This is a genomic window from Agrobacterium sp. CFBP 3001 (assembly GCF_027871605.1).
GTDB lineage: Bacteria > Pseudomonadota > Alphaproteobacteria > Rhizobiales > Rhizobiaceae > Agrobacterium > Agrobacterium leguminum.
In genome coordinates, this window is record NZ_JAQAHD010000008.1 from 112,792 (window position 1) to 203,636 (window position 90,845).

Sequence of the window (90,845 nt, forward strand, 5' to 3'; positions counted from 1 at the left end):
GACTTTTGTCATGCCAGCGGGCGAGCAATGGCTGCTGCTGGCGGGATATGGCCTGCTCGGGGCGCTTGGCAACGTGCTGGTCATGTATGCCGCCCAATATGCGCCCGCCGCCATGATCGGTCCCACGCAATATAGCCAGATGCTCTGGGCCATCCTGTTCGGTTACCTGATTTTCGGCGACCGTATCGACGGTTGGATGCTGGTCGGCATCGCCCTCATCGTCGGCTCCGGCCTGTTGACGCTGATCCGCGAGAAGCAGAGAAAGGTGCCGCTGCCCGCCTCGATCGCCGCCACCGACCAGAACGTGGCCGTCGGCATCACGCCGGAAGACGGGCGCTGAAGCCTAACGAATGCGAAGAACCGGCAACGCGTATTCGCGTCGCCGGCATGGCATTCGATCAATCACAAACCTTGACCCGATACATATCGCCCCAGGCGTTCTGCCTCCACGCCACGTGGCAGCGCGGGTAGGCCGGCTGGTAAACAACCGGCGGGCCATAGGCCGGCGCAGCATAAACGGGTGGACCGTAGGCGGGCGCGTAATATGCGGGGCCATAAGCGTAGCCGGGATGTCTTGCACCCGCAATCAGCGCTCCGCCAATGATCGTGCCGGCAAGGCCGGCGGCAAGGCCGCGGCCGAAATTATTGCGCGCTTCCGCCTGGCTGGTGGTGGCAATTGTGGTGCCCGCAATTGTCAAGGTAACCAGACCAGCGGTGGCAAACCTGTTAATGTTGGTCCACATCGTCCTGCTCCTTCATCACCCGGCGGCATCTACCGATCCGCCGCACCGGGTATGGGGCTTAGACTACGCCCGCGAAGGCTACCGGCGCATGTCCGTTTGGTTACATCGTGGTAATTTTTGCTGAGCCTTGCGGGTTGGAATTTTCGGGGATTGGCCATTTGTTAGCAAGCCGAGGGTGGGTGGGGCTTTACCCCCTCTGCCCTGCCGGGCATCTCCCCCTCGAGGGGGAGATCGACAGGACGATCTCTCGCCGCTTCATTCTCGACCGTTAAGATAGTCGAAACCCCGCCGCATATCGATCTCCCCCCTTGAGGGGGAGATGCCCGGCAGGGCAGAGGGGGGTAAACCCCACCCACCAACGCTCCCGTCAGGACCGCGCCAGCTCCGCCAGCTGTGTCATGACCATCGCCGCACCCGCCAGCCGCTTTTCCGGCGTCGGCAGATCGCGATTGAGGAACAGACTGTGATCGGGGCGGATTTTCGCCATCGATCCCTGCTTGCCGATGTAACCGACCAGCGCCGCCGGATTGGGGAATTCCTTGTTGCGGAACTGCACGACAACGCCCTTCGGCCCGGCATCCAGCTTCTCGACATTGGCAATGCGGCAGAGCGACTTGATGTAGACGATCTTGAGCAGATGCTGCACTTCTTTCGGCAACGGGCCGAAACGGTCGATCATTTCCGCACCGAAACCATCGATCTCGCTGATATCCGCAAGCTCGCCGAGACGGCGGTAAAGACCCATGCGCAGATGCAGATCCGGCACGTAGTCTTCCGGGATCATGACGGAGGTGCCAACCGAGATTTGCGGCGACCAGCCGCTATCCTGCACCTGCTCGTCACCCTTCACTTCTGCAACCGCCTCTTCCAGCATCTGCTGGTAAAGCTCGAAACCAACTTCCTTGATATGGCCGGACTGTTCCTCGCCGAGCAGGTTGCCCGCACCGCGAATATCGAGGTCGTGGCTCGCCAGCTGGAAGCCGGCACCGAGCGTATCGAGCGATTGCAGCACCTTCAGCCGCCGCTCCGCCATCGTCGTCAACACCTTGTTGACCGGCAGGGTGAAGAGCGCGAAGGCGCGCACCTTGGAGCGTCCGACACGGCCGCGCAGCTGGTAAAGTTGGGCAAGGCCGAACATATCGGCACGGTGCACGATCAGCGTATTGGCAGTCGGCACATCAAGGCCGGATTCGACGATGGTGGTCGACAGCAGCACATCATATTTGCCGTCATAAAAGGCATTCATGATGTCTTCGAGTTCGCCGGCCGGCATCTGGCCATGCGCCACCGCTACCTTCAGCTCCGGCACATCCGATTGCAGGAAAGCGTGAATATCGGCAAGATCGGCAAGGCGCGGGCAGACATAGAAACTCTGGCCGCCGCGATAATGTTCGCGCATCAGCGTTTCGCGGATCACCAGCGGATCGAAGGGCGAAATGAAGGTACGAACGGCCATACGGTCCACCGGCGGCGTGGTGATGAGCGACAACTCGCGCACGCCCGTCATGGCCAGCTGCAAGGTGCGCGGAATGGGCGTTGCAGAAAGCGTCAGCACATGCACGTCGCTCTTCAGCTCTTTCAGGCGCTCCTTGTGCTTGACGCCGAAATGCTGCTCTTCATCGATGATCAGCAGGCCGAGATTTGCGAAGCTGATGCCCGCGCCGAGCAGCGCATGGGTGCCGACGACGATATCCGTCTTTCCGTCAGCAACTTCCTTCTTGGTCAGCGCCAGTTCCTTGGAGCCGACGAGACGCGAAGCCTGCTGCACCCGGATCGGCAACCCACGGAAACGTTCCGAGAAGGTGCGGAAATGCTGGCGGGAAAGCAGCGTGGTCGGCACCACCACCGCCACCTGCACGCCGTTCATGGCGGCGAGAAAAGCGGCGCGGAGCGCCACTTCCGTCTTGCCGAAACCGACATCGCCACAGATGAGCCGATCCATCGGTCGGCCGGCGCCCAAATCCTCGCGGATCGACTCAATCGCGTTAAGCTGGTCTTCCGTCTCGTCATAGGGGAAACGGGCGGCGAATTCGTCGTAAAGCCCGTCGGGGGCTGTCAGCACCGGCGCATGGCGCACCAGGCGCGCGGCGGCAATGCGGATAAGCTCGTCTGCCATGTCCAGCAGGCGCTTCTTGAGCTTGGCCTTGCGCATCTGCCATGCGCCGCCGCCAAGCTTGTCCAGCTGCGCCTCCGCCGCATCCGAACCGTAACGGGACAGAAGATCGATGTTTTCAACGGGCAGGAACAGCTTGGCGTCATCGGCATAATGCAGTTCGAGACAGGCACGCGGCGCGCCCGCCGCCTCGATGGTGCGCAGGCCGACGAAGCGGCCGATACCATGTTCGGCATGGACGACCAGCGAGCCCTCATCCAGCCCCGCCACTTCGGAAATGAAATCCGCGCCGCGCTTGCGGCGCTTGGAGCGGCGCACCATGCGGTCGCCTAGAATATCCTGCTCGCCGATAACGGCCAGTGTTCCGGTTTCAAAACCCGCTTCGAGGCTCAGCACCGCCGAGGCGGCCTCACCCTTGCCGAGCTTCTCCACCTCTTTCAGCGAGGCGACCGGCTTGATCTTCTCAAGCCCATGCTCGTTCAGCACCTGCAGCAGCCGGTCGAGCGAACCTTCCGACCAGCCTGTTATCAGCACCTTCCAGCCCTTGGCGCGGCGCTCGGCGATGTGTTTTACCGCCAGATCGAAAACATTGATCCGCTCTTCGCTATTGCCTTCGGTCGGAGGGCGCGCCCAGCGCGGCCCGACATGCGCATCCAGCGTTGCGACGGGACGGCCTTCAGTATCGTGTTCGTTGAAGGGCGTCAGTCGCACGGCGTTGACGGCGGCAAGCGCCGCATCGAAGCTTTTGCCGTCAAGATAAAGCTGTCCCGGCGATACCGGCTTGTAGGGCGCGCCCTGCGTCGAGCCCTTGGTCTCGCCGGAAGCCCGCCGCGCCTCATAATAATCGAGCACCAGCTTGGAGCGTTCCTTCGCCGCTTCACGCGCCGTGTGGTCGGTGACGATGCGGAAGCCCTTCAGATAATCGAAGGCGGTTTCCAGCTGCTCGTAAAACAGCGGCAGCCAGTGCTCCATGCCGGCATAACGGCGGCCCTCGGAAACGGCCTGATAAAGCGCATCGTCACGCGTCGCCGCGCCGAACAGCGACAGGTAGTTCTTGCGGAACCGGCTGATCGTATCCGGCGTCAGCGTCACTTCGCTCATCGGGTTCAGATCAAGCGAGCGCGCCTGGCCGATGGTGCGCTGGCTGGCGGGATCGAAAGTGCGGATGCTCTCCAGCGTATCGCCGAAGAAATCGAGACGTACCGGCTCTTCCGTACCGGGAACAAAAACATCGAGAATACCGCCGCGCACGGCGAATTCACCCACCTCGCGCACCGTCGCCACCCGGTCAAAACCGTTGCGCTCCAGCCGCGCGGCAATCTCTTCCATGCGGATCTGGTTGCCGGGCTTGGCCGAAAAGCCGAGGTTCTCGATGACGTCACGCGGCGCCATCTTCTGCAGCATGGCGTTGACGGTGACGAGCACGATGGCCGGATGCGGTTTCTTCGCGTGACTGATAAGACCGGCAAGCGCCGCCAGCCGGCGCGCCGAGGTGTCCGCACTCGGTGACACACGGTCATAAGGCAGACAGTCCCAGGCCGGCAGCGTCATGACCGGAATGTCAGGCGCGACGAAACCGAGTATCTGTTCGAGATCGGCGACCCGCTGGCCATCCGACATCACATAAGCGACCGACGTGCCCGCCCGCGCCATATCGGCAAGCAACAGGGCTTCCATGCCGGAAGGCACGTTTCCGATGGTCAGCGGCGTATCGGCCGACGACACCAGCTTTGCATCGAATCCGGCTATCATATTCTCACGCTTTCAGGGTGTCAGTGGTGACGAGATCGAAATCGGGACGGTAGGAGGCGATCTTCTCGAACAGCGGGGTCTGAAATTTTTCCGGTATGGCAAGGGCGCCGGTCACCATCTTGACGAGGTCGTTATCCTCTTCCGCCATGATGACTTCCAACTCGTCGAGCTGCTCATCGGAAAGCCCGGCAATATTGTCTTCCGCGAATTGCCCGAGCACCAGATCCATCTCGCGAATGCCCCGATGCCAGCAGCGGTAAAGAATCCGCCGGCGTCTCGGATCGAGGTCGGCACTCGTGCGCACCAGTCCAGTCATCGCATTCACCTTTCGGTTGATTAATCAACAAATTGTTGACTGCGACCTCCTATAGAACAGGAGGCGAACGCTTGGGAACCGGTTTTTATCGAAATAATGCCACGGCGGTGAAAATCTGCCGGTGATAACCCGCCTTTGTGGCCAGCGAAGTCTTGCATAAGCCGCCCCCTTCCCCGATTTTGCTGACCCATGCGCCCGGCCATTCTCGATCCGCTGTTTGCCTCCGTCTCCACCCTTGCCGGTGTGGGGCCGAAACTTGCCGATCTTCTGGCTAAGCTCCTCAGTCGGGAAAGTGCCGACGACACCCGCGTCATCGATCTCCTCTTCCACGCGCCATCCAACGTCATCGACCGCCGCAACCGCCCCGGCATTGCGCTGGCAAGCCCCGGCGCCATTGTCACCATTCAGGGATGCGTCGACCGTCACCAGCCGCCACCGCCGGGAAACCGCAACGCGCCCTATCGCGTTTTTCTGCATGACGAAACCGGCGAACTGGCGCTGACCTTTTTCCGCGCCAAGGGCGACTGGCTGTCCAAGGCCCTGCCCGTTGATGAAGAGGTTCTCGTCAGCGGCAAGGTGGACTGGTTCAACGGCCGCGCTTCCATGGTGCATCCGGATTTCATGGTGAAGCTTTCCGAGGCGGAAAACCTGCCTTTGGTGGAAGCGGTCTATCCCATGACCGCCGGTCTATCGCCCAAGGTGCTGCGCCGCGCCATTGAAGGCGGGCTGTCGAAACTGCCGGTCTTTCCGGAATGGATCGATGAAACGCTGAAGACCCGGCAGGGCTTCGGCGATGTCGACTCAAGCTTCCGCGAGCTGCATGATCCGCGCGACAGCGCCGATATCGAGCCGCAGGCACCGGCGCGCAGGCGGCTTGCCTATGACGAATTTCTGGCCGGACAATTGTCACTGGCGCTGGTGCGCCAGCGACTGCGCAAGGTGGCGGGCCAGCCGATCCGCGCCAGGGGTGATGTCGCCGCAAAAATCCTGTCGCAACTGCCCTTCTCGCTGACGGCGAGCCAGAGCGCTGCGGTGAAAGATATCCTGACCGACATGGCCGGCGAAGACCGCATGTTACGCCTGCTGCAGGGCGATGTCGGCGCCGGCAAGACGCTGGTGGCGCTGATGGCGATGGCAACGGCCGTGGAAGCCGGCGGACAGGCGGTGCTGATGGCGCCGACCGAAATCCTTGCCCGGCAGCACTACGCCACCATATCCAAACTCGCTCAGGTAGCCGGCATCACCGTCGAAGTGCTGACCGGCCGCACCAAGGGCAAGGAGCGCCGCGAGATCGAGGAGCGCATCGCTTCCGGCGAAGCGCAGATCGTCATCGGCACGCATGCGCTGTTTCAGGACAGCGTGAGTTACAGGAACCTCGTGCTGGCAGTAGTGGACGAACAGCATCGCTTCGGCGTGCACCAGCGCCTGCGCCTCACTGCCAAGGGCATCACGCCGCATATGCTGGTCATGACCGCCACGCCCATTCCGCGCACGCTGGTTCTGGCCGCCTTCGGAGACATGGATGTCTCCAAGCTCACCGAAAAGCCCGCCGGCCGCAAACCCATCCAGACAGTGACGATCCCCACCGAACGGATCGGCGACATTGTCGAGCGACTGCGTTCAGCGCTGAAGGATGGCAAGAAGGCCTACTGGATTTGCCCGCTGGTGGAGGAAACGGAAGAGTCCGACCTGATGTCGGCGGAGGAGCGGCACGCGGTTCTCTCGCAAATGCTCGGCGCCAATATCGGCCTCATCCACGGACGCATGAGCGGCCCGGAGAAGGACGCCGCCATGCTCGCCTTCAAGAACGGCGAAACCCGACTGCTGGTGGCGACGACCGTGGTGGAAGTGGGCGTCGACGTGCCGGATGCGACGATCATGGTCATCGAACACGCCGAGCGTTTCGGCCTCGCCCAGCTGCATCAGCTGCGCGGCCGTGTGGGGCGCGGCGACGAGGCCTCCACCTGCATCCTGCTCTATAAAGGCCCGCTCAGCGAAAACGGTCGTGCCCGGCTCTCCATCCTGCGCGACAGTGAAGATGGCTTCCTGATCGCCGAGGAGGATTTGAAGCTGCGCGGTGAAGGCGAGCTGCTCGGCACCCGCCAGTCCGGCACGCCGGGTTTCCGCATCGCCAGCCTCGAGGCCCATGCCGATCTTCTGGAAATCGCCCGCAAGGACGCAGCTTACGTGATCGAGCGCGACCCCGAACTGACAGGCCCGCGCGGCAATGCGCTACGCACCCTGCTCTATTTGCACCGCCGCGACGAAGCGATCCGCTTCCTGCACGCCGGCTGAAAGTGAACGCCCATGAACATGATCGACCCGCGCCGCCCGCCACCCGCCTTCCGCAAGGGCTACGCGCTCTGTTCGCCGCAGAATATCCTGCAGCCCGAGACATTTGCGAAAAGCGAAAAAAAGGCGATCGGCAAGGCGTTCAAAAAGCCCGGCCGCAAGAAGGCGTGGAGCCAGGCACTGGAAGAAGGCTGGAGCGTGCGGCTGGTCTATATGCGGCTTTTCGTTCCCGTATTCCACGCCACGACCACCGGTACGGAAGTGGATAATCTGGATGACGACGACTGACCATGAAGTCCGGAGACTGTTGGGCTAAAGCGCCGAAGGCCACCGCTGCGATGTGTGGATGATCGTCAAAATTTCGATATCCTCGTCCACACGATAGGCAATGATGTAGGAAATGTCGGGAAGCACGGCTTCCCGTGTTCCTCTGATGCGTCCGACCCGCCCCATGGCTGGCTGTTCCACCAACATATCAACCGCTGAAACAATGCGGGAAATTACCCGGGCCGCAGCCGCTGGATTATCCTTTTCAATATGCGCACCAATTTCATCGAGCCGTCGCAGCGCCCGTAAGGTCCAACGAATTCGCCGGTCACTCATGACGGCCGGGCGGATTTTACATATTTCCCGACAATGTTTGCGAGATCCTCAGCTGTCCCGAACTCGCCGCGATCGGCTTCCGCCACACCCGCCTCGATCTCGGCAAGCTGCCACTCCTCGCGGGCGATAAAGTCCTCAATCGCCCGCGCCGCCATGTAGGATCGCGACCGGTCAAGTTTTTCCGCCAATTGGTCGAGTTTGTCGGCAACCTCATCAGGCAGACGCACAGTAAATGCAGTCATAATCGCAACCCTTGTTGGTTCACTGTGATTATTGGTGAACCACATTGGTTCGTCAACCGTATGGCTTTACCTCGCTCCGTGAGAATGGAGGAAGGAATCTAGCGCCTTGCGAATGCGTTCAAACCGGCGCAATCATCTTCGGCGGCTTGAAATCCGGGGCCACCAGACCGCCGGATATCAGCAGTTTCGCCGCATCTTCCGGCGTCATATCCAGCATCACGATCTTGTCTTTCGGCACGAACAGCAGAAAACCGGCTGTCGGCACCGGTGTCGGCGGCAGGAAGACGGCGACCATCTGCTGCCCCATTTCATTGAAACGATGGGCAAGCTCGCCCTTGGCCTCGGAGGCAACGAACACCATCGCCCAGGTGCCGGATGACGGAAACTCGATCAGGCCGACCTTCTTGAAGGAGTTCGAATGCTCTTTCAGAACGGATTCGAACAGCTGCTTGATGCTCTTGTAGATCGGCCGCACCAGCGGCATGCGGTTGAGGACGGATTCGCCGACACCGAAAATCCATTTGCCGATGAGGTTATTGCCGAGAAAGCCGATGAGCGTGATACCGATAACGGCGATCAGCAGGCCGAAACCGGGAATAGCCACATCGAAATATTGCTCGGGATCGTAACGGGCCGGAATATAGGGCTTCACCCAGCTATCGGCCCATTGCAGGAAGCTCCACACCAGCCACATGGTGATGGTGACGGGCGCGAGGATCAGAACGCCCGTGAGGAAACTATTGCGCAGCCGGGCTGCGAATGAAATTTTAACTGGAATATCGGTCATTTACCGTTCGGAATTAAGCGTTGTCGCCATCGAAACCCGGATGAAAACCGACAATGCCGGATGGAGTTCCACCATGCAAGCGAAGAACTGTGAAATATTCGTCAGGAATCCCTTCCGCCTTGGCCCCTTCGACATGGCGAAAACCGAAGCGGCCATAATAGTCCGGATCGCCCGCGACAACCGCGCCGGAAGCATTCAGACGCTCCAGAACGGCAAGCCCGTCCCTCACCAGCCTGGAGCCAACGCCCTGCCCCTGCCGTTCCGGTGTCACGGAAAGCGGCGCGAGGCAGAACCAGCCGGTCTCGCCGCTGGTGAGCGTCACAGGCGAAAAACCGACATGGCCGATGATGCCTTCGCTATCCTCGGCAACCAGTGAAACGGTGAGCGCACCTGCCCTGCGCAACCGCTCGACGATCAGATGTTCCGTCTTGTCGCTATAATCGACGTTACGGAAAGCATCTTCCGTAACGCGAGCGATCGCCTCTTCATCGCCCTGACGCTCCGGCCGGATGATCATTCCACCGTTACCGATTTCGCCAGATTGCGCGGCTGGTCCACATCCGTGCCCATGAAGACGGCAGTGTGATAGGCGAGCAGCTGGATCGGCAGCGAGAAGACCATCGGCGCAATAAGCTCATCGACATTGGGCAGCGTGATCGTCGCCATGGTGTCGAGCTTGGAGGCGGCAGCCCCCTTCTCATCGGTGATGAAGATGATGCGGCCGCCGCGCGCGGCGACCTCCTGCATGTTCGACACGGTCTTTTCGAAGAAACGATCATGCGGCGCGATGACGATGACCGGCATGTTCTCGTCGATCAGCGCGATAGGCCCATGCTTCAGCTCGCCGGCGGCATAACCCTCGGCGTGGATATAGGAGATTTCCTTGAGCTTCAGCGCGCCTTCCAGCGCCAGCGGGAAGCTGGTGCCACGGCCGAGATAAAGCACGTCCTTGAACCTCGACAGATCGCGTGACAGCGCTTCAATCTGCGGCTGGATGCTGTTGAGAACCTTGCTCACGATGCGCGGCATCTCGGTGAGATGGCGAACCAGTTCGGTTTCCTGCTGGGGCGTGACCGTACCGCGCGCTTTTCCGGCGGCAACGGCAAGCGAAGCGAGCACGGCAAGCTGGCAGGTGAAGGCCTTGGTGGAGGCGACGCCGATTTCCGGACCGGCGAGGATCGGGAAGATCGCATCGGATTCGCGCGCCATGGTGGATTCACGCGTGTTGACCACCGCGCCGATCTTCAGCCCTTCCTGCTGGCAATAACGCAGGGCCGCCAGCGTATCGGCGGTTTCGCCCGATTGCGAAATGAACAGCGCAGCCTGCGTGGGAACGAGCGGGATTTCGCGGTAACGGAATTCCGAGGCGACATCGATTTCCACCGGCAGACGGGCATAACGCTCGAACCAGTATTTGCCGATCAGGCCGGACAGATAGGCCGTGCCGCAGGCGGAAATGGCAAGGCCGGAAAGCTTGGCGAAATCGATGGCCGTGTCGGCCTGCTTCACGGTCTTGGAGGCAAAATCCACGTAATGGCTGAGCGCATGCGAAATGACTTCCGGCTGCTCATAGATTTCCTTTTCCATGAAGTGGCGATGGTTGCCCTTGTCGACCACATAGGCCGTCGCCTGCGAGATCTGACGGTCGCGCTTCACCGGCTTGCCGGAGAAATCGATGATCTCAGCACCCTGCCGGGTCACGATGGCGCAGTCGCCATCCACCAGATAGGCGATCTCGTTGGTGAAGGGCGACAGCGCGATGGCGTCGGAACCAAGGAACATTTCGCCCCGACCGTAACCAACGGCAAGCGGCGGGCCGGAGCGCGCCGAAAGCAGCGTGCCGGGATCGTCCTTGAACATCACCACCAGAGCATAGGCGCCCGTCACGCGGTTCAGCATCTTCAGCATCGCCTCGCGATGGCCAAGACCCTCGCGGGTATATTTCGCCAGAAGCTGCGCCACCACTTCGGTGTCGGTCTGGGTGGTGAAGGTCGCGCCCTCGGCGGTCAGCTCTTCACGTAGTTCGGCGAAGTTTTCGATGATGCCGTTATGGACGACGGCAACGCCATCGACGAAATGCGGATGGGCATTGGTTTCGTTGGGAACACCATGCGTCGCCCAACGTGTATGGGCGATGCCGACCACACCCGGCAGCGGCTTTTCCGAAACCAGCTTCTCGAGATTGAACAGCTTGCCTTCCGCCCGGCGACGGTCCATCGCGCCATTGTCGATGGTGGCGACACCAGCCGAATCGTAACCGCGATATTCGAGACGCTTCAGCGCATCGACAAGCCGTTCAGCAACGGGCTGGGTTCCGACAATTCCGACAATTCCGCACATATATTTCTCCAGCGGCGATCTCTTCGCCGAAACTACTAACCGTTCCCGAACAATCCGCAATTATGGCGCCGGTCACTTTCGGTATCGTTTGGTAACGTCCGTCAGGACGACTTTTTCTTCGCTTCCTTCAGCGCCTTCGCCCGCTCGCGCACCACCGTCGCGCGACCGGGTTTCACCTCCTGGCGTGCGCGCCCGAACGCTAGCGCATCTTCAGGCACGTCATCGGTAATGACGCTGCCGGAGGCGATATAGGCCCCCTCTCCAATGGTGACAGGAGCGACCAGCGACGAGTTCGAACCAATAAAACTGTTTGCACCGATCCGCGTTTCGGCCTTGTTGTAGCCGTCGTAATTGCAGGTGATGGTGCCCGCACCGATATTGCTGCCCGCGCCGATGAATGCATCGCCGATATAGGTCAGATGGTTGACCTTGGCGCCCTCACCGATCTCCGCCTTCTTGACCTCGCAGAAATTGCCCACCTTGGCATTGGCATGCAGGTTCGCGCCCGGACGCAGCCGCGCATAGGGGCCGACGGCCGCACCTTCGGCGACATGCGCCCCTTCCAGATGCGAAAACGCATGGATGACGGCGCCCGGCTCGATGGTGACGCCGGGACCGATGACGACATTCGGTTCGATCAAAACGTCCTGGCCGATCTTGGTGTCATAGGAGAGGAAGACGGTTTCGGGCGCAATCATCGAAACGCCATCCACCATCAGTTCGTGGCGGCGGCGCTCCTGCCAGAGCTTCTCGATAAAGGCCAGTTCGGCGCGGTTGTTGCAGCCGACCAGTTCCGTTTCGGGCGCATCGATCGCGACGGCGCGGCGGCCGAGGGAACGGGCGATCTCGACCACATCGGTCAGATAATATTCGCCTTTCACATTGCTGTTGCCGATCCGGTCGAGCAGGTCCAGCGCGTTGCGGCCGCTGATGGCCATCAATCCGCTATTGCACCAGGTGACCTTACGCTCCGCATCGGTCGCGTCCTTCTCCTCGCGGATAGCGACAAGTTCGCCATCCTTGACCAGAAGCCGGCCGTAACCGGTCGGGCGGTCGGTATGGAAACCGATGACAGCGACATCGGCGCCGGCGGCAATCGCCTCACGCGCCCGGTCGAGCGTTGCGGAAGTGATGAGCGGTACATCGCCATAGGCAACGATGAGATCGTCGAAACCGCGCTCGATGGCTGCGCGTGCGGCAAGAACCGCATGGCCGGTGCCCTTGCGTTCCGTCTGCAGGAAAGCTTCGACCTGAAGACCCTTCATGTTTGCGGCAGCAGCGACATTGTCGGCATCGCGCCCGACCACCAGCGCCACCGTGCCGACGCCAGATCCAGCCACCGCCTCAACCACATGGCTGATCATCGGACGCCCGGCGACCGGATGCAGCACCTTGGATTTCGACGATTTCATGCGCGTGCTGTCGCCCGCTGCGAGAATAACGGCTAGAGAGCTGCGCTCCATAAGACCTCCAACACCCTGTCACCGGCCGCAGGGCGGCCAGGACGGCGGCATATGTTTGACTTCACGCCGTCCGGCAAAACGAACGGGCGCATCGGTAATTTCATTCCGGAATTGCTATAACGGCGGCCCACTTAAGAAACCATGCAAATCTGCACCAAATTTCCGCACCGATTTTCATCAAACGTGATTGGAACGGGATCGCATCCCGCTCCCGCGGTGTGATTTATCGCCGGGGGTTGCGGGCAGTGAATTTCAGCACCTGCTGGCGGCCGTTTTCGATCAGCCTTTCCATCTCGCGGCGTGCTGCGGCCTCATCGCGCAGGCGAAATGCCTCCACGAGCCGCAGGTGGGAGGCAGAGACGTCGGAAATCTCATTGGGATCGGTTTCCGGGTTGCTCATCCGGAAAATACCCACCAGAGCCGCCTTTATCAGCGAACCGACGGTGCGCATGAACGGATTGCCGGACATTTCGGTAATGAGCACATGGAAATTCATATCCGCAAGCGCGCGCTTTTCCTTGGAATAGGCCGTATTGCCCATCTCGTTGGCATAAGCGGCGAGCTTGGCGATATCGGCATCCTTTGCCCTGATGGCGGCAAGCCCTGCGCCATAGGGCTCGAAGGCCTGACGGATATCGTAAAGATGCAGCAGAAACTCGTCGCTGACGCCCGCCTCGAAATGCCAGAGCAGCACTTCGCTGTCGAACATGTTCCAGCTTTCGCGCTCCGTCACCCGGGTGCCGATACGCGCCTTGGGGGAAATCATGCCCTTGGCGGTCAGCGTCTTCATCGCTTCGCGCAGCACTGTGCGTGATACTTTCAGCCGCTCCATCAGCTCGGCATCGCCCGGCAGGATATCACCCGTCTTGAAGGTGCCGGACACGATATCGAGACCGAGCTTGTGAACGACCTGTGCATGATTTGTCTGCAGCTTTCGAAAACCGATAGCCGCATCGAGCATTCCGCGCTGCAAGTGCCATGTCCTTCCGTTCGGTTGGCGATCTTAAAAAATCGCGCCAGACGTGTATATCTCAAGTCAGAATATAGTGAAAAACATCAAGTCGCCTGAAAAGCAAAGGCAAACTTCGTCCACGGCGTAAAACATATGAAAATAACAAAGGCCGCACATGAATTTCATGCGCGGCCTCAATTGTGACAACAGGCGTCAAATCTCTCCTCCGTCATGCCGGACTAGATCCGGCATCCAGCCACGGCGCGTCTGCGCCGTGAGAAATGAGTCTTTCGCGATCAAGGACTTGATCGCACTGGACCCCGGATCAAGTCCGGGGTGACGAAGTGCGGATGCGACGCAAACTGCAAGCCAAAAGTGCCAGCAAATCCCGTTATTGCGGCAGCTTGTCGTCCACGCCGGCGACGTAGAAGTTGAGGCCGAGCAGAACGCCGTCCTCAGCCTTTTCACCCGCCTTCAGCCATTCCGAGCCGTCCTGCTTCTTCACCGGGCCAGTGAAGGGGTGCAGCTCGCCCGACTTGATCTTGGCTTCGGTATCCTCGGCCATCTTCTTCACGTCGTCAGGCATGTTGGTATAGGGCGCCATGGTCAGGATGCCGTCCTTCAGGCCGTCCCAGACGGATTCGGACTTCCAGGTGCCATCGAGAAGAGCCTGCGTGCGCTTGATGTAATAGGCGCCCCAGGTGTCCTTGATGGCGGTAAGCTGCGTCTTCGGACCGGCCGCGATCATGTCGGAAGCCTGACCGAAGGCCTTGATGCCGCGTTCTGCGGCAACCTGCATCGGCGCGGTGGTGTCGGTGTGCTGGGTCAGAATGTCGACGCCCTGGTCAATCAGCGCCTTGGCGGCATCGGCTTCCTTGCCGGGGTCGAACCAGGTGTTGGCCCAGACGACCTTCACCTTGAAGTCGGGATTGACGGACTGCGCACCGAGCACGAAGGCGTCGATGCCCATCACCACTTCCGGGATCGGGAAGGAGGCGATGTAGCCGGCGAGACCCTTCTGCGACATCTTCGCGGCGATCTGGCCCTGAATGTAGCGACCTTCATAGAAGCGCGAATTGTAGGTCGCGACGTTTTCGGCGGTCTTGAAGCCGGTGGCGTGTTCGAACTTCACCTTGGGGAACTTCTGGGCGACCTTCACGGTCGCATCCATGAAGCCGAAGGAGGTGGTGAACACCAGTTCGCAGCCCGAACGGGCCATGCGCTCGATGGCGCGTTCGGCATCCGGACCTTCCGGAACGCTTTCGAGGAACGGCGTTTCGATCTTGTCGCCGAAATGCGCCTGCAGTTCCTGACGGCCGATATCGTGCGCCTGCGTCCAGCCGCCATCGGTCTTTGAACCGACATAGATGAAGCAGACCTTCTTGGCGTCGGCGGCTTCCGCCGAGGAAACGACGCCGCCGAGAGCCGCAACCGAAGCGGCGAGTGCGATGACCAGTTTTTTCATTTTTACCCCTGTTGGTTTGGAGACGTGAGAATGCTTCACCTGTCCGGCACGAAGGATTTGCCAAGCGAGGCCGGCGTGTTGATCAAGGTCGTGCGGCGATTATGCGAGATGATGACCAGCACGACAATAGTTGCAAGGTAAGGTAGTGCCGAAAGCAGTTGCGATGGCACCCCGATGCCGAAGGCCTGCGCGTGCAATTGGCCGATGGTGACGGCGCCGAACAGATAGCCGCCCGCCAGCACCCGCCATGGGCGCCACGAAGCGAAGACGACGAGCGCCAGCGCAATCCACCCGCGCCCGGCCGACATGTTTTCCACCCATTGCGGCGTATAGACCAGCGACAGCTGCGCACCGGCAAGCCCCGCACAGGCGCCGCCGAACATGACGGCGAGATAACGGGTGCGGATGACATTGATGCCGAGCGCATGGGCTGAAGCGTGACTGTCGCCGATGGCGCGGATTTTCAGGCCCGTCCGGCTCTTGAACAGAAACCAGCCGATGCCGGAGACAAGCGCGATGGAGAGGTAGAAGATCAAATCCTGCCGGAACAACAACGGACCGAAGAAGGGAATGTCCGATAGCAGCGGAAAGACGATGGGCTGCAGTTTCACACCCGGCAGGCCGACGAAACTTTCACCCAGCATACCCGAGACGCCGAGGCCGAGAATGGTGAGCGCAAGGCCCGTCGCCACCTGATTGGTAACGAGCGTCAGCGTCAGGAAACCGAAGAGCAGCGAGAAAACCGCACCCGAGGCAATGCCGGCCAGAATGCCGATATAGGGAGACCCGGTCATATGCGCGGCCGCGAAAGCACAGACCGCACCCATGATCATCATACCCTCGACACCGAGATTGAGGACACCGGAGCGCTCCGTCACCAGCTCGCCCGAAGCGGCGATGACGAGCGGCGTGGCGGCGGTGATGACGGTGAGGAGAATGGCCTGAAGCATATCCATCATGCCGCTCCTTCTTTACGATGCGCCTTGCCGGAAAAGACGACCCTGATGCGATAGAAAATCAGCGTATCGCAGGACAGCACGAAGAACAGCATCAGCCCTTGAAACACGCGCGTCACCTTATCGGAGACGCCAATCGACAGCTGCGCCGCCTCGCCGCCCAGATAGGTCAGCGCCAGCACCAGCCCGGAAAGGATGATGCCGAGCGGATTGAGACGGCCGAGAAAGGCGACGATGATGGCGGTAAAGCCGTAACCCGGCGAAATGCTGGGCTGGAGATGGCCAATGGAACCGGAAGCCTCCGATATGCCCGCAAGCCCCGCCAGCGCACCGGAGAGCAGCAGCGAAAACCACACCATGCGGCTGGAGGAAAAACCGGCAAAGCGCCCTGCCCGCGCCGATTGGCCGAGCACGGTGACCTCGAAGCCCTTCAGCATGTAGCGCATCATGAACCACAGCGCGATGGCCGCGACGATGGCGAAAACGAAGCCCCAATGCGCACGGCCCGATGCCAGCATTTCCGGCAGAACGGCGCTGTCGTTGAACGGCTTGGTCTGCGGGAAGTTGTAACCGCCCGGATCGCGCCAGATGCCGCGCGTCAGCCAGTCGAGGAAAAGCTGCGCGACATAGACCAGCATCAGGCTGACGAGGATTTCGTTGGTGTTGAACTTCGTCTTCAAAAGTGCGGGAATACCGGCATAAAGCGCGCCGCCCACGGCGCCCATCACCAGCATCAAAGGCAAAAGCAGCGGCGAATGCCAGTCGGGATAAAGCACCGGCAGAATGGAGCCGGTGATCGCGCCGATGGTGAACTGCCCCTCCGCGCCGATGTTCCAGTTATTGGAGCGATAACAGATCGACAGGCCGACCCCGATCAGGATCAGCGGCGCCGCCTTGATCGCCAGCTCGTGCAGCGACCAGACTTCCAGCAGCGGCTCGACGAAAAAGGCGTAAAGCGCGTGAGCCGGATTTTTGCCGAGCATGGCGAACATGACCGCGCCGACAAGCAGCGTCAGCGTGAGCGCCAGAAGCGGAGAAAGCAGGGTGAAAAGCTTCGAAACCCCCGCGCGTTTTTCAAGCTCAATGCGCATGCTGGGCGGCTCCCGAATGTGACGTGTGAATGCCGCCCATCAAAAGGCCGATCTTTTCAAGCGTCATCTCCTCCACCGGATGGGTATCGGAGAGCTTGCCGTCGGAAATGACCGCGATATTGGTGGCGACTTCGAATATTTCATCGAGATCCTGGCTGATGACGATGACGGCCGAACCCGCTTTGGCAAGATCGACAAGCGCCTGGCGAATGCGGCTTGCCGCACCCGCATCCACGCCCCAGGTCGGCTGATTGACAACCAGCACGGCAGGCTGGCGGTCAAGCTCGCGCCCGACGATGAATTTCTGCAGGTTGCCGCCGGATAGCGACCCGGCCAGCGGATCGGCCCCGCTTTTGCGCACATCCATGGTTTCCGAAATACGCCGCGCCGCCGCCTTAATGACTGAGCCACGCACGATACGCAGGAAACCGCCGGTCAGAAACGCCTTGCGGTCGGAGCGCGCCCGCGCCAGCAGCAGATTGTCGGAAAGGCTCATTCCGGGAACGGCGGCGTGGCCATGGCGCTCTTCCGGCACAAAACCCGCGCCCATCAGCCGGCGACCATTGATGCCGATACGGCCGACCGGCTTGCCGCGCAGATGGATCGCATCGTTATTATAGACCGGATATTCGCCCGAAAGCGCATCGAACAGCTCGCCCTGCCCGTTTCCGGCAACGCCGGCAATCGCCAGCACCTCGCCGGCGCGTACGGTCATGGAAATCGACTTCAGCGCCACGGCAAAAGGCGTGCGCGGCGCGACCGAAAGCCCCATGACCTCGATCTGCGGCGCACCCAGCGCCTCGCCCGTGGCCCGCGAAACGCTTGCGACATCGCTGCCCACCATCATGCGCGCCAGCGATGCAGGCGTTTCCCTGCGCGGATCGCAGGCGCCCGTCACCTTGCCGTGACGCAGAACGGTGGCGCGGTCGCAGATGCGCTGCACCTCTTCGAGACGATGGCTGATATAAAGCACGGAACGGCCTTCGGCTTTCAGCTTCTCCAGCGTCTCGAACAGCTTGTCAGCCTCCTGCGGCGTCAGCACCGAGGTCGGCTCGTCGAGAATGATCAGGCGCGGATTCTGTAGAAGCGCTCGGACGATTTCGATGCGCTGGCGCTCGCCGACAGAAAGATCGGCCACATGCGCATTGGGATCGAGCGGCAGACCATAGGCGCGCGACAGCTTTTCCGCTTGCCCGGCGATTTCCTTCAATGAAATTTTCGGATCGAGCGACAGGGCGATGTTTTCAGCAACCGTCAGCGCCTCGAACAGCGAAAAATGCTGGAAGACCATGCCGATGCCGAGCCGGCGAGCCTCACTGGGTGAGCCTACGGAAACCGGCTGGCCCTGCCAGATAATATCGCCCTCGGTCGGTGCGAGAACGCCGAACAGCATCTTGACGAGCGTGGATTTGCCCGCGCCGTTTTCACCCAGAAGCGCGTGGATTTCGCCCGGCGCAATATCGAGATCGATGCCGTTGCAGGCGGCGAAATTGCCGAACAGCTTGGTCAGCTTGCGAACGGACAGGAGAGGCACGGCCTCCGGCGCCAAAGTTCCAGTCACGAGTTCCCTCTCTCACCAACCGTCATGCCTTCTTCGAGGCGTTTCAAACGGTTGCGGTCATTGTTCCCAATCCCGCACCAAAAAGTATGCAATGATACGCGATCAGAACTTATTGATAACGGTTTTGCTGCTGCGCACAACTGAAAAAGAAGCCGCTTAAATGCAATTTGCACAAGCAATAAACGGCTTTACCCTTTTTTCATTTCGCGCCGAGCGAGGGGAAAAACTGCAATATTCCACCGATGCAATAAAGATAGATGCCGCTCGCCACGAAGCCGATCACGGCCCAGGTCGGGGTTTCGAAATGCATCAGCAGCGAATAACCGCCAAGCGCGCACCAGATGAAGACCACGGCGAGATTGAGCGGCCGCAATCGCTTCACCCGCACTGGATGCAGGAAGTTGATCGGCAGGAATGTCAAAAACACCGAAACGGTAACGACAATCATCGCCGTGGTGGCGCTGGCGTCCATGACAAACAGGGTGAACACCACCATGTTCCACACCACAGGGAAGCCGGAGAAGAAATATTCGTCCGTCTTCATGCCCATGTCGGCATAATAAATGGCGCTCGACACCACGATCATGCCGGCGGCCACGAAGGACAGCGGCTCGCCGATCATGCCCTTCTGATAAAGCGCAAAGGCGGGCAGCAGCACATAGGTAACATAGTCGATGATATTATCGAGCGTATCGCCGGACCAGTTGGGCAGCACTTCCTTCACCCTGACCTTGCGGGCGATGGGACCGTCGATGCCATCCACCAGAAGCGCAAGCCCCAGCCACCAGAACATGTCGACGAAGCGGTGTTCAGCTGCGGCGACCACGCCGAGAAAAGCCAGGAACGAGCCGGAGGCCGTGAGCATATGAACGGAAAAGGCGCGGATTTCCGCGTAGGGAACACGCTTATAGTTGAAAATTTTCATAGTCAGCGTCTGTGCCCCGTTTTTTTCATCCGCCTGTTCATTCCGGTATGCGGCCATTCACCACGCTTTGCAACCGGCTCAATCCGCTTATCCTAAGACTAATATCGCGGCACAACCAACGAATCTTCGCAACCGGATGTTCCGGGACCGAAGTGGATTTACCCGACCAAAGCCTTTATGATGCTTTGGAAATAACAACGGATCAGGACCATGAGACACTTCGATATCGCCATCACCGGTGCGGGACTTGCGGGCCAGATCGCGGCCGTCGCGCTGGCGCGGGCGGGCCGCCACGTGGCGCTCGTTGCGCCTTCCAGCGACAGGAAGGACCAGCGCACCACGGCGCTGATGGACCAGTCCATCCGCTTCATGGACCGTCTCGGCCTGTGGTCGCGCATCGCGCCGTCAGCCGCACGCCTTTCCACCATGCAGATCATCGACGGCACCGAGCGCCTGCTGCGTGCACCCACCGTGCAGTTCCGCTCCTCCGAAATCGGACTGGATGCCTTTGGCTGGAACATCCCCAACGAGGCTTTGCTCGGCGTTCTGAGCGAAGCGGTCGAGCAGGAACACAATATTACCCGCCTCGATGCCACAGCCGAGACAATCGACATCGGCAACGACCGTGTATCGGTGACGCTTGGCGACGGCGAAACGCTCTCCGCCGATTTCCTCATCGGTGCGGATGGCCGCAAATCCATTGTGCGGGATGCTGCCGGCATCGGCGTCAAATCCTGGTCCTATCCGCAGACGGCCATTGTTTTGAACTTCGGCCATAGCCGGTCGCATGGCAATGTCTCGACGGAATTCCACACCCCCACCGGCCCTTTCACCCAGGTTCCCCTGCCCGGCAACCGCTCCAGCCTCGTCTGGGTCGTCACCCCGCAACAGGCGGAGGAATTGACGGCGCTGCCGCTGGAAGCGCTCAGCCTCCGGGTCGAGGAGCGAATGCAGTCCATGCTGGGAGCCGTCACCGTCGAGGACAGCGTGCAGGCATGGCCGCTCTCTTCCATGACCGCACACCGCTTCGGTAAGGGCCGCGTCGCCCTGATCGGCGAGGCCGCGCATGGTTTTCCGCCCATCGGCGCGCAGGGGCTGAACCTCAGCCTGCGCGACATCATCGCGCTGACGGAATTGCTGAGCGCCGTCTCCGACCGGCCGATTGCGGCCGATGCCGGCAGCAGCTTCGACGGCAGGCGGCGGGCGGATGTCTATAGCCGCACGCTGAGCGTCGATCTCCTGAACCGCTCTCTGCTTTCCGATCTCCTGCCGGTGCAGATGGCGCGCGCGGCGGGCCTGCACGTGCTTTCCGGCATCGGCACGCTCAGAAGCATGGTGATGCGCGAGGGCATCGAACCGGGCCGTGGGCTGAAGGCCCTGCCCTCGCTGCTGTTCGGCAGCTTCAAAAAGGCTGGATGAAATACACCACGCCGGTCAGCGTGAGGACCGAAAGCACCGTCGAAATCAGGATCGTTGCCGACGCCCGCTCCTGCCAGACGTGATATTGCTGGCCGATGACGAAAACATTCGTCGCGGTCGGCAGCGCGGCCAAAAGAACGGCCGAATAGATCCACACCGGCTCGAACCGCCCGAGCGATGAGAGCACGAGATAAGCGGCGAGCGGATGCAGGATCAGCTTTGCCGGCACGATATAGCTGATTTCCACCGGCACCCGTTTCATCGGCCGAAGCGCCAGCGTCACGCCCATGGCAAACAGTGCGCAGGGCGCCGCCGATTGCGCCAGATAATCCACCAGCCGCTGCACCGCTTCCGGCGGCTGCCATGACAGCGAAGCGGCAAGAAAGCCGGCGATGACGGAGACGATGAAGGGATGGGTGATGACCTTGCGCGCCACATCCAGCGCAAGTCTTGCCGGAGAGCGCTTGTCACCGCCCGCAACCGCCATCATCGCCGGCGCGACGATGAAATGGGCGGCATTTTCCAGACAGACGATCAGCGCCACCGGCACCGCCGCCTTTTCGCCAAGCGCCAGAAGCGCAAGCCCCGGCCCCATATAGCCGATGTTGCCGTAGCTTGCCGCGAAACTCTGGATCGTGGTCTCGGCAAGGCTGTTCTTCCGCACGAACCGGCCGATCAGGAACACAGCCAAGAAAATGCCATAGGTGCAGGCGAGACTGGCCGCGACGAAATCCATCCGCGCCAGTTCTTCCACCGGCGTTTTCGACACCAGCTTGAAAAACAGCGCCGGAAGCGCCGCATAGATGATGAAGGTGTTCAGCCAGCCCATCGCCTCGACCGGCTGCTTCGTAATGCGCGCCGCCCCGTAGCCGATGAAGATCAGGCCGAAAAACGGTAACAGCAATCCGACGATATCCGTCACTATGTTTCCCCCGCAAGCAACTCCAGCGGGAGGCTTAGCCGATTTGCATCAGGATCGGAAAGGTCTCCTGGAACCAGATCGCCACATTGGTGATAAAACCGGACATGAAAGCGAGACCGGTCAGCACCAGCAATACGCCGAGCAGCTTTTCCACGAGGCCGAGATGGCGGCGGAAGCGGACGAGGAAACGCATGAAGGAGCCGGAAAACGCCGCCGCGATCCAGAACGGCACCGCAAGGCCAAGAGAATAGACCGCAAGCAGCGCCGCACCGTCGCCAACCGTATCGCGCGCAGCGGCGACACCGAGAATAGCCCCCAGAACCGGGCCAATGCAGGGCGTCCAGCCGAAGGCGAAGGCAAGACCCATGACATAGGCCCCGGAAAGCGTGGCAGGCTTGCCCGCGCCCTGAAACCGCGCTTCGCGCGAAAACAGGCTGATGCGGAACACGCCGAGGAAATTCAGACCCATCAGAATGATGATGAAACCGCCGATCTTGGCGAGAATATCGAGATTCTGGCGCAGAAGCGTACCGATCGTCGAGGCGCCGGCCCCCAGCGCCACGAAGACCGTGGCGAAACCGAGCGTGAAGAAGAAGGCCGAAAACAGCACGGCCCTGCGAATCTCCGGCCGCGGCGCGGTATCTTCCGTCCTGAACTGCTCGACCGAAACACCCGCCATATAACAGAGATAAGGCGGCACCAGCGGCAGAACGCAGGGCGACAGAAACGAAAGAGCGCCGGCCAGAAGCGCGCTGAACAGGGAAATATCGGCAATCGACAAGAAAGAACTCCGCATTCCGCAAAGCCGCCGCGATTCTTAAGCTTCGCCGGCGCTTCACGCTTCATTTTCGTGCATGTCATTGCTGCAAAAGGATTTCACCCGTCCGGCCGACATGTATGAAGCCGGTTTTATCCCCAGCCGCCCCCTCTCTCCAATCACCTTTTCGGGGGTGCGACAAAAAAAACCGGATTGATTGTCGAAACCGCTTTTTTTGGGTTGACCGAACGGATCGCTCTACATATGTTCCGCGCACTTCCGAAGGGCAGCCAAGCCCCGACACGGGAGAGCGTAGCTCAGCCGGTAGAGCAACTGACTTTTAATCAGTAGGTCCAGGGTTCGAATCCCTGCGCTCTCACCACCTTCAAATACAATTTTCAGATATTTCACAAAGAGTTAGCGCCGAAGGTGGCCGAACTCCGGCGGTAATAGAAAAGATTCGGCCGCAGTCTCCGAGCGCAAAATAACGATATCCACCGCAAGCCCGGGTTTCAGAACAACCACTGCAATAAGGGGCACGGCTCGGCGCTAACGCCCCGGCATGACCGGGCAATCGTTTCAATCGCTCGAGATATTTCCTCAGGCCGAAATCTCAGTCAGTATTCACGCAAATCCAATCAGGATATCACTTGCGCGCGGCAGTACGGCGGCAGCGCCAGTTCCAGTCTCTTGGCTCACCCGTGTCCATGTGGACCGATTCGGTGTGGCAATAGGTGCCGACGCCACCGCGTTCCGGCAGGGAACGCAGATAGGTGGCAAGCTCCCATTTGGAGACGCCCTTGATCTGGATGTCGGCTGCATCGCAGGTGTAGTGCTTGGAACCCTGCCTTATGCCCTTCGGCGGACGATAGCCCGAGGTAACGATCGCGGGGCTGTTATAGTGGCGCTCCACATCCTTGATCATCCGCACCAGTTCCGGCTTGAAACAGCCGACTTCGACGCGGTCCGTCTGCAGGAAAAGCCCGTTCGGAGCAACGCGGGTGAGGTCGGAGAGCGAGGCTAGCTTCATCAGGCCGGTCGGCTGGTCATCCTCTTCATCGAGATGGGCGTCGTCGAATTCGTCGGACATCATGGAGCGGCCGGAAAGGGCAATGCCCATCGTCCCGTCCGAAACGCCGGGCAATGCGGCGACCTGCGTATTGCCGGCCGTGCCGCTTTCAATCATTTTCGGCAGGCGCTTTTTGGCCGCACCGGCGAAAAATGCCGCAAGCGTCACGCCCTTACCCTCGCTTTCCTGCCCCTCGCCCGCCGCCCTGGCGTCCACGGCTGGTTGCGCGGTAACGGCCGCGAGCTGTTCCGATGCCGACTGCGGCACGGGTACGGATGCCGGCTGACGATTTTCGCTGTGCTGTTCCGCCGGCGCCTGTGCGGCTGGCGGGACCTGAGCCGGCGCTGCCACCGGTTGCGGCTGCGCCGCCGGCACCGGCGCCGAATAAACGCTGCTGACGGCAGGAACGATTCTCTGGGTAGGAGCGCCCGCAGCGGCGGCCGTGCCCGACGCCCCTGCGGTAACGGCGGGCGCTGCTGCTGCGGATGCGGTGGAATAAATGCTTGTCGTTCCTGCGGAAATCGCCGTTGGCTGCGTCGTCAATCCGCCGATATCGGGGGCGGCGCCATAAGCCTGCGCCGGGCCGCCCGATGCCTGCGGCTGGGCTGGCGCGGCCGCTCCGGCCGCCGATGCCACGGCCGGATCCACATAATGTCCCTGTTGCGCGCCGGTCGCAGCAGTTGAAGCGGCGGTCTGCGGCTTCTGTTGTGCGGAAATTTCCGGCTTTTTGGTCGCCGCCGCCATCTCGTCGTCGGTCACCGCCGAAACGCATCCGGAAAGCCCGAGCAGCGAAACCGCGATGACAAGACGCTGACGGACCAGACGTCCTTTCGCGCTCTCGACAGTTGTCATGGGTGGCCTCCGTATCTTGCATTTCCAACAGCAGCACGGGAACGGGCGCGTGTGCTTCCCCAAAACGGGACTGGCCGTTTTGATTCGCGGACTATGCCTCATCCCCTCGGGACAAGGCAAGAGCACCCGAAAACGCCGCTGCTCACCGGAAAATCCCTACCAGGAACCGGTATTCTGCATAGATATCCACGGTTCGGCTGGTGCGAGGCTTTCGCCCTTCTGCAAAATTTCGAAGGAAATGCCATCCGGCGAGCGCACGAAGGCCATGTGCCCGTCACGCGGCGGCCGGTTGATGACGATGCCGTTCTGCTGAAGCCGGGCGCAGAAATCGTAGATATTGTCGACCTCGTAAGCCAGATGACCGAAGTTGCGGCCGCCGGTGTAATCCTCGGTATCCCAGTTATAGGTGAGTTCGAGGCACGGCGCCTTGTTTTCCTTCGCCGCAGCAATGTCGTCGCGCGCCGCAAGAAACACCAGAGTGAATCGGCCTTTTTCGTTCTCGATTCGGCGTATTTCCTCAAGACCCAGCAGGTCGCGATAGAATTTCAGTGATTCGCCAAGGTCTTTGACGCGAACCATTGTGTGCAGATACCGCATTTTCTTCCTCTCAATTACACGGGTCCGGAGCCGTTAAACGCATGATGGCAAGCCCCGGACAAGGACGGCGACATAAAAGCAGCTGCGTAAATCAAAAACTAGGGCTTGCGTGAAACCGTTACCAAGATGTTAATCTGGCGCACAGGAATCAGTTGACCGGTGTATGGCGCGTAATCGAGGGGTTGGCAGGATATGGCTGATAGGATGTCATCGAAAACGATAGTCGATGTCGAGGACCTTTCGGGCGATGCCGTGGACCTGACCGAAATTACCGGTGTCGTGAAGTGGTTCGATGTCGCCAAGGGTTTCGGCTTCATCGTGCCCGACAACGGCACGCAGGATGTGCTGCTGCACGTCTCCTGCCTGCGCCGCGACGGTTACCAGACAATTCTTGAAGGCACGCGCATCGTCGCCCTCATCCAGCGGCGCGACCGCGGTTTCCAGGCCTTCCGCATCCTGTCCATGGACCAGTCGACCGCCGTTCACCCCTCGCAGCTGCCGCCGGTGCGCACCCATGTGCAGGTAACGCCTTCGAGCGGGCTTGAGCGCGCCATCGTCAAGTGGTTCAACCGCACAAAGGGTTTCGGCTTCCTGACGCGCGGCGAAGGAACGGAAGATATTTTCGTGCATATGGAAACCCTGCGCCGTTTCGGCCTGACGGAGCTTCGCCCCGGCCAGGTGGTGCTGGTGCGTTACGGCGATGGCGACAAGGGCCTGATGGCGGCGGAAATTCACCCCGACAACCCGGTTTCCATCGGGATGTCGCATTGATGCCCGCCCTGCCCCATATGGTGAAAAGCGCCGTTATGGCGCTTCTTTTTTTCACGCTGGCCGCCGCCGCCCAGGCTCAGCAACAGCAGACATTCACCTCCGAACCGCTGCAGATTGAAACCGCCGGGGGAAAGAGCCACGCTTTCACTGCCGAACTGGCGCTGAACAACGCCCAGCGCGAACAAGGCCTGATGTTTCGCAAGAGCATGCCGCTTGAAAACGGCATGCTGTTCGACTTTGGTGAGCCACGTGACGTCGCTATGTGGATGCGGAACACGCTTATTCCGCTCGACATGCTTTTCATTGGCCGTGACGGCCGCATTACCCATATTCACGAAAACGCGGTTCCGCATTCGGAAGCAATCATCAGCTCCCGCGGGCCAGTAAAATTTGTGCTTGAACTGAATGGCGGCACTGCGAAGCGCTATGGCATCAAGCCGGGCGACATGGTTCGCAGCGCGCAAATCGGCAACCGGAAATGACGTTGCCGCGTTATTGCGTCAGAATGAGCCGGACGAGGTTTCGCCCGGCTGGCGCAATATTCAGTAGACCGGCTCGATATGGCTCAGAATCCTGCAATTGGAAATGGAAGCGGCAAGGTTGATGGCGATGTCGATCGCCTCGACCGAATCGGCGGTGCCTTCCAGATAGATCACATCATTTTCGACGGTTGCGGAAATGCGCGACTTCTCGAGACCAGATTCGAAAGCCAGAGCCGATGTGATTGCCTGGCATACGCCGGCCATGCGGTCTCCGAAGAAGCTTTCCTGAATGCCTGACAAATTGAACATATGCGTTCTCCTTCTTATGGACATAACAACGCCCTGAGGGCGGTTTTGTTCATCTCCGGTTCATCTATTTGTTCATCTTCCATTCATCTTGGAAAATTGGAACCCCCTGATCGATCACATTTTAGGTGATCGGGAACCATTTCGTGAGGCGGGCATTTCGCGCATGGGAGTGTGAAAGGCCTTCAAGGCAGGTAAAACAGGGAGGAGAATGACATGCTGATTAACAGAACGGAGCCGTGTCACCACGCCTCGTGGATGAAGCCGGTGGCAATCCACCTGCCGCTGTGCGTAGCCGTGGAAATCTACAGCCCGCTGGTGGCGCTGGACATGCTGATGTATCGTTGGCCCGAGGAACACGGGCCGGAATATGAAGAGGCGCGCAGGAACTGCCTCGATGCCATCGCCGGCAGATGCGACATCGAGAAAGCACGGGAATCGTTTCTCATCGCAAGCAGTCATGCCCATATCCTGAACGTCCACTAAAATTCATCGGCCGTCATGACGATTGGGCCCTTCCATGCGGAGGGCTTTTTCTTTTGCGCGCGGCCTCTGCGACGCCTCCATGCACGGCGCAGCCTGCACACCGGCCGATGATGACATGTAACTGTCACGCAAACGTTATAATCGGCAGAGACGAATTCCATGGAATCGATTGGCGCGCAGACCGCCAAAGCTTGGGAGTGGAACTGGCCAGCATGGAAACTGTCTTTGCCCTTTGCGCAATTCTGCTCCTCGGCTTCAATCTTCTCGGCATCGTTCTGGCCGGCTGGCGACTGACGAGACGGGACGCGGAAAACGATCTTGTCCGGCAAAAGCCGCCTGTCTCGCTCGTGGTGCCGCTGCGCGGCGTGGAGAACTTCACGGCCCTGACGCTGTCGCGCGCCTTCGAGCTCAACTGGCCCGATTATGAGCTGCTGTTCTGCGTCGCCGATGAATTCGATCCGGTGATCGAGGAGGTTCGCAAAGCGCAAGCTGCCGTCCCCTCGGTTTCCATGCAATTGCTCATTGGCGATGACCGCATCAGCGCCAATCCGAAACTGAACAATTGCGTCAAGGGCTGGCGGGCCGCCCGGCATGAGTGGGTGATTCTGGCCGATTCGAACGTGCTGATGCCAAAATCCTATATTGCGACCATGATGTCGGCCTGGCGGCAGGATAGCGGGCTCGTCTGCTCGCCGCCGCTTGGCTCCCGGCCTGCGGGTTTCTGGGCGCATGTGGAATGCGCCTTCCTCAACGGCTCGCAGGGCCGCTGGCAATATGCGGCGGAAGCCATCGGCATGGGTTTCGCACAGGGCAAGTCGATGTTGTGGAACAAGCCGTTTCTGGAAGACAATGGCGGCATTCGCGCACTGGCCGCTGAAATCGCCGAAGACGCCGCTTCGACGAAGCTGGTGCGAAGCGCCGGCCGCAAGGTGCATCTGGTCTGCGCCCCCTTCGAACAGCCGCTCGGCCAGCGCCATGCCGGCGAGATCTGGTCGCGCCAGACCCGCTGGGCGCGGCTGCGACGCGTGACCTTCCCGCAATATTTCGCGCCGGAAATCCTCACCGGCGCGCTTCCCCCGCTTCTCTTCGCGCTCGCCGCCGCCGTCATGATGGATGTAAACCTCGCCGCAACCGCCTTTGCCGTCCTCGCCCTCATGTACGTGCCGGAACTTGCGCTTGCAGCCCTCAACCGCTGGCCGGTATCGCTCCATACGCTGCCGGCGATGATCGCCCGCGACATGATCATGCCCGTCGTCTGGGCGCGAAGCTGGATCGGCAGCGCGGTGGCATGGCGCGGCAATGTCATGACGATCGGCACGGCAGAGAGCACCCTGGCTGGTCCGTCCGCGGAATAAATCACAGCTATTTGGAAGAAGTTACGCCGGAAAGCTGATGTTTTGCTTTAAAATGGTCGGAGTGGAGAGATTCGAACTCCCGACCCTCTGGTCCCAAACCAGATGCGCTACCAGACTGCGCTACACTCCGCCGAGGCGATGGCTGGGGAATACACGGTTCACCCGCAGTCCGCAACAGGGAAATTCATCTTTGTTCAGCCACGGCCCCGATGAGCAAAACGTAACCTCGAAACGATGGCGCAGGATTGGACGGCAAGGGGATAATCGTCTTGACTCTCACCTGAAGTCAGTCCATTTCAAATTCAACGTTCCTGACACGATTTGGTTATTCTATTCAGGTACGTGATGAATAATTCGGGGCGTTTTGCCCCGCTGTCCAACCGGAGCAGTTTCGACATGTCTGCGAAGATTTACCGCCCTGCAAAAACCGCCATGCAATCCGGCAAGGCGAAGACCAATGTCTGGGTTCTGGAATTCGACGCCGAGGTTCCGCGCAAGATCGAACCGATCATGGGCTACACCTCCAGTTCCGACATGAAGCAGCAGCTTAAGCTGACATTCGAAACGCAGGAACAGGCCGAAGCCTATGCCCAGCGCAAGGGCATCGAATACCGCGTCATCCAGCCGAAGGAAGCGACCCGCAAGGTGGTTTCCTACACCGACAATTTCCGTTTCAACCGCACCCAGCCCTGGACGCACTGAAACACGACGATCAAAGTTTTTGCCGGAGTATCGATTGCCCGGCATGACGGCCCCTTAGCTCAACTGGATAGAGCAACTGCCTTCTAAGCAGTAGGTCGCAGGTTCGAGTCCTGCAGGGGTCGCCATCTTCTCTCGCGCTTCACATCCGAGCGGACAAACTTCAATTAATCCGGAATCAACTTCACATCCGAGCGGAATCCTACGAAGGAACCCCTTACGCTTCATCAGGCAGTTTCAGTCCTTGTCCGACACGGGATTCAAAACTGTGACCGAGGCGTTTTGCACCAAAATCTCGCTCCAGTCAGGCTCTACTGCGTTTTGAGTTGGTTTTACGTAGAGCGACGTCTCAGGTTGGCGAGTCGCGAGTCTCTGAACGGCCTCAAACAAACCGTCCATGATTTTCCGAATAAGATATGCAGCCGCTTCTCGTTTGTAAAAATTTGCAAACTCCAAGCCGTGGTCAAACTGCATGTGAGGCAAGACAAAGGGGCCGTTTGGGAACTCCATCGTGCTCACGTCGAGGCGCACATGCGCGAAGTCTTCATCAGAATGGGCGTATACGGTTTGACGAAGTTTCACGATCAACTGGTGCAACTCTCTCTCCCTTGGCGTCAGCCTGATGCCGATGCGTTTGAGAGGAAGCTGATCGTATCTCCCGTTGCTCTTCGTGAAGGCTCTTCCGTACGAAACGATGAACGTCGTTTCGAAGCACTTGAACCTGCGTAACTCAATTTTCGAATATTGAGCGTTTTCATCAAGCTCGTCACCCAAAAATGTGATCGCGCTCAGCGCCTGCTGCAGATCGGCGTGGGCGATAACCAGCCGCTTTAGCAGCTCTCGTTCGTCGTTTACTGCGACCGATCCGTCTTGCGACATTCCAGCAGTTTCCTTCTCCTAGCCGTGGATTTACACTGAACCGCAGCCTGGCCGATGTGTTTGCTGTTCAACCGGTGGCGAAACGAGAAAGGGGAGACCGTTGCCGGTCTCCCCTTGATCTCACCACCCGCTACATGGTGCGGTAGTATTTGACGCTTACCGTCTGACCCTACCTGGTGCCGCTCGGACCTGTGCAGCTCTTAACCACACCTTATTTTTCACGACCATGAGGCATAGACATGGTCGGGATGTTTCCATCCATCACACTGTGATAAATAAGCCTTATCTCGCCTTTGTCAAGCCGCCGATTAGCTCGCCAAGGCGCTCATAAAGCATACACCAGTAACCGACGATGCTCCGGCAACGGTACATACTCTAGCTGCTCCTAGCAGTGATGAACCAGACGATAGCAAGTCGTCAACCAGTATCACTCGCTTTTCCGCTATGCCGCAATCGACATGAGAGTGCGTGAACGGATCAAATAAGTGCCGGATACGAGGAGAAATCAGCTTCATTATAACGGATTTTTCATCTGACCCTGACGACCAGGTTTTCAGCTGGGACTTATATTCGGCAGTTTCTGCCGGGATCAGACCTGCTGGAATGTCCCCGTATTGTGAGTACATCTCGGCAAAAGTCTTTTTTCGAATGAAATCTGGCTGAACCAGCGGCACACCTGTTACGCCAGCTACAATCTCAGCAACCTCATTACAGAAGCCGTTTCCTGATGGGACAGGTACTACGACATCGCCCTCCAGGTTCATTTTTCCTACGATGTGCTTACATCGTTCCACCACCTTGTTTCGGTACATAGGAACAATGGTGAACCCCTTCAGGCCCTTCATGGCATAGATAAGCGGGTTACCGTCTCCCTTATCATAGTTGTATTTGCTTCGCGTAAAGACGTAATGCAGCGGAATCCCCTCCAACTCCGCTTGAGTTGGATTGTCGTCGGGAGAAGTATTCACTCGTTTCTGATGCGTGTCGTCGATTTGGACCGCATTCTTGATTACATTAATGCCCACCAGCACCACACATGAAAATTAGACATTCCCATGATTCAGCTGGAAACCACTAGATGCCTTGCCCCCGATCAGCCAAAGATAGGTTGTTCAATCCGGTATTTGAAGAGCCGATGCGTGTCAAACAGCTCGAAATACAACCTCAAGCACGAATCACCTATCGATGGGCTTCGTCTGCGTATTCACTTGACTCTCGATCAATGTTCACGTTTTATTCCGCCACCGTCCCATTCCGGTACGGCGTCGATGATCCTTTAACCACATCATCGAAACACACTTGCATGGCCGGTACCGCGTCATCCAGATTGCGCTTCCGACCAAGGACATAACGAACGAGGTCGGACGTGAACCAGACTATCCGAATATCCAAGCCATCGCGGGATGACCGCTCGGCTCGTTCGGCTGCCTGACATTCACGTCGGTTGGCCGCTTGGCTGACTTTCATCCCACCTTCCGCATGATGCGTAACAAGGTGGCCTCCATGACCCTCCAACCTCATCACCAGTTCGTTTTCCCGGGGCTTTTGCCCCGTCGCAAGGTCGTGTCTATGTCTTACCACTTCGAGATACCCGTCTACCGGCATCTATGACCGGGTGTGCCACCTCCGCTGTCGGGAGGTGATTGACCCCGGTTGTTCCGATTGCAGCCCGGATTGTGGCTGCGGCGAAACGCTGGAGGTGTATCTTGAAGGTGCATTTTTATCCGTTAACGGGTCAGGCACAGCCGATTCCGTTGAACATGCTGACGAAACTCGGCGTACCGGCCTCTACCGTGACCGATCTGATCCGTCATGGCCTCTTGCCTGCTGCCAATAAACCGGCACCGGATGGAGGCGACCGTGGCTAAGCCGGGCGATATTCTCAGCAAGATTTTCGACGATAAACACAAGCCCGCCCACACCGTCGGACGCGGCATGTATGAGCCCGGGCGCGCAATCTCGTTTCCGACCAACAAGGTTCATTCGGGCGTCATCCGCGCTCGTTCCACCTTGATGGCGGACGGACTGCTTCACCTCGATACCGATCCGAATGTCGTTCAGCTTTCGCCCTATCCGATGGAGATTGCGTATTGGTCGACCCATGACGGGAAGACGCCGGTCAAACGTGACCATATCCCGGATATGGCAATCATGCTGCGCGATGACCGTGTTCTGTTCCTCGACTACATTACGCTGAATGAGCAGGCGGATACCCCGTTCTTCTGGAGGCGCGTTGCCGAACGGAAACGTCACTTCCAGGACGAACTGGGCTGCGCCTATGCGGTCCATGACGAACGTTCGATCCGGATCGAGCCGCGTCTGTCGAACCTTCGCCTGATGTGGACCCACAAGGTACGTCGTACCGAACCGACGTCGCTGGCACATGCCCGTGAGACCATTCGCAATTCCAAGCTCCCGACCACGATCCGCTCAATCTCGGACCAGGCAGCATTTGCCCGTCAGGCTGTATGTTGGTCGGACGACGACGATCCGGTCCTACTGGAGGAAACCAACTTGGTCTTCACGGCAGTCATGCAACTGGCGATGCGGGGTGAGGTTCGCCTCGATCTCGGCAAAGCCCTGACCATCGACGCCATGATCTATGAGGTTGCAGCATGACCATCGCATCGAAGCATTTCGAGTTTCTGCTGCAGGGATCGATGCGTCTGCTGACGGCAGAACAGTTGAACATTCCTCAAACGCCTGTGCATCATGCCGATGCTCCCGCCCAGGATATTATTCCGGGCGACCAGTTCGCGATCTATGCCGACGGCGATCATAGCACCTACGGCATCTATACGGCCGAGGCATGGGTGAATGGGTCTCCGCAGACCCCACGTCGTCTGACACTTCTGGATACGCGGTACCAGACACCCCTGTGGCTTTCATCTTGGCAGATCGACTGGCTTTGCAGCGTCGGTCGCCTTCGTCCAGTTCACCTGGAGCCCCGCAAACATTCGAAGATCGTACTTCCTGGAAGCGCGATGAGCCTAACCCCTTACCAGGTGGCGAAAGCTCACAGGACATTGGAATACATCGACCATTATAACCGTCTGTGTCGGGACGAGAATGGAGGCTGGCCCAGCGTCACCTTGCTCGACCGGGCACGGAAGGAAGTCGGAGCACGTCGCAACGAAAAGCCTTTGGGTAAAACCTCTCTCTATGAGGCCATGGCGAAGCTGCGGGACAATCGCAACATTGATCGTGTCCTTGCCGTGGCACCACTTCCGCCTGGCGGCAATGCCATTGAACGGTTCAATCCTCGTCTGGAAGAAGCCATTCAGGCTGCTGTGCGTGCTGCATGGTGCGATAAACGTGGCACCTGGCTGACCGTTAAAGCCCAGCTTGAAGTCTTGTGTTCTCCGGACGGTGAGTTTTCCGACCAGGCAGAAGCGGTCTCAGCTGTATCGAAGAGCACACTTCAACGACGTTTTGGTAATGTTGATCTCTATAGCCGCACGTTTCTTCGCTACAACGAGGAAGAGGCCAATCGCCTGACGATGCAGGCGGCGCGCATGGCGCGGCCGGAGCACCCACTCGACGTAGTTGATATCGACCATACGGAACTGAACGTTGTCGTGTTCGATGGCATGGTACCGGTCGCCTATGGCAAGCCCGACATTATCGTTTTCCGTGACCGTCATTCCGGCGCGGTGATCGGCTTCCACATCGGATTCGAGGCTCCTTCGTTTGCTGGCTTTCTGGCCGGTCTGAAACATGCAGCCTATCCGAAGGACCCGAAATCCCTGCCGGAAGGCGTAACATTTCCCTGGTATGGGATGCCGACGATGCTGGGCGTCGACCATGCCAGCCATTTCGTTGGTGGCAGCATGGAGAAGGCGGAACGTGAACTCGGCTTCCAGGTGATCGAATACCGCCCGGGTCGCCCTTGGGAGAAAGGTGCCATGGAGCATCTGTTCTCGATCCTGGGACTGCAGATGGTCGACCGCCTGTCCGGCACTACGACACGGTCACCGAGCGAACGCAAAAAGTTCGACAAGGACTCCGATGTTGCAAAGCCGGTGTTGTCGATCCGTGAGCTGTACGGCTTCCTGCTCTACTACTTCGCAGAGGTCTATAATCGCTCCCTGCATGCCGGTCTGGGGCCGCTGATCACCTTGAGCGATACGCCCGACCGCTTGTGGCAGAAGGGTATTCCGCACGCCACCATGCGCCCTCTGATTGATCCTGCCGTGTTCACGCGCATGGTCGGTATTCCCGAGAAGGTGACCATTCAACCGGACGGCATCCGGATTGACTATCTCCATTACCAGTCGGCCGAGCTGATCGCATTGCGAGCCCATCCTCAGCATAAAATGGGAACACGCAAACACAGTGCGACGAAGTATGAAGCCACGCGCGATCCCAATGACCTTGGAAAAATCTGGGTCCGCGATCCTTATCGCAATGTCGTCATCGAAGTGCCGGTCATTGACATCGAACAACGCTACGCCAAGGGCCTGACGCTGTTCCAGCACCGGCAAATCGTAAAATACCATCTGGAACAGTCGAAGGCCCAGCCCGGTATCACCGAACTGTCCGAGGCCCGTCGTCGCCTGGAGCTGAAACTTGCCGAGATGCACGCCAAACGGAAGAAGCACGAGACGGCACAGAAACTGGCCCGGTTCGTCTCCGGACAGGCCCTGAAGCTGCGTAGCGCCCAGGTCATCGAACTTTCAGCCAATCCGTCGGTCAGCGACCACATGGATTACGCGAACCCGCTTCGTCAGCAACCTGAGGCCAAGGCTTCTCCGAAAATGATCGGCGTGATGCCCGGTGCCGAGAACGTTGCGACCGCAACCACGACAGAGCCGGATGAGGCACCCGTCGAACCAACGACAACCGATATCGAAGCCCTGAAGGCTCGCCACTCCGATTGGGAGGAATAAGATGACAGTCGCCTATCCGATGACCACGTTCAACATGGACAAAATGACCGATGAGGTCCGGGCTGTCGCAGCCGCTCAATCTCCAGCCATCCGGCAACGCCTGATCGATACGCTGCTTTATCCGTACCCACTGTTCAAGCAGGGTAATGCCTTCATCGGAAAGTTTCATCACCCGGTGGACGGTGGACGGCATGGTACCGGTAAAATCGGAGGACTGCTCGGGCCATCTCGTGTCGGAAAGTCTGCGATCTGCAAGTTCTATCGTTCTCACCATCCGTCCAGAATGGATGACGAAGGGGAGGTGTATCCTGTCGTCTATTTCCAGGCCTCGGATGACATGAACCCTCGCACCATGGCCGAACGTATCTGTGAGGCTACCGGAGCCCGTTCTCTGGCGCAGATGAAGGTCAGCGCCCTGATCGACACCTGTATCCATCGCTTGGTGCGTGCGAAGACGGAATTGCTGATCATCGACGATGCGCAGTTCATGTTCATGGGACGCCGTTCGGATCAGGTCCGCAACTTCAAAAGCTTCATCAAGCTCGCCAGCGATGCCAACGCCTTCAACATCCTTCTGGTCGGTGAACCAGTGATCGGTGACGTCATTGCAGCCGTCGATTACCTCTCGGGACGTGGTGGCTTCCCTCACAACAATCTCACTCCGCTCGGCGACAGTGCAACGGAATTCGAGCAGTTCTGTCTGCTTCTCGAAGGGATCGACAACCGCCTGCCGTTCGCATCGAAGTCTGGAGTGTCAGAGGCAAAGATCGCTGCCGACATCCATCGTTTCACCGGAGGATTGATCGGACGTGTGATGAACCTGATCCAGCACGCCGCCTTCGAAGCAATCAACACTGGTACATCCAGGATCATGATCGAGCATCTTCAGTCGGCAGCGGCCATGCTTGTTTCTGTCGGGGATGACCATCCCTATTTCCGCTAGCGAGTTATCCGGCCAAATCCGGCCATGAATAGCGAATTCTTGAAGAGCTAATTCATTGATTTTATTGGGTGTGACTTTCGCCAATCCAGACATCCGGCCAAATCCAGCCCAAAACGGCACTTGAGATGAACAGAAACCTCCCTTTTTCCCGCTGGCGGTTGAGGCCTGAGCCTGGTGAACCGTCGTATAGCTATTTTGCCAGGCTGGTTGCCGATGAAGGCCACGGCAGCATGAAAATCTATGCGACCGAGATCGGCATCAACGGACGCAACTTCGTGCCGGAGGAGATGTTGCATGTTCTGCAACAACTGCCGTTGACGGTTGAGGAACATGACCGCCTGCGAATGGCCACTCCCTTGACCGTTGATGGCTTCCACCACATCGGCAACGAACGGCTGCGGCCCAAGCAACTGTCATTCCGGACCCGACGTTTCTGCCCGCATTGCCTGGCAGACAAACCATATCATCGCATCCAATGGGATGTTGTCGCTGCCAGCCATTGCCCGATCCATGGGAACCGATTGGTTTCAGAAGTCGGTGGAAAGCCGTTGAAATGGTGGTGGCCGCATTTCGACGTGTCTCCGGATGGAATTAGCCTGATCGACACCAAACCCACATCCACGGCAACCGACATGCCTTTTCATACCATGCTCAGAAACCGCCTTGAGTTCGGATGTCGGGAAACTGGTCCGACAGCCGACATGGCGCTGTTCGAGATCATTGAGCCTGCTCAGCTGTTCGGACGTTTCAGCAAAGATGGGCAACTGGTCCATCCGCGTGAAAACAGGGAAAGCGATATCGAAATCGGGTTCAGCATCGTCGCCATGACACATGACGAGCGGGTTGCCTGGTTCAGGAACTGGTGTGAGACGGTCATTCCAACAGAAACACGTCGTCGCGGTTATCACGCATCCATGGGGAATGGATTTGTCGACAAACGAAACGGAGGCCGGACAACCAATCCCGTTTGGGACGCAATCGAGCAGGCACGTTACGAGGGTTTTGCGCAGGTTGGTACATTCGGACGGAAATCAGCCAAGCGGCAAGCGGCCAGGGGAGACCGCACGCTTAAGGAAGCGGCGGACGAACTCGGCGTGTCGGTAAAAGGCTTGAGACCCTTCATTAAGCAACTTGATCTCCTTCCGGAAGCCAAGTGGAACGGTGATGCGCACTCGATTGACCAGGACACGTTCGCCACGCTGAGGGGACTGATGGACGATCTTATTACCTTACCCGAAACCACTGCTATCACCGGCATCCCAGGGTGGGAGTTCAGGCGGGTAGTGAAAGCAGGACATGTTCGAGAATTCTCAGGTTTGAGGCGGGACGGTGTCGGCGGGCCGAAGTATCTTGCAAGGGAGGTCCGCGCACTTGTGACACATCTTCGAACGATGACTGAAGTCACGCCGAATAAGAGCATGAAGACACTGCTTGGTTACGCGCGGCAAAATAACCTGACCCAGGGCGAGGTCATCACACTCGCACTGTCGGGACGCCTTACACCGTCGGCGACGGATCAGGCTCGGAGCGGACTCCGAGCAATGTACTTTTCATCCATGACGTGAAGGCGCGCATACTTGCGAAAAAGCTAGCCATGAGGAAAATCAGCGATCCATTGGAATGGGACTGAAATTAAGGGCTTCGCCTTCAACCCGGCAACGCCCCGAATTCTTCAGATCAACCTGAAGTCGGAGGTGGGAGTGGCCTGATCGTGACCAGACGATCATTCAACCTCTTGAATTCTTTTTCAAGCAAACTCTTGGTCATGAAGCCTTGGTACTGCTCATGAAGGAACGGCTCCATGACACCGTTCAAAACGCCCGCGAGCGTTGCCATATAATGATCCGTCAAATCAGATGCAGAGATAATCTGCCGGAATGGATACCTATCGCTGGTGACGCCAGGCCCGATCATCTGACGGTCATATTGCCCTCCACTCAGCAACTTGCGGCCCTCAACTCCAATTGGCTCTGAGAAAATAGCGATCCTCTTGACTGCAGGCACTTGACGGCTGATGAGACCGGCGTGCGCCAAAATCGAATGCATCCTCAAGATAAACATGCTTGCAGCAAGGTAACGCTTAGGCTTTTCGTCGCTACCCGGCACATCCTCGTCAAAGCTCTTACAAGTGACAAAAACACCGTTGGAGTACGCCCTCCAATAATCAAGCGAATGAGAGAAGACCTTACGCTGATCATGCCGCAAGCCTTCGATGCCGGTAAGCTTCCGGTTGTCGATGTTCCAAAAACAGGCTCTAGGCGAAACAGATGGGTCGCTCAACGTTAAGAAGTCCGCCCAACCGTCGTAGGAAACTTGCCGCATCGTATGGCTGGCGGCCCGAAGCTTTCGCTGAAGCTCATCAACCATAACCAGCTCGTCATCTGCGGTAAGCAATGCGTAGCCTTCCAAAGTGTTGTTCTTCGCCATATTGCCAATGAACGTCGTGTCCCGCTCATATTCTCCCGGGTCTCCTTCATAGGCGTCCTTACCGAACATTCTTTTCGCTCTGACTTTCCCTATCTGCCTGTTAAATGCTTCACGGGTCGCCTCAGCGAGTGCTTCGATAGAATTCCAATCTGGTTTCGCCGAATTGGAATCGCCAGCCGCCAAAAGACCTCTCAGTTGTTCCGCCACCAACCCAGCCATTTCCTGAGTCCTTGCAACGATCCCATCTTCCAACGACCGCACGGCCTTCTGCTCTCGAACCTGCATCAAGCTCTCAAGCAGCTCAGCCCACTGCTCTTGGGTAGAAGGGGTTACGGTCTCAGGTTTGATGCTACGAATATAGATGCCGCCAGCGTTGCCAAATTGATCGGGAGCTATCCAAGGCAACTCACCATGGCGAGGAATATGCACGACGGGATACTTCACGCCTTCAAAGTCTGTCATCCTCACCTGGCACTCAAGCTCGCCGACATAGCGGCGCAAAAGGATGTGAACCTTCTCCTGTGAGAACATTTCCAGCGGGAATTCAGAAGATGGTGCCAGTGCGATACCGCCGTCATCGACGCCAAAATAGAGCCTCCCACCTCCCGAATTCGACAGAGCCGATATGCTGCGGGCGATCTTTTGTTGACCGGGCCCCTTTGTAATGTCCATCCAGCTTTTAAATTCGACCCGGCGGCTTTCTCCATTTGCAAGGTCCTGCGCCATTTGTTCTACGTCTGTCAGCATTCTGATGTCTCATATGAACTTGATTTCCATCAGCGTGGCAAAGGTACGCATAGCCGTCCACTCTAAAATGTGACCGCACTGCCGCCGCACAATTCCACAGCGATCTCGAATCTTGCAGCGCCGTCAGTCAGGCTGAGCTTGACCTTTGTTTTTTCGGAGGGACCAGCTCATTTGATTGAGATGCGTGGTAGCGCCCACTGATGCTGATCTCCGAAGTTGCAAGGGACAATTGCAACTTAGCCAACAAGGAGAAACTCAGTGGGCTCAATTAATCTGACTTACCGGCAAATTGAGGCAATCAAAGGCGTCAATGAGCGTGAACTTAACAAAGCTATCGAACAATGTATCCGCGAGGAGCAATCGACAGCTATTGATGCCTTCCCGCTATCGAGCTGCGGCGAATATGTCCGAAATAAGTTGCGACACTTCGAGCGTGACCTTCAAGACTACGAGCGTGCGCGATCCACCCCCAAGCGTGACGAAGCACTCCGGCGGCTACGGAACTCCGGAGAGGACCTGTGGGGCAGTTTCGTTGACATGCACGGGCGAATGGAAAATGAAGAAAAGCACCACGAGCTTTTCTTCATTGACGATGATATCTACACGCCATCTCATTTTGACAGGAATATTTCGGTGGACCTGAATTACAAATGGCGAAAGCAAGTCTCTGACGACTGGAACCATGGAAGCATCAAATTCCGTCATAGGCATGATCCCTGGTCCGTCTATCCTCCCAAAGCGATACCAAAGCGAAAGCCGAGCAAAGCCCAAGAGGCTCGGAAGCTTCAGGAAGAATTACTTTCAACCTGGGAGCATCTGCGGGATATCGCGCTTTATACGCTGAGAGACTTCTTCGAAGCGGGAGGTGAGGGAAGCTCGGTTCCAGAGAGTGTCAAAGCCGTGCCTGCCTACGGAGGTCATTTGAACAATGCCAGCGTTGATTTTTGGGGCAAATTTCAGAGCAAGCGTGGCTGATCCTAAGCGGCCATTCCGGTCGGATGTGAGGTTTTGCGTATCCATTCCGGTCGGATGTGAAGTTCATTTCGGAAAGCACCGCGTTCCGAATGGATTCTTTCAACGTTTTCAGCAACTGTTATTCCGCTCGGATGTGATGCTCATCACCATCTCTCGCGCTTCACATCCGAACGGACAAACCTCAATTAATGCGGAATCAAACGTGCTTCTGACGCGCGTAGCTCTAACTCCCTGGCCCTAGGCTGCGCCGATTCCGGATTGGAGGCATTCTGTGGGAACCGGCTTTGTCAGCCAACGACACACAATCGACTATCGGCACCGATCTCAATCGGATTGTCGAAACCGCCATCCAAGAGAAGATTAGCGCAGCAGCATTCCTTGGCTTCGATGGTCGTCCAATATACCCAAAGCGACGTGGTGACCGGCTTAGCAAGAACATTCAGACCGAGCAGAACCTTAACGCCGATGTAACCTTCTTTACTCACCGTCGCCCGAAGCGTGACGGGTTCGCCATGATCCAGCATGACAGTCGCACCGTGGAACAACGAGATGATGTAGAGGCTCACGTTTCGACGAAAAGCGGCTAGCGTTGGCGGAGCGACTCTTGGAAGAAGCGAACGTTCATTGAGTGCCGCCTCCAACTGATCCAATACCAATTTTTCGTCGAATGCCACATTCCAGATAAGACTTTCACCGAGGTAACGAAGAACCCTTCTCTCCCGATCAGTTAACTGAATGCCCTGCTTCTTCTTTCGGATAGCCTGCGGAAGAACCGAGTTGGTCACGTCCCTGGTCAACCCGAGGTTCTTTTCTAACTGCTCGTCTGTTGCAATTCTCAAATTTGCTTCGGCAAGCTGAAATCTTTTCTGCTCGCTTATAGGTCCGCCATAGGCAAGGGTCTTGAATGGCAACGCGAGGTCGCGAATGCGCACTGCAAGCGGACCTTTGTCCCGTTTGTCCCTGTGGGCGATAAAGTCGCCAATTTCACGTATGCTCGGAATATCTTTGAACGCCTCCCTTAGGAACAGATACATCCTGTCCATGTCGTCGGTACGAAACGTGATGAGAAGGCGCTTTACGCGGTTTTCTATGTCTTTTTCGATCATGATGCCGAGGTAACCAGATTGGGATGATCAATAAAACATCTGATCGAACGCTCGACGCAACTCCAAAAGAACAGGCATGATCGATGGGTTTGCCCGAAGGGTGTTCGCCTGTGCCATTCCACCAGGTTGTGAAGTTTCCCGCCACCATTCCGCTCGGACGTGATGTTCATTCCGGTCTGCACCGGCCGCGATGGCGATTTCCGCAATATTTTCAACGAATCTTATTCCGCTCGGATGTGAAGCTCGTCATCTTCCCTCCGAGGCGCAAACCTTCACTGCACTGCCGGAATCCAGATTGCGGACGTCTCGTCGCCATAAGAGATGGCATCGCCCTCCAGAACGCAGATGCCAATCCAGGCGCAAACCACTGCATCCATCATGTCTTCGAAAGCCTTCATCTCCCATGTTCGCACGCCGATGGGAGGAATGGCGAGAGCATCGGCGACATTGCCAATGCGGGCATCGAGATGCGCCACAATCGAACGCCAGACTTCAACCAGTTTCGTGCGCCGAACGGGAATGGTGTCTGATCGCCAATAGCTGCCAATCTTCGAGTGTTTATAGGGGAGCCGCTTCTCCGATTGCGTCAGCTCGACCAATGCGGGGTGGGGATAGACCTCAAGCAGACCGCGCTCGCAGACCTCCGTCGTCAGGAGTGGATATCCTGCGTGTTCGAAGGAGATTTTTAGATCGTCGCTTATCTTCCCCGGCCTTAGAGCATTTGGGGTGTGCGTGCCGCAATGGCGGGCACCATAAGCCGAGGAAACCCTGTTGTCCGAAACGCGTCGAGCCGTTATCGGGGCATGTGAAAGCGGCATATCAACCGCGACAAGGTTGACCTTGCATCCGCCAAGCGCTTCGGCGGCATCTAGAAGTTCTGTCGCCTGTGCAATCGAACCACGAGGGCGGTCACTACGGGCTGATGCCCCGTATTGTCGTGCAAGAAAATGATCGTAAGAGGGGGCAACCGCGCGCAGCCGCCAGCATGAGCCATCCTTGACAACCAGCGCGACGCCGCTCGGCTCGGTCGCCGTCCAGGCAGCGTCAATTCCCAATATCGCCGTCATACATCACGTCCGGATTCCGTCGCACACGGGATCGCGTCACCCCTGCCCTACAAACGAAAAATAACCCCACGCAGCCACGAAGAAAGCGATCACGGCCACGATCGTCAGGGCCTTCTTCGCTTTTGGTCCCATTGGTTCGCGTGGCTTCTTCGGCGGCACCGGTTTGCGGAACTTCACCACATTGTCGTTCATTCTATTTTCGTCCTGACTATCGCTGCTGAGAGCTCAGCCGCGTTTATGGCATCGATCTTCCCGGATTTATCTCTAGCAGACCAGAACTATCATAAATATTACCAAGTTTTCACTTCACCCTTGGGGCAAGCTATGTCACTTCCCACAATCAGAGGAATACAACGGCGACAGATGGACGGACAAACTGGAGAGCGGCGACAACCCTCTGTGGTATTTTGAACTTTGCGGGTGACGAGAATGAATGACGCCAATACGAGTGGCAGCGATACCGAAAACAGCCAGCCCGATCTGCGCGAGATTCTGGGAACGAACAGAAACGGCCGCAAGAAAAAGTCGCGTCGGTATCTCTATGCCGCAGCAGCCCTTGTGCTGATTGGCGGGGGCCTTGGTTATTATTACCAGTCACGTGCGGCAGGCGTCGCCTATAGCTATACCACGGAAGCGGCGCGTCAGGGCGATCTCTCGGTCATCGTCACCTCCACCGGCTCGGTTCAGCCGACGGATCAGGTCGATATATCGAGCGAACTCTCCGGCACCGTGCGCAAGGTCAACGTCACCTATAATACCCCGGTCAAGGCCGGAGACGTTCTAGCGGAGCTGGATACCAACAAGCTGGAGGCCGACGTCCAGAGCGCCCGCGCAAAACTCGCCTCTGCCAAAGCCAATGTGCTGAAGGCGCGCGCCGATCTCGGCTCGGCAAAGACGTCCATGGAGCGCCTGCGATCCCTGGTGCAGAACCGTGTGTCCAGCCAGCAGGATCTGGATGCGGCACAGTTCACCCACGATGCCGCCGCTGCGACGCTGGAAGTGAATGAGGCAACCGTGCTTTCGGCGGAAGCGGATCTGCGGCTCGCCGAGGTCAATCTCGGCAAGGCCAAGATCGTCTCACCCATCGATGGCGTCATCCTCACCCGCAGCGTTGACCCCGGCGCCACCGTTGCCTCCTCGCTGAACGCGCCGGTGCTCTTCACCATCGCCGGCGATCTGCGCCACATGGAATTGCAGGTTTCGGTTGATGAGGCCGATGTCGGCAAGGTCGAGACCGGGCAGAAAGCCACCTTCAACGTCGATGCCTATCCAGACCGCAGTTTTCCGGCCGAGATAGAAACCGTTCGTTTCGCCTCTGAAACCGTTTCCAACGTGGTGACCTACAAGGGCATATTGACCGTCGACAATGCGGAACTGTTGTTGCGCCCCGGCATGACGGCGACGGCCAATATCGTCGTCGAGGAAATCAAGGACACGCTGCTGGTGCCGAATTCGGCACTGCGATACACGCCGCCGCGCGAATCCGCCTCCCGTGGCGGCGGGTTGATGAGCCTGTTCCGCCCTCCCCGCATGGGCCGATCGCAGGGCCGCGATGCCGCGAAGGCGGTAACCGGTAAACGAACGGTGTGGGTGCTGCGCAACAACAATCCGGTCTCCGTCGCCATCGAAACCGGCTCCACCGACGGTCAGCATACCGTGGTGAAATCGGGCGAACTCAAAGTCGATGACCAGGTGATTACCGACGCAACGGCCCGCAACGCCGGTTGACGCAGGAGAACCGCATGCAACAGCCGCCGCTCATCGAATTTCGCGATGTCGTCAAGCAATATGGACGCGGCGAAGCGACGATCCGTGCGCTCGATGGCGTCAGCCTTTCCATTCGTGAAAAGGAATTCGTCGCCATCATGGGTCCATCAGGCTCGGGCAAATCCACTTCGATGAACATCATCGGCTGTCTGGATGTGCCCACAGCTGGCGAGTATCTGTTTCAGGGCGTGCCGACCAGCGGCTTCGACAATGAGCACCTGACGCTGCTGCGCCGTCACATGCTGGGTTTCGTGTTTCAGGGCTTCAATCTTCTCTCACGCACCTCGGCAGTGGAAAATGTCGAGCTGCCACTGGTCTATCGCGGCATGAAGGCCTCGGAACGGCGTGAGCGCGCCATGGAGGCACTGGCGCAGGTGGGACTGAAGGGCCGCGAGGATCACACCACGCAGGAGCTTTCCGGCGGCCAGCAGCAGCGCGTGGCCATTGCCCGTGCCATCGTCACCCGCCCCGCTTTGCTTCTGGCCGACGAGCCGACCGGCAATCTCGATACGAAAACCAGCATCGAAATCATGGAACTGATTACCGCGCTCAACCGCGCCAGGGGCATCACGGTGGTCATGGTCACCCATGAAGAAGATATCGCCGCCCATGCCGGGCGCCTCCTGCGTTTCGTCGATGGCCACCTCGCCTCCGACAGCGCGACGGGCAAAAAGGAGACCGCCGATGTTCTTTGAAACGTCGCGTCTTGCGCTGCGCGCCATAAGCCGCAACCTGTTGCGCTCCTTTCTCACCGTTCTGGGCGTCGTCATTGGTGTAGCCGCCGTCATCGCCATGGTCACCATCGGCAATGGCACCACGGAGCAGGTGAAATCAGAACTGTCGCGGCTCGGCACCAACATGCTGTTCGTGCGCCCCGGCCAGTTTGGCCCCGGAAGGGCCAGCACCGAAGCCAAGCGCTTCGATGACCGCGATGTCGAGGCCATCCGCAACCAGATAAGCGGCATCCGCGCCGTCGCGCCGCAGAACCGCAGCTCTGCCGCAACCGTCATTTTCGGCGGCAAGAACCACCAGACAAGCGTCATCGGCACCACCAACGATTACCTGATCGCGCAGGACTGGACCATCGCGCTCGGCCGCGATTTCCAGCCCGCCGAAGATCGCGGCGGCCAGATCGGCTGCATCATCGGCGAAACGGTGCGGCAGGAACTGTTCGGTGCGGAAAACCCTGTGGGGCAGACGATCCGCGTCAGCAACATCTCCTGCCCCGTCATCGGTGTGCTGGGCAGGAAAGGCCAGTCCGGCCTCGGCGACGATCAGGACGACACGATCATAATGCCGCTGAAAATCCACCAGCGGCGCATCGGCGGTACCACCACCATTTCCTCGATCATGGTCTCGGCGCAGGACGGCGTTTCGACTGCCAAGGTGCAGAGCGACCTGCAAAACCTGCTGCGCGAGCGTCGCCGCATCGGCATCGGCCGCGAGGATGATTTCACCGTCAACGACATGACGCAGATCGCCTCGGCCATGACCGGCACGACGACGCTGCTCACCGGACTTCTCGGCGCGGTCGCCGCCGTCAGCCTTTTGGTCGGCGGCATCGGCATCATGAATATCATGCTGGTTTCAGTGACGGAACGCACGCGCGAGATCGGCATTCGCCTTGCCATCGGCGCACTGGAAAAACAGGTGCTGACGCAGTTTCTGGTGGAAGCCGTCATGCTCTCGGCCTTCGGCGGCCTTGTCGGCATCCTCACCGGCCTCGGCCTTGCTTATGCCGTCGTCGGTTATCTCAACGTGCCCTTCGTCACCAGCCCGTCGATCATCTTCCTCGCCTTCGCCTTTTCGGCGGCCATCGGGGTGATTTTCGGCTATTTCCCGGCACGACGGGCGGCGAGCCTGAGCCCGATAGAAGCCTTGCGGCATGAATGAAAGCCGGCCGATCCGCTTCAGTCGCTCACCGGGCAGCGTGCACTATCCACCCACTCTCCGAGCGCGCGCTCTATGTCGTCCTGATAGGACGGCAGGTTTTCCTTCTCACTGATGGCGCGGAGATACATTTCCACGGCATTCCGTTGCAAATGGGTCAGTAAGGAAAACCTCTCCTGACATCCGCGCAAATAGGGTGCGAATTCGTGCCTGTAGTCGCCATCGAGATCGGCGATCATATAGGCGGGCAAATGAAATCGCATTCCTTCAGCATCAAGGAAGGCGGGGCTGCCGGAATGTCTGTTGAGGTCCTCCAGCGGGATCGCGGCCCAATCATTCTTCTCATCGCCAGCACGACATGCGGCGCGAACCTCATTGTTCGCACAATCATCAAGCGCCTGCGCCTCGGAGAGGCCGACGCCGCCACCCAGCGTAACACTCGCGAATGCCTCTCGCACCGCGGCTTTCGCATTCGCAATATTATCGGGTTGCGACCTCATCAAATCGTCTGCCTGTTCAATGATGCGCTCCCCCACTCCCGTCACCATGCGCTGTCGGCCAGTCTCCACCCTCGGTCCGTTCGAGCGGGGGGCTGTTCAACGCATCACCCTTGGATACCGCAGATCCCTTTATCTCCTCCCGGTAAAACGCAAGGCAAACAATACCGGCAATCAGCGTCAGGCCAGCCACGACGCTGGCGACGATCAGCCCTATCGTCCAGATATCAATCGAGGCGCTACTGATGTCCATTCCGGTTCATTCCCCACGATCAATCCCGCCGGCGGTCCGAAACGCCTTCCAGCATGGGCGGCGGGCGGTTCCGCACCTACCGCCAAACCTCGCAGAATATCCGATATCCGCGCTGACCTTGCGTCAGGGCGTCAATCGGATAGGCTCGCCCTCAAGTTTACCGGATGGAGTTTGGATGTTCAAATCGGTATCGGACAGCGCCGCTGCCGCAGACGGCGGCTCGCTCGCCCTCTTCGTCGAACGGATTGACGGACAGACGGAGCTGTTTGTGATCAATCGCTCCCTCGCGTCACGCGGGACGCCCGACTACAACAAGATCACTTCGAGCCTTCGGCCGCTTGCCAAGGAGGGTTGCGCAATGATCGCGGCAGCTCTCGAGCCGCTGTTGACAACGACACCATCGATTCATCCGCTGGCTGATTTTATCGATACGCTGAAACAGCAGTCATCCCGCTGATCGGAAATGCAGTGCGGCCAATCAAACGTTGGCCTCTGCCTCACGCTGCTTCGCCAGTGCCGCCAGATCGGCGGGCTTCAGCTCAACCGATTCACCGCAGCCGCAGGCGGATGTCTGGTTCGGATTATTGAAAGTGAAACCGGAGCGCATCTTGGTCACTTCGAAATCCATCTGGGTGCCGAGCAGGTAAAGCACGGCGGAAGGCTGAACCCAGACTTTAGCGCCTTCGAACTCCACCAGATCGTCCTTCGTATCCGGCTCGGTCACGAGGTCGATGGTATATTCCATGCCCGCGCAGCCGCCCTTCTTGATGCCGACGCGCACGCCCCTGGCATCCGGTCCGGAATTCTCGACGATTGCTTTAACACGCGAGGCAGCAGCCCCGGTCATGGTCATGATCGCAAAGCCCATGGGCTTAATTCTCCTTCGACAATCGAGTTCAAGGCTCGATGCTTATGGATCTCAATCTAATAGCGCCTGAGAGTGTCATCAAGAGATGACACCCGTCAAAATCACGTCAGTACCAGCCGACGGCGACCTGTGCTTCTTCCGACATGCGGTCCGGCGTCCACGGCGGATCGAAGGTCATTTCGACCACGACACCGGAAACACCCTCGACGGCGCCCACGGCATTTTCCACCCAGCCCGGCATTTCACCGGCCACCGGGCAACCGGGGGCCGTCAGCGTCATGACGATCTTGACCATCCGGTCGTCTTCGATATCGATCTTGTAAACGAGACCGAGTTCGAAGATATCCGCCGGAATTTCCGGGTCGTAGACGGTCTTCAGCGCCGCGATTACGTCGTCGCTGAGGCGTGCAAGCTCGTCCGGCGGAATGGTGGACACCTTTTCCTGAGCTTCGGTCGCATCCTGGGTCTTTGCAGTGGCATCGGCAGTCATGGTCTTAAACCTCAATCCTGATTTCAAGCTGCGATATCAGGCGAAAAATTTGCGCACATATTCCAGCGCCTCGACAAGAGAGTCTACTTCGGCGCGGGTATTGTAAAGGCCGAACGATGCCCGGCATGTGGAGGTGACGCCGAAGCGTTTCAAGAGCGGCATGGCGCAATGGGTGCCCGCACGTACCGCAACGCCGCGCCGGTCGATCACCATCGAGACATCATGGGCATGGATGCCCTCAAGTTCGAAGGAGAAGATGCCACCCTTGTCAGGCGCATTGCCGATGATGCGCAGCGAATTGATCTCGCGCAGCCGCTCGGCGGCGTAAGCGGCAAGATCAGCCTCGTGTGCTGCAATCGCGGCGCGGCCGAGATTGTCCATGTAATCCAGCGCGTAACCAAGACCGATGGCCTGCACGATGGGTGGTGTGCCGGCTTCGAAACGGTGCGGCGGCTCGTTATAGGTGACATTGTCTTCGGTAACGTCGAGGATCATCTCCCCGCCGCCCTGGAACGGCCGCATCTCGCGCAGCCGGTCGGCCTTGCCATAGAGCACGCCGATGCCCGAGGGACCGTAAAGCTTGTGGCCGGTCATCACATACCAGTCGCAATCGATATCGCGCACATCGACCGGCATGTGAACCGCACCCTGCGATCCATCAATCAGCACCGGAATGCCGCGCTCATGCGCAATGCGGCAGATTTCCTTGACCGGAACGATAGTGCCGAGCGCATTCGACATATGGGTGATGGCAACGAGCTTGGTGCGCTCCGTCAGGCTCTTTTCGAAAGCCTCGATATGAAACGCGCCGTCATCATCCACAGGCACCCAGACGAGCTTCGCACCCTGCCGCTCGCGGATGAAATGCCACGGCACGATGTTGGAATGATGCTCCATGATCGAAATGACGATCTCGTCGCCCTCGCCGATCTTCGGCATGCCATAACCGTAAGCAACCGTATTGATCGCCTCGGTCGAGGATTTGGTGAAGATGATCTCGTCCACCGAACCGGCATTCAGGAAACGGCGCACCTTTTCGCGCGCCGCCTCATAGGCGTCGGTTGCGGCATTGGAGAGGAAATGCAGGCCGCGATGCACATTCGCATACTCATTGGCATAGGCATGCGAAACGGCGTCGATCACCACCTGCGGTTTTTGAGCGGACGCGCCGTTGTCGAGATAGACCAGCGGCTTGCCGTAGACCTCGCGCGACAGGATCGGAAAATCCTTGCGCACGGCTTCGATGTCATAAGGGGCCGCCAATGCGGCGCGTTCGCTCTCAGGCATGATGTTCCAGCCAGCCGGAGATGATCGTCTCCAGCGCCTCTACCAGATTTTCTTCTTCCAGTTCCTCGACGATCTCGGCGACGAAGGCGTTGACGAGCATCGCCCGTGCCTTCGCCCGCGGCACGCCGCGCGCCATCAGGTAATAGAGATGGTTGTCGCTGATATCGGCAACCGTCGCACCATGGCCGCACTGAACGTCATCTGCGAAGATTTCCAGTTCCGGCTTTGCCGAGAACTCGCCATCGTCAGACATCAGCAGCGTATTGCAGGCCATCTTTGCGTCGGTCTTCTGCGCATCGGGTGCCACCCGGATCATGCCCTGGAAAATGCCCTTTGCACGGTCGAACACCACGTTGCGGAACACTTCCGTCGAGGTCGTGTTCGGCACGTTGTGGCCGAGAACCATCGTCACATCGGTATGGGTTTCACCACCCAGAAGGTTGACGCCGCGAACGATGAGGTCAGTGCCCTCGCCTTCCACATTGATGCGCAGTTCCTGCCGCACCAGCTTGCCGCCGGCATTGACAATGAACAGGCGAATCTTGGCGTCCGCGCCGATTTTCATGCGCAGCTGGCCAAGATGGATATCGGCTGCACCCTGTTGCTGCAGGATGATCCAGGTCACTTCCGCGCCATCCTCAACGACGATGTCGCTGACGGAGGAAACAAAGGCCGCGTCCGCAGTCACCGAAAGGTGACGCTCGATGACGGTTGCCTTGGAACCCTTGCCGAAACGGACCGGGAAGCGGCTGTGAACCTGGCCTGCGCCATGGATCGCCTGCAATTCGATCGGCTTCTCGATCTCGGCATCGGCCGGGATCTCGAGCACCAGACCATCGCGCACGAAGCTGCCATTGATGCGGCCAATCGCGTCATCCTTGCTGGCTTCAGCGAGGCCGGCGGCAGCGGAACCGTCGAGCAGGCTTTCTGCAAAGCGCGAAACACGGACGTCCTCGATCTTGCCGATATCGGCCGCGCCATGCTGCACATAGGCAACCAGAGAACCGGCAACCGTCGGCGCCTGCTTCTCGATAACGGGCGCGGGCCGGTCTTCCGGAACGGCGCGCAGCAGGCTTTTCAGATCGGTATAGTGCCACGCCTCGATGCGTCGCGTCGGAAGACCGCCGGTCTTCAGATCGTCGAACAGCACGTCACGGGCGGCAACAACAGCGCCGTCGCCCGGCAATTCGCTGAACTTGGCGGTGTAAGCGTCGACCAGCGCGGTTTCCGCTGGCGTCAGCCGGTTGGTAGCTTGAATGTTCATGGACATCACCTCCTGGCCTTTGACTTAGGCCGCTTCACCGATGATGTCGGCGTAACCGTTGTTTTCCAGTTCCAGCGCCAGAGCCTTGTCACCCGAGCGGATGATCTTGCCCTTGTAGAGAACGTGAACGCTGTCAGGCACGATGTAATCGAGCAGGCGCTGATAGTGGGTGATGACGACGGTGGCGCGATCCGGCGACTTCAGCGCGTTGACGCCGTCAGCCACGATCTTCAGGGCGTCGATGTCGAGGCCACTATCGGTTTCGTCGAGAACGCAGAGCTTCGGCTCCAAGAGCGCCATCTGCAGGATTTCGGCGCGCTTCTTCTCACCACCGGAGAAACCGACGTTGAGCGGACGCTTCAGCATCTCCATGTCGATCTTCAGATCGCCGGCGGCTTCCTTAACGCGGCGGATGAAGTCCGGCGTGGTCAGCTCCGACTCGCCGCGCGCCTTGCGCTGCTCGTTCATCGCAACCTTCAGGAACTGCATGGTGGCAACACCGGGAATTTCGACCGGATACTGGAAGGCAAGGAAGATGCCCTTGGCAGCGCGCTCGGCAGCATCCAGTTCCAGAATGCTTTCGCCGTTATAGAGAATGTCACCGGAGGTGACTTCATAGTCCTCACGGCCCGACAGGATATAGGACAGCGTCGACTTGCCGGAACCGTTCGGCCCCATGATGGCAGCAACCTCACCGGCGGCAACCTTCAGGTTGAGACCCTTGATGATCTCGGTTTCGGTATCGGCGATCTTCGCGTGCAGGTCGATGATTTCAAGCATGTTCAATTCTCTCGATCTTGTTTTCTCTTTCTGGAAGAGAAACGTTCAAATATCTCTGGTCTCAGTGCATCGGTCAGCCAGAATATCGCTGCCAACGCCAGACCGCTGCCTATCAGAAGAGGCTTGGCGAATGTCCACCCCGCCAGCAGCCCGCCAACTCCCACAAAAACTCCGCACATCGATACGAATATGCAAAGTAATATGAGGAGCGCAGGGCCGCCGAGTCGGGATGTCTCCATCAGCCCACGCTTCCTTCCAGCGAAATGCCGATCAGCTTCTGCGCTTCCACGGCAAATTCCATCGGCAGTTCCTGAATGACTTCCTTCACGAAACCGTTGACGATGAGCGCGATGGCCGCTTCTTCCGGGATGCCCCGCTGCAGGCAATAGAACAGCTGGTCTTCGGAAATCTTCGACGTCGTCGCCTCATGCTCGAAGTGAGCGGAGGAGTTCTTCGCCTCGATATAGGGCACGGTATGCGCGCCGCACTTGTCGCCGATCAGCAAGCTGTCGCACTGCGTGAAGTTACGCGTGTTGGTCGCCTTGCGGTGGGCCGACACCTGGCCGCGATAGACGTTTTCCGAAAAGCCGGCGGCGATACCCTTGGCGATGATGCGGCTCGACGTGTTCTTGCCGAGATGGATCATCTTGGTGCCACTATCGATCTGCTGATGGCCGTTGGAAACGGCGATCGAATAGAACTCGCCGCGGCTGTCATCACCGCGCAGGATGCAGGACGGGTACTTCCAGGTGATGGCCGAGCCGGTTTCCACCTGCGTCCACGAAATCTTCGAACGGTTGCCGCGGCAATCGCCACGCTTGGTCACGAAGTTGTAGATGCCGCCCTTGCCTTCCTTGTCGCCCGGATACCAGTTCTGGACGGTGGAATATTTGATTTCGGCATCATCAAGCGCCACCAGTTCGACAACGGCGGCGTGAAGCTGGTTCTCGTCGCGCTGCGGCGCGGTGCAGCCTTCCAGATAGGAGACGTAAGCACCCTCTTCGGCGATGATCAGCGTGCGCTCGAACTGGCCGGTGTTCTTCTCGTTAATGCGGAAATAGGTGGAAAGCTCCATCGGGCACCGCACACCCTTCGGCACGAAGACGAAGGAACCGTCGGTGAAGACGGCCGAGTTCAGCGTTGCGTAGAAATTGTCCGTCGTCGGAACGACAGAGCCCAGATATTTCTTCACCAGTTCCGGATGCTCCCGCACGGCTTCCGAAATCGACATGAAGATAACGCCGGCTTTCGCCAGTTCCGCCTTGAAGGTGGTGACGACCGAGACACTGTCGAACACGGCATCCACCGCCACCTGGCGCTTTTCGACGCCGGCGAGGATTTCCTGTTCTTTCAGCGGAATACCGAGCTTCTCATAGACCTTCAAAAGCTCCGGGTCGACTTCATCGAGCGACTTCGGGCCGGGCGCGGTCTTCGGCGCGGCATAATAATAGAGATCGTTGAAGTCGATCTTGGGGTAGCTGACGCGCGCCCAGGTCGGCTCTTCCATCGTCAGCCAGCGCTTGTAAGCCTCAAGACGCCATTCCAGCATCCATTCCGGCTCCTGCTTCTTGGCCGAGATGAAACGGATCACCTCTTCCGAAAGGCCCTTCGGGGCCTTGTCGACTTCGATGTTTGTCTCGAAGCCGTATTTATACTGGTCCACATCGATCTGGCGGACCTGATCGATCGTTTCCTGAACCGCTGCCATGTCGTTCTCCAATCTCGCCGGAGCCAAGGTCCGGTGGCTTGTCAACGTATCAAGGCGGAAAGCCGCCTTATCCATCTTCGGGCAATGTCACCGCGCCGTTAAGCGGGGCGGAGCTTATACCCATGTAAGTGCGGGATGGCGCTTTTCACACATCCCGGCAAGCGGAAAATTGCTATTCCGCAATTCTTTGCCGCATTTTAAGCGGCTTGACCGGAAAGCCTGCGCCGCCCGGCAATTTTCGCAAACGCCGCAAGCGTCCGTTCGATGTCCGCCTCGTCCGTCGCATGGCCAAGGGAAATCCGGAGTGCGCCAAGCTTGGGATCGCGCCCCATAGCCGTCAGCACATGGCTTTCCCCCACCTTGCCGGATGAGCAGGCCGAACCGGCCGACAGCGCAATACCTTCGATATCGAAGGCGATCTGCCCCGTTTCCGCCTTCAGGCCCGGCAGGGTGAAAAACGTGGTATTACCGACGCGGGCAACGTCCTCGCCGTGGATGATCACATCCGGTGCGCTCACCCGCATGCCGTCTTCCAGCCGCGCCCGCAGAGCGGCAAGACGCGCCGCTTCAACCTCGAGATTTTTGGCAGCAACAGCGGCAGCGGCGCCAAAACCGATAACCGACAGGGTATTTTCCGTACCGGAACGATGCCCCTTTTCCTGCCCGCCGCCATGGATGAGCGGCTTCGGCATCATCACCTCGCCGCGCGAGATGAGAGCGCCAGCCCCCTTGGGGCCACCGAGCTTGTGGGACGAGACAACAAGGAAATCGGCATCGAGAGCGTTGATATCGAGCGGAACCCTGCCTGCCGCCTGCACGGCATCGATGACCATCAATCCACCCGCCGCATGCACCAGCCGCGCCGCTTCCGCCACCGGCTGGAGGATGCCGGTCTCATTGTTTACCAGCATGCAGGCAACCATCGGCAGGCCGGCGGAAGCATCATGCGAAGACAGCAGCGTCTGAAGTGCCGCAAGATCGATGACGCCCGCTGACGTAACGGGAGTTTCCGTAACGTCAGCCTTGCCGAACCGGCCGCCTTCGCGAAAGGCAGGATGCTCGATGGCTGAAACATAAAGATGGCCATAGCGCACGGGAGCGCGCCCCATACTGAAATCCGGTGTCAGCACCAGATTGGCGGCTTCCGTCGCGCCGCTGGTAAAGGTGACATGGGCAGCCTCGGCGCCAACAAGTGCCGCAACCTCGCGGCGGGCGCCCTCAACGGCGGCGCGGGCGGCACGCCCTTCCCGGTGCACGGAAGACGGATTGCCGGCAAGATCGAGCGCGGAGACGAGAACATCGCGCACGGCGGGCAAAAGCGGCGCCGTCGCGTTCCAGTCCATATATGTCCGCGTCAAAACCGTCATAACGATGAGGCTTCATCCAATCTTCAATGCGCCAAAACGCATTTTTCTTGAAATTACAGTTGCGCTTGCCTTATGACACCACCCGAGTGCTTTAGCACACGCAAAGTTTCGAATTATTCTAAACTGCGTTCTAGAAAAGATGACACAGTTCGTCAAGTCTTCTCATCGGAAGAATGCGGTTGGAGAATGAAAAAACACGACCGGAGTACCAATGCCCGAAGTCATCTTTAACGGCCCTGCGGGTCGCCTCGAAGGCCGTTATCAACCATCCAAGGAAAAGAGCGCGCCGATCGCGATCATCCTTCATCCGCACCCGCAGTTCGGCGGCACGATGAACAACCAGATCGTCTATCAGCTCTTCTATCTTTTCCAGAAGCGCGGCTTCACGACGCTCCGGTTCAATTTCCGCTCCATCGGCCGCAGCCAGGGCGAATTCGACCATGGCGCCGGCGAGCTTTCCGATGCCGCTTCCGCGCTCGACTGGGTGCAGAGCCTGCATCCCGATTCGAAAAGCTGCTGGGTCGCCGGTTATTCCTTTGGCGCCTGGATCGGCATGCAGCTCCTGATGCGCCGCCCGGAAATCGAAGGTTTCATGTCGATTGCGCCGCAGCCCAACACCTACGACTTCTCCTTCCTCGCCCCCTGCCCGTCGTCGGGCCTCATCATCAACGGCGATTCCGACAAGGTCGCGCCTGAGAAGGATGTGAACGGCCTGGTGGAGAAGCTGAAGACCCAGAAGGGCATCCTCATCACCCACCGCACCGTTCCCGGCGCCAACCACTTCTTCAACGGCAAGGTGGACGATCTGATGGGCGAATGCGAGGACTATCTCGACCGCCGCCTCAATGGCGAACTGGTGCCGGAACCGGCGGCCAAGCGCATTCGGTGATTGGCTGCGCCTCTTGCGGGCGGCTCGATTTTTCTACAATGATCGCCGGAGGGTGCGGTTTACCCCCCTCTGCCCTGCCGGGCATCTCCCCCTCAAGGGGGGAGATCAGCCAGACGCCTGAGCCTCTGCTTTAAAGATGACCGGAAGGTCGCCACGATTCGATCTCCCCCCTTGAGGGGGAGATGCCCGGCAGGGCAGAGGGGGGTGAGCCAAGCCCTCCGTCCTATACTATGATCGTCCTTCCGATCGCACCAACACCCCCCCAGTCACCGGCTCCTTCACCCCCGTCGTACCGGGATAGGTCAGCGGCAAACCCTTGACCGACCGAACCGCCAGATAGGCCCAGGCCTCCGCCTCCATCGCGCCGCCATCGAACCCCGCCTCTTCCGCCGCAATCACACGTGCGCCGACCTTGGCGGCAAGGTTACCAAACTCCTCCATGATCACCGGGTTCAACCGCCCACCACCACAGACCACGTAGGTCCTCGCCGCCTCCGGCAGATAACTTGCCGACTTCAGAATGGCAGCCCCTGTCAGATGAGCCAGCGTCCGCGCACCATCCGCCAGCGAAACCTCACCCTTTTGCGGAGGCGCAAAATCGCTGCGGTCCAGCGACCGACGGATATTGGCTGAAAAAAACGGGCTTTCCATATAACGCGCCACCAGCGACGCGACGACGCTGCCGCCCGCCGCCGTCTTGCCGCCCTTGTCGAAGGCCTTGCCCGTATGCGCCTCGATCCACTGGTCGATCAGCATATTGCCGGGGCCGCTGTCGAAAGCGGCAAGCCGCCCCGCCTCACCGATATAGGTGAGATTGGAAATGCCGCCGATATTGACGAAGACGGCCGGCGTTTCGAACCCATCGGGCAGATTAGCGGAAAGCGCCATGTGATAGGCCGGGATCAGCGGCGCGCCCTGCCCGCCATGCACCATGTCATTGGCGCGCATGTCGTAAACCACATCGATGCCGGTTTCGGAGGCCAGAAGCGCGCCGTCGCCGATTTGCACGGTCAGCGCCTCGTCCGGGCGGTGCAGCACCGTCTGACCGTGAAAGCCGATCACATCGATATCGCCGGGCTGGAGGCGGTGACGATGGAGGAAGGATTTGACCGCCGCCGCATGGGCAAGCGTCAGCTTGCGCTCAGCTTCCGTCAGATCACCGGGACGTTCGCGCCGTTCACGAATGGCTTTGGCTGTGACCAATGCCTTCTGCCAGATGGCGCGCAGGCGCGGATCATAGGGGAAATACCCACTCGGCCCATGCCGAACCACGCTTTCGCCATCCGTGCGCAACAGGGCGATATCGATGCCGTCCATCGATGTGCCGCTCATCAGCCCGATTGCCGTTTTGACCTCGCCCACCTGCCGCTCCCCTGCAATCTCGAATCATGCTTGCTTGAATCCCGACATTCATGGCCGAAACGGGTGCACATTTCAAAAAACAATGATAAAGCCGCGACGGTCATTGGTTTTCGATGGCCGCAAAGATCAAACCAGAAAGTAAAAGGTTATGTCCAGGTTCAAGTCCGATTTCCTCCGCACGCTCGATGAGCGCGGCTTCATTCACCAGATCTCCGATGAGGCAGGTCTCGACGAACTGTTCGCCAAGGAAACCGTGACCGCCTATATCGGCTATGACCCGACGGCTTCGAGTTTGCATGTCGGCCACCTCACCCAGATCATGATGCTGCACTGGATGCAGAAGACCGGCCACCAGCCGATCTCGCTGATGGGCGGCGGCACCGGCATGGTCGGCGATCCCTCCTTCAAGGAAGAGGCCCGCAAGCTGATGACGATCGACATGATCGAGGACAACATCACCTCGCTCAAGCATGTCTTCGCCAATTACCTCGATTACGACCGCGCCAATAATCCGGCACTGATGATCAACAATGCCGACTGGCTGCGCGGCCTCAACTACCTCGAATTCCTGCGCGATGTCGGCCGCCACTTCTCGGTCAACCGCATGCTGTCCTTCGACAGCGTGAAGACGCGCCTCGACCGCGAACAGTCACTGTCCTTCCTCGAATTCAACTACATGATCCTGCAGGCCTACGATTTCGTGGAGCTGAACCAGCGCACCGGCTGCCGCCTGCAGATGGGCGGTTCCGACCAGTGGGGCAACATCATCAACGGCATCGATCTCGGTCACCGCATGGGGACACCGCAGCTCTACGCCCTGACCTCGCCGCTTCTGACCACCTCCTCCGGTGCGAAGATGGGCAAGTCGGCTTCCGGCGCGGTGTGGCTGAACAAGGACCTGCTGCCGGTCTATGATTTCTGGCAATACTGGCGCAACACGGAAGATGCGGACGTGGTTCGCTTTGCGAAACTCTTCACCACGCTGCCGATGGATGAGATCGCCCGTCTCGCCGCCCTTGGCGGATCGGAGATCAACGAGGCGAAGAAAATCCTCGCGACCGAAGTGACGGCCATCCTGCATGGCCGCGCGGCGGCGGAAGAAGCGGCCGAGACGGCGCGCAAGACCTTCGAAGAAGGTGCGCTCGCCGAAAACCTGCCCTCCATCGAGGTTCCGGCATCCGAACTCGAAGCCGGCCTCGGCGTCCTGTCGCTCATCGTCCGCGCCGGCCTCGCCGGCTCGAACGGCGAGGCCCGCCGCCACGTTCAGGGCGGTGCGGTAAAGATCAACGACATTGGCGTTTCGGATGAGCGCCAGACGGTCGGTTCCGGTGAAATCACCGGCGACGGCGTCATCAAGCTGTCGGTCGGCAAGAAGAAGCACGTTCTGGTTCGCCCGGCGTAAGACTTACAAAAACATCGTGTCGAGGACTGCGAAAGCGGTCCTCGATGCGCCGATACCCCCACTTCCGTCATGCCGGGCTAGATCCGGCATCCAGCCACGGCGCGTCTGCGCCGTGAAAGGGCTCTCGCGCGATCAAGGACTTGATCGCACTGGACCCCGGATCAGGTCCGGGGTGACGGAGTGCGGGTGCACTCGTTCTCGCCAAACGGCCGCGTGCGCCAAGCTTTGCGACGCTCCATTCACTGAAACTCGAAAATCTGCCGGAAGACGCCCGGCGCGATCAGCGAAAGCGGATTGATCGTCAGCTTCGGCTGGTCCGTCTGGCCGGAGAGCTTGAAAGTGATGCCGAGCAAGCCCCGGTCGCGGCCATTGCCGAGGAAGATGCCGATGAAGGGCAGCTCGCCGAACAGCCGGTTCAGGCCATAGGCGGGCATGAAGGTGCCGGTCATGTCCATACGGCCGCTCTGGTCCTTCAAAAGCCCCTGGAAAGTCGCACCGATCTGCTCGCCGCGCACGACGCCGTTTTCCACCGCCACCGAACCGTTGACGTAAACGACCCGGGCAAAACCGCGCTGGAATTTTTCCGAACTGACATCGATATTGCGGCGCACCGCATTGTTGAGGCTCCTGCCGTCCTCGCCCGTCGGCGTGGCGACGATGTCCTGCAGCTTGGCTTCGTTGACGACGGCAAAATTGCGCAGGTCGAGCGATCCGCTCCAGTCGCTGCCATTGGAGGTCGTCAGCGCAAGGTTGAGAAGGCCGCCGCGAATGCGGCTGTAGATATTGGCGAAACGGGCGAGCGAACCCGCATCGCTGCTGGTCAGCGTCACGGTTCCCGTCGCCCCGCGATTGACGGTCTGCGCCACCACCGCCTGGCCGTTGCCGGTGACGCCACGGAAATCGATGGAGCGAACCTTGCCATCCCGCACGCTGACATCGGAACTGACATTGGCAAGGATTTCATCGTTGAACCCGTAGACCTTGTCGAATTGCGTCTTGATGGCAAGGGATGGCTGCGAACGCGACGTCCCGTCGCCGCTGCCGGAAGAGCTGCGAAGCTTCGAGAGGAAAGGCCTGACATCGGCGGATTTCCCCGATGCATTGATGATATAGCCGTTCTTCGAAGCGGCGACCGAAACGGCGTAATTATCGGAGGGCGAAAGCTGCACGCGGCTGAGATCGGCGGAAATCAGCCCGTTCTTGCTGAAGGCGATATCGCCGGCAGCGCCGAAGCCGTCGCCGTCGAGCGAGAAGTCGCTGATCGTCGTGCGCCCGTCTCCCATTTCCATGGTGAAGGCGGCGCTGGCGGGAATGCCGATGCCCTTGCTCCAGCCGAGCCCCGGCAGAATGATCGACGCCTTGGTCAGATCGAGCCGGATATCCTGGCGTTTCGGGTCGGCGCCGTCGATTTCAATCGCCGTCGTGCCGCCGAGGACCGTGGAAAGTTCCGGAGCGAGCTTGGCAACCTGCGTTTCGTTCAGGCTTGCCTTCAGCGACAGCGTCGGCGCGATATCGCTGTTCTTGCTCACCGGCTCCGTCATCACGATGTCCATCGGCACGTCGTCCACGCGGCCTCTGCCCTCCAGTTTGAGCTGGCGGTCGTCCAGCGTCATGAAACCGTCGAGCGCAGTCACCTTGTGGCCCGCAAAGGGCTTGGTCAGCGACAGGTTCTTCAGATCGAGATCGGCCGTCCACACCGGCGGAGGCGGGTTATGGCTGGAAAGCAGGCCAACGGTCAGGTTAGCATGGGCTTTGACATCGCCGGTGAAATCCTCCGGCTTGAACTGCGTATTCTTGAGCGCATTGATGGGTTTGAGCGCCGCAAGCTCGGCCACAGCATCGGCCGAGCCCGAAACGTTCAGTTCGAGATTTCCGAGCAGCGGCTTGTCGTAAACAGCGGAAATGAGAAAACGGCTGTTTTCCAGCGCAAGCGACCGGTTCGACGGAAAATAGGATGTCCCCCGCTTGATATCGACGGCCATCTTGCCGCCGACGAGGTCGAAATGCGCGTCGACATCGCGCAACGGTGGAATGTCGCCGGTGGTATTGAGACGCGTATCGTCTATATCGAAGCGGATCTGCATTTCGCTTTCGCCGAGCACCAGCGGGCAGCCGGGGCCGCACATCCGCCCTTGCGGTATGAAGATAGCGATTGAACCATTGGTGACGGTGCCGCCGTAGAGATTGGAGACCACCCAGTCGCGCGGCTTGTGCGCCATCCAGAACGGCCAGAGCTGCTTGACCGCCGTGGCCTCCATCTTCGGAATCTGCCCGCCGAAACTGATTTCCGGCGATCCCTGGCCGAACCGGATTTTCAGCGATCCCGCCATGTCTCCGAGCGGGCCCGTCACATAAAGCGAGGGAACGTCGAGCTGTTTCGTCGCCGCCGTAAAATGCCCGTCGGCCTTCAGGCTGAAAGGAACCGGGGCCTCGCCCGAAGCTTCGGACGAAGCAACGGCGTTGTCGATCCGCAGCGAAAGGCCGAAACCTTCTTCCGTATCGCTGATTTCACCGGCGACCGGAAGAATTGTCCGCCCGAGCTCCAGCCGCGAATTGTCGATGACAAGGGTGCTTTTGGCAAAGTCATAACGTGCATGGACGTTGCCAGCCGTAAAGGTCTGGGACTCACCGCCGATCATCAGCGTTCCATTGCCGAGGCCGAGCGCAATCTCCAGCTGTGGCTCCTGCCCTTCCATGGCGCGCCGAGCGACAATGTTGATACCCGTCTTGACGTTCAGGCCTTCATGGAGATTTCCGTCGGGATCGTATTTCTCAAGAAACGGGCCGATATCGAAACCGTCGATGCGGGCTTCAAAACCGTCTATCCGGCCGCCCGATCCCGAAGTCTGCAGCGACACGCTGGCAATTTCACCGTTGAATAGCGTTTCTCCATCGAGCGAATATCCGCCCTGCTGATCGGGCGTCAGCGACAGTTCACGCACTTCGACGGTACGCGGCTTGCCCAACTCTCCGGGTGGCAGGTGAATCGAAACGCTGGAAATATCGATTTCCTCGGTTCCGCTGCTCAGAAAAGCCTGAGCGAGCTTGTCGAGCTGCCCGAAGGCCTCCTGCAATTGCTGCGGCACGGCGTCAAGCTTGACGCTGGCGAGATCGAACCCGTTACCCTTGGGCAAAAGCGCCGTATCGAGCTCCATCCCGTCGGCCTCGAGGCTCTCCACCGAGACACGGCCGGTCAGAAGCGCAAGCGGATCGAGCGCCATGCCGATTGCCCGCGCCCGGCTCATATGCTGGCCGGATTCCTTCTCGATGATATCCACGTCCTCCGCCACCAGCGCAAGGCGCAGCCCGGTGGAAAACCTGATCGCCGAAGAACCGATCCGCGCGCTGTAATGGGGGCCGAGTGCCCTTTCCAGCGCCTGCTGCGCCTGGCTGGAAAGCGTCGCGTCGATCGATCCCGTCTCGACGGAAAGAATGATGCCGCCGATGGACAGGAAGGCCAGCACGAAAAGCGCTGCGAAAATCTTGATGAAGGCGCGCACCATGGAGCGCGGCGCCGGGCAATGCACGATGATGGGATCTTCGGCCTGCGCCGAAGGAAGATCGTGCAGCGCAATGATATCGCGTCTGCCGAACTTGACCTTTTCACCCCTGACTTCAGCCATACGCCCGTGTTTGCCCTTGAATAGCTTTGTTTCGCCGCAACACCGAAGCGGGATGGCGAAAAGTGTAAGCGGTTTTCGTCCGGAATCCCGCTTTAATTCTTTAGCCCGGATAACGATTGAGATTTAAGATCGTTCGACCTGAAATCTAAATAGTGATCTGGACGACGCGCGGTTTCGCTATATATCGAATGTGGCGACTTTTCCTCAACATCCCGGCGAAAGAAAGGTAGATTATGACAGACTTGACGATTGGCGGCCCGGCTCCCGATTTTACTTTGCCCCGCAACGGTGAAGGGACGGTGACATTGTCCAAACTGCAAGGCAAGGCCGTCATCCTCTATTTCTACCCGAAGGACGATACTTCCGGCTGCACCGCAGAAGCCATCGACTTCAGCGCGCTGGGCGGCGAATTCGAGGCAGCCAACGCCGTCGTCATCGGCATTTCGCCCGACAGCGTTAAAAGCCACGACAAGTTTGCGGCAAAACATTCGCTTTCCGTCATGCTCGCTTCCGACGAGGAGAGGAAGGTTCTGGAAGCCTATGGCGTCTGGAAGGAAAAAAGCATGTATGGCAAAAAATACATGGGTGTCGAACGCACGACCGTCCTCGTTGCCCCGGATGGAAAAATCGCGGAAATCTGGAACAAGGTTAAGGTCGCGGGCCATGCCCAGGCCGTTCTCGAGGCCGTGAAGAAGCTCTGAGGGACCAACCCGTCGTGACGCCCCCGTTCAAAATCATCTCGCTGCGAGGCGGCGCGACGGATGCCATCGTGAGCGCCGATCTCGACAGAAAGACCGCACTCGCGCAGGAAACGGCGACACGCTGGTTCGAGCGCCGTCTGTCGCTGCGCTCGCCTCTCGACCCGCCGCTGCCTGAGCGGCCGGGCAGGCCCGAGAAGCCGGAACTCGTGCCGCCAACCGCCGTGGAACGCCGCTCCCTACACAGCGTCAGGGGCCGCATCGCGCTGCTGCACGCCATAGCCCATATCGAACTCAACGCCGTTGATCTCGCGCTCGATATCGTCGCGCGTTATGCCAGCGAGCCGGTGCCGCATTCCTTTTTCGACGGTTGGATGCAGGTCGCCTTCGAGGAGGCGAAACATTTCCGGCTGGTGCGGGACAGGCTGAGAAGCCTCGGCGCCGACTATGGCGATCTGCCGGCCCATGACGGGCTCTGGCAGGCCGCGCATTCCACCCGCAACGATCTCACTGCACGGCTCGCCGTCGTCCCGCTCATCCTGGAAGCGCGCGGACTGGACGTCACCCCTTCCCTGCAGGCGAAGATGCGTGAGACTGGCGATCTCGAAAGCGCCGCCGTTCTCGATGTCATCTATAATGACGAAAAGGGCCATGTCGCCATCGGCGCGAAATGGTTCCGGTTCCTGTGCGCGCGTGAAAAGAAGGACCCGGCCGCGACCTTCAGGCAGCTGGTGCGCGCCAATTTCCGCGGCCCTTTGAAACCGCCCTTCAACGACATCGCCCGCGCCGAGGCCGGCCTGACGCCTTCCTTTTACCGCTCGCTCACATCCGTCAGCCAATAGCCGACACCGCCAAAAGGCCTCTCCGGCAAAACTTCGTTAACCTTAACGAATTATGATTTCCCTTAAGAAATCGGCCAGTCCGGAGAGAGATTGTGACTGATACGGCGGAAAACCGGGTATTCGGCAAAAAGCGTGAGCCCCACGTGCTCATTCTCGCGCGCGGCGACAGGGTGCGGCACATGACCATCCGTCCGTGGATGGCGGCGCTTGCCGGCTGCACGATCGGCCTTTTCTCGCTCGGTTATCTCGGAGCCACAGGCTATCTCATTTTGCGTGACGACCTGATCGGCGCGACCATGGCCCGCCAGACCCGCATGCAGAACCACTATGAAGACCGCATTGCAGCGCTGAGAGCTCAGGTGGACCGTGTCACCTCCCGGCAATTGCTCGATCAGCAGGTCGTTGAAAAGAAAGTGGAAAAGCTGCTGGAACAGCAGGCGGCGCTGACCTCGCGGCACGGCCGCATGAGTGAATTGCTGGAGCGCGCCGAAAATTCCGGCATCGCCGCCTCCCCGGCCGCGCCCTCTTCTCTTTCGAACGCCATGGCGCCGGAAAAACGCGCTGACCTCTCCGGCGGCCTTTCAGCCATCGAAAAGCTGATGACGCCACGCAAGCCGCAGGCGGAAAAGCCCGCCACACCGGACAGACGCGCCGCCTATGTACCCGAAGCCGGCGAAACGCCGTCCGACCGGGCCGACCGGGTGTTTTCCAAGGTGACACTGTCGCTGAAGGATATCGAACGCCAGCAGATATCGCGCATCGCCAGACTGACCAGCGACGCCGAGGACAAGGCGAATGCGATGCAGGACATCATCCGGCAGGCAGGCCTGAAAATCGAAGAGAACGGCAACGATGACATAGGCGGCCCCTATGCCAACCCCGAGCGCGGTGACACCGATCCTTTCAACCTGTCGCTCACCAATCTCGACAATGCGTTGAACCGGCTCGACATCGTCAAGGAAACCGCGACCACCCTGCCCTTCGGCAACCCGGCCCCCGGCCGGGCGATCACCAGCCGATTCGGCAACCGGATGGATCCGTTTCTCGGCCGCCCGGCCCTGCATACCGGCATCGATTTTCGTGCTGAAACCGGTGCTGACGTCAAATCCACCGGCGCGGGCAAGGTGACGGTCGCGGAAAATTCCGGCGGCTACGGCAATATGGTCGAGATCGATCACGGCCAGGGCGTCTCGACGCGATTCGGCCATCTCTCCGCCATTCTGGTGAAAGCCGGCGACAGGGTCGAGGCCGGCGACGTCATCGGCCGCGCCGGCAGCACCGGCCGCTCCACCGGTCCGCATGTGCATTACGAGGTGCGCCGCAACGATACGCCGGTCGATCCGATGCGGTTCCTGATCGCCGGAACGGAACTCAAAACCTATTTAAAATAGCAGCCCGATTTTAATGCTTTTTTTGCGCTTTTTACGATAAATCGCTGAAATCTGCACCAAAGGCCAAGATGCCCCGCCCGAACCCCGCTGTTTCGCGCGCTTTTCCCGTTGTTTCCTTGACTTTCCGGCAATTTGGGCATATCCCCGCGCCAAGTCTTTGCAAGTGCCGTCGCGGCACGCAGGTGTTCTTACCGAACCAGAACGGAAAAAGTTCTTCCTTTGACAACATTCTCTGATCTTGGCCTGAGCCAAAAAGTTCTTTCCGCTATTGCAGATGCCGGCTACACGACGCCGACACCCATTCAGGCTGGCGCCATTCCGCCGGCGCTGGAAAAGCGTGATATCTGCGGTATCGCACAGACCGGCACGGGCAAAACCGCGTCCTTCGTTCTGCCGATGCTCACGCTGCTCGAGAAGGGCCGCGCCCGCGCCAGAATGCCGCGCACGCTGATCCTTGAGCCGACCCGTGAGCTGGCAGCGCAGGTGGCGGAGAACTTCGAGAAATACGGCAAGAATCACAAGCTGAACGTCGCGCTCCTGATCGGCGGCGTTTCCTTCGAAGACCAGGACCGCAAGCTTGAGCGCGGCGCCGATGTGCTGATCTGCACCCCCGGCCGCCTTCTCGACCATTGCGAGCGCGGCAAGCTTTTGATGACCGGCGTGGAAATCCTCGTCATCGACGAAGCCGACCGTATGCTGGATATGGGCTTCATTCCCGATATCGAGCGCATCGCCAAGATGATCCCGTTTACCCGGCAGACGCTGTTCTTCTCGGCCACCATGCCGCCGGAAATCCAGAAGCTGGCCGACCGGTTCCTGCAGAACCCCGTTCGTGTCGAGGTCGCCAAGCCCTCCTCCACGGCAAAGACCGTTGCCCAGCGCATCGTTGCCGCGCACAACAAGGATTATGAAAAGCGCGCCGTGCTGCGCGATCTCGTCCGCGCCGAAGAAGCCGAACTGAAGAACGCCATCATCTTCTGCAACCGCAAGAAGGATGTGGCCGACCTCTTCCGTTCGCTCGACCGTCACGGTTTTTCCGTCGGCGCGCTGCATGGCGACATGGACCAGCGTTCGCGCACCACGATGCTGCAGAACTTCAAGGACGGCAATCTGAAGCTGCTCGTCGCCTCCGACGTTGCCGCACGCGGCCTGGACATCCCCGATGTCAGCCACGTCTTCAACTTCGATATTCCCATTCACTCGGAAGACTATGTCCACCGTATCGGCCGTACCGGTCGTGCCGGCCGCTCGGGCAAGGCCTTCACCATCGTCACCAGAAGCGACACGAAGTATCTCGACGCGATCGAAAAGCTGATCGGCGAAAAGATTGAGTGGCAGAACGGTGACCTCTCCACCCTTCCCGCGCCCATGGAAAGCTTTGAAAGCAATTCCGGCCGCCGGGGCAAGGAACGGGGCGGCAGGGGCCGCGACCGCAACCGTCGCGACGCAGCGCCGGTCGAAAACATCAATCAGGGTGCACAATCCGCTGCGGACACGGACATCGCGGCTCATGGAGACGACAAGGTGAAAGCAGAACGCAAGCAGGAAAAGACCCCGCGCAATTCCGACCGCAATAGCCGCAATCCGTTGCACGCCAATGACGACAACCGCGACCGCCGCCGCCATTATCGCGACCATGACGATGGCCCGACACCGGTTGGTTTCGGCGACGACATCCCCGCTTTCATGCTGATCGTGGCCAACGCCAAGGCCTGACCGCGGGAATGGACAGCATGACGCCGACCGCCAGGCCAGGTCTCGATTTTCCGGGTGTCGGCGTCGGCCTCGCCATCCTGCGTGACGGCCGCGTGCTTTTATGCCGGCGTCTGAAGGCGCCGGAAGCCGGATACTGGAGCATTCCGGGCGGCAAGGTCGATCACCTTGAAACCTCCCTCGCCGCGGCACGCCGCGAAGCCGAAGAAGAAACCGGGCTCAAGATCGGCAACGTCGAATTCCTCTGCCATAGCGAATTCATCGATACGGAAGATCGCCACCACTGGGTTTCGCTGATCTTCGTCACCCACGCTGCGCAGGGTGAGCCGGCACTGACCGAACCCGACAAGCTTTCCGCCATCGGCTGGTTCGATCCGGATAAGCTTCCCGAACCCATCTCCGCCTTTGCCAGGGACGCCCTGGCCGCCCTTAAATAAAGCCGCACAGACGGCCGACCGAACTCGCTCGCAGGCGACAATGTCCGTCAACCGGCATATCAAGCAGTTATGTTGATGTGGACTTCGGAGCCGGCTTCGCTCCCTCCGCGCGATATCTTTTCCATAAATTCGAAAATGAAAGAACGTCTTTGCGCAGGAGTTTCCTAATTCAATTTTAAATTGCTTAAATTAGCTCCACGTAAAAAACCGCCCCAGTTTCCCGAAGCGGTTTATACGTAATGAAAAAAATAGAATATGAAAGGCAATATAGTCTGGCAGTGCTTATATTCGGAACACTTTCCGAGGCCTGTTACAGCCAATTTCAGTCGTCCCCTGAAACAGTTACATCTAAGCTAATCATTTACTTTCCGTCAAGCAAATCTTCTCGCAAATGCGAAAAAACCGCGAGGAAAAACTTGCGCGCGCCATGAAGCTTTACATATTTTGAATATATATCAGCAAGTTAGGAAAATGGGAATAAAATGTGCATTTTTGTGGGCTGCACTCTAGAAGGCAGAATTAATAGCTCACGTTTCCCAAATTGCATCTCTACTCCACAAATATAATAGTTTTATAAAGCAATACCGTCGTTCATCCTCGCTGACGTCTTCTCGCCTTGGAAACAGGTAGATGATTAAGATTCTGTGGGAAATCAACGACAACGATCATCTTCAGCCTCCGACGGTAAAAACAACTTAAAATTGACGCATGTGGCGTTTTTTCCGACGCAGACTCGAGGCTGCACGGAGGCAACATCCCATTGCGATGTTAAATCCGTGAATTCATGCAGTTACAGCTTCGATATAATCAGTCGGATGCCAAGAATGATAAGCCCCCACATAAAAATGGAGACGATTAAAACCAATAATAAAAACCTGCACCTAAAATAAAGTATGATATTTTTTGCAATATTCTCCATTTTCTTTCCATGATGGTACGCCGTTGGCTGCCAAATACATTTGGCGTGGAAGAAATTCCGATCAGCGGTGTCTTTCTTCCCTTGGCTTTATCGCAGGGGAAATCACGACCATCGCCATCACGACAATCGCGAACAACAAAATAAATGGGCACAAAACGAACATAGCAAGGCCCTTAGCCGCCGAACCGAATACTTTGCGTAGCAACCCTGACCTTTCAACGCGCATCGCGGCCGCCTTTTTAGAGATCTGTGTCTCCAGAAATTGTCGTCAACGCTTCACAATCGAATCGTCTTGAAGACCGCGAACGATCATCAAGCATTCAACGGCGAGATATTTGATTCTATGCAATGGAACGAAGCGTGCGCTCTATCTTGCTGATGCCTTTAACACAGTGCTAAATAACCTATTAAAACAAGTGCGTCCTGGCAGACGCGCTCCCAATGGATGACATGCGAACACAGAGAGGATTAAATTACATTTGGATTTTTGTAAACTCCATTTGTGATTTAATTTAAAGGAATTTGGCCAGGAAAGAAGTCGAGCCCAAGACAGCCCTAGGAAAACGCCTTCGAGCTGTGAGGGCGGCGTTCGATATCGATGACCGGGATGTCTTCGCCAACCGACTGGCAATCAGCAAAAGCGGGCTGGCGCATTATGAGCGGGGCGAACGCGTGCCCGATGCCGAACTGCTTTCCGCGTACCACAGGGAATTTGGCGTGAACATATCATGGCTGGTGACGGGACATGGAGATATGTTCGAAGGTGGGCAATCGGCGAGCGCAGACTATAGCTCACATCAGCTTTTAGTGGATCTGATCAATCCGCTCGGAAGATTGATAAACAAAGTTTACCGCGACCATGAGGTGAGGATAACCGACGATCAGCGCTTCGCGGAGTTGACCAGATGGCATAATAATTTGACCCGCCGCGCCGGCTCATCCTTCGATTGGAACGATCTTATGTCCCAGTTGCCGTGGGTAGAGCAAAGCCTTGGAGAGGAGTTGCTCTCCAGGCGCACAAGCCCGGAAACCAGCAAAAGATCGGCGAGCTGATCCTCACAAACAATGCAGACACACGGGGCAATTTGATGGTTTTGCGGGAATGTCCGTGAAGCGCGCGTATTTTTCCTTTGGAAAACCGGTTGTTGCCGATAAACATCAAGCCGGGACAACAGGATTTCTATCACGTCATGCTTTCACTTCGCCTGCTAACGATCATCGCCGGTTTTGCCCTTGCGGGCTCAGCAAGCGCGGCATCGATTGGCATTGTTGCGCCCCAGAGCGGTCCTTACGAACTTCTGGGGCAGCAGGTACGGCAGGGTGCGAAGGCGGCGGCGGCAAAGCTCGGGCTGGATGTCGTCGAAATCCATGAAAGCTGCGAAGATGGCAGCGGCGGCGCCATTGCCGATGGCCTCGTGGCCGCCAAGGTCAGCACCGCAATCGGTTTCTTGTGCACCGAAACGCTTCAGGATGTTCTGCCACCGCTGAAAGCGGCCGCCATTCCCGCCATCACGCTTTCCAGCCGCGCGCCGATCCTGATGGAAGACGCCCTGAAGTATGGCTGGCCGCTCTTTCGCCTCGCCCCGTCAGACAGGGCCGAATCGGACAGGATCGCGGAGATCATCCTGCGCGACTGGAAGGGACATTCCATCGGACTTGTGGATGACGGCACGATCTACAGCCGCGAGCTGGTCGACCGCATCCGCTCGTCGCTCGAGGAAAACGGTCTGAAGCCCACCCTTGCCGATACGATGCGTCCCAACCAGGAACAGCAGGTGGCGCTGGTGCGCCGGCTGGCGCGCACCGGCATTTCCCATGTCTTCGTCGGCGCGGAACGCACCGACGTCGCCATCATTGCCAGAGACGCGGGGTCGGAGAACATTCCCCTCACCCTCATGGGCGGCGATGCCATGAATGCGGCCAACAATCCGGTCCCCTTGGCCGCGAATGTGCTGGCGGTCACCCGCCCGGCCTATGATACCCTGCCATCGGCCCAGGCGGTTGCCGGCGAACTGCGCGGCGCCGGCATCGAGCCGGAAGGTTACGTCCTGCCGGCCTATGCGGCAGCGGAACTCACCGCCGCCCTTGCGGAAGCCACACAGGCGCAGTCGAAACCCGCGCCGGAGATACTGGCGGGCGGCACCCTTTTCAAAACCGTTCTCGGCGATCTCGGCTTCAACCCGTCGCATGATCTTTCGGACAATCCCTATCGCCTGCAGCGATGGAACGGCCAGCGCTTCGAACCGGCGGACAAGGCTGAAAGACAATAGGCGAAACCCGCGCCGCCGAAAATTCGAGGAAACGCAGCTGAAAACCGCCGGCAACCGCGCGACCGGCCGTTTCAAACCCCGATACTTGGTGTTAAAGGCAGCTTACGCAACGCGTCGAGAGGAGTTTGCCCCATGTCCCTGCCCATCCGCATAGCCCCGTCCATTCTGGCTGCCGATTTCGCCAAGCTCGGACAGGAAGTCGCCGATGTCACGGAAGCGGGCGCGGACTGGATTCATCTCGATGTGATGGATGGCCATTTCGTCCCCAACATCTCCTTCGGGCCGGATGTCATCAAGGCGCTGCGGCCGCACAGCATGGCCTTCTTCGACTGCCATCTGATGATCGCACCCGTCGATCCCTATCTCGAAGCCTTCGCCAAGGCGGGCTGTGACAGCATCACCGTGCATGCCGAAGCCGGGCCTCACCTGCACCGCTCACTGCAGACGATCCGCGGGCTCGGTAGAAAGGCCGGCGTGACGCTCAACCCCGCAACACCGCTTTCGGTCATCGAAAACGTGCTTGATGATGTCGATCTCGTCCTGATCATGAGCGTCAATCCCGGTTTTGGCGGGCAGAAGTTCATTCCGGCCATGCTGGACAAGATCCGCGCGGCAAAGGCCATGATCGGCGATCGGCCGATCGAACTCGAAGTGGATGGCGGCGTGACGGCGGAAACCGCAGGCGCGATCGTTGCCGCCGGTGCAAATGCGCTGGTGGCCGGCTCGGCCATCTTCAAGGGCGACGGCGTCGCCGACTACCGCAAGACGGTCGCGCAACTGCGCCACGCAGCGGAAGCCGCGCGGACATAACCGCCGCCGCCGAAGGGCGCACGGCAAGGCGTTGGGGGATCGGCATGGAAAGCGACAGGCGGGGTTTCCGTGACACGGCTTCGGCAGCGCTGTTTCCGCTGCTCGGCGCGCTTGTCTGGGCCGTCTGTTCCAGCGCCGCCGCCGCTATCGGCCTCTATGTCAGGAACCGGCTGGAAACCGACCATGCCGCCGACATCATCATGCTTTTCTTCGCGGGCGGCCTCTTCGGCTGGCTGCTGGCCATGGCGGCGCTGCACCTTCTCCCTGCTTCCGCCGCCCTGCCGCTGCGTTTTGCGGCGGCCTGTCTTGCCATCGTTTTTTTCACGCTGGCAGTTGCGGCGGCGTTTTTCGCTTTCGAATACCGTATTTTTTATGCGCAATGGCACGCGCCGGCATTCTCCCGCATCTGGTTTTTCCAGCAGCTCTTCACATCGCTCGGCGCGATTTACCAGTTCTGCATTCTCGGCCCTGGCTTATATTTTCCCTTTGCCATCGTTCCGCTCCTGCCTGCGGGCGCGATCCTCTGCCGACGTGCGCAACGAGCAACAGAGGCATGTAGCTTGATAGATTGAGATTACCGGAACACTTTGCTAAACGGGCAGCAAATTTCCTCCACAAAGAAAGTCATTGCCATGATCCCTCGTTATTCCCGGCCGGAAATGGTCGCCATCTGGTCGCCGGAAACAAAGTTCCGCATCTGGTTCGAGATCGAGGCATATGCCTGTGACGCGCTTGCCGAACTCGGCGTTATCCCGAAGTCCGCTGCCCAGACCATCTGGGAAAAGGGCGGCAGCGCCACCTTCGACGTCGCCCGCATCGATGAGATCGAAGCCGTCACCAAGCATGACGTCATCGCCTTCCTCACCCATCTTGCCGAATTTGTCGGTCCCGACAGCCGTTTCGTGCATCAGGGCATGACCTCGTCGGACGTGCTCGATACCACGCTCAACATCCAGCTCGTACGCGCCGCCGATCTGCTGCTCGCCGATATGGACCGGGTGCTGGCGGCGCTGAAGACCCGCGCCTTCGAACACAAGAACACGGTGCGCATCGGCCGCAGCCACGGCATCCATGCCGAGCCGACCACCATGGGCCTGACCTTTGCCCGCTTCTATGCCGAGATGTACCGCAACCGTGAGCGCCTCGTTAATGCCCGTGCGGAAATCGCCACGGGTGCGATCTCCGGCGCCGTCGGCACCTTCGCCAATATCGACCCGCGCGTCGAAGAACATGTCTGTGCCAAGCTCGGCCTAATTCCCGAGCCGGTCTCCACGCAGGTCATCCCGCGTGACCGCCACGCCATGTTCTTCGCAACCCTCGGCGTCATCGCTTCGTCGATTGAAAACGTCGCCATCGAAATCCGCCACATGCAGCGCACCGAGGTTCTGGAAGCGGAAGAGTTCTTCTCTCCCGGCCAGAAGGGCTCGTCCGCCATGCCGCACAAGCGCAACCCGGTTCTGACCGAAAACCTGACCGGCCTTGCCCGTCTGGTGCGCATGTCGGTCGTTCCGGCCATGGAAAACGTGGCTCTGTGGCACGAGCGCGATATCAGCCACTCCTCCGTCGAACGCGCCATCGGCCCCGACACCACTGTCACGCTGGATTTCGCGCTGAACCGCCTGGCCGGCGTCATCGAAAAGCTGGTGATCTATCCGGACAACATGCTGAAGAACATGAACAAGTTCCGCGGCCTCGTGCATTCGCAGCGCGTTCTCCTGGCGCTGACGCAGGCCGGCGTATCGCGTGAAGACGCTTACCGTCTGGTACAGCGCAACGCCATGAAGGTCTGGGAACAGGGCGCCGATTTCCTTGAGGAACTGCTGGGCGACGAAGAAGTGCGCGCCGCACTTCCCGAAGAGGTGATCCGCGAAAAGTTCGACCTCGGTTACCACACCAAGCATGTCGACACGATCTTCACCCGCGTCTTCGGCAACGCCTGAGACTTGAGCTGAGTTTGAGACCTTGAAGTTAATGCCGCCGCGACCTTGATCGCGGCGGCATCGCAACACAGATATGGGCGCATGAAAGTTTCAGAAGCAGATATCCTGATCGTCCCCGGTTATACCAATTCCGGCCCCGACCACTGGCAGAGCCGCTGGGAGCGCAAGCTTTCCACCGCACGCCGCGTCGAGCAGGCCGAATGGTCCAAACCCGTGAAGGAAGACTGGGTCGCCCGGCTGGTGGAAGAGGTCAATGCCTCCACCAAGCCTATCGTCCTCGTCGCGCATTCGCTCGGTGTGCCGACCGTCATCCATGCCCTGCCGGAAATCGGCAGGAAAGTGTCCGGCGCGCTGCTCGTCGCGCCCCCCGATGTCGCCAATCCCGATATCCGGCCGAAGCACCTGATGACGTTCGGGCCTTACCCGCGCGATCCGCTGCCTTTCCCGGCGATCACCATCGCCAGCCGCAACGATCCTTTCGGCTCCTATGAACATGCCGATGACATTGCCGCCGCCTGGGGCTCGCTTTTGATCGACGCCGGCATGTCCGGCCATATCAACACCGAGTCAGGCCATGGTCCGTGGCCGGAAGGCGGTATGGTCTTCGCGCAGTTTTTGAGCCGGCTGAAGGCTGTCGAGCCCTGACGGCGCCGGCGCTGCGGACCGCCTCCCCTTCGATCAGCCCCGGAAGCCTCATTTCAGGGCGCAGCGGTTTCCCCGGCCTGTCACAAGAATTGAAGGGAAATATGCGAGCCGCATTGTAGAATGCACTCTTTTCCTTTATGGGACCGCTTCAAAGACCAAACGCAACGCCACCAGAATCGGCGTCAACCAAGAGACCTGCAATTATGAACCGTCGCCGCCGTATTTACGAAGGCAAGGCCAAGATCCTCTACGAGGGTCCGGAGCCAGGCACGCTTATCCAGTTCTTCAAGGACGATGCGACCGCATTCAACAAGAAGAAGCACGAAGTCATCGACGGCAAGGGCGTGCTGAACAACCGTATCTGCGAATACGTCTTCACGCATCTGAACAAGATCGGCATTCCCACGCACTTCATCCGCCGCCTCAACATGCGCGAGCAGTTGATCAAGGAAGTGGAGATGATCCCGCTCGAAGTCGTCGTGCGCAATGTCGCTGCCGGCTCGCTGTCGAAGCGCCTCGGCATCGAGGAAGGCGTGGTTCTGCCGCGCTCCATCATCGAATTCTATTACAAGTCGGATGAGCTGGAAGACCCGATGGTCTCCGAAGAGCACATCACGGCTTTCGGCTGGGCCAACCCCGCCGAGCTTGACGACATCATGGCGCTCGCCATCCGCGTCAACGACTTCCTGTCCGGTCTGTTCCTCGGTGTCGGCATCCAGCTCGTCGATTTCAAGATCGAATGCGGCCGCCTTTTCGAAGGCGACATGATGCGCATCATCCTCGCCGACGAGATTTCGCCCGATAGCTGCCGCCTCTGGGACATCGAAACCCAGAAAAAGATGGACAAGGACCTGTTCCGCCGCGACATGGGCGGGCTTCTCGAAGCCTATTCCGAAGTCGCGCGCCGTCTCGGCATCATCAATGAAAACGAACCGATCCGCGGCACCGGCCCTGTCCTCGTGAAGTAATATCGGCCTCGTGAAATAATATCGACACCGCAAGGGTAAAATCAGGAGAAGATCAGGTGATCAAGGCACGGGTGACTGTTACGCTGAAGAACGGCGTTCTCGATCCGCAGGGCAAGGCAATCGAAGGCGCGCTCGGCAGCCTCGGTTTCGGTGGCGTTGGCCATGTCCGTCAGGGCAAGGTCTTCGACCTGGAGCTGGAAGGCGCCGACAAGGCCAAGGCCGAGACCGACCTGAAGGCAATGTGCGAAAAGCTGCTGGCCAACACGGTCATCGAAAACTACGCCATCGCCATCCTCTAAAGCCGCAGGAGCCGCTCCGATGAAATCCGCTGTCGTCCAACTTCCCGGCCTCAACCGCGACCGCGACATGATCGCGGCGCTGACGAAAATCTCCGGAAGCGCGCCCGTCACCATTTGGCAGACGGAAACGGATATTCCCGACGTCGACCTGATCGTCATCCCGGGCGGCTTCTCCTATGGTGACTATCTGCGTTGCGGCGCCATCGCCGCCCGCATGCCGGTCATGCAGGCCATTCGTGAAAAGGCCGAAAAGGGCGTCAAGGTTCTCGGCGTCTGCAACGGCTTCCAGATTTTGGTCGAGGCGGGCATGCTGCCGGGCGCGCTGATGCGCAACGCCTCGCTGAAATTCGTCTGCCGCGAAGTGAAGCTCGAAGTCGCCAATAACGACACGGACTTCACCCGCGCTTACGACAAGGGCCAGATCCTGCGCTGCCCCGTCGCCCATCACGACGGCAACTACTTCCTTGATGCGGATGAGCTGAAGTCGGTTGAAGGCAACGGCCAGGTGGTGTTCCGTTATGCCGAGGGCACCAATCCCAACGGCTCGCTGAACGACATTGCCGGCGTCATCAACACCAAGGGCAACGTTCTCGGCATGATGCCACACCCGGAAAACCTGATCGAAGCCGCCCATGGCGGCAATGACGGCCGCGGCCTCTTCGCTTCGGCGCTTGGCGTCATCGCAGCCTGATAGACCAAGGCGGGTTTCAAGCCCGCCTTTTTTGATGCCGGCTTCCGGCTATGTTTCGGCTTTTCTTCTGGATGACCTGATGCCCCGCATTCTTCGATACGATGCCTATAAAGCCACCGGACTGATCCTCGCTGCCGCCGCACTCGCGTCCTGCCAGCCGAAACCGCAGCCTTCCTCCTCCGTCTCCCGCGCGGCCCTGCCGACCATGGAACGGATCGCGCTTGGCGCGAATGCCTGCTGGTTCAAATCGGGCGACGCGGCGTTCAAGGCCTATCGCCTGGCGCCGGAACTCAACTCCTTCTCCGGCCGTCCGCGCATCCTGCTCGTGCCGCGCAACAGCCCGGAATCGCGCCCCATGCTGGTGGTTCAGGCAGAAGGCAACCCGGCAAAGCTCGATGCTTTCGGCCCCGTGATGAACGAAGCCCTTTCCGGCCGCATCGCAACCGACGTCAAGCGCTGGGCGAACGGCGGCAAGGGCTGCTGATCGACAGGCACCGGCACCCCGTGAGAACGCGGTCGGCATAAAAAAACCCGCCAGCGCCGGTTGGGATTGGCGTGGCGGGTTGCCGAATGGCTGCTTGGCGCCGGGGAAAGAAGGCGCCGCTCTCCGACAAAAAATCAAAGGGGCCGCGGCGGCCAGGAGAAGAGCCGGGATTTTGCCGCCTCCCTCAAGGCTTCATCCCGCGTAACGCCGATATCGTCTAGCAGATCGTCCGAAAGCTCCCGCAGGGCGAAGCGCCCCTGACGTTTCCGCTGCCATGAGGATACGCCCGCAATCAGGCCACCAATAAGCGTGCGGGCGATCTTGGCCGGAAAGGGCGCCGGTGCGACCATGTCGCCGGCATCGCGGAACACGCGTTCCCGTTCGTAGCCATCAGGATAGAGTGTATCCGCTGTCGAAAGGTATTGATCCATCTTGCGCATATTGCACCTATTGTCTCCGTGCGTTTAGCCTCATTCAATGCAGACAATAAATACAATTGACTTGAGGATAGATACAATGCATAAATTGTCACCATGACAAATTGGCTTCCCGACATTACCGAGGGCGATGGCCCGATTTACCTGCGCCTCGCCGACAGTATCGAAGGCGCGATTTCCGACGGCACCCTGCAGGCCGGCTCGAAACTGCCGCCGCAGCGCAATCTTGCTTACGATCTCGGTGTGACAATCGGCACAATCAGCCGGGCCTATGCGCTGATCCATGAGCGCGGCCTCGTCAGCGGTGAGGTCGGGCGCGGCACCTATGTCAATGAGCGCAAGACCCCTGCCCCGTCATTGCCCATGGAGCCGGCAACGGCCGCCTTCGGCAGCACGCGCCATGCCGTCGATACCAGCGCCGAATTCCGGTTGAACACCACCGCTGCGCCGGATGTCGGCCAGAGCGCGCTGATCGCCAGGCACATCGAGGCGGTAACCAGAGAGCATCCCCAGGACATTACCAATTATGCCCGCTCTTTTCCCGACAACTGGTGCATGGCTGGCGTTCGCTGGCTTTCCCAGAACGGCTGGTCGCCGAAGCCGGAAAACATCGTTTCGACGCTTGGCGCCCATGCGGCGGTGATGAGCGTGATGTCCGCGATGACCGCGCCGGGCGACCGCATCGTCTTCGAACCCGTCACCTATTCCCACATCAGCCGAAGCGCCGCCCTTGCCGGCCGGCGGGTGACGCTGGTGGAGGCGGATGAGAACAGCATTGTCCCGGATGATTTCGAACGCGTCTGCGCCCAGCAGCACCCCAAGATGATCTTCCTGATGTCGGCCGGCCAGAACCCGACCTGCGCGACCCTGCCGGAAGAGCGCCGCCGCGCGATTGCCGATATCGCCCGTCGTTACGGCGTGTGGATCGTCGAGGACAATCTTTATGGCGCGATGACGCGCGATGCGATCCCGCTGATCGCAGAATTTGCGCCCGACATTACCTTCGTCGTCGGCGGCCTGTCGAAATCCGTCGCCGCCGGCGTGCGCGGCGGCTGGGTCGCCTGCCCCGCGCAATATTCCTCGCGCATCCGTATTTCCCACTCGATGATGACGGGCGGCCTGCCCTTCATGCTGGCCGAACTGAATGCGCGCCTCGTCAATAGTGGCGACGCCGACGCCATTCGCAAGGATTGTATCGCCGAGATCAATGAGCGGGAGGCGATTGCCCGGCGGGCCTTCGCCGGACTAGATTTCAATTCGCTGCCCGATATCGCCTTCCTGTGGCTGAGACTGCCCGAACCCTGGCTTTCCGGCACGTTCCGAAACGCGGCGATGAAAGAAGGCGTGCTGATAGATGACGAGGATGAGTTCAAGGCCGGCCGCACCGACAAGGTTTTCCATCGGGTGCGCGTCAGCCTTTCCGGTCCATCGAACCAGCAAGAGTTGACCCATGCCCTCGGCATCCTGCGCCACCTGCTCGACAACGGCTCCGCCGGTTACGAAAGCGTTGCCTAGAGGACGGAGAGTCTTTCCTGCAACACCCGGCCTAATTCAGTAACTTATCATTTACCACGCCGACAAACCTGCCATCCTTTCCGCATTCGAGGTGGGGAATGATTCGATGGCAGCATTCGGTTCCACATGTATGAGGGCGTGTTTCACGCTGGCAATCCTTCTCGCGGCATGTGTCTTCATCGGCATCATGCCCGCCACTGCTGCGGAAGGCACCGTCTTCGACGAATTGCGCTTCGGCGCAACCACCTCAATCTCCAATCGCGACAATGGCGGCGAGGATGGCATCTTCCCGGCCTTCACCGCCTATTTTGATCCCTTCGCCAGTGCATCTGCGGTAACGCTCGGCCAAAAGCTCTCCCGCCCGCGGCTGCATATCGGTGGCGAGATCGGCACTGAGGGCTCGGCGAATACCATTTACGGCGGTGTCAACTGGACCTTCGATCTCAACCCGAAGATCTTTCTCGATTTCGGTTTTGGCGGCCTCTGGCACGATGGCAAGCTGAGAAACAGTGCCGGCGAAACCGGTGCGGAATTCGGCTGCCGGGTGCTTTTCCACGAATATGCGGCGATCGGCTATCGTTTCGATAATAACTGGAATATTTCGACCCAGATCGAGCATGCATCACACGCCAATCTGTGCGACGGCCCGAATGACGGGCTCACGCGCGTAGGCCTTATGGTCGGCTACAGGTTCTGAAGAAGCCAAGAAAGCAGCGTTTTGCGGGTAAAACCGCGCATTTTCCTGTCGCACCTTTGAGCCTCTTGCGCTAAAGAACCGGAAACTTTCCTCGGCTCGAACCGCGTGAGACCTATGTCTATCTCAAACTCCATCAAGATCACCCCGGAACTCGTTGCATCCCACGGGCTGAAGCCCGACGAATACCAGCGTATCCTCGACCTGATCGGACGGGAGCCGAGCTTCACCGAGCTTGGCATCTTCTCGGCCATGTGGAACGAGCACTGCTCCTACAAGTCCTCCAAGAAGTGGCTGAAGACCCTGCCGACCAAGGGTCCGCGCGTCATTCAGGGCCCCGGCGAGAACGCCGGCGTGGTCGATATCGATGATGGCGACTGCGTCGTCTTCAAGATGGAGAGCCACAACCACCCCTCCTATATCGAGCCCTATCAGGGCGCGGCAACGGGCGTTGGCGGCATTCTGCGCGACGTCTTCACCATGGGCGCACGCCCCATCGCCGCCATGAACGCCCTGCGTTTCGGTGCGCCTGACCATCCGAAGACCCGCCACCTCGTGGCCGGCGTCGTCGCCGGTGTCGGCGGTTACGGCAATTCCTTCGGCGTGCCAACGGTTGGCGGCGAAGTGGAATTCGACTCGCGTTATAACGGCAACATCCTCGTCAACGCCTTCGCAGCCGGCCTTGCCAAGTCCAACGCGATCTTCCTTTCGGAAGCCAAGGGCGTTGGCCTGCCGGTCGTTTATCTCGGTGCAAAGACCGGTCGCGATGGCGTTGGCGGTGCGACCATGGCGTCCGCCGAATTCGACGAATCCATTGAGGAAAAGCGCCCGACCGTTCAGGTCGGCGACCCCTTCACCGAAAAGTGCCTGTTGGAAGCCTGCCTTGAGCTGATGAAGACCGGTGCGGTCATCGCCATTCAGGACATGGGTGCGGCCGGCCTCACCTGCTCGGCCGTCGAAATGGGCGCCAAGGGCGATCTCGGCATCGAGCTTGACTTGAACGCCGTACCGGTGCGCGAAGAGCGCATGACGGCTTATGAAATGATGCTGTCGGAAAGCCAGGAGCGCATGCTCATGGTTCTCGAGCCTTCCAAGGAAGAAGTCGCCAAGGCGATCTTCGTCAAGTGGGGTCTGGACTTCGCCATCGTCGGCAAGACCACCGACGACCTGCGTTTCCGCGTGCTGCACAATGGCGAGGAAGTCGCCAACCTGCCGATCAAGGAACTGGGCGATCAGGCCCCGGAATATGACCGCCCGTGGACGCCCGCCAAGGTGCCTGCGCCGCTTTCGGAAAACGACGTGCCCGCCGCCGATATCGCCGATGCGCTGGTATCGCTGGTCGGTTCGGCCAACAATTCCTCGCGCCGCTGGGTTTACGAGCAGTATGACACGCTGATCCAGGGCAATTCGCTGCAGCTGCCGGGCGGCGATGCCGGCGTTGTTCGTGTCGAAGGTCATGACAAGAAGGCACTCGCCTTCTCCTCCGACGTCACACCGCGTTATGTCGAGGCCGATCCCTTCGAAGGCGGCAAGCAGGCCGTGGCCGAATGCTGGCGCAACATCACCGCCACCGGCGCTCTGCCGCTTGCGGCCACCGACAACCTCAATTTCGGCAATCCGGAAAAGCCCGAGATCATGAGCCAGCTGGTCCATGCCATCAAGGGCATCGGCGAAGCCTGCCGTGTGCTGGAGTTCCCGATCGTTTCCGGCAACGTCTCGCTCTATAACGAGACCAACGGTCAGGCGATCCTGCCCACCCCCACCATCGGCGGTGTCGGCCTGCTGAAGGACTGGGGCCGCATGGCGCGCATCCGTTTCGCCGCCGCTGACGAAGTGGTGCTGCTCGTCGGCGCCCCTGCCGGTCTCGGCACGCATATCGCCCAGTCGGTTTACATGCGTGACATTCATGGCCGAACCGATGGCCCGGCGCCGCATGTCGATCTGGCCGCTGAAAAGAACAACGGCGATTTCGTCCGCAGCCTCATCACCGACGGTCTTGCCACCGCCGTTCACGATTGCTCCTCGGGCGGTCTGGCACTTGCAGTCGCCGAAATGGCGATTTCGTCGGGCATCGGCGCGACCATCGACGCGGTCGAAGGCCACAACCCGGTCCTCACCTTCTACGGCGAAGATCAGGGGCGTTATGTTCTGACGGTCAAAAAGGCCGATCTCGACGAGGTGCAGACTGCGGCGAAGGCGGCGGGCGTTTCCTGCCCGGTCATCGGCGTTACCGGCGGTGCGAGCGTAAAGCTGGGCACGGCGCGAGCTGTCGAGATTAAAGAATTGCACTTGGCCTATGAATCGTGGTTCCCTCAATTCATGGACGGCGAAACTTTGCTCGCCGCAGAATGAATTAAGGAGAAACACCATGCCCATGAAACCCGGCGACATTGAAGACATGATTAAGGCGGGAATTCCCGGGGCAAAGGTCACGATCCGCGATCTGGCCGGTGATGGCGATCATTACGCGGCGGAAGTCGTTGCGGAAGCATTCAAGGGCAAGACCCGCGTGCAGCAGCACCAGATGGTCTATGACGCGCTGAAGGGCAATATGGGCGGCGTTCTGCATGCCCTTGCCCTGCAGACATCGGCTCCCGAATGATTGCGCCCGTGAAAGCGGTTCCGGCAACAGACCGTCTCTGTCCCGCCTGCGGCAGAGCGTGAAACCTGCGGAATAAATCAAGGCCCGCGTGATACTCTCACGCGGGCCTTTTTCATGTCCGGCCGAATGGGTCATCACCGCTTACAAGGCGGGCGGCGTCTGCGAATCCAGAGCGGCGAAGGAGGCGGCAGGCAAAGGCCCCGCCGTCAGCAGGGTAAAATCGTAACCGGATCTGCGGTCCGGCCCCAGCACATATTGCCGGTGCATGCGCAGGAAGTTGCGCTTGTTCTTCTTATAACGGTCCGGCGAGAGCGAATGCTTGAAACGGATCGGCACGATCTTCGGCTGCGGCGCATCCCTGTGACCGGTCAGGCCCACGGTATTGCACCGGTAAAGATGAATAGGATCGGTCAGGCATTGGATATCGAACCATGTCACCTCCGGGTGACGCGCAATCGAACCGACGCTCTCGCGAAGCCGGTCCGCGCTCGACAGGAACGCACATTGCAGCGCCGCCCCGCCCAAGGTCGCAAAGGACAGTTTCCGGCCATCCAGCGCATTCGGCTTCAGCTCCAGCACGCGGCCGATCACGGCAAGCGCAAGGCTGGCGCCCATGCTGTGGGAAACCACCAGAACCTCGTCCGAGGGCTGCTCCAGCGCCGTCAGAACAAGTGCCGCCCTCTCCTCGATCCAGTCACGGGCAATCGGTTCATCGCGGCCGACTGCGAGCGCGAACCGCCAGTCCGCATAAAGATGCAGGGTGTGAAACCGCTCTGCAAACGGCAGGAAAGCCTTCACGAAAAACAGGGCGGCGACGGGAAAGCTGATCGCCAAGAGCCAGAGAGGTAAGGCGAAAATTAAGGGCAACAGGGCAATAGCCGCCGCAAGCGCACCGCCGACAAGCATCAGCAGGAACGGAAAGATGAAGAACAGGCCAAAACGCCAGGCGTGGCGGAAGTAACGCGCCGCGCCGCCTTCGGCGATGATGCCGGCTCCGGCCTTGAAACCGAGCCAGATCTGCCGCCAGACGGGCGCATCGCGCAATTGCGATATCACCGCATTATGGTCGTAAACAAAAATGTCGGAGCGGGTCCGCCAGTCGCCCGCCGAGGCCTCAACCGTGAATGTTTCGCCCCCGGGCGCATTCTCCAGCGGTCCCACGGCATAATCGACATCCCATGTCTTGCCGGAGAGCGCCGCCGCCCGCTGGTAACGCAGATGATGGGCGGCCGCATCGAGCGGATCGAAACCGGGGAAATAAAGAACAAGTCGTGACTTGACGGCTGGCATGCATGAACCTTCGGCCGGAGCATTTCCAGTAAAAGCGCAATCGCTTTTACCTCAGGACAATGCGTAAAAACAAAGAGATAGCGCGCTTTTGCGTTTCGGAGAAAAGCAAATGCGCGCTAGAGACACCCGAAAGGATCGCTTGATACAGCGGGCGATGCACGTATAGTAAAAATCGCGACGGAAATGTGATTTATTTATCGGTGAGGGAAATTTGTCTGGCATCGTCGATCAAGTACTCAACGGCGTCGTCAAGGGCGCGCTGTCTGAAATCCTCACCAAGACCGGTATCCGCAAGACCCGCCGCGCGCGCCGGACGAAAAGCACCGGCTCGCTTGCCGGCGGCATCGTCGGCTCGGTTCTGGAAGCCGCGATCAACGCCGCCATCAAACCCAAGCCGGCCAAGAAGCAGGTGAGCAAAAGGCGCACCGCCGCCGCCCGCAGCCGGCAGAGATATCGCTGAACCGTCACAGGCCGATATTTGGCATGTCGTGCACCCCATCAGGGACGGATTTTTTACGCTTTCCGGGTGGAAATCGCGCCACGACATGTTATCTAGGAACAAACAGAAAGCAGCGGCCTTGAACCGCATGTGAAAGGAATAAGCCTATGAGCGGCATTCACGACATGATCGACAGCGAAGTGAAGAGCAACGACATCGTTCTTTTCATGAAGGGCACCCCGCAATTTCCGCAGTGCGGTTTTTCCGGCCAGGTGGTACAGATCCTCGATTATCTCGGCGTCGACTACAAGGGCATCAACGTGCTTGCCGATGCAGATATCCGCCAGGGCATCAAGGACTACTCCAACTGGCCGACCATCCCGCAGCTCTACGTCAAGGGCGAATTCGTCGGCGGCTGTGACATCGTAAGAGAGATGTTCCAGTCCGGCGAACTTCAAAACCACTTCCAAGAACAGGGTATCAGCGTCCGCGGCGCGGCCTGATTTCGGCCGGTTCATCCGGCCCACCCTGATTGTCAGAAATTTATGCCAGGCGTTGCTTCATGCAACGCCTTTGCCGTTCTTTTTGGGGCAATCCTGTGACAAATCTTTCACAATCCACCGCTTCGCGCGCAGGCTCGATGGGGCGCACGGAATTCATCGCGCTTGCCGCGATGCTGATGGCGCTGAACGCGCTTGCCATCGACATCATGCTGCCCGGTCTTCAGGAAATCGGCGCCTCGCTCGGCGTCGAAAACGAAAACCACCGCCAATATGTGATTTCCGCCTATCTTCTCGGCTTCGGCATCGCCCAGCTTCTGTACGGACCGATTTCGGACCGTTTCGGACGCCGCAAGCCGATGTTCGTCGGGCTCGCCATCTACATCGTTTCAGCCATAGCCGTGGTCTTCGTACCGTCCTTCTCCGGGCTTCTGATGCTGCGTTTCATTCAGGGCATCGGTTCGGCGGCCACGCGTGTCATCACGGTCTCCATCGTGCGTGATATCTATGGCGGACGGCAGATGGCGGAAGTCATGTCGCTGATCATGATGGTCTTCATGGTCGTGCCGGTCATTGCGCCCGGCACCGGCCAGATCGTGCTGTTTTTCGGTGACTGGCACCTGATCTTCGCTTTCATGGCGGCCATTGCCGCCGTGGTGACGGCCTGGATGTATTTTCGCCTGCCGGAAACCCTGCATCCGGACGATATCCGCCCCCTGACCGCAAGCTCCATCCTCGGCGGTTTCAAGATCGTGCTCACCAACCGTATCGCGCTCTGTTATACGCTCTCCAGCACCTTCATCTTCGGGGCGCTGTTCGGCTTCATCAACTCGGTCGAACAGGTCTATAAGGGCATTTACGGGCTCGGCGCATGGTTTGCGGCGGCCTTTGCGGGCGTGGCGCTGTTCATGGCCTTCTCGTCCTTCGTCAATGCAAGGCTGGTCGGCCGGTTCGGCATGCGCAAGCTGTCGCACGGCTCGCTGCTCGGCTTCATCGCCATCACCTTCGTCTGGCTGCTGGTGCAGGTGCTGGGGCCGGAACCGATGCCCTTTGCCATCTTCATCGTGTTCTTTGCGCTCGCCATGTTCCAGTTCGGCTGGATCGGCTCGAACTTCAACTCGCTGGCGATGGAACCGCTCGGCCACGTCGCCGGCACCGCATCGTCCGTCATGGGCTTCATGGGGACCGTCGGCGGCTCGCTGATCGGCGCGGCCATCGGCCAGTCTTTCGACGGCACGGCGCTGCCCATGGTGGCGGGCTTCTTCGCCGTCTCCATCGTCGGCCTCATCTTCGTGCTGATCGGTGAAAAGGGCGTGCTGTTTCAGGCGCATAACAAGCCGACCCGCTGAGGGGCGATAGACAAATGAAAGGGCGCGGAATTCTGTTCCGCGCCCTTTTTATTGATTGACGGTTCAATTTATCCAATGTCACTCCGGACTCAAACCGTAAAAATCTTCTCCCGCAGCAGTTCCCACGTCTCCTGATCCGGCGCGAGCAGCAGCCCGCCATCCACATGGCTCGGCAGATAGGGCGAGCCGTCGAGGCGTGCCGCGTAAGCGCCCGCCTCCTGCGACAGCAGCGTGCCGGCCAGATGGTCCCAGGGCATCAGCTTGTTATACATCAGGAAATGCATGTGGCCGCCGCAGAACAGGCGGTATTCATGCGCCGCGCAGCGATAGCTGGTGAAGAGCCGCACATCGGCGAGGTTCGTCAGGATCTTGCGCCGTGTCTCCACATCGAAATAGCCGGTATTGGCGATGCCGACCATCTGCGACAATTCCGGGGCCGGCACGACCGACATCTGCGTCTGCGATCCGTCGGCGCTGCAAAGCCACGCGCCGGAACCCTTTTCGGCAATCGCCCAATCATTGCCCATCGGATCGAAGATAAGGCCGGCAACGGTCTCACCCTTGGAGATGACGCTCATCATCACGCCGAAGAGCGGCAGGCCGGAAGCGAAATTATAGGTGCCGTCGATAGGATCGACCACCACGGCAAGATCGGCATCGGCAAGCTTGCCGAGCAGCGAGGCATCCGCCGCCACCGCTTCTTCGCCGATGAACAATGCATCAGGCATGATGTCCTGCACACGCGCACGGATCAGCCGCTCTGCGGCCTCGTCGGCCTCGGTGACGAGGTCGATCGCCTCGGTCTTCATCCGCACATCGCCTTCGCCCAGATTACGGAACCGCGGCAGAATTTCTACTGCCGCCGCCTCCTGAAGCGCATTGGCAAGAGAGGCGATGTCGAGTTCGAGAGCCATGGGCGATATCCTTCTATTTGAGCGCGATGTTATAAGGCGACGATTTCCCGTCGCAGCATCTTCCAGCTTTCCTTGTCGGGAGCGGACAGGATGCCGCCCTCCGTCTGCCCCGGCCGATAGGGCGTATTGTCGAAACGAGCCGTGTAACCGCCCGCCTCCTGATGAATGAGCACGCCGGCGAGATGATCCCACGGCATCAGCTTTTCATGGCCGATGAAATGCAGCTTGCCGGCCGAGGCGAGCCAATATTCATGCGCCGAGCAGTTGAGCGACAGCGCCATCTTGATCTTGGCCAGATTGGCCGCAATCACCGGACGGCGATCCTGATGGCTGTGGCCCCAGGAAAAGATGCCGACCATGTCGGACAATGGCGCGGGATCGGCTACCCTGAGCTTCGCCTGCGAACCGTTCCTACGGTTGAGAAACGCGCCCTCGCCTTTCAAAGCAACGATGGTATCGCCCATCACCGGATCGTGGATGATGCCCGCCACCGTCTCACCCTTGACGGTGACCGCAAGCAGCGTGCCGAAAGCGGGAAAACCGGAAGCGTAATTGAAAGTGCCGTCGATGGGATCGATCACGAAGGCAAGCGGCGCATCGGCAAGTGCGGGAATGACGGATTGGTCCGCCTCATAGGCCTCTTCGCCGACGATATGGGCCTTCGGAAATCGCTGAAGGAGAGCAGCGGTGATCGCCTTTTCCGCCAGAACATCGGCCTCGGTGACGAGATCGACGGCGGAGGTCTTTTCGGAGATCGCACCGGCGCTCAGGTTTCGGAAGCGGGGAAGAATTTCATTCGCGCCGGCAGCGGCAACGGTGGAAACGAGGAAGTCGATATCTTTGTCGGAAAGGGTCATCGGGCGTGGCACTTCTTCATAAGGGGGAGTTGGCCTCCCTACGCTCTTCAGGTGACGCCCCGGTGACAGAAAGCGCCGAAAAATCAAAAAGCTTGGGATCGAGCAGATGCGACGGATTGACATGGGCAAGCGCCCTCAGCATCACGTCCTTGCGGCCGGGCATACGCCGTTCGATGTCGGCCAGCATCTCCTTCATGGCATTGCGCTGAAGCCCGTCCTGCGAGCCGCAGAGGTCGCAGGGAATGATCGGGAATTCCATCGCCGCCGCGAATTTCGCCATATCCTCCTCGGCGCAATAGGCAAGCGGGCGCATGACCATCAGGTCGCCCTCGTCATTCAAAAGCTTCGCCGGCATGCCAGCCAGCCGGCCGCCGTGGAAGAAGTTCATGAAGAAGGTCTCAAGAATATCCTCGCGGTGATGGCCGAGCAGCAGTGCGTCACAGCCCTCTTCCCGCGCGATGCGGTAGAGATTGCCGCGCCGGAGCCGCGAACAGAGCGAACAGTAGGTGCCGCCCGAAGGCACCTTTTCCTTCACCACGGAATAGGTGTCGCGATATTCGATGCGATGGGGCACACCGATCTTCGCCAGATACTCCGGCAACACGTGTTTGGGAAAATTCGGCTGGCCCTGATCGAGATTGCAGGCCACCAGTTCCACCGGCAAAAGGCCACGCCATTTGAGATCGAGCAGCAGCGCCAGCAGCCCATAGCTGTCCTTGCCGCCGGAAAGGCCGACCAGCCAGCGCTTCTGGCCGTTCAGCATGCCGAAATCTTCAAAGGCCTGGCGAACGTTGCGCAACAGCCGCTTGCGCAGCTTGTTGAAGGAAACCGACCGCGGCGCGTTGTCGAACAGGGGATGCGAGCTGCCGTTTTCTTCGGACGCGTCCTGATCCGCCCCGATCTGGTCGGCCCCGGCCTGATCTACAAAGTCATCGATCTTGGTGAGAATGTTCATCATCAGCTCGCTCCGGCACGACTGCCGTTCTTAATGCAGGCAATGCCCCCATCCGCCGGCAATATCAAGCCCCGAAAACCGACCAGCCGGTTTTCGTCGCCAGCATTTCCAGCGCCTGTGACCCGAGCGCCGAGTTGCCGACCTTGTTGAGACCCGGCGACCAGACCGCGATGGACGCGTTGCCTGGCGCCACCGCCATGATGCCGCCGCCCACACCGCTCTTGCCCGGCAGGCCGACATGATAGGCGAAATCGCCCGATCCGTCATAATGGCCGCAGGTCAGCATCAGCGCATTGATGCGTCGCGCCCGCCGATCCGAAACGACCGTGTGGCCGGTCAGCGGATTGCGGCCGCGATTGGCGAGGAAAAGGCCAGCGCGGGAAAGCTGAGCGCAGGTCATGGAGAGCGCGCACTGGTGGAAATAAACACCGAGCGTATATTCGACGGGATGGTGCAGATTGCCGAAGGAGCGCATGAAATTGGCGAGCGCGAAATTGCGGAACCCCGTCGCCTGCTCGGATTTCGCCACCGTATCGTCGATGCTGATCGTGTCATCGTCCGCGAGGTAACGCACGAAACGCAGAAGCTCACCGATTGCCTCGCGGGGCTGGTGGCCGGCAAGCACGATATCGGTCACCACGATCGCGCCGGCATTGACGAAGGGATTGCGTGGGATGCCGTGCTCATGCTCCAGCTGGACGATGGAGTTGAAGGAGGAGCCCGAAGGCTCGCGCCCTACCCGGTTCCACACCGTTTCCCCCGCCTTGCCGAGCGCCAGCGTCAGCATGAAGACCTTGGAGATGCTCTGGATCGAAAACGGCGTGAGCGCATTGCCGGCCGTATAGGTGGTTCCATCGACAGTGGTGATGGCGATGCCGAACTGGTTGGGATCGACCTTGGCAAGTTCGGGAATGTAATCCGCAACCTTCCCCTCGCCGAGCCTCGGCGCCATGCTGTCATAGATGGAATCGACGATCGCCTGAATGTCCTGCATGCAAAGCCTTCCCCGCAAACAAAAAAGCCGCCCCGAAGGGCGGCTTCCTGAATACTGAAACGCGTCGATTAACGCGAGTAGAATTCGACGACCAGATGCGGTTCCATGACGACCGGGTACGGAACGTCGGAGAGAGCCGGAACGCGGGCGTAGGTCGCAACCATCTTGTTGTGGTCAACTTCGATGTAGTCCGGAACGTCACGCTCAGCGAGCTGAACGGCTTCCAGAACGGTTACGAGCTGCTTGGACTTCTGGCGAACTTCGATGACGTCGCCCGGCTTGCAGCGGTAAGAACCGATGTTGACGCGAACGCCGTTAACCGTGACGTGGCCATGGTTGATGAACTGGCGCGATGCGAAAACGGTAGGAACGAACTTGGCGCGGTAGACGATGGCGTCCAGACGCGACTCGAGCAGGCCGATGAGGTTTTCGGAAGTGTCACCCTTACGACGGTTTGCTTCGTCGAAGGTGGCGCGGAACTGCTTTTCGCGCAGTTCGCCGTAGTAGCCCTTGAGCTTCTGCTTGGCGCGCAGCTGCGTGCCGAAGTCGCTCATCTTACCCTTGCGGCGCTGTCCGTGCTGGCCCGGGCCGTATTCGCGGCGGTTAACCGGGGACTTCGGACGGCCCCAGATGTTTTCGCCCATGCGGCGGTCAATTTTATACTTAGCCGATTCGCGCTTGCTCATCGTATTTCCTTCTCAAAAGGTTATGCCGGTCTGTTACCAAACCGGTTCAAGGAAACACGCCCTCCTCTGAAGCCCGTTTCAGGGCCTCTGACAGGCTTCTCACATGCAAATGGAGAAACCACGGGACATGTCGGTGATATTGACCGCCGAACGTCAGTTCTTAAACTGCAGGGCAGTCAACAAAACACACCGGACATCACTGCCCGGCGTTGGGGCGGCTTCTACAGAGCTTTCACGAATTTGTCAAACAAGGCCTTTCGCTTTTTTCTGAAGTCTCCTCTTGAAAAGCGAAAGTGCCCACCCATCTCTCCATCGTGATCAGAACTCGGGCCCCTCTGGCGTGTTACCGGACAACACGTGATGTCGAGTTTGTTAAGGTTGGGGCCACGTATATGTCTGTTTCACGTCCCCCATCCGTAAAGCCAACCTCGTCCGGCTAAAGGTTGACTGATGGACTTTCTTCTATCGGATTTTCTCGGCACCCCCACATGGATGTGGGCGGTCTTCATTTCCCTCGTCCTTGGCCTTCTCGCGCTCGATCTAGGCGTGCTGCATAAAAACTCCAAGGAAATTGGTGTTCGTGAAAGCCTGCTGATGTCGGGCTTCTATATTGTCATCGGCTTGGCCTTCGGCGGCTGGATCTGGTATCAGTCCGGCGAACAGTCGGCGATGGAATATGTCACCGGCTTCGTGGTCGAAAAAAGCCTGGCGATGGACAATATCTTCATCATCGCCATGATTTTCTCCTATTTCGCCATTCCCCGCCAATATCAGCACCGCGTGCTGCTCTGGGGCATCCTCGGCGTCATCGTCCTGCGTGGCATCATGATCGCGGGCGGCGCGGCCATCGTCGAAAACTTCCACTGGGTGCTTTATCTCTTCGCGGCCTTCCTCGTCTTCACCGGCCTCAAGATGCTGTTCTCGTCCGACCATGACGAGTCCGATATCGGCAATAACCGCATCCTGAAGTTCCTGCGCGATCACCTTCCGGTGACAAACAGGCTGCATGGCGAGAAATTCTTCGTCAAGGAAACCGATGAGACCACCGGCAGACTCAAGACCTTCGTGACGCCGCTCTTCCTGGCGCTCATCATGGTCGAAATCGCCGACCTGATCTTCGCAGTCGATTCGATCCCGGCAATCTTCGCGATCACCACCGATCCGTTTATCGTCTACACGTCGAACATCTTCGCGATCCTCGGTCTGCGCGCCCTTTACTTTGCGCTCGCCGCCCTCATCCACCGCTTCGCTTATCTGAAATATGCGCTGGCTGCGGTTCTGGTCTTCGTCGGTTCGAAGATTTTCGTCGCCGATATGCTGGGCATCGCCAAGATCCCGCCCGCCGTCTCTCTCGGCGTCACCGTCGCCATCCTTGCAACCGGCATCATCGGTTCGCTGATTGCGACGCGGAAAGAAGCGAAGGCCATCGAGTAATGATGAGCAAGGAGGAGGCGGTGACGCCTCCTCAGCCTCGTTCAGGAGCCTCGTTCAGGATTTCCGCTGACGGATGGGTTGCCACAGCTAGATAATATACACGCCGTCACCCCGGACTAGATCCGGGGTCCAGTGCGATCAAGTCCTTGATCGCAAAAGACTCTTTTCACGGCGCAGACGCGCCGTGGCTGGATGCCGGATCAAGCAACCGTGGATGATCAAGCAAATGCTGGATCTGTCCTTGCGATGGCGTTGAGGATAGTGACGAGCTTCCGG

At 59.2% G+C, this 90,845-nt stretch carries 89 protein-coding genes and 3 tRNA genes (1 of these 92 running past the window's edge); 46 read left to right on the forward strand and 46 right to left on the reverse strand.

Translation table 11 applies throughout. The features are described from left to right. Window positions 1-340 carry the final stretch of a DMT family transporter gene (locus tag PH605_RS12615; protein ID WP_125146559.1) on the forward strand. 593 nt of this gene lie to the left of the window's left edge, so 340 of the gene's 933 nt are visible here — the last part of the coding sequence; its start codon lies off the left edge, out of view; its stop codon occupies window positions 338-340. Window positions 341-398: 58 nt separating this feature from the next. Here PH605_RS12615 and PH605_RS12620 read toward each other — a convergent pair whose 3' ends face one another. From PH605_RS12620 to PH605_RS12630, 3 genes are all read right to left on the reverse strand, one after another. After that, entirely contained in the window at window positions 399-743 is a 345-nt protein-coding gene (locus PH605_RS12620) for a hypothetical protein (RefSeq protein WP_142845117.1), read from the reverse strand. A 367-nt stretch (window positions 744-1,110) separates the two neighbouring features. Continuing rightward, the gene (gene mfd / locus PH605_RS12625) at window positions 1,111-4,608 is read right to left on the reverse strand and encodes a transcription-repair coupling factor (protein WP_142845116.1); all 3,498 of its coding nucleotides are present in this window, start codon (window positions 4,606-4,608) and stop codon (window positions 1,111-1,113) included. A 4-nt stretch (window positions 4,609-4,612) separates the two neighbouring features. After that, the gene (locus tag PH605_RS12630) at window positions 4,613-4,924 is read right to left on the reverse strand and encodes an FAD assembly factor SdhE (RefSeq protein WP_077982075.1); all 312 of its coding nucleotides are present in this window, start codon (window positions 4,922-4,924) and stop codon (window positions 4,613-4,615) included. A gap of 189 nt (window positions 4,925-5,113) precedes the next feature. Between PH605_RS12630 and recG the strand changes: the two genes are divergently transcribed. Both recG and PH605_RS12640 read left to right on the forward strand, forming a co-directional pair. Continuing rightward, window positions 5,114-7,219, forward strand: a complete 2,106-nt coding sequence (gene recG / locus PH605_RS12635; RefSeq protein WP_142845115.1) for an ATP-dependent DNA helicase RecG — start codon at window positions 5,114-5,116, stop codon at window positions 7,217-7,219. A gap of 12 nt (window positions 7,220-7,231) precedes the next feature. Then, complete coding sequence (locus PH605_RS12640) at window positions 7,232-7,504, forward strand: hypothetical protein (protein ID WP_078052681.1); 273 nt, start codon at window positions 7,232-7,234, stop codon at window positions 7,502-7,504. Window positions 7,505-7,528: 24 nt separating this feature from the next. Here PH605_RS12640 and PH605_RS12645 read toward each other — a convergent pair whose 3' ends face one another. From PH605_RS12645 to pcsA, 12 genes are all read right to left on the reverse strand, one after another. Continuing rightward, a complete protein-coding gene (locus tag PH605_RS12645) occupies window positions 7,529-7,819 on the reverse strand; it encodes a type II toxin-antitoxin system RelE/ParE family toxin (protein ID WP_065655168.1) in 291 nt (96 codons plus the stop codon). Then, window positions 7,816-8,064 (reverse strand): CopG family ribbon-helix-helix protein, encoded by a 249-nt coding sequence (locus PH605_RS12650; protein ID WP_161987887.1) that lies wholly within the window; start codon window positions 8,062-8,064, stop codon window positions 7,816-7,818. Before PH605_RS12650 ends, PH605_RS12645 begins: the two co-directional genes overlap by 4 nt. A gap of 115 nt (window positions 8,065-8,179) precedes the next feature. Next, window positions 8,180-8,848 (reverse strand): DUF502 domain-containing protein, encoded by a 669-nt coding sequence (locus PH605_RS12655; RefSeq protein ID WP_142845114.1) that lies wholly within the window; start codon window positions 8,846-8,848, stop codon window positions 8,180-8,182. A gap of 13 nt (window positions 8,849-8,861) precedes the next feature. Further along, window positions 8,862-9,365: a GNAT family N-acetyltransferase gene (locus PH605_RS12660; protein ID WP_142845113.1), complete on the reverse strand. Its 504-nt coding sequence runs from the start codon at window positions 9,363-9,365 to the stop codon at window positions 8,862-8,864. Beyond that, the gene (glmS, locus tag PH605_RS12665) at window positions 9,362-11,188 is read right to left on the reverse strand and encodes a glutamine--fructose-6-phosphate transaminase (isomerizing) (protein WP_142845112.1); all 1,827 of its coding nucleotides are present in this window, start codon (window positions 11,186-11,188) and stop codon (window positions 9,362-9,364) included. The genes PH605_RS12660 and glmS overlap by 4 nt, the downstream gene beginning before the upstream one ends. A 101-nt stretch (window positions 11,189-11,289) precedes the next feature. Next, the gene (gene glmU, locus PH605_RS12670) at window positions 11,290-12,651 is read right to left on the reverse strand and encodes a bifunctional UDP-N-acetylglucosamine diphosphorylase/glucosamine-1-phosphate N-acetyltransferase GlmU (RefSeq protein ID WP_142845111.1); all 1,362 of its coding nucleotides are present in this window, start codon (window positions 12,649-12,651) and stop codon (window positions 11,290-11,292) included. A gap of 223 nt (window positions 12,652-12,874) precedes the next feature. Then, window positions 12,875-13,612 (reverse strand): FadR/GntR family transcriptional regulator, encoded by a 738-nt coding sequence (locus PH605_RS12675; protein WP_142845166.1) that lies wholly within the window; start codon window positions 13,610-13,612, stop codon window positions 12,875-12,877. 382 nt (window positions 13,613-13,994) lie between these two features. Then, window positions 13,995-15,068: a BMP family ABC transporter substrate-binding protein gene (locus tag PH605_RS12680; protein WP_003523439.1), complete on the reverse strand. Its 1,074-nt coding sequence runs from the start codon at window positions 15,066-15,068 to the stop codon at window positions 13,995-13,997. A gap of 35 nt (window positions 15,069-15,103) precedes the next feature. After that, window positions 15,104-16,024, reverse strand: a complete 921-nt coding sequence (locus PH605_RS12685; RefSeq protein ID WP_161987886.1) for an ABC transporter permease — start codon at window positions 16,022-16,024, stop codon at window positions 15,104-15,106. Then, a complete protein-coding gene (locus PH605_RS12690; protein ID WP_003523441.1) occupies window positions 16,024-17,115 on the reverse strand; it encodes an ABC transporter permease in 1,092 nt (363 codons plus the stop codon). Before PH605_RS12690 ends, PH605_RS12685 begins: the two co-directional genes overlap by 1 nt. Beyond that, the gene (locus tag PH605_RS12695; RefSeq protein ID WP_161987885.1) at window positions 17,105-18,664 is read right to left on the reverse strand and encodes an ABC transporter ATP-binding protein; all 1,560 of its coding nucleotides are present in this window, start codon (window positions 18,662-18,664) and stop codon (window positions 17,105-17,107) included. Before PH605_RS12695 ends, PH605_RS12690 begins: the two co-directional genes overlap by 11 nt. 211 nt (window positions 18,665-18,875) lie before the next feature. After that, complete coding sequence (gene pcsA / locus PH605_RS12700) at window positions 18,876-19,601, reverse strand: phosphatidylcholine synthase (protein WP_035263562.1); 726 nt, start codon at window positions 19,599-19,601, stop codon at window positions 18,876-18,878. A gap of 210 nt (window positions 19,602-19,811) precedes the next feature. On the opposite strand from pcsA, the gene PH605_RS12705 reads away from it, so the two are divergent. After that, window positions 19,812-21,020 (forward strand): UbiH/UbiF family hydroxylase, encoded by a 1,209-nt coding sequence (locus tag PH605_RS12705; protein ID WP_142845109.1) that lies wholly within the window; start codon window positions 19,812-19,814, stop codon window positions 21,018-21,020. Here the strand turns inward: PH605_RS12705 and PH605_RS12710 are convergent. After that, window positions 21,004-21,942 carry an AEC family transporter gene (locus tag PH605_RS12710; protein ID WP_065655176.1) on the reverse strand — a complete coding sequence of 313 codons (939 nt, stop codon included), beginning with the start codon at window positions 21,940-21,942 and terminating at the stop codon, window positions 21,004-21,006. The genes PH605_RS12705 and PH605_RS12710 overlap by 17 nt on opposite strands. 34 nt (window positions 21,943-21,976) lie before the next feature. Beyond that, entirely contained in the window at window positions 21,977-22,723 is a 747-nt protein-coding gene (locus tag PH605_RS12715) for a cytochrome c biogenesis CcdA family protein (RefSeq protein WP_142845108.1), read from the reverse strand. A 282-nt stretch (window positions 22,724-23,005) separates the two neighbouring features. Here PH605_RS12715 and PH605_RS12720 point away from each other — a divergent pair. Beyond that, window positions 23,006-23,081: transfer RNA gene (locus PH605_RS12720), tRNA-Lys, on the forward strand. 264 nt (window positions 23,082-23,345) lie between these two features. On the opposite strand, the gene PH605_RS12725 is transcribed toward PH605_RS12720, so the two are convergent. Then, complete coding sequence (locus tag PH605_RS12725; protein ID WP_161987876.1) at window positions 23,346-24,620, reverse strand: YcbK family protein; 1,275 nt, start codon at window positions 24,618-24,620, stop codon at window positions 23,346-23,348. A 156-nt stretch (window positions 24,621-24,776) separates the two neighbouring features. After that, the gene (locus PH605_RS12730) at window positions 24,777-25,217 is read right to left on the reverse strand and encodes a VOC family protein (protein ID WP_078052802.1); all 441 of its coding nucleotides are present in this window, start codon (window positions 25,215-25,217) and stop codon (window positions 24,777-24,779) included. Window positions 25,218-25,409: 192 nt separating this feature from the next. Between PH605_RS12730 and PH605_RS12735 the strand changes: the two genes are divergently transcribed. Then, window positions 25,410-25,988: a cold-shock protein gene (locus tag PH605_RS12735; RefSeq protein WP_004442353.1), complete on the forward strand. Its 579-nt coding sequence runs from the start codon at window positions 25,410-25,412 to the stop codon at window positions 25,986-25,988. Continuing rightward, a complete protein-coding gene (locus PH605_RS12740) occupies window positions 25,988-26,470 on the forward strand; it encodes a DUF192 domain-containing protein (RefSeq protein WP_065655179.1) in 483 nt (160 codons plus the stop codon). The genes PH605_RS12735 and PH605_RS12740 overlap by 1 nt, the downstream gene beginning before the upstream one ends. 60 nt (window positions 26,471-26,530) lie before the next feature. Here PH605_RS12740 and PH605_RS12745 read toward each other — a convergent pair whose 3' ends face one another. Further along, on the reverse strand, window positions 26,531-26,779 hold the full coding sequence (locus PH605_RS12745) for a BON domain-containing protein (protein WP_003522642.1): 249 nt from the start codon (window positions 26,777-26,779) through the stop codon (window positions 26,531-26,533). Window positions 26,780-26,992: 213 nt separating this feature from the next. Here PH605_RS12745 and PH605_RS12750 point away from each other — a divergent pair, with 213 nt between their 5' ends. Continuing rightward, the gene (locus tag PH605_RS12750; protein WP_003522644.1) at window positions 26,993-27,262 is read left to right on the forward strand and encodes a DUF982 domain-containing protein; all 270 of its coding nucleotides are present in this window, start codon (window positions 26,993-26,995) and stop codon (window positions 27,260-27,262) included. A gap of 212 nt (window positions 27,263-27,474) precedes the next feature. Then, window positions 27,475-28,617 (forward strand): ceramide glucosyltransferase, encoded by a 1,143-nt coding sequence (locus PH605_RS12755; protein ID WP_142845107.1) that lies wholly within the window; start codon window positions 27,475-27,477, stop codon window positions 28,615-28,617. 53 nt (window positions 28,618-28,670) lie between these two features. On the opposite strand, the gene PH605_RS12760 is transcribed toward PH605_RS12755, so the two are convergent. Further along, a tRNA-Pro gene (locus PH605_RS12760) sits at window positions 28,671-28,747 on the reverse strand. A 266-nt stretch (window positions 28,748-29,013) separates the two neighbouring features. Here PH605_RS12760 and PH605_RS12765 point away from each other — a divergent pair. Together PH605_RS12765 and PH605_RS12770 are read left to right on the forward strand one after the other, a co-directional pair. Next, window positions 29,014-29,319, forward strand: a complete 306-nt coding sequence (locus tag PH605_RS12765; RefSeq protein ID WP_142845106.1) for an ETC complex I subunit — start codon at window positions 29,014-29,016, stop codon at window positions 29,317-29,319. 48 nt (window positions 29,320-29,367) lie between these two features. Next, window positions 29,368-29,444: transfer RNA gene (locus PH605_RS12770), tRNA-Arg, on the forward strand. Between the two features lie 109 nt (window positions 29,445-29,553). Here PH605_RS12770 and PH605_RS12775 read toward each other — a convergent pair. After that, complete coding sequence (locus tag PH605_RS12775) at window positions 29,554-30,195, reverse strand: hypothetical protein (protein WP_142845105.1); 642 nt, start codon at window positions 30,193-30,195, stop codon at window positions 29,554-29,556. A gap of 308 nt (window positions 30,196-30,503) precedes the next feature. Further along, window positions 30,504-31,220, reverse strand: a complete 717-nt coding sequence (locus tag PH605_RS12780) for a hypothetical protein (protein WP_142845104.1) — start codon at window positions 31,218-31,220, stop codon at window positions 30,504-30,506. A 681-nt stretch (window positions 31,221-31,901) separates the two neighbouring features. Between PH605_RS12780 and PH605_RS12785 the strand changes: the two genes are divergently transcribed. From PH605_RS12785 to PH605_RS12805, 5 genes are all read left to right on the forward strand, one after another. After that, window positions 31,902-32,063, forward strand: a complete 162-nt coding sequence (locus PH605_RS12785; protein WP_161987875.1) for a hypothetical protein — start codon at window positions 31,902-31,904, stop codon at window positions 32,061-32,063. Beyond that, the gene (locus tag PH605_RS12790) at window positions 32,056-32,814 is read left to right on the forward strand and encodes a hypothetical protein (RefSeq protein WP_142845103.1); all 759 of its coding nucleotides are present in this window, start codon (window positions 32,056-32,058) and stop codon (window positions 32,812-32,814) included. The genes PH605_RS12785 and PH605_RS12790 overlap by 8 nt, the downstream gene beginning before the upstream one ends. Then, a complete protein-coding gene (locus tag PH605_RS12795) occupies window positions 32,811-35,084 on the forward strand; it encodes a Mu transposase C-terminal domain-containing protein (RefSeq protein WP_142845102.1) in 2,274 nt (757 codons plus the stop codon). Before PH605_RS12790 ends, PH605_RS12795 begins: the two co-directional genes overlap by 4 nt. 1 nt (window position 35,085) lies before the next feature. Continuing rightward, a complete protein-coding gene (locus tag PH605_RS12800; protein WP_142845101.1) occupies window positions 35,086-36,027 on the forward strand; it encodes a TniB family NTP-binding protein in 942 nt (313 codons plus the stop codon). 125 nt (window positions 36,028-36,152) lie between these two features. Beyond that, window positions 36,153-37,592, forward strand: a complete 1,440-nt coding sequence (locus tag PH605_RS12805) for a TniQ family protein (protein ID WP_142845100.1) — start codon at window positions 36,153-36,155, stop codon at window positions 37,590-37,592. Window positions 37,593-37,704: 112 nt separating this feature from the next. On the opposite strand, the gene PH605_RS12810 is transcribed toward PH605_RS12805, so the two are convergent. Further along, complete coding sequence (locus PH605_RS12810; RefSeq protein WP_142845099.1) at window positions 37,705-39,201, reverse strand: AlbA family DNA-binding domain-containing protein; 1,497 nt, start codon at window positions 39,199-39,201, stop codon at window positions 37,705-37,707. Between the two features lie 258 nt (window positions 39,202-39,459). Between PH605_RS12810 and PH605_RS12815 the strand changes: the two genes are divergently transcribed. Next, a complete protein-coding gene (locus PH605_RS12815) occupies window positions 39,460-40,176 on the forward strand; it encodes a hypothetical protein (RefSeq protein ID WP_142845098.1) in 717 nt (238 codons plus the stop codon). Between the two features lie 287 nt (window positions 40,177-40,463). Here the strand turns inward: PH605_RS12815 and PH605_RS12820 are convergent, their stop codons facing one another. The 3 genes from PH605_RS12820 to PH605_RS12830 all read right to left on the reverse strand — a co-directional run bounded on the left by PH605_RS12820 (window position 40,464) and on the right by PH605_RS12830 (window position 42,541). Then, on the reverse strand, window positions 40,464-41,282 hold the full coding sequence (locus PH605_RS12820; RefSeq protein WP_142845097.1) for a hypothetical protein: 819 nt from the start codon (window positions 41,280-41,282) through the stop codon (window positions 40,464-40,466). A gap of 272 nt (window positions 41,283-41,554) precedes the next feature. Further along, on the reverse strand, window positions 41,555-42,349 hold the full coding sequence (locus tag PH605_RS12825) for a DUF429 domain-containing protein (protein ID WP_237680922.1): 795 nt from the start codon (window positions 42,347-42,349) through the stop codon (window positions 41,555-41,557). Between the two features lie 36 nt (window positions 42,350-42,385). After that, window positions 42,386-42,541, reverse strand: coding sequence for a hypothetical protein (locus tag PH605_RS12830; protein ID WP_078052798.1), 156 nt, complete (start codon window positions 42,539-42,541; stop codon window positions 42,386-42,388). 237 nt (window positions 42,542-42,778) lie between these two features. On the opposite strand from PH605_RS12830, the gene PH605_RS12835 reads away from it, so the two are divergent. From PH605_RS12835 to PH605_RS12845, 3 genes are read left to right on the forward strand one after another with little or no spacing between them, the layout of a single operon-like run. Then, window positions 42,779-44,077 (forward strand): efflux RND transporter periplasmic adaptor subunit, encoded by a 1,299-nt coding sequence (locus PH605_RS12835; RefSeq protein ID WP_078052797.1) that lies wholly within the window; start codon window positions 42,779-42,781, stop codon window positions 44,075-44,077. 14 nt (window positions 44,078-44,091) lie between these two features. Beyond that, window positions 44,092-44,811, forward strand: a complete 720-nt coding sequence (locus PH605_RS12840; RefSeq protein WP_142845096.1) for an ABC transporter ATP-binding protein — start codon at window positions 44,092-44,094, stop codon at window positions 44,809-44,811. Then, the gene (locus PH605_RS12845) at window positions 44,801-46,009 is read left to right on the forward strand and encodes an ABC transporter permease (RefSeq protein WP_065655182.1); all 1,209 of its coding nucleotides are present in this window, start codon (window positions 44,801-44,803) and stop codon (window positions 46,007-46,009) included. Before PH605_RS12840 ends, PH605_RS12845 begins: the two co-directional genes overlap by 11 nt. A gap of 17 nt (window positions 46,010-46,026) precedes the next feature. Here the strand turns inward: PH605_RS12845 and PH605_RS12850 are convergent, their stop codons facing one another. Together PH605_RS12850 and PH605_RS12855 are read right to left on the reverse strand one after the other, a co-directional pair. Next, the gene (locus PH605_RS12850; protein WP_142845095.1) at window positions 46,027-46,554 is read right to left on the reverse strand and encodes a DUF6714 family protein; all 528 of its coding nucleotides are present in this window, start codon (window positions 46,552-46,554) and stop codon (window positions 46,027-46,029) included. Then, the gene (locus tag PH605_RS12855) at window positions 46,523-46,756 is read right to left on the reverse strand and encodes a hypothetical protein (RefSeq protein WP_065655184.1); all 234 of its coding nucleotides are present in this window, start codon (window positions 46,754-46,756) and stop codon (window positions 46,523-46,525) included. Before PH605_RS12855 ends, PH605_RS12850 begins: the two co-directional genes overlap by 32 nt. A gap of 175 nt (window positions 46,757-46,931) precedes the next feature. Between PH605_RS12855 and PH605_RS12860 the strand changes: the two genes are divergently transcribed. After that, window positions 46,932-47,213 (forward strand): hypothetical protein, encoded by a 282-nt coding sequence (locus PH605_RS12860; RefSeq protein ID WP_142845094.1) that lies wholly within the window; start codon window positions 46,932-46,934, stop codon window positions 47,211-47,213. A gap of 21 nt (window positions 47,214-47,234) precedes the next feature. On the opposite strand, the gene sufA is transcribed toward PH605_RS12860, so the two are convergent. The 7 genes from sufA to PH605_RS12895 all read right to left on the reverse strand — a co-directional run bounded on the left by sufA (window position 47,235) and on the right by PH605_RS12895 (window position 54,520). Beyond that, window positions 47,235-47,624, reverse strand: coding sequence for a Fe-S cluster assembly scaffold SufA (sufA, locus tag PH605_RS12865; protein WP_142845093.1), 390 nt, complete (start codon window positions 47,622-47,624; stop codon window positions 47,235-47,237). 106 nt (window positions 47,625-47,730) lie between these two features. Next, entirely contained in the window at window positions 47,731-48,114 is a 384-nt protein-coding gene (locus PH605_RS12870) for an SUF system Fe-S cluster assembly protein (protein WP_065655187.1), read from the reverse strand. Window positions 48,115-48,150: 36 nt separating this feature from the next. Continuing rightward, entirely contained in the window at window positions 48,151-49,401 is a 1,251-nt protein-coding gene (locus PH605_RS12875; protein WP_142845092.1) for a cysteine desulfurase, read from the reverse strand. Further along, a complete protein-coding gene (gene sufD, locus PH605_RS12880; protein ID WP_142845091.1) occupies window positions 49,394-50,665 on the reverse strand; it encodes a Fe-S cluster assembly protein SufD in 1,272 nt (423 codons plus the stop codon). Before sufD ends, PH605_RS12875 begins: the two co-directional genes overlap by 8 nt. A 24-nt stretch (window positions 50,666-50,689) precedes the next feature. After that, window positions 50,690-51,445 (reverse strand): Fe-S cluster assembly ATPase SufC, encoded by a 756-nt coding sequence (gene sufC / locus PH605_RS12885; RefSeq protein ID WP_003522658.1) that lies wholly within the window; start codon window positions 51,443-51,445, stop codon window positions 50,690-50,692. Window positions 51,446-51,683: 238 nt separating this feature from the next. Next, window positions 51,684-53,153, reverse strand: a complete 1,470-nt coding sequence (sufB, locus tag PH605_RS12890; RefSeq protein WP_065655190.1) for a Fe-S cluster assembly protein SufB — start codon at window positions 53,151-53,153, stop codon at window positions 51,684-51,686. Window positions 53,154-53,350: 197 nt separating this feature from the next. After that, window positions 53,351-54,520, reverse strand: coding sequence for a cysteine desulfurase family protein (locus PH605_RS12895; protein ID WP_142845090.1), 1,170 nt, complete (start codon window positions 54,518-54,520; stop codon window positions 53,351-53,353). 211 nt (window positions 54,521-54,731) lie between these two features. Here PH605_RS12895 and PH605_RS12900 point away from each other — a divergent pair, with 211 nt between their 5' ends. Beyond that, window positions 54,732-55,409 carry an alpha/beta hydrolase gene (locus PH605_RS12900; RefSeq protein WP_035263309.1) on the forward strand — a complete coding sequence of 226 codons (678 nt, stop codon included), beginning with the start codon at window positions 54,732-54,734 and terminating at the stop codon, window positions 55,407-55,409. 228 nt (window positions 55,410-55,637) lie between these two features. Here the strand turns inward: PH605_RS12900 and PH605_RS12905 are convergent, their stop codons facing one another. Next, window positions 55,638-56,771 carry an anhydro-N-acetylmuramic acid kinase gene (locus tag PH605_RS12905; RefSeq protein ID WP_142845089.1) on the reverse strand — a complete coding sequence of 378 codons (1,134 nt, stop codon included), beginning with the start codon at window positions 56,769-56,771 and terminating at the stop codon, window positions 55,638-55,640. Between the two features lie 148 nt (window positions 56,772-56,919). Here PH605_RS12905 and tyrS point away from each other — a divergent pair, with 148 nt between their 5' ends. Then, the gene (gene tyrS, locus PH605_RS12910; RefSeq protein ID WP_125146578.1) at window positions 56,920-58,173 is read left to right on the forward strand and encodes a tyrosine--tRNA ligase; all 1,254 of its coding nucleotides are present in this window, start codon (window positions 56,920-56,922) and stop codon (window positions 58,171-58,173) included. A 239-nt stretch (window positions 58,174-58,412) separates the two neighbouring features. Here tyrS and PH605_RS12915 read toward each other — a convergent pair whose 3' ends face one another. After that, window positions 58,413-61,796, reverse strand: coding sequence for a YhdP family protein (locus PH605_RS12915; protein WP_142845088.1), 3,384 nt, complete (start codon window positions 61,794-61,796; stop codon window positions 58,413-58,415). 233 nt (window positions 61,797-62,029) lie between these two features. Here PH605_RS12915 and PH605_RS12920 point away from each other — a divergent pair, with 233 nt between their 5' ends. The 5 genes from PH605_RS12920 to PH605_RS12940 all read left to right on the forward strand — a co-directional run bounded on the left by PH605_RS12920 (window position 62,030) and on the right by PH605_RS12940 (window position 66,877). Continuing rightward, on the forward strand, window positions 62,030-62,497 hold the full coding sequence (locus PH605_RS12920; RefSeq protein ID WP_020810868.1) for a peroxiredoxin: 468 nt from the start codon (window positions 62,030-62,032) through the stop codon (window positions 62,495-62,497). Between the two features lie 14 nt (window positions 62,498-62,511). After that, window positions 62,512-63,336, forward strand: a complete 825-nt coding sequence (locus tag PH605_RS12925; RefSeq protein WP_065655196.1) for a ferritin-like domain-containing protein — start codon at window positions 62,512-62,514, stop codon at window positions 63,334-63,336. Window positions 63,337-63,428: 92 nt separating this feature from the next. Next, complete coding sequence (locus PH605_RS12930) at window positions 63,429-64,727, forward strand: M23 family metallopeptidase (protein WP_142845087.1); 1,299 nt, start codon at window positions 63,429-63,431, stop codon at window positions 64,725-64,727. Window positions 64,728-64,946: 219 nt separating this feature from the next. After that, window positions 64,947-66,443 (forward strand): DEAD/DEAH box helicase, encoded by a 1,497-nt coding sequence (locus tag PH605_RS12935; RefSeq protein WP_003520451.1) that lies wholly within the window; start codon window positions 64,947-64,949, stop codon window positions 66,441-66,443. Between the two features lie 8 nt (window positions 66,444-66,451). Continuing rightward, entirely contained in the window at window positions 66,452-66,877 is a 426-nt protein-coding gene (locus PH605_RS12940) for an NUDIX domain-containing protein (RefSeq protein WP_142845086.1), read from the forward strand. Between the two features lie 855 nt (window positions 66,878-67,732). On the opposite strand, the gene PH605_RS12945 is transcribed toward PH605_RS12940, so the two are convergent. Next, entirely contained in the window at window positions 67,733-67,948 is a 216-nt protein-coding gene (locus tag PH605_RS12945; RefSeq protein WP_142845085.1) for a hypothetical protein, read from the reverse strand. Between the two features lie 370 nt (window positions 67,949-68,318). On the opposite strand from PH605_RS12945, the gene PH605_RS12950 reads away from it, so the two are divergent. From PH605_RS12950 to PH605_RS12995, 10 genes are all read left to right on the forward strand, one after another. Beyond that, window positions 68,319-68,849 (forward strand): helix-turn-helix domain-containing protein, encoded by a 531-nt coding sequence (locus PH605_RS12950; RefSeq protein ID WP_078052784.1) that lies wholly within the window; start codon window positions 68,319-68,321, stop codon window positions 68,847-68,849. 89 nt (window positions 68,850-68,938) lie between these two features. Next, window positions 68,939-70,066 (forward strand): ABC transporter substrate-binding protein, encoded by a 1,128-nt coding sequence (locus PH605_RS12955; protein ID WP_193559576.1) that lies wholly within the window; start codon window positions 68,939-68,941, stop codon window positions 70,064-70,066. 132 nt (window positions 70,067-70,198) lie between these two features. Continuing rightward, a complete protein-coding gene (gene rpe / locus PH605_RS12960; protein ID WP_003520447.1) occupies window positions 70,199-70,876 on the forward strand; it encodes a ribulose-phosphate 3-epimerase in 678 nt (225 codons plus the stop codon). A 44-nt stretch (window positions 70,877-70,920) separates the two neighbouring features. Next, on the forward strand, window positions 70,921-71,448 hold the full coding sequence (locus PH605_RS12965) for a hypothetical protein (RefSeq protein WP_142845084.1): 528 nt from the start codon (window positions 70,921-70,923) through the stop codon (window positions 71,446-71,448). A gap of 60 nt (window positions 71,449-71,508) precedes the next feature. Then, a complete protein-coding gene (gene purB / locus PH605_RS12970) occupies window positions 71,509-72,816 on the forward strand; it encodes an adenylosuccinate lyase (protein WP_142845083.1) in 1,308 nt (435 codons plus the stop codon). Window positions 72,817-72,897: 81 nt separating this feature from the next. Further along, window positions 72,898-73,461, forward strand: coding sequence for an alpha/beta hydrolase (locus tag PH605_RS12975; RefSeq protein ID WP_078052782.1), 564 nt, complete (start codon window positions 72,898-72,900; stop codon window positions 73,459-73,461). Window positions 73,462-73,664: 203 nt separating this feature from the next. After that, on the forward strand, window positions 73,665-74,429 hold the full coding sequence (purC, locus tag PH605_RS12980; protein ID WP_003520440.1) for a phosphoribosylaminoimidazolesuccinocarboxamide synthase: 765 nt from the start codon (window positions 73,665-73,667) through the stop codon (window positions 74,427-74,429). Between the two features lie 56 nt (window positions 74,430-74,485). Beyond that, window positions 74,486-74,728 (forward strand): phosphoribosylformylglycinamidine synthase subunit PurS, encoded by a 243-nt coding sequence (gene purS / locus PH605_RS12985; protein ID WP_003507918.1) that lies wholly within the window; start codon window positions 74,486-74,488, stop codon window positions 74,726-74,728. Between the two features lie 19 nt (window positions 74,729-74,747). Next, a complete protein-coding gene (gene purQ / locus PH605_RS12990) occupies window positions 74,748-75,419 on the forward strand; it encodes a phosphoribosylformylglycinamidine synthase subunit PurQ (RefSeq protein WP_065655203.1) in 672 nt (223 codons plus the stop codon). Between the two features lie 79 nt (window positions 75,420-75,498). Continuing rightward, window positions 75,499-75,903, forward strand: a complete 405-nt coding sequence (locus PH605_RS12995; protein WP_142845082.1) for a hypothetical protein — start codon at window positions 75,499-75,501, stop codon at window positions 75,901-75,903. 134 nt (window positions 75,904-76,037) lie between these two features. Here the strand turns inward: PH605_RS12995 and PH605_RS13000 are convergent, their stop codons facing one another. After that, window positions 76,038-76,343, reverse strand: coding sequence for a DUF1127 domain-containing protein (locus tag PH605_RS13000; RefSeq protein WP_142845081.1), 306 nt, complete (start codon window positions 76,341-76,343; stop codon window positions 76,038-76,040). Between the two features lie 93 nt (window positions 76,344-76,436). On the opposite strand from PH605_RS13000, the gene PH605_RS13005 reads away from it, so the two are divergent. The 4 genes from PH605_RS13005 to PH605_RS13020 all read left to right on the forward strand — a co-directional run bounded on the left by PH605_RS13005 (window position 76,437) and on the right by PH605_RS13020 (window position 81,151). Beyond that, window positions 76,437-77,855 (forward strand): aminotransferase-like domain-containing protein, encoded by a 1,419-nt coding sequence (locus PH605_RS13005; RefSeq protein WP_142845080.1) that lies wholly within the window; start codon window positions 76,437-76,439, stop codon window positions 77,853-77,855. Window positions 77,856-77,961: 106 nt separating this feature from the next. Next, on the forward strand, window positions 77,962-78,552 hold the full coding sequence (locus PH605_RS13010) for an acyloxyacyl hydrolase (RefSeq protein ID WP_065655206.1): 591 nt from the start codon (window positions 77,962-77,964) through the stop codon (window positions 78,550-78,552). 114 nt (window positions 78,553-78,666) lie between these two features. Further along, window positions 78,667-80,901, forward strand: coding sequence for a phosphoribosylformylglycinamidine synthase subunit PurL (gene purL, locus PH605_RS13015; protein ID WP_142845079.1), 2,235 nt, complete (start codon window positions 78,667-78,669; stop codon window positions 80,899-80,901). A gap of 16 nt (window positions 80,902-80,917) precedes the next feature. Then, a complete protein-coding gene (locus tag PH605_RS13020) occupies window positions 80,918-81,151 on the forward strand; it encodes a BolA/IbaG family iron-sulfur metabolism protein (protein WP_003507909.1) in 234 nt (77 codons plus the stop codon). Window positions 81,152-81,292: 141 nt separating this feature from the next. Here the strand turns inward: PH605_RS13020 and PH605_RS13025 are convergent, their stop codons facing one another. Continuing rightward, the gene (locus PH605_RS13025; RefSeq protein WP_142845078.1) at window positions 81,293-82,441 is read right to left on the reverse strand and encodes a hypothetical protein; all 1,149 of its coding nucleotides are present in this window, start codon (window positions 82,439-82,441) and stop codon (window positions 81,293-81,295) included. Between the two features lie 211 nt (window positions 82,442-82,652). Between PH605_RS13025 and PH605_RS13030 the strand changes: the two genes are divergently transcribed. The 3 genes from PH605_RS13030 to PH605_RS13040 all read left to right on the forward strand — a co-directional run bounded on the left by PH605_RS13030 (window position 82,653) and on the right by PH605_RS13040 (window position 84,729). Next, window positions 82,653-82,901, forward strand: a complete 249-nt coding sequence (locus PH605_RS13030; RefSeq protein WP_078052777.1) for a hypothetical protein — start codon at window positions 82,653-82,655, stop codon at window positions 82,899-82,901. Between the two features lie 146 nt (window positions 82,902-83,047). Then, entirely contained in the window at window positions 83,048-83,383 is a 336-nt protein-coding gene (gene grxD / locus PH605_RS13035) for a Grx4 family monothiol glutaredoxin (protein WP_003520429.1), read from the forward strand. Between the two features lie 137 nt (window positions 83,384-83,520). Then, the gene (locus PH605_RS13040; protein ID WP_065655211.1) at window positions 83,521-84,729 is read left to right on the forward strand and encodes a multidrug effflux MFS transporter; all 1,209 of its coding nucleotides are present in this window, start codon (window positions 83,521-83,523) and stop codon (window positions 84,727-84,729) included. An 89-nt stretch (window positions 84,730-84,818) separates the two neighbouring features. Here the strand turns inward: PH605_RS13040 and PH605_RS13045 are convergent, their stop codons facing one another. From PH605_RS13045 to rpsD, 5 genes are all read right to left on the reverse strand, one after another. Beyond that, window positions 84,819-85,643 (reverse strand): inositol monophosphatase family protein, encoded by an 825-nt coding sequence (locus PH605_RS13045; protein WP_078052775.1) that lies wholly within the window; start codon window positions 85,641-85,643, stop codon window positions 84,819-84,821. A 29-nt stretch (window positions 85,644-85,672) separates the two neighbouring features. Continuing rightward, window positions 85,673-86,500 (reverse strand): inositol monophosphatase family protein, encoded by an 828-nt coding sequence (locus PH605_RS13050; RefSeq protein WP_142845077.1) that lies wholly within the window; start codon window positions 86,498-86,500, stop codon window positions 85,673-85,675. Between the two features lie 16 nt (window positions 86,501-86,516). Then, entirely contained in the window at window positions 86,517-87,458 is a 942-nt protein-coding gene (gene ttcA, locus PH605_RS13055; protein WP_161987873.1) for a tRNA 2-thiocytidine(32) synthetase TtcA, read from the reverse strand. A 61-nt stretch (window positions 87,459-87,519) separates the two neighbouring features. Beyond that, a complete protein-coding gene (locus PH605_RS13060) occupies window positions 87,520-88,449 on the reverse strand; it encodes a glutaminase (RefSeq protein ID WP_003520424.1) in 930 nt (309 codons plus the stop codon). Between the two features lie 68 nt (window positions 88,450-88,517). Further along, window positions 88,518-89,135 (reverse strand): 30S ribosomal protein S4, encoded by a 618-nt coding sequence (gene rpsD, locus PH605_RS13065; RefSeq protein WP_003520423.1) that lies wholly within the window; start codon window positions 89,133-89,135, stop codon window positions 88,518-88,520. A 450-nt stretch (window positions 89,136-89,585) separates the two neighbouring features. On the opposite strand from rpsD, the gene PH605_RS13070 reads away from it, so the two are divergent. After that, window positions 89,586-90,569, forward strand: coding sequence for a TerC family protein (locus PH605_RS13070; protein ID WP_142845076.1), 984 nt, complete (start codon window positions 89,586-89,588; stop codon window positions 90,567-90,569). Window positions 90,570-90,845: the final 276 nt, after the last annotated feature.

Excerpts from the sequence above, each read along its gene's own strand:
- PH605_RS12620 (WP_142845117.1), bottom strand. The coding sequence starts at position 743 with ATGTGGACCAACATTAACAGGTTTGCCACCGCTGGTCTGGTTACCTTG.
- mfd (WP_142845116.1), bottom strand. The coding sequence starts at position 4,608 with ATGATAGCCGGATTCGATGCAAAGCTGGTGTCGTCGGCCGATACGCCG.
- PH605_RS12630 (WP_077982075.1), bottom strand. The coding sequence starts at position 4,924 with ATGACTGGACTGGTGCGCACGAGTGCCGACCTCGATCCGAGACGCCGG.
- recG (WP_142845115.1), top strand. The coding sequence starts at position 5,114 with ATGCGCCCGGCCATTCTCGATCCGCTGTTTGCCTCCGTCTCCACCCTT.
- PH605_RS12640 (WP_078052681.1), top strand. The coding sequence starts at position 7,232 with ATGAACATGATCGACCCGCGCCGCCCGCCACCCGCCTTCCGCAAGGGC.
- PH605_RS12645 (WP_065655168.1), bottom strand. The coding sequence starts at position 7,819 with ATGAGTGACCGGCGAATTCGTTGGACCTTACGGGCGCTGCGACGGCTC.
- PH605_RS12655 (WP_142845114.1), bottom strand. The coding sequence starts at position 8,848 with ATGACCGATATTCCAGTTAAAATTTCATTCGCAGCCCGGCTGCGCAAT.
- PH605_RS12660 (WP_142845113.1), bottom strand. The coding sequence starts at position 9,365 with ATGATCATCCGGCCGGAGCGTCAGGGCGATGAAGAGGCGATCGCTCGC.
- glmS (WP_142845112.1), bottom strand. The coding sequence starts at position 11,188 with ATGTGCGGAATTGTCGGAATTGTCGGAACCCAGCCCGTTGCTGAACGG.
- glmU (WP_142845111.1), bottom strand. The coding sequence starts at position 12,651 with ATGGAGCGCAGCTCTCTAGCCGTTATTCTCGCAGCGGGCGACAGCACG.
- PH605_RS12675 (WP_142845166.1), bottom strand. The coding sequence starts at position 13,612 with ATGCTCGATGCGGCTATCGGTTTTCGAAAGCTGCAGACAAATCATGCA.
- PH605_RS12680 (WP_003523439.1), bottom strand. The coding sequence starts at position 15,068 with ATGAAAAAACTGGTCATCGCACTCGCCGCTTCGGTTGCGGCTCTCGGC.
- PH605_RS12685 (WP_161987886.1), bottom strand. The coding sequence starts at position 16,024 with ATGGATATGCTTCAGGCCATTCTCCTCACCGTCATCACCGCCGCCACG.
- PH605_RS12690 (WP_003523441.1), bottom strand. The coding sequence starts at position 17,115 with ATGCGCATTGAGCTTGAAAAACGCGCGGGGGTTTCGAAGCTTTTCACC.
- pcsA (WP_035263562.1), bottom strand. The coding sequence starts at position 19,601 with ATGAAAATTTTCAACTATAAGCGTGTTCCCTACGCGGAAATCCGCGCC.
- PH605_RS12705 (WP_142845109.1), top strand. The coding sequence starts at position 19,812 with ATGAGACACTTCGATATCGCCATCACCGGTGCGGGACTTGCGGGCCAG.
- PH605_RS12725 (WP_161987876.1), bottom strand. The coding sequence starts at position 24,620 with ATGACAACTGTCGAGAGCGCGAAAGGACGTCTGGTCCGTCAGCGTCTT.
- PH605_RS12730 (WP_078052802.1), bottom strand. The coding sequence starts at position 25,217 with ATGCGGTATCTGCACACAATGGTTCGCGTCAAAGACCTTGGCGAATCA.
- PH605_RS12735 (WP_004442353.1), top strand. The coding sequence starts at position 25,410 with ATGGCTGATAGGATGTCATCGAAAACGATAGTCGATGTCGAGGACCTT.
- PH605_RS12740 (WP_065655179.1), top strand. The coding sequence starts at position 25,988 with ATGCCCGCCCTGCCCCATATGGTGAAAAGCGCCGTTATGGCGCTTCTT.
- PH605_RS12745 (WP_003522642.1), bottom strand. The coding sequence starts at position 26,779 with ATGTTCAATTTGTCAGGCATTCAGGAAAGCTTCTTCGGAGACCGCATG.
- PH605_RS12750 (WP_003522644.1), top strand. The coding sequence starts at position 26,993 with ATGCTGATTAACAGAACGGAGCCGTGTCACCACGCCTCGTGGATGAAG.
- PH605_RS12755 (WP_142845107.1), top strand. The coding sequence starts at position 27,475 with ATGGAAACTGTCTTTGCCCTTTGCGCAATTCTGCTCCTCGGCTTCAAT.
- PH605_RS12765 (WP_142845106.1), top strand. The coding sequence starts at position 29,014 with ATGTCTGCGAAGATTTACCGCCCTGCAAAAACCGCCATGCAATCCGGC.
- PH605_RS12775 (WP_142845105.1), bottom strand. The coding sequence starts at position 30,195 with ATGTCGCAAGACGGATCGGTCGCAGTAAACGACGAACGAGAGCTGCTA.
- PH605_RS12795 (WP_142845102.1), top strand. The coding sequence starts at position 32,811 with ATGACCATCGCATCGAAGCATTTCGAGTTTCTGCTGCAGGGATCGATG.
- PH605_RS12800 (WP_142845101.1), top strand. The coding sequence starts at position 35,086 with ATGACAGTCGCCTATCCGATGACCACGTTCAACATGGACAAAATGACC.
- PH605_RS12805 (WP_142845100.1), top strand. The coding sequence starts at position 36,153 with ATGAACAGAAACCTCCCTTTTTCCCGCTGGCGGTTGAGGCCTGAGCCT.
- PH605_RS12810 (WP_142845099.1), bottom strand. The coding sequence starts at position 39,201 with ATGCTGACAGACGTAGAACAAATGGCGCAGGACCTTGCAAATGGAGAA.
- PH605_RS12820 (WP_142845097.1), bottom strand. The coding sequence starts at position 41,282 with ATGATCGAAAAAGACATAGAAAACCGCGTAAAGCGCCTTCTCATCACG.
- PH605_RS12825 (WP_237680922.1), bottom strand. The coding sequence starts at position 42,349 with ATGACGGCGATATTGGGAATTGACGCTGCCTGGACGGCGACCGAGCCG.
- PH605_RS12830 (WP_078052798.1), bottom strand. The coding sequence starts at position 42,541 with ATGAACGACAATGTGGTGAAGTTCCGCAAACCGGTGCCGCCGAAGAAG.
- PH605_RS12835 (WP_078052797.1), top strand. The coding sequence starts at position 42,779 with ATGAATGACGCCAATACGAGTGGCAGCGATACCGAAAACAGCCAGCCC.
- PH605_RS12840 (WP_142845096.1), top strand. The coding sequence starts at position 44,092 with ATGCAACAGCCGCCGCTCATCGAATTTCGCGATGTCGTCAAGCAATAT.
- PH605_RS12845 (WP_065655182.1), top strand. The coding sequence starts at position 44,801 with ATGTTCTTTGAAACGTCGCGTCTTGCGCTGCGCGCCATAAGCCGCAAC.
- PH605_RS12850 (WP_142845095.1), bottom strand. The coding sequence starts at position 46,554 with ATGGTGACGGGAGTGGGGGAGCGCATCATTGAACAGGCAGACGATTTG.
- PH605_RS12855 (WP_065655184.1), bottom strand. The coding sequence starts at position 46,756 with ATGGACATCAGTAGCGCCTCGATTGATATCTGGACGATAGGGCTGATC.
- PH605_RS12860 (WP_142845094.1), top strand. The coding sequence starts at position 46,932 with ATGTTCAAATCGGTATCGGACAGCGCCGCTGCCGCAGACGGCGGCTCG.
- sufA (WP_142845093.1), bottom strand. The coding sequence starts at position 47,624 with ATGGGCTTTGCGATCATGACCATGACCGGGGCTGCTGCCTCGCGTGTT.
- PH605_RS12870 (WP_065655187.1), bottom strand. The coding sequence starts at position 48,114 with ATGACTGCCGATGCCACTGCAAAGACCCAGGATGCGACCGAAGCTCAG.
- PH605_RS12875 (WP_142845092.1), bottom strand. The coding sequence starts at position 49,401 with ATGCCTGAGAGCGAACGCGCCGCATTGGCGGCCCCTTATGACATCGAA.
- sufD (WP_142845091.1), bottom strand. The coding sequence starts at position 50,665 with ATGAACATTCAAGCTACCAACCGGCTGACGCCAGCGGAAACCGCGCTG.
- sufC (WP_003522658.1), bottom strand. The coding sequence starts at position 51,445 with ATGCTTGAAATCATCGACCTGCACGCGAAGATCGCCGATACCGAAACC.
- sufB (WP_065655190.1), bottom strand. The coding sequence starts at position 53,153 with ATGGCAGCGGTTCAGGAAACGATCGATCAGGTCCGCCAGATCGATGTG.
- PH605_RS12895 (WP_142845090.1), bottom strand. The coding sequence starts at position 54,520 with ATGACGGTTTTGACGCGGACATATATGGACTGGAACGCGACGGCGCCG.
- PH605_RS12900 (WP_035263309.1), top strand. The coding sequence starts at position 54,732 with ATGCCCGAAGTCATCTTTAACGGCCCTGCGGGTCGCCTCGAAGGCCGT.
- tyrS (WP_125146578.1), top strand. The coding sequence starts at position 56,920 with ATGTCCAGGTTCAAGTCCGATTTCCTCCGCACGCTCGATGAGCGCGGC.
- PH605_RS12915 (WP_142845088.1), bottom strand. The coding sequence starts at position 61,796 with ATGGCTGAAGTCAGGGGTGAAAAGGTCAAGTTCGGCAGACGCGATATC.
- PH605_RS12920 (WP_020810868.1), top strand. The coding sequence starts at position 62,030 with ATGACAGACTTGACGATTGGCGGCCCGGCTCCCGATTTTACTTTGCCC.
- PH605_RS12940 (WP_142845086.1), top strand. The coding sequence starts at position 66,452 with ATGGACAGCATGACGCCGACCGCCAGGCCAGGTCTCGATTTTCCGGGT.
- rpe (WP_003520447.1), top strand. The coding sequence starts at position 70,199 with ATGTCCCTGCCCATCCGCATAGCCCCGTCCATTCTGGCTGCCGATTTC.
- PH605_RS12965 (WP_142845084.1), top strand. The coding sequence starts at position 70,921 with ATGGAAAGCGACAGGCGGGGTTTCCGTGACACGGCTTCGGCAGCGCTG.
- purB (WP_142845083.1), top strand. The coding sequence starts at position 71,509 with ATGATCCCTCGTTATTCCCGGCCGGAAATGGTCGCCATCTGGTCGCCG.
- PH605_RS12975 (WP_078052782.1), top strand. The coding sequence starts at position 72,898 with ATGAAAGTTTCAGAAGCAGATATCCTGATCGTCCCCGGTTATACCAAT.
- purC (WP_003520440.1), top strand. The coding sequence starts at position 73,665 with ATGAACCGTCGCCGCCGTATTTACGAAGGCAAGGCCAAGATCCTCTAC.
- purQ (WP_065655203.1), top strand. The coding sequence starts at position 74,748 with ATGAAATCCGCTGTCGTCCAACTTCCCGGCCTCAACCGCGACCGCGAC.
- PH605_RS12995 (WP_142845082.1), top strand. The coding sequence starts at position 75,499 with ATGCCCCGCATTCTTCGATACGATGCCTATAAAGCCACCGGACTGATC.
- PH605_RS13000 (WP_142845081.1), bottom strand. The coding sequence starts at position 76,343 with ATGCGCAAGATGGATCAATACCTTTCGACAGCGGATACACTCTATCCT.
- PH605_RS13005 (WP_142845080.1), top strand. The coding sequence starts at position 76,437 with ATGACAAATTGGCTTCCCGACATTACCGAGGGCGATGGCCCGATTTAC.
- PH605_RS13010 (WP_065655206.1), top strand. The coding sequence starts at position 77,962 with ATGGCAGCATTCGGTTCCACATGTATGAGGGCGTGTTTCACGCTGGCA.
- purL (WP_142845079.1), top strand. The coding sequence starts at position 78,667 with ATGTCTATCTCAAACTCCATCAAGATCACCCCGGAACTCGTTGCATCC.
- PH605_RS13020 (WP_003507909.1), top strand. The coding sequence starts at position 80,918 with ATGCCCATGAAACCCGGCGACATTGAAGACATGATTAAGGCGGGAATT.
- PH605_RS13025 (WP_142845078.1), bottom strand. The coding sequence starts at position 82,441 with ATGCCAGCCGTCAAGTCACGACTTGTTCTTTATTTCCCCGGTTTCGAT.
- grxD (WP_003520429.1), top strand. The coding sequence starts at position 83,048 with ATGAGCGGCATTCACGACATGATCGACAGCGAAGTGAAGAGCAACGAC.
- PH605_RS13040 (WP_065655211.1), top strand. The coding sequence starts at position 83,521 with ATGGGGCGCACGGAATTCATCGCGCTTGCCGCGATGCTGATGGCGCTG.
- PH605_RS13045 (WP_078052775.1), bottom strand. The coding sequence starts at position 85,643 with ATGGCTCTCGAACTCGACATCGCCTCTCTTGCCAATGCGCTTCAGGAG.
- PH605_RS13050 (WP_142845077.1), bottom strand. The coding sequence starts at position 86,500 with ATGACCCTTTCCGACAAAGATATCGACTTCCTCGTTTCCACCGTTGCC.
- ttcA (WP_161987873.1), bottom strand. The coding sequence starts at position 87,458 with ATGATGAACATTCTCACCAAGATCGATGACTTTGTAGATCAGGCCGGG.
- PH605_RS13060 (WP_003520424.1), bottom strand. The coding sequence starts at position 88,449 with ATGCAGGACATTCAGGCGATCGTCGATTCCATCTATGACAGCATGGCG.
- rpsD (WP_003520423.1), bottom strand. The coding sequence starts at position 89,135 with ATGAGCAAGCGCGAATCGGCTAAGTATAAAATTGACCGCCGCATGGGC.
- PH605_RS13070 (WP_142845076.1), top strand. The coding sequence starts at position 89,586 with ATGGACTTTCTTCTATCGGATTTTCTCGGCACCCCCACATGGATGTGG.